Here is a 115343-nt window from a genome sequence, read left to right on the forward strand (position 1 = left end):
GTCTACCTGTGGATCAACGCGGCCGAGGGCCACACGTACACCGACGCCGAAGCGGACGTCTGGACGGCCGTCGACCCGCTCTTCCCCTACAGCCGCCACCCGCACCGCAGCGCGGGACTGCCCTGCCGCACCGGAGAGTCGGTGATCTCGGTCGACGGCGAAGGCATCGTCCGCCGCTGCCACTTCGTCCCCGCCGAGCTGGGCAATCTCTACGACGGCTCGTACCGGGGGGCGCTGCGGCCGCGGGCGTGCCCGCTCGCCGCCTGCGAGTGCCACATCGGCTACGTCCACCTGGAGTCGCTGCCGCTGTACGACACCTTCGCGGGCGGCGTGCTGGAACGGATTCCGGCAGCCGCCCCGAGCGCCCTGACCCTCGTCCCCGTTCAGCCCTTGCGGCCGACCCCGCCGTAGAAGCCGATCCGGCTGAGCTCCGCCGGCTCCGGGAGCGCGGTGTCCGGGCGCCACAGGGGCACCTGCACCAGGCCCGGTTCCAGGAGCGTGAAGCCGTCGAAGAACGGCTCGATCTCCTTGTGCGGACGTACGTTCATCGTCGCGGTGGCCTTGTTGTAGATCTTGCTGACCTCGGGGAAGCTGCCGCCGTGGAAGTCGGCCGTGGCGTGCGACAGCACCAGGTAGCTGCCGTCCGGCAGCGCGTCGCGCAGGGTGGCGACGATGGCGGCCGGGTCCTCCGCGTCGGTGATGAAGTGCAGTACGGCCACCAGGAGCACCGCGACCGGCTGGTCGAAGTCGATCAGCTCGCTGATGGTCGGGTGGTCCAGGATGTTGCGCGGCTCGCGCACGTCGGCCAGGAAGAAGCCGGTGTTGCCGGAGCCGGTCAGCCGGGCTCCGGCGTGGGTCGCGACGATGGGGTCGTTGTCGACGTAGGCGACGCGCACATCGGCGGAGGCGGCCTGCGCGACCTCGTGGGTGTTGGGCGAGGTGGGGATGCCGGTGCCGATGTCGATGATCTGGCGGATGCCGTTGTCCACCAGGAAGCCGACGGCCCGCCGGAGGAAGTCCCGGTTGGCGCGCGCGCTGGGAATGATGTCGGGGACGACGTCGATGACGCGCTGCGCGGCCTCCCGGTCGACCTCGTAGTTGTCCCAGCCTCCGAGGTAGAAGTCGTACATCCGGGCGGGGTGGGGCCGGCCCGTGTCTATCTGCTCCGCGGGGAATCCCTGGTCGGTCACGCCGTCCTCCGGTTCGGTTCTCTTCGCTCGGCCGCGGCAGCGGCGGTGCGCACAGCGGTCACGTCTGTCGGGCAGCGCACGACCGTCACAGCAGGAAGTCCGCTTGGCCGGCCTTCGCGCCCTGGATGAACGTGGTGATCTCAAGATTGGTGTAGATCAGCGCCGGGCCGTCGGGGTCGGTGGACTGGCGCAGTGCCACCCGGCCGTCGTTCAGCTTCTTGGCCTCGACGCAACTGCCGCCGTTGCCGCCGCTCCACGGCTTGCTCCAGCCCTCGCGACCGAGGTCCTTCGCGGGCATGCCGTTGTATATGCGACCCATGGGTCAGATCTCCTTGCGAATGCCACCGAGGATGGCCTTGGTGCTCTGTGCCGGCGCGGCCTGCGCGCACATCCGGTCCAGCGCCTCCAGGAAGGCCGACACGTCGTCGCGTTCGTCGAAGTACGCGCCGCCGATCAGGCTCTCCGTGTAGGCGATGTCCGGTAGTTCCTGGATCTCGAAGCGGAAGATGTGGAAGGGCCCGTACATCGCGGGGTGCGGGCCTGCCGTGAACGGCATGATCTGGAGCCGGACGTTGGGCATCGCCGTGACCTCGGCCAGGTGCGCGATCTGGGCGCGCATGACGTCCACCCCGCCGATGGGGCGGCGCAGCACCGTTTCGTCCATCACGACCCACAGCAGGGGCGCCTTGTCCCGCGTGAGCAGCGCCTGACGCTCCAGCCGCAGGGCCACCAGGCGGTCGATCTCCTCGACGGAGGCGTGCGGCAGTCCGGCCCACAGCACCGCGCGCGCGTACTCCTCGGTCTGCAGGAGGCCGGGCACGTAGTGCGGCTCGTAGGCGCGGATGATGCTGGCCTCGCCCTCCAGGCTCACGAACGCGCTGAACCACTCCGGCAGGACGTCACGGAAGCGGTGCCACCAGCCGGGCCGGTTCGCCTCGCGCGCGAGCGCGAGGAAGCCGTTGACCTCGCTGGGAGAGGTGACCCCGTAGGTCAGGAGAAGCTTCTCGACGTAGGGCGGTTTCAGGCCGACCTCGGCCTTCTCCATCCTGCGGATCGTGGCGTGAGTGACATCGAGAGCCAGGCCGGCCTGCTCGTAGGAGAGGCCCGCCTTCTCCCGCAGGTCCTGGAGCCGTTTGCCGAGCACTACCCGCAGTACGGTCGGGGCACCTCCCGGCCGTGCTTCCGCCACGAGTCTCCTCCTCCAACTGCCTACGGTGGTACGCAGTGTGCCATGCCGTCAGTGGGCCGAACAGACCGTACAGGCGATTGTGTAATTTACAGATCGGACCTTGCCATGTGTTCGGGATGACCCCCATAGTTGCGGAGTGGCTGCTTCCCAAGACGCTCTCCGGGTAGCGCGGCATGACGGCCTGACCCATCCCGGCCGCCATGACGTCTTCCGGCTTCCCGCGCAGAACGCCTCCGTGGCGGATGCGCGCGGACGCGTCCGCGCACGGCTGCGCGACTGGGGTGTGGATCTCGAAGCCACCGACGACGCCGGGCTGGTGGTGACGGAGCTGTTCACCAACGCCGTCCGCCACACCGACAGCGAGAAGATCACCTGCTCGCTGCTGGCCCTGGGCCGGGTATTGCGCGTGGAGGTCACCGACCAGGGGCACGGGCCGGGCGAGCCCCGCACCCGCACCGCCGACGTGGACGAGGAGTGCGGGCGCGGACTGCTGCTCGTCAGCGTCCTGTCGCAGTCCTGGGGCGTGGGCCCGGCCGAGGACGGCGAGGGGCGCGTGGTCTGGGCCGAGCTGCTCTGCGCCCCCACCGGCCGCCGCCTCTGACCGTCCGCCGCCCCCCCGCGCCACGGGCGGACGACCACCGCCCGCCGACCGCCGCCTACAGCGGCAGCAGATCCGGGCGCTTGGGCTCGACGTGGTCGCCCGAGGACTCGCCGCGCAGCCGGCGGCCGATCCACGGCACCAGGTGCTCGCGCGCCCAGTGGATGTTGTCGCGCCGCACCTCGCCCGGGGCCCGCACCGGCGCCGGCTCCCAGACCTGCTCGGGGTCGGCGCACACGGGCAGTCCGAGCACCTGCGCGGCGCGCAGCGCGACCAGGGTGTGCCCCTCCGGGGACAGGTGCAGCCGGTCGCCGCTCCACGCCCGCCGGTCCTGCACCGAGCGCAGCGACCACAGGTCGAGCACCGGGCAGTCGTTCCGGTCCGCGATCGACCGGACGTGTGCCGTGTACGTCGCGATCTTGCCGCGCAGGTGGCGCAGCACCGGGACGTCACGGGTGTCGAAGCCGGTGCAGATCAGCACCGTGCCGACCGCGGAGGTGAGGTCGGCGACCGCCGCCTCCAGCCGCTCGGCCACGTCGTCCGGGTCGCTGCCCGGCCGGAGGATGTCGTTGCCGCCCGCGCAGAAGGTCACCAGGTCCGGTGCGAGCTCCCTGGCGCGCGGTACCTGCTCGGCCACGATCTGGTCGAGCAGCCGGCCGCGCACGGCGAGGTTGGCATAGCGGAAGTCGTTCTCGGGGCGCCGGTCGGCGAGTTGTACGGCCAGGCGGTCGGCCCAGCCGAGGAAAGCACCGTCCGGACCCGGGTCGCCGACGCCCTCGGTGAAGCTGTCCCCCACCGCGGTGTACGACCCGATCGCGCCACTGTTGTTTGATTTCGAATCGTCAGCCACGTCAGCCCATACTTCACCTCGCGAAGTGGCCTACGCCACCGTAACCGGGGGTTGACATGGCGTGATATAGAACACGAGATCATATCCGGCGGAGCCGGAATACGGCCGCGTCCAGGTCTCCCACCAGCCCGGTTCGCAGGCCGCGGGTGGCCAGTACGGCGCCCCGGTGCACGGTGCCGGTGGCGGGATCCCGGTACTCGGCCGCCGGGTCCAGGCCGCGCAGCCGCAGCGGCGGCTGCGACTCGCCGAAGGACTGGGCGTGCAGCCACGCCAGGACGACCGTCTCGTCGCCGCGCACGTACTGCACGGCGCTGAGCCCGCCGTCGCCCGGCGGGCGCAGCCGGTACAGGTCGCCGTACTGCACGACGGGCCGGATCGCCTTGTACAGCTCGATCCACCCGCCGGCCTCGGCCAGCTCCCGCGCGCTCCACGCCGTCAGGTCGCCGCCGACGCCGAGCACCCCGGCCATGGCGCTCACGAAGCGGAAGCGCAGGCTGCTGACACGGTGGTTGAGCATGGCGTTGGGGCTGTCGGTGACCCAGGCGGCCATCACCCGGGCGGGGTGCAGCTGGCTGAAGCCGTGCTGGATCGGCAGCCGGTCCAGCGGGTCGGTGTTGTCCGAGGTCCACACCTGGTCGGTGCGGGAGAGGATCCCGAGGTCCACCCGTCCGCCGCCGCCCGAGCAGGACTCGAAGGCGACGGCCGGGTGCGCGGCCCGCAGCCGGTCGAGCAGTTCGTACAGCCCGCGCACATGGTCGACCCACAGCCGCTGCGGGTACGGCTCAGCGGGCCAACCGGCGTCGGTGAAGCATCGGTTGAAGTCCCACTTCACGTAGTCGACGGGGGCGCTGTGCAGCAGCGCGTCCAACTGTTCCCACAGGTACTCGCGGACGTCGGTGCGGGCGAGGTTGAGGACGAGCTGGTTGCGGAACTCGGTGCGCCGGCGTCCGGTGTGGTGCTGCACCCAGTCCGGGTGCGCGCGGTACAGGTCGCTGTCGGGGTTGACCATCTCCGGTTCCACCCAGATGCCGAACTGCATGCCCAGGGCGTGCACGTCGTCGGCGAGGGGCTTGAGTCCGTTGGGGAAGCGGTCGGGGTTGGCGGTCCAGTCGCCCAGCCCCGCCCGGTCGCCGGTCCGCGCGCCGAACCAGCCGTCGTCGACGACGAACAGCTCGACGCCCATCGCCGCGGCGCGGCGGGCGAGTTCGCGCTGCTGCTCCTCGTTCACGTGGAAGCCGGTCGCCTCCCAGGAGTTGTAGAGCACCGGACGCGGCTGCCGGGCGTTCGGGATCACATGGGCGAGCTGGTGGGCGTGCCAGGCGCGGCTCGCGGCGCCGAAGCCGCCGTCCGTCCAGAGGCCGGCGAAGACCGGGGTGGTGAAGGACTCCCCCGGCTCCAGCAGCAGCAGTCCCGCGTCGTCGTGCCCGGCGCCGCCGACGGCCTGCACCCGACCGTGGGGCAGCTGCTGCACGGCGATGCGCCAGGAGCCGGACCAGGCCAGCGCGGCGGTCCACACCTCGCCGTGCTCCTCGCCCGCGTCGCCCGCGTCCAGGCCGATCCAGGGCAGGTGGTGGTGGCCGGTGTGGCCGCGCCGGCTGCCGATCACCTTCTCGCCCGCGGTGAGTCCGGTCCTGGCCAGCCGGGTCTCGGCCGCCCAGCGGCCGTGCAGGTGCGACAGCCGCCACGCGTCGCGTTCCGGCAGCGTCCAGGCCGCGGAGTCGGCGCGCAGCAGCTCGACGGGGGCGGTGTGCCCGTTGGCGACGTGGGTGGCGGTGGTCCAGCGCTCGACGACGTCGGAGCCTTCGCGGACCCGGTAGTGCAGCGTCAGGTCGAGATGGTGGACGGAGTCGTGGAAGTGCAGCCGCAGCTCGTCGGCGTCGGTCTCGGCCTCCTCGAAGCACCATTCGGTGCCGCGCGCCGTGGCGTCACGGACCGACAGCGCGGGCCGGACGAAGCGCGGGCCGCCCTCGACGGGGTACTCCTCATGGCCGTCGAGCGCGGACTCGAAAGAGCTCCCGCCGGGCAGTGGCTCGGCGGCCAGCGCCTCGGCGTCGGCGAGCCGGATCCGGGCGCCCCAGTGCAGATGGAGCAGCTCGTCGCGCTCGGTCAGGTGCACGGCGTAGCTGCTGCCGGGGCCCGAGATCAGCCACAGCCGCCCGTCCCCACCCGTCTCGATCATCAGAACTCCCCTTTTCCGATCACGTCCGCACATCGTTCCGTGGGCGTGACCCGAAGGCAATGGCGGCGCAGACACATACCGCCCGGTACGTCGATCGGCGCGGTGTCGTATCGTCGGCTGAGGTTCAGCCCCGAGCTCTGAGCCGTGACCCGAAGGAGCGCCGGTGACCCAGCAGCTGCCGCAGACCCCCTCCCCCGACACCGAGGCGGGAGACGGCACCACGACGGGCGCCACGACCGGCGCCACGGCAGGCACCACAGCCGGCACCGAGCCGGCTCTGACCGGTGTCCGCAACTTCCGTGACGTCGGCGGTCTCCCGGCCGCGGACGGTCGCCGGGTCCGGCCGGGGAAGCTGTTCCGCAGCGGCCACCTCGCCCACACCACCGACCAGGACGCCGCTTTCCTGGCCACCCTCGACCTGCACACGATCTTCGACTTCCGCAACTCCGACGACATCAAGATGGAGGGCCCCGACGTCGATCTCCCGGGCGTCCGCAACGTGAACATGCCGCTCAGCGACCCCGCCCACGGCGCCGACTTCTGGCACACCGTGCGCGACGGCGACCTGGCAGCACTGCGCGAAACCCTCGGCGACGGCAAGGGCGCCGCACGCATGGCCACCGCCTACCGGCAGCTGATCCTGGACCGCACCGCCCAGCACAGCCGCATGCTCGAACTGCTCGCGGAGGAGCCCGCCGTCCCGGCCCTGCTGCACTGCGCGGCGGGCAAGGACCGGGCCGGCACGTCGATGGCGATCATCCTGCTGGCCCTCGGCGTGGACCGCGCCGCCATCGAGGCCGATTACCTGGAGAGCAACGCGGCCCACCGCCGCTACAAGATCCGGCGCGGCGACGGCGCGACCGGCTCCGCCATCGACCCGGAGGTCATGCAGCTCCTCAGCCCGCTCTTCGAGGCCCGCCTCGAATACCTCACCGCCGCCTTCGACACCATCGACGAGCGCTGGGGCTCCGTCGACCGCTACCTGTCGGAGGGCCTGGGCTGTACGGAGGAGCGGCGCGCCCGCCTGCGCGAGCTGCTCCTCACGGACGGCTGACCCGCGTCCGCCGGGTCACCAGCCGCCCCCGCCCCACCGCTCGTCGATGACCGCGTCGTGCGGATCGGTGACCCAGCCCGCGGTCAGCACCACCCCGGAGGCGCGGTGCACGGCGAGGAAGCCGAAGGGGCGGTCGAACGTCACGGCCACGAACTTCGCCTTTTTCTGCGGCACCCCGCCGGCGACGGCGGCGAAGGCGGTCACGGCGGCAGCCACGAAGCCCTCCGCGCTGAAGGACGCCGTGATCGACTGCCGGGCGCCGCCCACCGCCAGCGGCACGTCGCTCACCCCCGGGAAGTGACCCCGGCTCGTGTCGGTCGCGGTGTCGAGGCCGAACACCTCCTGGTGCCGCAGCAGATCGTGGTCGTCGGTGACGGTGAAGGCCGCGGTCACCGTGTACAGCTGCGGCGCGGAGCTGAAACTGGTGATCTTCTGGATCGCGACGCCCGGCCCCGGAAGTCCCTCGGCAAGCCGCCCGCCGCGCACCACCTCGTACGCCCCGGCCAGCACCTCGGTGCCCGCCCGGAGCACGTCGCCCGCCCCAGCCGTCTCCTCGCCGAGCAGCAGCCGGACGTCGATGCCGTTCGAGCCCCGGACGTCCAGGACGGTGAGCGCTCCCGCGGACGTCCGCGCGACGCCCAACAGGTTCAGATCGGAGCCGGAACGCGACAGGCCCGCGACCTTCCGCCCCGTCCAGGGGCCGCGCCGCGGCTCCAGGGTTCGGGGGATGAACGGCTCCTGCCACGTGGTCCGCACGCACAGCGCGCTCGCGAGCACCATCAGCGTCGACGGGTCCAGGACGACGGGCATCTCCTTGACGAGCCCCCCGGTGTTGCGTGTGGCCCAGGCGTCGAGTTCCTTGCGGTCCACGGCGTCGTCGCCGGTCAACCGCCCGGCGACGGCGGGCGGCAGGCGGTCCAGCCAGTCGCCGCGCAGCGGCACCTCCCGCTTCGTCCAGACGCCCAGTGCCGCGTCGATGCCGTCGGCCGCGCCCAGCACCTCCAGCAGCGCGCGGCCGTGCTCGATCGCGTCGTCGGCGGGCACGCCCAGCGCCTGCTCCAGCTCGTCGCGGGCGGGTCCGTCCGCCGCGCCGGCGAGGAAGGCCAGCAGCGGCCAGACGCCGACCGCGCTGAGCGCGGTGCCCTTCCCCGGCGTGACCGCCGCAGCCGCCCATCGGGCCGTCAGCGCGTTGACCGCCCGCACCGTCGCCGTGTCCACCACTGGCCGTCCCCGTCCTACCGGTTGGCGACCGCCTGCTTGACCAGCGTCCGCCCGAAGTCCCACATCAGCCCGCCGCCGCCGTGCGCGTCGTCCATCACGGCGGTGAACGCCTCCACGAACCGGTCCACGTCCGACTCGTCGATGATCAGCGGAGGGATCAGCTTAATGACTTCGAGGTGATCGCCCGAGACCTGCGTCAGGATCCGGTGCCGCTGCAGCAGCGGCACCACCACCATCTGCGCGAACAGGCCCTTGCGGGCGGCCTGGAGCATCGCCCAGCGGCTGCGCAGCCCCAGGGAGGTCGGCTTGCCGAACTCGATGCCGATCATCAATCCGCGGCCGCGCACCTCGCGCAGCAGCTCGTAGCGGTCGACGAGGGCGGCCAGCCGGGTGCGCAACAGGTCGCCGGTGTGGCGGGCGTTGGCGACGACGCCCTCGTCGTCCATGACGGACAGCGTCGCCAGCCCCGCCGCCATCGCCTGGGCGTTGGAGCCGAAGCTGGCGGAGTGCACGAGGACCCGGTCCATCGACGAGTAGACCTTCTTGAAGATCCACTCCTTGCCGAGGGTGGCGCTGACCGGCACGTACCCGCCCGACAGCGCCTTGGAGACGCACAGCAGGTCGGGTTCGACCCCGGCCTCGTGCTGGTAGGCGTAGAAGTCGCCGGTACGGCCGAGGCCGGTCTGCACCTCGTCGGCGATCAGCAGCGCCTTGTGCTTGTGCAGCAGTTCCTGCGCGGCGCGCAGGTAGCCGGGCGGGGCCTCGTGGACGCCCTTGCCCTGGATGGGCTCCACGATCAGCCCCGCCACGTCGCCGCGCTTCAACTCCCTCTCCAGCGCGTCGAGATCGCCGAGCGCGATGGCGGTGTCGGGCAGCAGCGGGGCGAAGCCGTCGCGGAAGCCGTCCTCGCCGTTGACGGAGAGCGCCCCCGTCGTCAGCCCGTGGAAGGCGTGCGAGCAGTACAGGATCCTCGGCTTGCCGGTGGCGTAGCGGGCGAACTTCAGGGCGGTCTCGACGGCCTCGGTGCCGCTGTTGCCGAAGAACACCCGGTCCAGGTGCGGGCTGTAGGTGAGCAGCTTCTCGGCGAGCAGGCCCGGCAGCGGCTGGCAGTCGAAGCGGGTCAGGTCGGCGAGCCCCGCGTCCAGGACGTCGTGCAGCGCCTTGCGGACGACGGGGTGGTGCCGGCCCAGGCCCATCACCCCGAAGCCGGCGAGCATGTCGAGGTAGTCCTGGCCGTCGGCGTCCCAGAAGTGCGCGCCCTCGGCCCGCTCGTAGACCTTGTCGAAGCCGATGGTGTGCAGCATGCGCGGCAGTTGGTGGTTGAGGTGCTTGGTGTGCAGGTCGTAGCGCTCGCCGCCGCGTTCGGCGAGGAGCGTCGCGAGGTCGAAGCCCTTGGCCACGGGTGGGGCCACCGGTGGCGCTTCGACGGGCTGCGACTCAGACGGTGTCATCGGGTGCCAGCTCCTTGCTTGCGTCGCCCACGTCGCCGGCCCCGTTGCGGCGGGCGAGCGTGGCGCTGATCCGGCCGGCGATCTCGGCCGGGGTGAGTCCGATGTCGGCGAGCACTTCGGCGCGCTTGCCATGGGCCAGGAAGTCCGGCGGGATACCGAAGTCACGCACCGGCACATCGACATCCGCGTCCCGCAGCGCCTGCGCGACGGCCGAACCCACGCCGCCGGTGCGGCTGTTGTCCTCGACGACCGCCACCATGCCGAAGCGGGCGGCGAGCGGCGGCAGCGCGGCGTCGACCGGTTTGACCCAGCGCGGGTCGACGACGGTGACGCCGAGGCCGCGTTCGTCCAGCAGGTCCGCGACGGCCAGGCAGGTGCCGGCGAGCGCGCCGACCGACACCAGCAGCACGTCGGGGCGCGGATCGCGGCGCAGGACGTCCAGCCCGCCGATCCGCTCCAGGGACGGCACCGCCTCGCCGACCGTCTCCTTCGGGAACCGGACGACGGTGGGCGCGTCGTCGACGTCCACCGCCTCGCGCAACTGGGCGCGCAGCTGGTCGGCGTCGCGCGGCGCGGCGATCCGCAGGCCGGGCACGACCTGGAGGATCGACATGTCCCACATGCCGTTGTGCGAGGCGCCGTCCACGCCGGTGACGCCCGCCCGGTCCAGCACGAAGGTGACCCCGCACTTGTGCAGCGCCACGTCCATCAGCACCTGGTCGAACGCCCGGTTCAGGAACGTCGCGTACACCGCGACCACCGGGTGCAGCCCGGCGGTCGCCAGCCCGGCCGCCGAGGTGGCGGCGTGCTGCTCGGCGATGCCGACGTCGTAGATCCGGTCCGGGAAGGCGGCGGCGAACGCGCCGAGCCCGACCGGTTGCAGCATGGCCGCGGTGATGGCGACGACTCCCGGGCGCTCCGCGCCGATCTTCACCATCTCGTTGCCGAAGACCGAGGTCCACGAGGGGCCGTTGGACGGCGCGAGCGGTTCGCAGGTGAGCGGGTCCATGGCGCCGACCGTGTGGAAGCGGTCGGCCTCGTCCCGTTCCGCCGCCGGGAAGCCGCGGCCCTTCTGGGTCAGGCAGTGCACGAGCACCGGCCCGTGGAAGCGCGCGGCGCGGCGCAGCGCGGACTCGACGGCGGCGATGTCGTGCCCGTCGATGGGCCCGACGTACTTCAGGCCCAGGTCCTCGAACATGCCCTGCGGGGCGAAGGCGTCCTTGAACCCCTTCTTCGCGCCGTGCAGGGACTCGTACAGCGGCTTGCCCACGACCGGGGTCCGCTGCAGCCGGTTCTTGCCCCAGGCCAGGAAGCGCTCGTAACCGTCGGTGGTGCGCAGCGTCGCCAGATGGTTGGCCAGGCCCCCGATCGTCGGCCCGTAGGAGCGCTCGTTGTCGTTGACGACGATGATCAGCGGGCGGTCCTTGGCGGCGGCGATGTTGTTCAGCGCCTCCCAGGCCATTCCGCCGGTCAGCGCGCCGTCCCCGATGACCGCGACCACATGGTCGGGTCGTCCCAGCACCTGGTTGGCCTTGGCGAGGCCGTCGGCCCAGCCGAGCACCGTCGAGGCGTGGCTGTTCTCGATGACGTCGTGCTCGGACTCGGCGCGCGACGGGTAGCCGGACAGGCCGCCCTTGCCGCGCAGCTTCGAGAAGTCCTGCCGCCCGGTGAGCAGCTTGTGGACGTAGGACTGGTGGCCGGTGTCCCACAGGACGCGGTCGGCGGGCGAGTCGAAGACTCGGTGCAGGGCGATGGTCAGCTCGACCACGCCCAGGTTGGGTCCGAGGTGCCCGCCGGTTCTCGCCACCGCCTGCACGAGGAAGTGGCGGATATCGGCGGCGAGTTCGTCGAGACGGGTTTCGGGCAGTGCCTTCAGGTCGCGCGGGCCTCGGATGTTCTCCAGTATCGACACGATGGACCTCGTTCCCCCCTACCGGGATTGCTGCGGTCAGCCGACGGTGACTTCGGGTGCCCCTGCGAGCGCGCCGTCTGATTCCATCTGCTCGGCGATCTTCATCGCCTCTTCGATCAGGGTCTCCACGATCTTCGACTCCGGCACGGTCTTGATGACCTCGCCCTTGACGAAGATCTGGCCCTTGCCGTTGCCGGACGCGACACCCAGGTCCGCTTCCCGGGCCTCCCCCGGACCATTGACCACGCACCCCATGACGGCGACGCGCAGCGGTACCTCCATGCCCTGCAGACCGGCCGAGACCTGGTCGGCGAGCTTGTACACGTCGACCTGGGCGCGGCCGCAGGACGGGCAGGAGACGATCTCCAGGCGGCGCTGCCGCAGGTTCAGCGACTCCAGGATCTGGATGCCGACCTTGACCTCTTCGACCGGCGGCGCGGAGAGCGAGACCCGGATCGTGTCACCGATGCCCTCCGACAGCAGCGCCCCGAACGCCACCGCGGACTTGATGGTGCCCTGGAACGCGGGGCCGGCCTCGGTGACACCGAGGTGCAGCGGGTAGTCGCACTTGCTCGCCAGCAGCCGGTAGGCGTTGACCATCACGACCGGGTCGTTGTGCTTGACCGAGATCTTGATGTCCCGGAAGCCGTGCTCCTCGAACAGCGAGCACTCCCACAGCGCGGACTCGACCAGCGCCTCGGGGGTGGCCCTGCCGTACTTCTCCATGAGCCGGCGGTCCAGCGAGCCCGCGTTGACGCCGATCCGGATCGGGGTGCCGACCGAGGCCGCCGCCTTCGCGATCTCCTTGACCTTGTCGTCGAACTGCCGGATGTTCCCCGGATTGACCCGCACCGCCGCACACCCCGCGTCGAGCGCCGCGAAGACGTACTTCGGCTGGAAGTGGATGTCCGCGATCACCGGGATCTGGGACTGCCTCGCGATCGCCGGCAACGCGTCCGCGTCGTCCTGCGAGGGGCAGGCCACCCGCACGATCTGGCAGCCGGCGGCCGTCAGCTCCGCGATCTGCTGGAGCGTCCCGTTGATGTCGGACGTCACCGTCGTCGTCATCGACTGGACGGACACGGGCGCGTCACCGCCCACCGCGACCGACCCGACCTCGATGCGCCGCGAGTGGCGGCGCACCGAGAGCGGGCGGGGCGGCAGAGCGGGCACACCGAGCGCTATCGGCTCGCTTCCCGACATCGCTCCCGTCACTTCCCGCGGTTCCCGGCCACCGTCTCACGGGCGGCACGGAGCGATTCCTTGAGGGAGCCCATGGTGGCGAGTACGGCGGTCGGCTCGTAGCCGCAGTGCGCCATGCAGTTGGCGCAGCGCGGGTCCTTGCCGCGGCCGTACTTCGCCCAGTCGGTCTCCTCGATCAGCTCGCGGTAGGTGGGCACGTACCCGTCGGCCATCAGGTAGCAGGGTCGCTGCCAGCCGAAGAGCGAGTAGTTGGGGATGCCCCAGGCGGTGCACTGGAAGTCCGCCTTGCCCTCCAGGAAGTCCAGGAACAGCGGGCTGTGGTTGAGCCGCCACTTCCTGCGGTTGCCGCCCGCGAAGGACTTCTTGAACAGCTCCCGGGTCTGCTCGACGCCGAGGAAGTGCTCCTGGTCGGGCGCCTTCTCGTACGCGTAGGCGGGCGAGATCATCATCTCGTCGACCTGGAGGTCGTCATTGAGGTAGTCGAGGACCTCGATGATGCTCTGCGGGGTGTCGGTGTTGAAGAAGGTCGAGTTGGTGGTGACCCGGAAACCGCGTCTCTTGGCCTCCTTGATCGCCTCGACGGCCTCCTCGAAGACGCCCTCCTTGGCGACCGACTCGTCGTGCCGCTCCTTCAGCCCGTCGATGTGCACGGTGAAGGCGAAGTACGGGGACGGCGTGAACTTGTCCATCTTCTTGCGCATCAGCAGCGCGTTGGTGCAGAGGAAGACGTACTTCCGCTTGGCCACCAACTGGCGGACGATCTCGTCGATGTGGGGGTGCATCAAGGGCTCGCCACCGGCGATGGAGACCATCGGGGCGCCCGATTCGAGCACCGCGCCGACCGCCTGCGCGACCGGCATGCGCTGCTTGAGGACACCCGCCGGGTGCTGGATCTTTCCACAGCCCTCGCAGGCCAGGTTGCAGGCGAACAGCGGCTCCAGTTCCACGATCAGCGGGAACTTCTCACGGCGTCGGAGCTTCTGTTCGATGAGGTACGTTCCGACCCGGATGGACTGGCGGAGCGGCATAGCCATCTAGCTCACCTCCAGGAGAGCACAGCGGTAGTACGGTGCCATTCGAAAAAGGCAGGAAGAATAGCCCTTAGCACGCGAAATGCGGTAATTCCGGTGCGCAGCGTGCCGACACGGACCAATTCATACTCGGGAGTGTCGACAACAACGCGGACGGCGGCGACCGGCCGCGGTCCGCGTGCCAGGGCGGCGCGCAGTATTGCGGTGGATTCCATATCGACCGCGATCGCTCCTGTCGACCGCAGAACGGAGCGTTCCGCGCCCCGTACGACATGGTCGGACCCGGCCAGGCGTCCGGTATGAACGGTGTGCCCCGCCGCTTCGAGCGCGGCGGCCAGTCGTCCCGCCCCGTGGGTCTCGTCCGAGACCACCAGGTCGCCGGGGCGCATGCCGGGGCTGAGTCCGGCACAGAATCCGGTGGCGAGAACCGCCGCGTCCCGCAGGTGCGGGGCGCGCAGCGCTTCGGTGACGGCCCGGCCGGCGGCCTGCGGTCCCATGCCGGTGCGCAGCAGGGCGACGGGCCCCGCGGCGCCGGTCCGGTCCCCGCCCCGCAGGGCGAACCGTTCGACGCCGAGGGCGCAGACCACGAGCAGAGCGGTCATCCGGCCGCCTTCCCCTTCGGCGCGTTGCCGATGACCCCCAGCGGTTCACCGCGCGCGTAGCGCCCGAGCGCGGTGAGCGGGAAGACCATCCGGTACAGGTGGTAGTTGATGGAGAAGTCCCGGGGGAACCCGGTCCCGGTGAAGTACGGCTCGTCCCAGGAGCCGTCGGGCTTCTGGGTGTCCACGAGCCAGCGCACCCCGCGCTCCACCGCGTCACCGTCGCGCTCGCCGGCCGACAGCAGGGCCAGCAGCGCCCAGGCGGTCTGCGAGGCGGTCGAGACGCCGCGGCCGATCCACTCCTGGTCGGAGTAGGAGCGCAGGTCCTCGCCCCAGCCGCCGTCCTGGTTCTGCACGCTCTCCAGCCAGCTGACGGCCCGTCGGACGGCCGGGTGGTCGACCGGGAGACCGGCGGCCACCAGGGCGGGCACCGCGGAGCCGGTGCCGTAGATGTAGTTGACGCCCCAGCGGCCGAACCAGGCGCCGCTGTCCTCCTGTTCGGCCAGCAGCCACTCGATGCCGCGCCGGGTGTGGGGGTCGCCCTCCAGCCCGATCGAGGCGAGCATCTCCAGCACGTGCGCGGTGACATCGGCGGAGGGCGGATCGATGACCTCGCCGAAGTCGCAGAACGGCAGCCGGTTGGGGAACGCGCTGGTGTTGTCGGCGTCGAAGGCCCCCCACGCGCCGTTCTTGGACTGCATGCCGATGTTCCAGCGCACGGCCCGCTCCACGGCGGCGTCGACCCGCCCCGGATCGGGGTGCTCGACGCGCAGCAGGGCCAGCACGACCTCGGCGGTGTCGTCGATGTCGGGGTAGTTGTCGTTGTGGAACTCGAACGCCCAGCCGCCCGGCTGCAGCCCCGGCCGCTGCACCGACCAGTCGCCCGGTTTGGTGATCTGCTCGTCGAGCATCCAGCCGGCCGCCTTGACCAGCGCCGGGTGGTCGGCCGGCACTCCGGCGTCGGCCAGGGCGATCGTGGCCAGACAGGTGTCCCAGACCGGGGACTGACACGCCTCGATCATGCGCGTGTCCTCGTCGGGCCACACGGCGAAACGATCCAGCGAGTCGAGCCCGGCGCGCACGACCGGATGGTCGAGCTCGTAGCCGAGCAGATGCAGGGCAATCACCGAGTACACCGCGGGCGGCTGGATCCCGCCCCAGCAGCCGTCGTCCTCCTGGCGCTCGATGATCCAGCGCGCGCAGGCCTTGAGCGCGGTACGGCGCAACGGTCGGACGCCGACCTTGCGGTACAGGTGCAGGGCCCGGTCCAGCCGCTGGAAGAGGCCGTCCCAGCTGGCGATCGGGGCGTTGGGGCGCGGCGGGTTGGGCTGTGCGGGATCGCTGTGCAGTTCGCCGATCCCGAAGTGCGCCGGCCGGACCGGCCGGTGGGCGGCGACGACGGTGAGCGGGACGATGGTCTGCCGGGCCCAGCAGCCGAAGGCGTAGATGTTGAGCGGGAACCACTTGGGGAGGTAGATGATCTCCGGCGGCAGCTCGGGAAGGTCCTCCCACCGCCACCAGCCGAACAGGGCCAGCCAGATCCTGGTGAAGACCCGGGCCCCCACGACCCCGCCGGCCTCGCGCACCCACGCCGACGCGTCCGCCATGTGCGGCGCCTCCGGCGCGTCGCCCGCCAACCGCAGCGCGACATACGCCTCGATCGTCGCGGACAGGTCCCCCGGCCCGCTGTGGAAGGTGGGCCACGACCCGTCATCGCGCTGCAGCGAGCGGATCCAGCGGGCGGCGGCCTGCGTGGTCCGCTCGTCCTGGATGCCGAGGAACTGACGGAGCAGCAGATCCTCGGCGTCCATCGTCACGTTGGTCTCGAGGTCGCCCTTCCACCACCCGTCGGGGTGCTGGGCCGCCAGGAGATGGGCGGCGGCGCGCTGCGCGGCGCGCTCCGCCGCCTCGGCACCACCGACGTGTACGGGATGCGGTGCCGAGGTCGTGCTGGCCGAAGGTGCCTGGGGGGCTGGGGCCCCCGGACTGCCGTCGGTCGTCGCTGTCATGGCTTCCCCTTTGCAGTTGAGACTTCTGCGGTGTTGGGGCTGCCGTCGACCGTTACACGTGCTTGGTCGGCGACGTGCTGCGCTCCACGTTAGATCTTTATTTCTCGCGAACCACCACAAAATCCGCCAGGCCTACGAGCTTACGTTGAATTTCGTCCGGCATGTCCATTTTATCCAGCGCGGCGATTGCGGTGGCGTATTGCCGACGGGCTTCCTGGGATGTCCACTCCCGGCCTCCCGCCTCTTCGATCAACGCAGCCCGCAGGGCGAACTCTTCCTCACTGAACGCACCTGTTTCGGGATTCTTGGCATCTGCCGCGAGCAGTTCCCCGAGTTGCTCGGAAGCGCTGCCGCCGGCCGCCAGCGCGGCGACCACGGGCAGTGACTTCTTGCGCTGCCGCAGATCGCTCCAGGTCTGCTTGCCGGTCGCGGCCGGATCGCCCCAGATCCCGAGCAGGTCGTCGATCGCCTGGAAGGCCAGCCCCAGGTGGTAGCCGTACTCCTCCAGCGCGTCGGCGTCGGAGTCCGACGCGCCACCGAGCACCGCACCGATGGAGGAGGCGCAGGCCAGCAGGGCGCCGGTCTTGTTGCCCTCCATCTCCAGGCACTCCTCGACGGTGACCCGCTCGCGGTGCTCGAAGGAGATGTCCTGCGCCTGACCGTCGATCAGCTTGCGGGTGGCGACGGTGAGCCGCCGGGTGGCCCGCCCCGCGTCCACGGTGCACTCCTCCAGCAGCACCTCGTTGGCGAGCGCGAACAGCGCGTCACCGACCAGGATCGCCTGGGCGGGACCGTGCACCTTCCACACCGTGTCGCGGTGCCGGCGCTGCTCGTCGCCGTCCATCAGGTCGTCGTGCAGCAGTGAGAAGTTGTGCACCAGCTCGACGGCGACCGCACCCGGGATGCCGACCTCGGGCGGCACCCCCGCCGCCTCGGCGGACAGCAGCGCCAGCGCGGGGCGCACGGCCTTGCCGCCGTCGCCGTCGGCCGGCCGGCCGGCCGCGTCGATCCACCCGAAGTGGTAGGCGGCGACGGTGTCCATCGGTGGCGCGAGCCGTTCCACGGCCGCGCGGAGCACCGGTGTGGACAGGGTGCGGCCGCGCTCCAGCAGCTCAAGGACGCCGGCAGCGGTCACGTTTACTCCTCTGGTTGCACTGGCTGTGCTCATACGGCCCTCACAACATCGTTCTCGAACGGAAGGCCTAGTGCGGTCAAAGCTTCTCGGGAGGCGTGCAGTCCGCTGCGCACGGCGCTCTCCATGGTCGCGGGCCAACCGGTGGCGGTCCACGCGCCGGCCAGGTACAGACCGGGCGCGCGGGTGGCCGCGCCCGGCCGCAGCCGGCCGACGCCGGGGGTCGGGGCGAAGGTCGCCGTGCGCTCCCGGGTGACGAAGAAGTCCGTCACCTCGGCCCCCCTGGCGGCGGGCAGCAGGCGCTCCAGCTCCGGGAGGTACCGCTCGCGCAGTTCCGCGACCGGCAGATCGATCTCGTCCTCGACGGCGGACTGCGAGACGGCCAGGTACTGGCCGGGCCCGGTCATCCCCGAGCTCTCGGTCCGGTCGAAGACCCACTGGACGGGGCTGCCGAGCGCGGCGAAGAACGGCTGCCGCAGCACCCGTCGGTCGTAGACGACGTGCACGTTCAGGATCGGCGCGGTGCCGATCCCCAGCAGCGCGTCGGGGTCCTCCAGCGCGCCCTGCGGCAGCAGCCCGTGCGTCTCGCGCTGCGGCAGCGCCATGACGACGGTGCCGGCGTCGATCTGCTCGCCGCGCCCCGGGCCGGTCTCGGCGTCGACCAGCCAGCCGCCCTCGGCGGACTGCTTGATGCCGGTCACCCGGGACCGCAGCATGGTCCGCACGCCCGCCGCGTCCAGCGCCTTGCGGGCCCGGTCGTCGTGCAACTCGCCGAGCGGCGCGGCCGCCCAGCCGATGTCGGCGGCGCCGGCCTCGGACAGCAGCCCGGTCTTGAAGACCATGGCGGCCAGCCCCAGCGAGGCGTGGGCCGCGGTGGCGTTGAGCGTCGCGACGCCCACCAGGTCCCACAGCGCCTCGATGGTGCGCGGGGACTGGCCCCGGTCCCGCAGCCAGCTGGCGAAGTCGGTGTCGTCCAGCGCCGGGTCGTCCAGGTCCAGAGCGCGCAGCGCCAGGGCGGCGCGCCCGACCGTGGCCCGTTCCCGCAACGACAGGTGCGGGTACGTCGCGAGGCTCGCCGCCAGGTGCAGCGGCACGGGCAGCGCCGCACGGCGCAGCCGGCCCAGCCGCATGGTCGACGCGTCCAGGACCGGCACGTCGAGCCGGTCCTGCAGGGTGACCAGGTCGCGCGCCGCGATCCGGTCGACGAACCACTGGTAGGCGGTGCAGCAGCGCAGGAAGACGTGCTGCCCGTTGTCGACGGTCAGCTCGCCGCGCCGGAAGGAGAACGCCAGTCCGCCCAGTCGGGGGCGCGTCTCGATCAGCGTCACCCGGAGCCCGGCGTCGGCCAGCGCCAGGGCCGCCGTGGTGCCGGCCAGCCCCCCGCCCACGACCACGGCGGCCCGAGGGCGTTCGGAAAGCTCGGAACCGGTCATGCGCCCTCCCCCCTTTCGACGCCGCCCGACGCGGCGCGACGCTCCGTCACCGGCACTGACGCACTGGGGACGCGACTGGTTGCCAGAAAGGTCACCCCCGCCCCCGCGCGGAGCGGCGGGCGTCGAGTCCGGCCAGGCCACGGACGGCGACGTACGCCTTCTCGTGACCCGGAAGCGAGACCCGGCCGCGCAGCACCGCCTCGGGATCCGCGGCGATCCGGTCCAGCAGTCTGCGGTAGATACCCGCCATCGCGGCCACACAGGCGCCGCTGCGGCGATCGAGCATAGGTAGCAATTGGTAGCCCGTCGCGAACAGGGCGCGGGCGCGGCGCACTTCGTACTCGATCAGGCCGGCGAAGTCCGAGCCGGGCGGCGGGGTGTCGGTGCGGAACCCCTCCGAGCAGCCGAACTTGGCCAGGTCCTGGGCGGGCAGATAGGTACGGCCGTTGCCGGCGTCCTCCCGGACGTCGCGCAGGATGTTGGTGAGTTGCAGGGCCAGGCCGAGGGTGTCGGCGTACCCGGCGGCGCGCTCCATGTCGCCGGGGCCCCGCCCGCCCGGGCCGACGGCGCCGAAGACGCCCAGCGAGAGCCGGCCGATGGCGCCCGCGACGCAGCGGCAGTACGCCGCGAGGTCGTCCCAGGTCTCGTACGTCCGGCCGTGCACGTCCATCAGGACGCCGTCGATCAGTTCGTCGAGTCCGCCGAGCGGCAGCGGAAACCGGCGTGCCGCGTCCGTGAGCGCCACCGCGACCGGATCGGTGTCGTCCTCGCGGATCTCACCCGCGCGGATCCGGGCCAGCAGCGCCCGGGTCTCGTCGAGCCGGATCTGCTTGACCTCGGGGTCGAGGTCGCCGTCGCCGATGTCGTCGACGCGGCGGGAGAAGGCGTAGAGGGCCGACATGGCCTGCCGCTTGGGGAGGGGCAGCAGGCGGATGCCGTAGGCGAAGTTGCGGGCCTCATGCCCGGTGACGCTCTCGCAGTATCGGTAGGCGGCGAGAACCGGCCCGGACGTGTGGGCAGAACCGTTCACGGTCCGCCTCACCCCTTTCTTCGCAATGTCGACCCCACTTCGCGCAGCAGGCTTGGCTTGGTGGCCTTCGGCGGTCCCGGGAGCACGTCGTAACCCGCACCCTCGACCGCCTTCAGCGCGGCACGCCCGCCGCCGACGAAGCCGGCGAGCAGAAGCCTGAGCCTGCCACGGACGCTACCCACCAGGGGGGTGCCTTCATTCAAAAGGTCCCGGGCGCGTTCCGCTTCGAAGGCCACCAGTGCGCGCACCTGTGCGCCTGCGGTGGGGGCGGCGAGGTCCGCTTCGGTGACTCCGAAGCGTTTCATGTCCTGTGCCGGCAGGTAGATGCGGTCGCGGCCGAGGTCCTCGGCCACGTCCTGCAAGTGCTCGACGATCTGCAGCGCGGTACAGACGGCGTCGGAGAGCCGGTTCCGTTCGGGTGTCGAGGTGCCCGTGATCCCCAGAACGAGCCGGCCCACCGGGTTGGCGGACAGTTCGCAGTAGGCGAGCAGGTCCTCGTACGTGTCGTAGCGCCGGACTCGCTGGTCCTGGCGGTTCGCCTCGATCAGGCCCTCGAAGGGACCGGGGGTCAGGCCGTGGCGGCGGACGGTGGGCTGCAGTGCCAGGAGCAGCGGATGGCGCGGCATTCCGTCGAACACCTTCCGCAGATCGCCCTCGAACGCGTCGAGCATGGCGATCCGGTCTTCCGCGGCGTCCTGCGGAAGGCCGAGCCGGGCGGCGTCGTCGCGGCCGCCGTTGGCCAGATCGCCGTCGCCGATGTCGTCGACGAGCCGGGCGAAGCCGTAGATGGCCATCAGATCACCACGCCACGCCTTCGGCACGAAGAACGGGGCGACGGGGAAGTTCTCGCGGGCGGCCTTGTCGAGGACGGCGCGCGACTGCGCGTCGGCGGTCACCGCGGGCTTTCCGTCCCACGCGCCACGGACGCGCTGTGGAGCTGGATGGTCCCGATCTTCATGGCCGCCACACTCCCCGTTCTACACCGCTGAGAAGAAGCTTCCCATTTCGGACACGCCGCGCCCGCCCCGGAGCACCGTCACAGCTTACGTCGGGCAGGTCACCGGCGTACGCCGGGGGCGCGAGCGACAGGGGGGATTCCGTTCGGATTCCCCCCGTCCGCCGCCAATCGGGCTATCGGCAACGCCGGTTGACGCCCACAGGAGGGGCGCGTGTGGCATATGAGGATCCCTGACAGCGGCAGTGCGGGGTCTCGGCGGAGGGAAGGACGAACGGACGGACCCCGCCGGTTCCTGCCCGGCGGGGTCCGATCGTGCGTGCGACGGCGCGGACCGCTCTTCCGGTCCGCCCGTCGGCTGCCTGCTCCGGCTCCGTGTTGCCGCTACTTGTTGCTGGCCTCTTCGTAGGCCTTCAGCACGTCGTCCGTCGGGCCGTCCATCAGGAGCTCGCCCTTCTCCAGCCACAGCACCCGGTCGCAGGTGTCACGGATCGACTTGTTGTTGTGGCTGACCAGGAAGACCGTGCCCGCCTCCTTGCGCAGCTCGCGGATCCGGGCCTCGGAGCGCCGCTGGAAGGAGCGGTCGCCGGTGGCCAGTGCCTCGTCGATCATCAGCACGTCATGGTTCTTCGCCGCCGCGATCGAGAACCGCAGCCGCGCCGCCATGCCCGAGGAATACGTCCGCATCGGCAGCGAGATGAAGTCGCCCTTCTCGTTGATGCCCGAGAACTCCACGATGCCCTGGTAGCGCTCGCGGATCTCCTCCTGCGTCATACCCATCGCCAGACCGCCCAGAATGACGTTCCGCTCACCGGTCAGGTCGTTCATCAGCGCCGCGTTGACACCCAGCAGCGACGGCTGGCCGTCGGTGTAGACCCGGCCGCTCTCCGGCGGCAGCAGCCCCGCGATCGCCCGCAGCATCGTCGACTTGCCCGACCCGTTCGACCCGATCAGGCCGACCGCTTCGCCCCGGTACGTCGTGAAACTCACCCCGCGCACGGCGTGCACCAGCCGGACATTGGGCGAGGACTTGCGGGAGATTATGCGTCCCAGGGCAGCGGTCGCGCTGCCCTTGCTGTTCCCCGCGCCGTGCACCCGGTAGACGATGTGCACATCGTCCACGATCACGGTCGGAACACGGGTTTCGGTCTGCTCAGCCACGGCCGTACTTCTCCTCAGCCTTCCAGAAATACACGTACCCGCCGACGCCCGCCAGGACAGCCCAGCCCACTCCGACCGCCCACACGTGCGGCGGCATCTGCTCCGCCGTCACACTGTCGATCAACGCGAAACGCATCAGATCGATGTACACCGCGATGGGATTGACATCCAGCAGGAGCCGCACGAAATACGGTGCGTCCTTCGTGAAATTGGCGATGCTGTACATCACACCCGACGTGTACATCCACGTCCGCAAAATGAACGGCATCAACTGCGCCAGGTCCGTCATCTTGCTGCCCAACCGCGCCACCACCAGCGCCAGACCGGCATTGAACACCGACTGGATGAACAACGCCGGAATCGCCAGCAGCCACGACCAGGTCGGCACCTCACCGGTCATCAACACGATCGAGAACAGCACCAGCATCGACATCAGCAACTGCTGCAACTGCATCAACGTGAACGCGATCGGCATCGACGCCCGCGGGAAGTGCAACGCCCGGATCAGCCCCAGATTCCCCGAGACCGCCTTCACCCCACTCATGATCGACGACTGGGTGAACGTGAAGATGAAGATGCCCGTCACCAGGAACGCGATGAAGTTGTCCACGCCACGATCGGTCCCCAGCAACAACCCGAAGATCAGGTAGTACACCGCCGCGTTCAGCAACGGCGTCATCACCTGCCACAGCTGACCCAGCCGCGCATCGGTGTACTGCGCGTGCGTCCGCGCCTTCGCGAACTCATTGATGAAGTGCCGCCGGCCCCACAACTGCCGGGTGTACTCCGCAAGGCCCGGCCGGGCACCACTGACCGACAGCCCGTACTTCGCCGCCAGATCGGAAGCCGACAGTCCGTCGTCGGCCAGGGAGTCCGACGGGGCACTCACGGCGACGGCGCCGTCATGCGCTGTTCCGCTCACAGTAGACACTTTCGTCCTCAAGGTGCGCGTCCGGGGCAGGGGGGTCCCGGACTGCGCCCGATGCTCTCAGGTTCGAGCTTGTCAGATGATCGGGGGTCGGCCCAGTCGGGTCAGCCGCCATACCGTGCGCCACTTCATGGGGCGCCGGGGGCCGCAAGGCGTCGCCCAGCCCTCGCGGAAGCCGCCGAACCAGGCCCGCAGGGCGGGACCGGAAGGGCGTCTGGCCAGCGTCAGCAGGATCCAGGTGCCCAGGTAGGCGGGGACCAGGGGCCAGGGCAGGTTCCGGCGCGCCAGCCACACCCGGTTGCGGGCCACCATCCGGTGGTAGACCGCGTGCCGGCCCGGGGCGGTGAGCGGGTGGTGCAGGACCATGTCCGACCGGTAGTCGATCATCCAGCCGGCGTCCAACGCCCGCCAGGCCAGGTCCGTCTCCTCGTGCGCGTAGAAGAACTCGTCCGGCAGCCCGCCGACCTGCGCCAGCACCGTGGTGCGGACCGCGCTGGCGCCGCCCAGGAAGGTGGTCACCCGCGAGGAGCGCATCGGATCCGACGCCCGCAGCCGCGGCACGTGGCGGCGCTGGGTGGTGCCGCTCTCCGGGTCCGCGATCCGGAAGCTGACGATGCCCAGCTCCGGGTCGGCCGTGAACGCCTGGCGCAGCAGTTCCCCGGTGTCGGTGCCGGGCAGCAGCCCGTCGTCGTCGAGGAACAGCACCACGTCGACGTCGGAGCCGTTCGGGCCGAAGAGTTCGACGCCGACGTTGCGCCCGCCGGGGATGCCCAGGTTCTCGGGCAGCTCCACGGTGCGCAGCCGCGGCGCGGACCCGTCCAGTTCGGGCAGCGGGGATCCGTTGCCGACCAGCGCGACCTCGATCGGCGGGCCGTCCTGCTTGGCGACGGAGTCCAGCAGGTCGCGCAGTTCCGCGGGCCGGTTGCCCATGGTGATGATCACCGCGCCGAGCTTCAGCGGCGTACTCACTTGAGCCTGCTCGAGGCCAGGATGCTGACCAGGTGCAGCAGCGACTGCAGCAGCGCGATGCCGGCGAGGACGGCGACGCCCAGACGCGAGAAGAACAGGTCGCCCCTGGCCTGGTCCAGGATCGCCAGTACCAGGATCAGCAGTGACGCCTCGATGCCGAGGACGAGCCGGTGGAACTTCAGCGCCGCGGCGGCCCTGCGGGCCAGCGCCATCCCGGACGAACGCGGCTCGGAGGCCGCCTCCTTGACCGGCGGCAGCCCGTGCTGGTGACGGGCCACGCCGACGAGGTCGGTCTCCGCCTTGATCATCACGGCCCCGAGGGCGGCCAGCGTGCCGAGGAAGGCCCACAGCCAGTCGATCCGCCCGGAGCCCCACAGGTCGGCGGCGCGCAGGCCGAAGCCGACCAGTACGGCGGCGTCGCACAGATAGGCGGCGACACGGTCCAGGTAGACCCCGCCCAGCGAGTACTGCTTCTTCCAGCGGGCGAGCTCTCCGTCGACGCAGTCGAACAGCAGGTAGAGCTGGACCATCACCACACCGAGCACGGCACCGGTGATCCCCGGCACCAGCAGAGCCGGCGCGGCGAGGACCGCGGCGACGGTCATCACGTACGTCACCTGGTTGGGCGTGACCCGTGTGTTCACCAGGTGCCGGTCGATGCGCAGCGAGAGCTCCCGCATGTAGAGCCGGCCGGCCCAGTGCTCGCCGCTCCGCCGGTCCTTCACCCCCGGGGGGTGAACGACCGGGCGGAGTTCAGCTACGGATGGCTTTTGCATAGTCGGCGTATGCGTCCTTGATCTCGTCTGCGGACAGGTCGAGGTGTTCCAGGATCGTGTAGCGCCCGGGGCGGGTCTGCGGTGCGTACTCCACCGCCTTGACGAACTCCTCGTCGGAGAAGCCGATCTCGCCGGGCGTGACGGGCAGCCCGTGACGTCGCAGCACCTCGGCGATCAGGCCGGCCTCGTCGTGCGACCCGCGCAGGTACATGGCGAAGGCGGCGCCCAGGCCGCACTGCTCGCCGTGCGCGGCGGCGCGCTTGGGGTACAGCAGGTCGAAGGCGTGGCTGATCTCGTGGCAGGCGCCGGACGACGGGCGGGTGTCCCCGCTGATCGACATGGCGATGCCGGAGAGCACCAGGCCCTCGGCGAGCGTGGTGAGGAACGCGTCGTCCCCCACCCCGCCCGGGTGCCGCAGTACCGACTCACCGGCGGAGCGGGCCATGGCGGCGGCGAGACCGTCTATGGGCTCACCGGTCTCGCGGTGCGACAGCTCCCAGTCCGCGATGGCGGAGATGTTGGAGATCGCGTCGCCGATGCCGGAGCGCACGTAGCGCACCGGCGCCTCCCGGATCACGTCCAGATCGATCACCAGCGCTATCGGGGTCGGCACCCCGTAGGAGCCGCGCCCGTTGTCGTTGTCCAGCGTGGACACCGGCGAGCAGATCCCGTCGTGCGACAGGTTCGTCGCGACGGCGACCATCGGCAGCCCGACCCGGGCCGCCGCGTACTTGGCGACGTCGATGATCTTGCCGCCGCCGAGGCCGACGACCGCGTCGTACCGCTTGCCGCGCATGGCGTCGGCGAGCTTGACGGCGGCGTCGATGGTGCCGCCGGCGACCGGGTACCAGTCGGCGCCGGGCAGTTCGGGTGCCAGCCGGTCGCGCAGCTTGAGGCCGGAGCCGCCGCTGATCGCGATGGCGAGCTTGCCCGAGCTGGAGATCCGCTGGTCGGCCAGGAGGCCGGCCAGATCGGCGAGCGCGCCGCCGTTGATGTCGACGACGACCGGCGAGGGGATCAGCCGGGTCAGTACTGGCACGCGATCCCCCGTGCCTTCTTCAGGTCGTCGTGGTTGTCGATCTCGACCCAGGCCACGTCGCCGATCGGCGCGGTGTCGATGGTGAAGCCGCGGTTGACGAGCTCCTGGTAGCCGTCCTCGTAGTAGAGGTCGGGGTCCTTCTCGAAGGTCGTCTTCAGCGCGTCGGCCAGGTCGGCGGCGGCCGACGACTCGATCAGCGTCACGCCGATGTACTCGCCGGTCGCGGTGGCCGGGTCCATCAGCTTGGTGATGCGCTGAACCCCCCGTGAAGGCACGGACGGGTCGGTGATGACCTTCATCTCCTCGTCGGCGAGCTTCTTCACCGTGTCGAGGGCGAGGATGATCCGCCGGTCCTGGCCGCGGGCGGCGAGCAGGGTCTTCTCGACGGAGACCGGGTGCACGGTGTCGCCGTTGGCGAGGATCACACCCTCCGTGAGGATGTCCCGGGCGCACCACAGGGAGTAGGCGTTGTTCCAGATCTCCGCCTTGTCGTTCTCGACGAGGTGCAGCTTGACGCCGTACTTCTTCTCCAGGGCTGCCTTGCGCTCGACGACCGCTTCGCCGCGGTAGCCGATCACGATCGCCGCGTCGGTGAGACCGACCTCGGCGAAGTTGCCCAGCGTCAGGTCCAGGACGGTGGTGGTGCCCGCGCCCTCCGGGTCCACCGGCACCAGAGCCTTGGGCAGGGTGTCGGTGTAGGGACGCAGACGCCGTCCGGCGCCGGCTGCCAGCACGAGGCCGATCATGCGGGTTCTCCTGATTCGTCGTGTACAGCGGGTGCGGCTGACGACACCCAGAAACGGATGCTCTCGGTGAGCACCACGAGTGTCAGCGCCCCGGCGATGACCGTCAGCGTGACGGTAAAACCTGTGTGGTGCGCGAGGGCGGCCGCCACGGTGATCGCCAGCGCCCTGCCCTCGTGTCCGCCGATCGCGCGTACCAGGGCCCTCGGCGGCGCCCCGGTGCCGCCGCGGATGCGGTACACCGTGTCGTAGTGATGGTAGGCGACGGCGGCCACCAGGCCGAAAGCGGCGGGCAATGCGCCGTTCACGTCCGAGACGGCGGCCAGCGCGAGGATCGTGGTGTATTCGCCCGCCCGGAAGAACGGCGGGACCAGCCAGTCCAGCGCGCCCTTCAGCGGTCGGGCGACGGCCAGACCCGAGGTGAGGACGTATACGGCGGCGGCCAGTACCGGCCACCAGCTGCCCCACGGTGCCAGCGCGGCGGTCGCCACCAGCGCGGCGGAGCCGAGCAGGGCCACGGCGGGCGCGGTGAACGACGGCAGCCGGCGGGCCAGCGGTCCGGTCGCGCGGGCGACGGCTTCGGCGAGCGGACCGCTGTCGGCCAGCTCGGCGAGCGCCTGGGCGGCCCGGTCGGTGCGGGTGGCCTTGCGAGTGAGGGAACGCAGCACCCGGCCCGCGGTGGTGTAGCAGGCGGCGAGCGCGCAGCCGATGATCAGCACGGTCAGGGTGGTGCGCGGCGTGGTGACGGCGGTGAGCACCGCGATCATGGCCCAGCGCTCTCCGATCGGCAGCACGATCATCCGGCGCACCCAGACCGTCCAGCCGACGCTGTCGAGCTTGTCCGACAGGGCGGCGGTCGGGCTGGTGTTGGCCGTCGCGTCGTGGTTGGCCTCGGTGAACGAGAAGTCGACGACGTGCCGGCAGGTCTGCAGCACCATCGCGCCGAGCGCCAGCGCCCACACGTCGTCACCGCCGCGGGCCGCACCGAGGGCGAGGCCGGCGTAGTACGCGTACTCCTTGGCCCGGTCGAAGGTGGCATCCAGCCAGGCGCCGAGCGTCGAGTACTGCAGTGAGTAACGGGCGAGCTGCCCGTCAGCGCAGTCCAGGACGAACGAGGCGACCAGCAGGACGCCGGCGGCGACGAAGCCGGGCCGGGTGCCGGTGGCCGCGCAGCCGGCCGCGATCAGTGCGACGAGCAGGGACGCGGTGGTGACCTGGTTCGGGGTCAGTCCACGGCGGGCGCACCAGCGCGCGAGGTAGCGGGAGTAAGGACTGATGCAGTAGGTGGTGAAGAAGCCGTCGCGGGCCTTGACGGCGTTGCGCAGCCGGACCTTCTCCCCGTCGACCGCGGCGACGGCCGCGGCCGCTTCGGCGCGGTCGGCGTCCGAGGCGGGGACGGCCGCCACCAGGACTCCGAGTTCAGGACGGTGCGGGGCCACGCCCTCGGCCTCGATGGCGGTGGCGAGGTCGTCGGGCAGGCGGCCCGCGTCCGGCCCGGCGGCGAGCGCCCTGGCCAGCGCGGGACGCGCAGCGGCCTGGACGGCGAGCGCGCCGGGAACGGCGGAGGCGTCGAAGCGGGGGTCCGTGAGTGCCAGCCGCAGCGCGTGCGGGTGGCCGATGAAGCGCCGGTCGACGATCGCCAGCCGCTCGGCGGCGGGCACCGCGGCGACGCGTGCCGCGAGACTTCCGGCCGCCGCTTCGGACGCGCTGGTGGCGTCGTGCTCGTCGACCACGTCGAATCCGAGCGACCTCAGGTCGCCCTCGAGCGGCGACGCCGGAGCCGGCGGGCCGGTGAGGATGGCGGTCGGCAGAGGAACTCACTCCCTGGACATGTGGGGATGCCGGCGAGGATGGCGGTCGGCGGGCCGGTGTGGACGGCGGTCGGCAGAGGCTATCGGATCCGCGGAAGCGGCCGTTCACCACCCGTTTGCTTGCTCGTGCGCTCGCCGGGGGCCGTCCCGCCATGCGAACGCGTGATCATCATGGTCGATTCGCGCCCCAGCAACAAACAGCGGCCGGACGGCGGGCGCCCGCCGCCGTCCGAAGGATGCGACACCGATGGTCACCAGCCTCATCACCGCAGGTCACCGGGTATGACATCGATATCTTGTAGCGCCTCGTGCACCATGCGTCACCATGTGTCGCGTTCCGCATCACGGGCAACTGCCCGGCGATGACCGCTCGGTTGTGCCATCGACCCCGTCCGGGTGACTCCGGGCGCGCGGTGCAACCACTTCGGTATGCGGCGCGTGAGGCAGACTGAGGACTTGTCGTCGAATGCGAAGGATGGACATGCCAACCAGTCCCGCCACCGGCCGGCCCGGCACCCCCGCGACGGATCCCTCCAGCAACGGAGTCGCGGAACCGATCATGCTGGAGCTGGTCGACGAGGCCGGTGTGACGATCGGCACCGCCGAGAAGCTGTCCGCGCACCTGGCCCCCGGCCGGCTGCACCGGGCCTTCTCCGTCTTCCTCTTCGACGACGAGGGCCGGCTGCTGCTCCAGCGCCGGGCCATGGGCAAGTACCACTCCCCCGGCGTCTGGTCGAACACCTGCTGCGGGCACCCGTACCCGGCCGAGCCGCCGTTCGTGGCCGCCGCCCGCCGCACCGCCGAGGAGCTGGGAACGGCTCCCGCGCTGCTGCGCGAGGCCGGCACCGTCCGCTACACCCACCCGGACCCGGAGTCCGGGCTGGTCGAGCAGGAGTTCAACCACCTCTTCGTCGGCCTCGTACGGGCGCAGCTGCGGCCCGATCCCGAGGAGATCGGCGAGACCGCGTTCGTGACGCCGCCCGAGCTGGAGGAGATCCGCGAGCGCGGCCCGTTCTCCGCCTGGTTCGGAACGGTGTGGGACGCGTCACTGCCCGCGATCCGCGAGCTGACCGGTGACGCCGGCTGGTAGGAGCGCGCCGGGTTCGCCGGGGCGACCCGGCGGGAACGGTGTGGGCGGCGTCGGCGCACCGGCGCCGCGTCGGCGGCAGCGTTGGCGGACGGGCTCTACAGACCGGCGATCGGCAGCGGCAGGAGCGACCAGATCACCTTGCCGCCGGTCTCGGTGTGCGTCACGTCGCACATCCCGCCGGCTTCCGTCGTGATGGCCTTGACCAGCAGCAGACCGCGACCGCCGGTGTCGGCGTACTCCGCCTCCAGCGCCTTGGGACGGTACGGGTGGTTGTCCTCGACGCCGAGCCGGATCCAGTCGGGCCCCACCGCGATCTCGATGGTGATCTGCGGCGACAGCAGCGCCGCGTGCCGGACGGAGTTGGTCACCAGCTCCGACACGATCAACAGGATGCCCGCCATCAGGTCGTCGCCGACGGGCATCTTCCGATCGGTGATCAGGTCCCGGACGGCGTGCCGCACCTCGGGTACCGAGGAGTCCACCGCCGGTGCGGTGAAGCGCCACGCCCCGGCGTACGGCGGGGGCGGCGGAAACGGAGCGTCCGGCCCGCCCGAGGCCCCGAGCCCACCCGGGGCGGCCGGATCGACCAGCGCCTCGGCCGTTGCCGGATCGGGCGGGACGCTCCCGCAGACCTCCATGACGGCATGCACCATCGCCTTCGTGTGACGTATCCCCGCAGTTCCCTCCGCTACCCGCTGCCGGGCCGCCGATGGGATCCGCCTCACGATCGAGTCTCCGGAATGAGGACAGTTCACCGGGCAGGTGCGCGCAAGTCTGCGCCTTTCGTCGCATCATGATCGTCGACGACCTGATATGTCACCCGTGCGACCGATTCCGATCGTTTGATTCCTGCTTCATGGAATGTTCCCCTGCCGGGCCGTCCGACTGACCCGCCGTCGTCGCGTGCGCCGCGCTTCCTGAGTGCGGCCACGGCCGCCTCCCCGCTTCGACAGATGTCCCCTATATGCGTTCTGCCCCTGTTTCGTCGCGGATAGGATCCGATGATCGGCCACCGGCGCACGCCGCGCGCGATGTCCTGGAACATACGGAAGGGGACCCCGGAGATGCCCGAGCCCGGCCCACAGCCCGGACTGCTGCTGGACACCGCCGACGGCACCGCCACGGTGACGATCAGCAATCCGGCGAAGCGGAACGCCATGACCACGGACATGTGGGAGTCGCTCCCCGGCCTGCTGGACGGACTCGCCGCCGATCCGGCCGTGCGGGTCCTGGTGCTCACCGGGGCGAACGGCACATTCTGCGCCGGCGCGGACATCTCGGGGCTGCGGGATGCCGGCAGCGGCTCCGCCAGGACGCAGGACGCGGCGGTCAGGGCCGAGGAGGCGCTGGCCGCCTTCCCGAAGCCGACGCTCGCGGCCGTACGCGGCTTCTGCGTGGGCGGCGGCTGCCAGCTCGCCGCCGCCTGCGACCTGCGGTTCGCGGCCGAGGGGGCGCGCTTCGGCGTCACCCCGGCCCGGCTGGGCATCGTCTACGCCTCCTCGTCCACCCGGCGGCTGGTGGAGCTGGTCGGGCCCGCCACCGCCAAGTACCTGCTGTTCTCGGCCGAACTGATCGACCATGAGCGGGCCCTGCGGACCGGGCTCGTCGACGAGGTCCTCCCCGACGAGCAACTCGACAAGCGGGTCGCGGAGTTCACCGCCGTCCTGGCCGCGCGCTCGCAACTCACCCAGGCCGCGGCGAAGGAGTTCGCGACCCCCGGCCTGGACCCGTCGCGGATCGGCCACTGGGAGCGGCAGGCGCGCGAGAGCGGGGACACTGCCGAGGGCGTCGCCGCCTTCCTGGAGGGCCGGCCGGCCCGGTTCGACTGGTCGCCGACCACCGGCTGAGGCCGGCCGGTCAGCCCGCCGGCGTACCCGCCCGCTCCGCGACGTGCGGCGGGAGCGGCACACCGGTCCGCAGGGCCGGGTCCGGCTCGGGCTCGCCCCAGGTGTGCAGCAGGGGCAGCACCCCGGCCCATACGGGCAACTCCCCGTCGGGGCCGTCGGCGTCGTCGGTGTGACCGGTGCTGGTCTTCACCGACGCCTCGTCGATCCCGAGGGCGAGCAGTGTGGTGGCGGCGAGTTCCTTGCGGGACGGGCCGCGCGCGTAGTCCCACCGGCCGGGCGCGGCCTGCTCGGACAGGACGCGCAGCCCGTGCAGCTTCTCCTCGGGATCGGCGACCACGCGCGGCACGCCGAGCACCATCGCGCTGCGGTAGTTGACGCTGTGCTCGAAGACCGACCGGGCCAGCACCAGACCGTCGATGTGGGTGACGGTGACACAGACAGGAGCCCCGGGCGACTGCACGAGGCTGCGGCTCGCGGCCGAGCCGTGCAGATAGAGGGTGTCGGCGGCGGCGTCGAACCCGTAGACCGTCGGGACCGCGAGCGGCGAGCCGTCCACCACCACCGCGAGGTGGCAGACGAAGCCGGCACCCAGTACCGCGTCGAGGTCGTCGCGGGACACGCTGCCCTGCTCCCGCAGCCGCCGATGCCGGGTCCGATCGGTGACCGGAAGCGTACGCGCGGGGATGTCGGTGGACATGGAGGGCCTCCGTAGGAACGTGCGGCGGATGCGTCGATACTATCGATCTCGGCGCTTCCGTGGTTCGCCGTCAACGAATTCATCTATTCAATCTTCCCTTTACAACGCTTTCCGTCGCAGTGGCCGGAACGCGCGCTCACCTCTCGGCAACATGCTGACCGGTCGGTAACCTGGTTGTATGACTACTACCGCCTCGGACCCCCGCGCGTCGCGCCGCTGTCAGAACACTCTCAACCCGCTGCACTCCAGCACGTACTTCTCGCCGGAGTTCGGCACCGAACTCGCGCGGCTCGGCCTCGAGCCCGGCAGCATGACGTACTTCGCGGGCCGGGCGGCGCCGCTGGGAGCGGTCGGAGCCGGTACCGTCACCGCCACCTTCTACAACTTCAACCACGACCTGGTCGCCCGGCACATCCCGCGCGCCTGGACGATCGCCACCCCCGAGGCCGTCATCGACGCGCGGCTGCGCTCCGTCGACACCGCGCTCACCCGGCTGCTCGGCGCGGAGGCCGTCGCCTCGCCCGAGATGGCGGAGGCTGCCGCCCTGGCGCTGCGCGCCACCGAAGCCTGCGAACGGGCCGCCCGCCCGCTCTACGCCGCCAACGCCGACCTGGCGGTGCCCACGGCGCCGCACCTCGCGCTCTGGCACGCCGCCACGCTGCTGCGCGAGCACCGGGGCGACGGACACCTCGCCGCGCTGGTCGCGGCCCAGCTCGACGGCCTGGAGGCCCTGGTCACCCACACCGCCACCGGCAAGGGCTTCACCCCGCGCTTCGTCCAGGCCAGCAGGGGCTGGACGGCCGAGCAGTGGACCGCCGCCCAGGACCGGCTGCGCGAGCGCGGGCTGCTGGACGCCGCGGGCGAGCTCACGGACGCGGGCGTCGCGCTGCGGCGCGAGGTCGAAGCCGTCACCGACCGCGTCGACCGGGCCCCGTACGAGCACCTCGGCGCCACCGGCGTGGACCGCCTCACCGAACTGGCCGGATCCTTCACCCAGACCGCCCTGGCGTCCGGCGCCTTCCCGCTGGAGCACTTCGGCAAGGGCTGAGAGCCGAGACAGGTGCTGCGCCCCGGATCGCGCGGTCGTGCGGTCGTGCAGGTCGTGCGGTCGTGGGACTCTCGCGGCACGTAGGCGGCACGTAGGCGGCACGTAGGCGCTACGGGCAGGATGGGCCCATGCCGGAATTGACGCCCGCCCACGTTCGGTCATGGCGCGTCCACGCCCAGGGGCTGGCCGGCGTGCCGGACCGCGTCGGGGTCGCCGACGCGGCACGCGCGGCCGGAGCGCTGCAGGCGCAGGACGCCAAGGCCTGCCGGTTGCAGGTGCGCGCCAGGACCTCGGGGCGCACCGCCGAGGACGTCGACGCCGCGTGCGGCGCCGGTGACCGGTCGCTGGTCCGCACGTGGCTGATGCGCGGCACCCTGCACGCCGTCCCCGCGGCGGACGTGCGCTGGATGACGTCGCTGCTGGGCCCGCGAGCGGCCGCCGCCCAGCGCGGCCGGCGGCTGCGGCTCGGCCTGGACGAGGAGACCTGCGCCCGCGCGCTTCCCGCGCTGGAGAAGGTACTGGCCGGACGTCCGCCGATGCTCCGCGACGACCTCGTGCACCGGCTCGGCGAGCTCGGCGTCACCCTGGATCCGCGCAGCCAGGCGCCGGCCCATCTGATGCTGTACGCGGCGGCTGCGGGCCTGGTGTGCCGGGGGCCCGAGGCCGACGGCGACAAGTCGACTTATGTGCTGTGCGAAGAGTGGCTCGACGGGGTCGTGGGACCGGACCTGTCCGGGACCGAGGCACTGGCCGCGCTCGCTGAGCGGTATGTGTCCGCCTACGGGCCCGCGACCGAGAAGGACTTCGCCAAGTGGTCCGGCCTGCCCCTGGGCCAGGCCCGCAGCGGCATCCGGTCGGCCGGGGAGAAACTGACGGAGATCGCGGGACCGGACGGCCCGCTGTGGGTGCTGTCCGGCACCGATACGCCGCCGCCGGCACCGTCGGTCCGGCTGATCGGGCATTTCGACCCGTACCTGCTCGGCTATCAGGACCGGGACCTGCTGCTGGACCCGTCCTTCGCCCGTCTCGTCGCGACCGGCGGCGGCATCATTTCCCCGTGCCTGCTGGTGGACGGTGAGGTCGTCGGCACCTGGCGGCACGAGCGCGGTCCCGGTGGCCGACTGACCGTCCGCGTCGAGCCCTTCCGGGCGCTGGGCGACGCCGCCGTGTACGGCATCGGGGCCGAGGTCGCCGACCTGGGCCGTTTCCTCGGAGCCGAGGCCGACTGGGAGTGGGCCTGAGGGCCATGGCGGGGCGGTGGGCGCCGACCGGCACTCAGTTCGCACTCGTCGTGGATTCCCGCTCCGGCTGGGCGCCGGACTGGGCGCACGGCATCGCGGGGTGCCGGCCGAGCAGTACCACCCCCACCGTGATCGCCGCGAGCCCAGCCACCTCCCAGGCCAGCGCGCCGGGCGTCACCCGCAACCGGTCCCCGAGGAAGCCGATGCCGCAGGCGATCCCCGCCAGCGGCTGCGCGGCTGTCAGCGCCGGCAGTGACATCCGCAGGGGAGCGGTCTCGAAGGCGCTCTGTACGAGGACGAGCCCGGTGAGCCCGATCGCCGCAACCACGTACGGCTCCCAGTGCACCGCCAGTATCTGGACGCCGCCCTCATGGGCCAGCTCACTGCAGGTCCGCGTCAGCGCGTCCTGCAGCCCGTAGAGCAGGCCGGCCGCCAGCGCCAACAGCGTCGCCTCGGGAGACGACGGCAGCCGTTTGGCACAGGCCACCAGCAGCAGCGCGAGGCCGACGACGATCCCCAGCACCAGCCAGTGCCGCAGCGCTCCCGCCTCCGCACCGCCCCCCATCGGCTGTCCGGCGACGATGAACGCCGTCACGCCGAGGGCCAGCAGCGCGACGCCCGCCCAGCCGCTGCGGCCCAGCGGCTGCCCCGACAGCCATCGGGACAGCGCCAGGGCGAACAGCAGGTTCGTCGCGAGGAGCGGTTCGACGAGGGAGACCTCGCCGCGCGCCAGGGCCAGCGCCCCGAGGACCTGGCCGCCGATCATGAGCGCCATGCCCAGCAGCCACTGAGGCATCTTGATCAGGTCGAGGAGGAGGCGGAAGGAGAGGAAGTCGGCGAGCGGGGCACGCTGCGCCGCGCGCTGCTGCAGTACGAAACCCAGTCCGAGGCAACAGGCGGCACCGACTCCGAGCAGGAACACGGCCACGCGGCCACCTTAGCTCCCGTGACGCGCGACCGGCCGCCCCGTCGATCCAAGGGGATCCGCAGGGATCCAGGGCAGACCCAGGTGGAGCAAACGGACCCGGACAGGCCCCCACAGCCTGCCCAGGTCCGTGTCCGGGGTGTCCCCACGTCGACCGTCGCGGGCCAGGCGACCGGCCTCCCGGTCCGAGGGATCCTGATCGGTCAGGGCTTGGACGCGGGCCGGGGCATTCCGGTTCCGCACCCGTGCGATGTCTGCCCCGTCCTTCCCCCGTCCTGCCCCCCGCCGGTTCCGCGCCCGTTGCGGGGCGGCGGCCGCCGGCCCGGGTCAGGCCTCCGTGACCCGGCCGTCCGCGACCTCGATGCGCCGGGTGGTGCTCACCGCGTCCAGCATCCGCCGGTCGTGCGTGACCAGCAGCAGCGTGCCGTTGTACGAGGAGAGCGCCGACTCCAGCTGCTCGAGCGCGGGCAGGTCCAGGTGGTTGGTCGGCTCGTCGAGGACCAGCAGGTTGACGCCGCGGGCCTGGAGCAGGGCCAGCGCGGCCCGCGTCCGCTCCCCCGGTGAGAGCGTCGCCGCCGGGCGCAGCACGTGGGCGGCCTTCAGGCCGAACTTGGCGAGCAGCGTCCGCACGTCGGCGGGCTCCAGGTCGGGGACGGACGCCGCGAACGCGTCCATCAGCGGCTCTTCGCCGAAGAACAGTCCGCGGGCCTGGTCCACCTCGCCCACGACGACTCCCGGGCCGAGCGCGGCGTTGCCGGCGTCCAGCGGAAGCCGGCCCAGGAGCGCGGCGAGCAGCGTGGACTTGCCGGAGCCGTTGGCGCCGGTGATCGCGACCCGGTCCGCCCAGTCGATCTGCAGGTCCACCGGGCCGAACGTGAAGTCACCGCGGCGGACCTCGGCGCCGCGCAGCGTCGCCACCACGGCCCCGGAGCGGGGCGCCGCGGCGATCTCCATCTTGAGCTCCCACTCCTTGCGGGGCTCGTCGACGACGTCGAGACGTTCGATCATGCGCTGGGTCTGGCGGGCCTTGGCGGCCTGCTTCTCGGACGCCTCGCTGCGGAACTTGCGGCCGATCTTGTCGTTGTCCGTCGCCTTGCGGCGGGCGTTCTTGACGCCCTGGTCCATCCACGAGCGCTGCATCTGGCCTCGTGCTTCGAGGGAGGACTTCTTGTCGGCGAACTCGTCGTACTCCTCACGGGCGTGCCGGCGGGCGACCTCCCGCTCCTCCAGGTACGCCTCGTAGCCACCGCCGTAGGTGTTCACCTGCTGCTGGGCGAGGTCGAGTTCGACGACCTTGGTGACGGTGCGGGCGAGGAACTCGCGGTCGTGGCTGACGACGACGGTGCCGGCGCGCAGCCCCTTGACGAACTTCTCCAGCCGGTCGAGGCCGTCCAGGTCCAGGTCGTTGGTGGGCTCGTCGAGCAGGAACACGTCGTAGCGGCTGAGCAGCAGCGAGGCGAGCCCCGCACGTGCGGCCTGGCCGCCGGAGAGCGAGGTCATCTGCTGGTCGAGGCCGATGGACAGCCCGAGCGAGGCCGCGACCTCCTCGGAGCGCTCCTCCAGGTCCGCGCCGCCGAGGTCGAGCCAGCGCTCCAGCCCGGTGGAATACGCGTCGTCCGCACCGGGCGCCTCGTCGACCAGCGCCTGCGTGGCGGCGTCGAGCGCGCTCTGCGCGGCGGCAACGCCGGTTCGGCGGGCGAGGAAGTCCCGTACGGTCTCCCCTGCACGCCGGTCGGGCTCCTGCGGGAGGTGGCCGACGGCGGCGCTGGGCGGGCTCAGTCGCAGCACCCCCTGCTCGGGGGTGTCGAGCCCGGCGAGCAGCCGCAGCAGCGTCGACTTGCCGGCGCCGTTGGCACCGACCAGGCCGATGACATCGCCGGGGGCGACGACGAGTTCGAGGCCGGAGAACAGGACTCGGTCCCCATGTCCTGCGGCAAGATCCTTGGCAACAAGAGTGGCACTCATCAGGGAGCAGATCCTATATGCCCAGCAAGAAGGCGATCGTCCGCCGTCCCAGTCCGCGCCTGGCCGAGGGCCTGGTCACGCACATCGCCCGCTCGCCGGTCGACCCGGCCCTGGCGCTGCGGCAGTGGGAGCGCTACACCGCCGTCCTCGCGGAGCACGGCTGGGAGACGGTCGAGGCCGCTCCGGCGGACGACTGCCCGGACGGGGTGTTCGTCGAGGACGCCATGGTCGTCTTCCGGAACGTGGCGCTGATCTCACGTCCCGGCGCCCTGTCGCGGCGGCCCGAGACGGCCGGCGCCGAGGAGGCCGCGGTCGCCCTCGGCTGCTCGGTGAACCGGGTCCGGGAGCCCGGGACGCTGGACGGCGGCGACGTACTGAAGGTCGGGGACACCCTGTACGTCGGCCTGGGCGGGCGCACCAACGCGGAGGGCGTACGGCAGCTGCGCGCGGTCTTCGAGCCGCTGGGCGCGCGGGTGGTCGCCGTTCCCGTGGCGAAGGTGCTGCACCTGAAATCGGCGGTGACGGCACTGCCGGACGGAACGGTCATCGGTTACCCGCCACTGGTCGACGATCCGGCCGTCTTTACGCACTTCCGACCGGTACCGGAGGAGGCTGGGTCACACGTGGTGCTCCTTGGCGGAGACGTGCTGCTCATGGCCGCCGGCGCTCCCCGGAGCGCGGAGCTGCTGAGCGGCCTGGGATACCGGCCGGTTCTGGTCGACATCAGCGAATTCGAGAAGTTGGAAGGCTGCGTCACGTGCTTGTCCGTACGGCTGCGGGACCTGTCCGAGCAGTCGTAGTTGCCCCATACACCCAGCAGGGCGTCGGTTGCCTTTTCGGCGACTCATAACCTACGGTTGCGTAACTTACGTCCCCGTAGGTGCCTTGCCAGCCGTCAGGAGCCACCAGTGACCATCACCGAACCCCACCGTCCCGGATCGGACACATGGAGTGACGCGCGGCTGCTGTACGCCCTGGAAGAAGTGGTCGAGACCGAGCTCAACCGGCACCTGTCCGTAGCCAAGGAATGGATGCCCCACGACTACGTGCCGTGGAGCGACGGCCGCAACTTCGACGGGATCATGGGCGGCGAGGCGTGGGCGCCGGAGCAGTCCAAGGTCACCGAGATCGGCCGGATCGCCCTCGTGGTGAACCTGCTCACCGAGGACAACCTCCCCAGTTACCACCACGAGATCGCCTCGCTCTTCGGCCGCGACGGCGCCTGGGGCACCTGGGTGCACCGCTGGACGGCCGAAGAGGGCCGGCACGGCATCGTCATGCGTGACTACCTGCTGACCAGCCGCGCCGTGGACCCGGTCGAGCTGGAGCGCTTCCGCATGGTGCACATGTCGGAGGGGTTCGAGTCCGACAACCGGCACAGCATGCTGCACTCGGTGGCGTACGTGGCCTTCCAGGAGCTGGCCACCCGCGTCTCGCACCGCAACACCGGCCACCAGTCGGGGGACCCGGTCTGTGACCGGATGCTGGCCAGGATCGCGACCGACGAGAACCTGCACATGGTCTTCTACCGCAACCTGCTGGCGGCGGCGCTGCAGCTCGCCCCCGACCTGACGATGCAGGCCATCCGCGATGTCGTCGTGCAGTTCCGGATGCCCGGCCACGGCATGCCCGGCTTCGAGCGGGCGGCGGCCCGCATGGCCATCGGCGGGATCTACAACCTGCGCATCCACCATGACGACGTGCTGCAGCCGGTGCTGCGCCACCTCAAGGTCCTGGAGGTCAGCGGCCTGAACCCGGAGGGGCTGCAGGCACAGGAAGAGCTGGGCCTGTTCATGGGCGGCCTGAACGGCCAGGCCACGAAGTTCGACGAGCGCAAGGCGGCGCTGGAAGCCCGCCGGGCGGCACGCGCCTCCTGAGGCCTGTCGTGGCACGCGCCTTCTGAGACCTGCCGGCACACGAAAGTCTGGCCGGGACACGAGAACCGCCCATCGCTACCGCGCATCAGCGCGGCAGAGGTGGGCGGTTCTCGTGTCCCGGGCCAAAAATCATGCATGCACGCTTGATTGTTCTTGGCGGCACTGCCACCCTCTGACACACAACGTTGCTGACCGGGTGTCAACAAGGGGTGGTCATGGCCGATCCACAGTCCGTGCTCGTCGACCTGCGGGCCGAGAGCGAAGACCTCGACCGGCTGGTGGCGCCGCTCCCGGCGGACGGCTGGGCGGCGCCCACCCCCGCCGAGGGCTGGACGATCGCGCACCAGATCGCCCATCTCGCCTGGACCGACGGCGTCGCCCTGATCTCGGTGACCGACCCCGACGCGTTCGCCCGCGAGACCGAACGGGCCGCCGCGACCTTCGAGACGTTCGTCGACGACGAGGCCCGCAAGGGCGCGTCGCTGCCGCCGGCCGAGCTGCTGGACCGCTGGCGCACCGGACGCCAGGCCCTGCTCGACGCCCTGGCCGCCCAGCCGCCCGGCACCCGTTTTCCCTGGTACGGGCCCCCGATGAGCGCAGCCTCGATGGCCACCGGGCGCCTGATGGAGACCTGGGCGCACGGCCAGGACGTGGCCGACGGCCTGGGCACAGGGCGCGAGCCGACCGGCCGGCTGCGGCATGTGGCCCGCATCGGCGTGCGGGCCCGCGACTACGCGTACTTCGTACGGGGGCTCAAGCCGCCCGCCGAGGAGTTCCGGGTCGAGCTGACGGCCCCTGACGGCGAGCTGTGGACGTACGGCCCGGAGGACGCCGCACAGCGGGTGACCGGCCCGATGATCGACTTCTGCCTGCTGGCCACCCAGCGCAGGCACCGCGACGACCTCGCCGTATGCGCCGAGGGCGAGGACGCGGACCGCTGGCTGGAGATCGCCCAGGCCTTCGCCGGACCGGCCGGCCCCGGCCGCGCGCCGCAGTCGCCCACCGGACCGGCCCGCACGCCGCAGTCACCGGGTCGTACGCCCCTGTCCCCGGGTCGTACGCCGCTGTCCCCGGAAGAGCGCGGAGCCGGCGCATGACACTCCTGGACACCACCGACGAGACGTACACGGCGAACCGCGCGACCATGCTCGCCCGGCTCGCGGAGGTCGACGCCGCGCACACCACCGCGATCGACGGCGGCGGGGCGAAGTACGTGGAGCGCCACCGCAAGCGCGGCAAGCTGCTCGCCCGCGAGCGCGTCGAGCTGCTGCTCGACCCGGACACCCCGTTCCTCGAGCTCTCCCCGCTCGCCGCCTGGGGCAGCGACTACCCGGTGGGCGCCTCGCTGGTCACCGGCATCGGCGTCGTCGAAGGCGTCGAGTGCCTGATCACCGCGAGTGACCCGACCGTGCGCGGCGGCGCCAGCAACCCGTGGACGCTGAAGAAGGCGCTGCGCGCCAACGAGATCGCCTTCGCCAACCGGTTGCCGGTGATCAGCCTCGTCGAGTCCGGGGGTGCCGATCTCCCCAGCCAGAAGGAGATCTTCATACCCGGTGGCGCGCTGTTCCGGGACCTGACGCGGCTGTCGGCCGCGGGCATCCCCACCATCGCCGTCGTCTTCGGCAACTCGACCGCGGGCGGCGCGTACATCCCCGGCATGTCCGACCACGTGATCATGGTCAAGGACCGGTCGAAGGTCTTCCTGGGCGGACCGCCGCTGGTCAAGATGGCGACGGGTGAGGAGAGCGACGACGAGTCCCTGGGCGGCGCCGACATGCACGCCCGGGTCTCCGGCCTCGCCGACCACTACGCCCTCGACGAGCCCGACGCCCTGCGCACCGCGCGCCGCGTCGTCGCCCGGCTCAACTGGCGCAAGCGGGGCCCCGCCCCGCGGGCCGTCGTCGAACCGCCGCTGCACGACGAGGACGAACTGCTCGGTATCGTCCCCGGCGACCTGCGGACGCCCTTCGACCCGCGCGAGGTGATCACCCGCGTCGTCGACGGCTCGCGGTTCGACGAGTTCAAGCCGCTGTACGGGCCGAGCCTGGCCACCGGCTGGGCCGAGGTGCACGGCTATCCCGTCGGGATCCTCGCCAACGCGCAGGGCGTGCTGTTCAGCGCCGAGTCGCAGAAGGCCGCGCAGTTCATCCAGCTCGCCAACCAGCGGGACATCCCGCTGCTCTTCCTGCACAACACCACCGGCTACATGGTCGGCAAGGAGTACGAGCAGGCCGGGATCATCAAGCACGGCGCCATGATGATCAACGCGGTCGCCAACTCCAAGGTCCCGCACCTGTCGGTCCTGATGGGCGCGAGCTACGGCGCCGGCCACTACGGCATGTGCGGCCGCGCCTTCGACCCGCGCTTCCTCTTCGCCTGGCCGAGTGCCAAGTCCGCGGTGATGGGGCCCGCCCAGCTCGCCGGGGTGCTCTCGATCGTCGCCCGGCAGTCGGCGGCGGCGAAGGGCATGCCGTACGACGACGAGGCGGACGCCGCGCTGCGCGCCATGGTCGAGCAGCAGATCGAGTCCGAGTCACTGCCGATGTTCCTGTCGGGACGGCTCTACGACGACGGCGTCATCGACCCGCGCGACACGCGGACCGTACTCGGCCTGTGCCTGTCAGCCGTGCACGGCGCTCCCGTCGAGGGCGCGCGCGGCGGCTTCGGCGTCTTCCGGATGTGACGGCAGTGACGATTCTTCCGGAGGTGAGGGCAGTGATGATCGAGTCCGTTCTGGTGGCCAATCGCGGCGAGATCGCCCGGCGGGTCTTCCGTACCTGCCGCGACCTGGGGATCGCCACGGTCGCGGTGTACTCCGACGCGGACGCCGGGGCCCCGCACGTGCGGGAGGCCGACAGCGCCGTGCGCCTGCCGGGGAACGCTCCCGCCGACACGTATCTGCGCGGCGATCTGATCGTCGCGGCCGCCAAGGCGGCGGGAGCGGACGCCGTCCACCCCGGATACGGCTTCCTCTCCGAGAACGCCGGCTTCGCGCGCGCCGTGCTCGACGCCGGGCTGGTCTGGATCGGCCCGTCCCCCGACGTGATCGAGGCGATGGGGTCCAAGACACGCGCCAAGAGCATCATGGCGGCCGCCTCCGTACCGGTCCTGACCGGTCTGCGGCCCGAAGCGATCGGCCCGGACGACCTTCCGGTACTGGTGAAGGCGGCGGCCGGCGGCGGCGGGCGCGGCATGCGGATCGTGCGGGATCTCGCCCTGCTGGACGAGGAGCTGGCCGCGGCCCGCGCCGAGGCGGCCTCGGCCTTCGGCGACGGAGAGGTCTTCGTCGAACCGTTCGTGGAGACGGGCCGGCACATCGAGGTGCAGGTGCTCGCCGACACCCACGGAACGGTGTGGACGCTCGGCGAACGCGACTGCTCGGTCCAGCGGCGGCACCAGAAGGTGATCGAGGAGACCCCGGCGCCCGGCATCGACGACGCGCTGCGCCGGACGCTGCACGACGCCGCCGCCGCGGCGGCCCGCGCGATCGGCTACACGGGCGCCGGCACCGTCGAGTTCCTGGTGGCGCCCGGCGGCCGTCCGTTCTTCCTGGAGGTCAACACACGCCTCCAGGTCGAACACCCGGTCACCGAATGTGTGACCGGACTCGACCTCGTGCGGCTTCAGCTGAGCATCGCCGAGGGAGCCGCGCTGCCGGCGGAACCGCCCGCGCCGCACGGCCACGCGATCGAGGCCCGGCTGTACGCGGAGGACCCGGCGCGCGGCTGGCAGCCGCAGTCCGGAGTGCTGCACCGCATGGAACTGCCCGAGCTCCCCGGGCTGCGGCTCGACTCCGGGGTGGAGAGCGGCGACACCATCGGCGTGCACTACGACCCGATGCTGGCCAAGGTCATCGCCTGGGCCGACACCCGGGACGAGGCCGTGCGGCTGCTCGCCCGCGCCCTGGAACGCGCCCGGCTGCACGGCCCGGTCACCAACCGGGAGCTGCTGGTACGCGTGCTGCGGCACCCGGAGTTCGCGGCGGGACGGCACTCCACCGCGTTCCTGGAACAGCACAGCTCGGTCCTGGGCGGGGACGGCGCGGACACCGCCGCCGTACGGCTGGCGGCGCTCGCCGCCGCACTGTCCGACGCGTCGGGCCGCTCCGCCTTCGGCGGCTGGAGAAACGTCTCTTCCCAGCCGCAGACCAAGAGCTACGCAACGGTGCCCGGCGCCGAACCGTACGAGGTCCGCTACCGCCTCACCCGCTCCGGCCTGGACACCCCCGACCATCCGGGAGTGCGGCTGCTGCACGCGGAACGCGGGCACGTCGCCCTGGAGTCGGACGGGGTACGCCGTGCGTTCGACGTGGCGGTCTACGGCGACCGGGTCCATGTCGACTGCGGGCTCGGCGCGTTCGCCTTCACCGCCCTGCCGCGCTTCCCCGTGCCCGAGAGCGGGACCGAACCGGGATCGCTGCTGGCTCCCATGCCCGGCACCGTCATCCGGATCGGTGAATTCTCCGTCGGCGACCACGTCGAAGCGGGCCGCCCGCTGCTGTGGCTCGAGGCGATGAAGATGGAGCACCGGATCACCGCTCCCGCCTCGGGAACGCTCACCGCACTGAACGCCGAGGTCGGCCGCCAGGTCGACGTCGGCGCCGTACTCGCCGTCGTCAAGGAGGAAGCACGCCCATGACCACCACCCAAGGCACCTTCGACAGCGCACTTCTGGAAAGCGACGAGCGGCGCGCCCTGCGTGCCGCCGTCGGGGATCTCGGCCGCCGCTACGGCCGCGAGTACTTCACCGCTGCCGTCCGCGCGGGCAAGCACACCGACGAGCTGTGGCGGGAGGCCGGCGCGCTCGGCTATCTCGGGGTGAACCTCCCGGAGGAGTACGGCGGAGGAGGCTGCGGCATGGCCGAACTCTCCATAGTGCTCGAGGAGTTGGGCGCCGCCGGCTGCCCACTGCTGCTGCTCATCGTCTCCCCCGCCATCTGCGGCACCGTCATCGCCCGCTTCGGCACCGAGGAGCAGAAGCGCCGCTGGCTGCCGGGGCTGTCGGACGGGTCGCTGCGGATGGCCTTCGGCATCACCGAGCCCGAGGCCGGCTCCAACTCGCACCGCATCACCACCACCGCCCGGCGCGACGGGGACGACTGGCTGCTGACCGGGCGCAAGGTCTTCATCTCGGGTGTGGACATCGCGGACGCCACCCTCATCGTCGGCCGCACCGAGGACGCGCGCACCGGCAAGCTCAAACCGTGCCTGTTCATCGTCGACCGGGAGACACCGGGGTTCGAGTACCGGCAGATCGAGATGGAGCTGGGCGCCCCCGAGAAGCAGTTCCAGCTCTTCCTCGACGATGTGCGGCTGCCGGCCGACGCCCTGGTCGGCGACGAGGACGCCGGTCTGCTGCAACTGTTCGCCGGCCTCAACCCCGAGCGGATCATGACGGCCGCGTTCTCGCTGGGCATGGGCCGGTTCGCCCTGGACAAGGCCGTCGAGTACGCCCGCACCCGCCAGGTGTGGCAGTCCCCCATCGGCGCCCACCAGGCGATAGCCCACCCCCTCGCGGTCGCCCACATCGAGCTGGAGCTCGCCCGGCTGATGATGCAGAAGGCCGCCTACCTCTACGACGCGGGCGACGACATGGGGGCGGGCGAGGCCGCCAACATGGCGAAGTACGCCGCCGCCGAGGCCGGGGCCAAGGCCGTCGACCAGGCCGTGCACACCCTCGGCGGCAACGGGCTCACCACCGAGTACGGGCTGGCCGCCCTGCTCACCGCCTCCCGGGTGGGCCGGATCGCCCCGGTCAGCCGTGAGATGATCCTCAACTTCGTCTCGCACCACACCCTGGGCCTGCCCAAGTCATACTGATATCCACCCATTCAGGGTGGTCTCGGCGGCCCCACCCCGCCGAGTCGTCCGAGCCCCCTGCGTCACCCCGATCCCACCGAGCCCGCCTCGGCTCGCCGATCCGCCTGGAGGAGACCGACCGTGTCCGACACGCCCTTCGTACGCCGCGACCACCAGCGCGGCATCGCCGTGCTCACCCTGGACTCGCCGCACAACCGCAACGCCCTGTCGGCCCGCCTGGTCGGCGAGCTGCGCGAAGGACTGGACGACGCGGTCAAGGACGCCGGCGTCCGCGCGATCCTGCTCACCCACAGCGGGAACACGTTCTGCGCCGGCGCCGACCTCAAGGATCCGGCCGCCGGCGGGCCGCTGGGCCTGGCGGAGCTGCTGCGGAGCATCGTCGACTCGCCCAAGCCCGTGGTCGCGCACGTCACCGGGCACGCACGGGCCGGCGGCCTCGGGCTGCTCGCGGCGTGCGACATCTCGGTGGCCGGCGCCGGAGCGAGCTTCGCCTTCACCGAGGCGCGGCTCGGCCTGGCACCGGCCGTCATCTCGCTCTCCGTCCTGCCCCGCACCGACGCGCGGGCCGCCGCCCGCTACTACCTGACGGGCGAGGTCTTCGACGCGGCCGAGGCCGTCCGGATCGGCCTGGTGAGCGCCACCGCGGACGCGCTGGACAGCATCCTGGACGGCCTGCGGGCCGCCTCCCCGCAGGGGCTGGCCGAGTCCAAACGGCTCACCACCGCCGAGGTGCTGCGCACCTTCGACCGGGACACCGCGGCCCTGGCCGAACAGTCCGCCCGCCTCTTCGCCTCGCCCGAAGCGGCGGAGGGGATACGGTCCTTCGTCGAGCGCCGAGACCCGTCATGGGCGATGTGACCACCCGGACCCCCAAACAGGACCGCAGCCGCGCCACCCGGCGGCGTCTGCTGGAGGCGGCCGTCTCCTGCCTGGCGGAACGCGGCTGGAGCGGCAGCACCGTCGCCGTCGTCTCCGAACGCGCCGGACTGACCCGGGGCGCGGCGCAGCACCACTTCCCGACCCGGGAGGACCTCTTCACCGCCGCGATCGAGCATGTCGCGGAGGAGTGGATGAACGCCGTCCGGGAGCGGGCCCGCGCCCTGCCCCGCGACGGAGCGTCCCGTACCCGCGCCGCCGTCGACATGCTCGTCGACGTCTACACCGGCCCGCTGTTCCGCGCCGCGCTCCACCTGTGGGTGGCGGCCGCGGACGAGGAGCAGCTGCGGCCCCGGGTCAACGCCCTGGAGGCCCGTATAGGGCGCGAGGCGCACCGGCTCGCGGTGGAGTTCCTGGACGCCGACGAATCCGTCGAGGGCGTCCGCGAGACCGTCCAGGCCACCTTGGACATGGCCCGCGGCCTGGGCCTGGCCAACCTGCTCAGCGACGACTCGGCGCGCCGGACGGGCATCGTCCGGCAGTGGTCCCGCATCCTGGACAGCGTCATCCACGCCCGTCCGGAGCACCCGCCGGGGTCGTGACGCCGACGTACCGGCCCCGGCGGGTGATCACGGGCATGGACGTGCACGGCAGGCGGGCTGTCTGACCCCGGCCCTACCATCGATCACAGACAGCCACCGGTCCGCCGCCGAGCCCCTGGAGTCGACATGCCCCGCCGCGCGCACGATCCGCTCGCCGTCCGCGGGAAGGTCCGCGAGTTCGCCCTGCGGCTGCCGGAGGCGGTCGAGGAGTTCCCCTGGGGCGAATCGGTCATCAAGGTCAACAAGAAGGTCTTCGTCTTCCTCGGCGTCGAGGACGGCAGCTATCCGCCGGCCATCACCGTGAAGCTCAAGGACGAGGACGTGCACGCCCACGCGATGACCGCTCCCGGCGCCGAACCGGCCGGCTACGGCCTGGGCAAGGCGGGCTGGGTCCGGATCCCGCTCGACGAGGGCGTCCCGTCCGCGGAGCTGTTGTCGGACTGGACGGAGGAGAGCTATCGCGTGATCGCCCCCAAGCGGCTCGTCAAGGAGCTGGACGGGCCACCGGCCCCGTGACGGCGTCGACGAGCGCCGTGAGCGCTCCCGCCACCACCTCCAGGCCGTCGGTGGGCGCTCCGCCCGGCTCGGTCATATAGACGTCCCGGCGGATCTCGATCATGAGCGCGGACACCACGGTGGTGCGGGCGTAGTGCTTCAGCGGGACGTAACAGCCCGCGAACGGGGTGTTGAGGCCCAGCTCCCCGCAGTTCTCGAAGGCCTTGCGGGCGGCGTCGAGCAGCCAGGGCGGCGTGTGGTGCTCGTCCGTGCCCAGGCAGATGGCGGGACGGGCGCCGGCCGCGTGCAGTTCGTAGGGCAGCGGCCGGGACGGGTACGAGTGCACGTCGATGATGACGGCGCGGCCGGTGGCGGCGAGGCGGCCGTCGATCAGCTGGGTGAAGGCGGCCGCGTAGGGGTCGAAGTGCTCGGCGAGCAGCTCCCGTTCGTGGCCGGGGTTCTCGTCGCGCAGCCGCCCGCGCTGCGAGGTACCGGTGTAGACCGCGCCCATGCCCACGGCCCGCATCTCCTCCCGCTCGTCGGGGAAGCGCTCGGGGTCGACGACGAGGCGCGAGAGCAGATTGGCGTGCGTCCAGGGTGTGACGGCGGCGGCGTCCGCCGCCCGGCCGGCGATGAGGTCGGTATGGGCGTCCGTCATGTGGTCCAGTTCCCGCGACAGCTGGGTGTCGTCCAGCAGAACGCTCCCCCGTGCGGCGGGAGTCAGCGTCCGTGAACTGTGCGGGACGTGGAGGACGACGGGGGATCGGCCGGCACCGGATCTCTGCTCATACATCGGTCCGGTATATCCCAGCGGATCTTCCCGATCACCCGATTTACGCCGGAGCAGACGGGCGCCGGCGGCCGGGCCCGAACCGGCACATGACAAAGCAGCAGGCCCGGTGCTTGCGCACCGGGCCTGCTGTGTAAGTAGCGGGGACAGGATTTGAACCTGCGACCTCTGGGTTATGAGCCCAGCGAGCTACCGAGCTGCTCCACCCCGCGCCGTTGAACGCAACCCTACGGGGTGGGGGACGCAGGACCAAATCATTACCGGCACCGGGCGGCGGACCGGCCGCCCGGAGCCGGACCCCGACCTGTCAGAGCCGGACCACGACCTGGTCGAGGTCCTTGCGGTGGATGTCCGGGACCCGGGCGCCTTCCGCCGGATAGCCGACCGGGATGACGTACGAGGCACGCTCCTCCGGAGGGCGGTCGCAGACGTCGTTCAAGAAGCGCATCGGGCTCGGTGTGTGCGTGAGGGTGGCCAGGCCCGCCTGGTGGAGGGAGGCGAGCAGGAGGCCGACGGCGATGCCCACCGACTCCTTGGTGTAGTAGGGGCGCGGCGACCCCGGACCCTTGTGCACCTCGAAGACGACGATGACGGCCGGGGCGTTCTCCAGGAACGGCTTGTGCCAGTCGGTGCCGATCGGGGCCAGGGCCTCCAGCCACTCCTCGGAGGCCCGCCGCTCGTAGAACTCGCGCTCCTCGGCCTCGGCCGCCTCGCGCAGGACGCGTTTGCGCTCCGGGTCGGTGAGGACGACGAACCGCCAGGGCTGCACGTTCGCCCCGCTCGGGGCGGTGGCCGCGGTGCGGATCGCCCATTCGACGACGCCCTGCGGGATCGGTTGGGAGGAGAAGTCCCGCACGGTCCGCCGGCTCGCCATGACCTCGTGGAAGGCCCGGCTGCGCGCCTCCGCCTCGTGGGCGGGGACCGTGTGGGGGTGGAGCGGCACCGTCGGGTATGCGGAGTCGTCGACCATGCCCACACCTCAGCACATCGCGCGCCGCCGCGGAAGACGGCACCCGCGGACTAGCCCCCGGAAAACGCGTTGCACGCCCCCAGCCCCCGGCGTAACGTCGTTGTCGGCCCTGTTGTCGTCGATCGGAGAAGGCCGTTGCTGGTTTGAGGTCATGAGACACCGCGCCCGTGGGTATTCCCCCGTGGCCCGAGTGCGACCTCGGCAGTGACCCGCCGTCCGTTCCGCCAGGGCGTCACCACCCAGTCATCTCCCCTCCGGGGTTGAGCCGCGTCGCGTTCCGGTGTCTCCGCAGTTGCCGTCCCATCCAGCAACCAGGAGGCCTCCATGTCATTCGCACCCTCGTCCATCCTCTGCACCCGCCTCTCCTTCTCCTGGCCCGACGGCACCCCCGTGCTCGACGGCTTCGACTTCGCCGCCGGGGCCGGCCGCACCGGGCTGATCGGGCTCAACGGCTCGGGGAAGTCGACACTGCTGCGCCTCATCGCCGGTGAACTGCGCCCGGCCGACGGGCAGGTGAAGGTGTCCGGTGAGATCGGCTACCTCCCGCAGAACGTCTCGCTCGACACGTCCGTCCGGGTCGACACCGCGCTCGGCATCGACGCGACCCGCGCCGCCCTGCACGCCATCGAGGGCGGCGACGCGAGCGAGGAGCACTTCGCCGCGGTCGGCGACGACTGGGACGTGGAGGAGCGCGCCCTCGCCACCCTCGACCAGCTCGGCCTCGGCCACATCTCCCTCGACCGCACCATCGGCGAGGTCTCGGGCGGCGAGTCGGTCCTGCTGCGACTGGCCGCCCTGCTGCTGCGCCGGCCCGACGTCCTGCTGCTCGACGAACCGACGAACAACCTGGACCTGGACGCCCGGCGCCGCCTCCACGACGCCGTCGCGTCCTGGTCGGGGCTGCTGCTCGTGGTCAGCCACGACCGGGAGCTGCTGGAGCTGGTCGACCGGATCGCCGAGCTGCGCGGCGGCGAGACGCACTGGTACGGCGGGAACTTCTCGGCGTACGAGGAGGCCGTCACCGTCGAGCAGGAGGCGGCGGAGCGGATGGTGCGGGCGGCCGGGACCGATGTGCGCCGGCAGAAGCGCGAACTGGCCGAAGCCCGGGTCAAACTGGCCCACAGGGCGCGCTACGGCCAGAAGATGTACGACTCCAAGCGCGAGCCGAAGATCGTCATGAACCAGCGCAAGCGCGACGCCCAGGTCTCCGCGGGCAAGCACCACACCCTGCACATCGAGAAACTGGAGGAGGCGAAGGAGCGGCTCGACGAGGCCGTCGAGGCGGTCAGGGACGACCGTGAGATCCGGATCGACCTGCCCCACACCGCCGTTCCCGCCGGCAGGACCGTACTGACCCTGCACGGGTTGGAGGTCCGCTACGGTGCCCGCGCCGAGCTGGAGGTGCGCGGACCGGAGCGGATCGCGTTGCTGGGCCGCAACGGCGCGGGCAAGTCCACCCTGCTGCGGACGATCGCCGGGCAGATCGAGCCGGTGGTGGGCGAGGCGGTGGCGCACGTGCCGATGCGGTACCTGCCGCAGCGGCTCGACCTGCTCGACGACGAGCTGACGGTCGCGGGCAACGTCGCCCGCTTCGCGCCCGGCGCGACCGACAACCAGATCAGGGCGCGGCTGGCCCGTTTCCTCTTCCGGGGCGGGCGGGCCGACCAGCCGGTCGGCACCCTCTCCGGCGGTGAACGGTTCCGCGCCTCGCTCGCCGCGCTGATGCTCGCCGACCCCGCCCCGCAACTGCTGCTGCTCGACGAGCCGACGAACAACCTGGACCTGGCCAGCGTGCGCCGGCTCACCGCCGCCCTGGCCTCGTACCAGGGGGCGCTGATCGTGGCAGGTCACGATCTGCCGTTCCTGCGCGGCATCGGCATCACCCGCTGGGTGCGGCTCGACGGCGAGCTGGCGGGCATCGATCCGCCCACCGCCGACGGGGAGCCGGAGAGGGAGGTGTGAGCTGGAGGTGTGAGCTGGAGGTTTGGGAACGTCGGCGGTCCGACAGGAATGAAAGATGGACCCTCGTACAGTCGTTCCCTCTTCGCTGTCCCTTGCGCTCTCCGACGAGGTGCGGGACGCCCTCGACCGGCGCGCGCCCGTGGTGGCCCTCGAATCGACGATCATCGCCCACGGCCTCCCCCGGCCCCGCAACCTGCGGGTGGCCGTGGAGCTGGAGGAGATCGTCCGCGCGGCGGGCGCCGTTCCGGCGACCGTCGCCGTCCTCGACGGGATCGCGCACGTCGGGCTGGGCAAGGACCAGCTGGAGCGGGTCGCGAGCGACCAGGACCTGCGCAAACTCGGCTTCCGTGACCTCGCGCCGGCCCTGGCCACCGGCGCGAGCGGTGCCACGACGGTCTCCGGCACGGCGTTCCTGGCCGCCCGTGCCGGGATCCGGATCTTCGCCACCGGCGGTCTCGGCGGGGTGCACCGCGACTGGGTCAGCCATCAGGACGAGTCCGCGGACCTGCGGCTGCTCGCCCGCACCCGCGTCACGGTCGTCTGCGCCGGGGTGAAGTCGATTCTCGACGTGCCGGCAACCCTGCAGCGGCTGGAGACGCTCGGCGTCGGCGTCGTCGGCTTCCGGACCGGCACCTTCCCCGGCTTCTACCTGACGAGTTCCGGCGAACCACTGGACTGGACGGTGCACGAGCCGTCCGAGGTCGCCGCGGTGATGAGCGCCCAGGACGCGCTGGGAGGTCCGGGCGCCGCGCTGATCGTGGCCAATCCTGTGCCCGAGGCCGAGCAGCTCGATCCCGCGCTGCACGACCGGGTCCTGGTCGCCGCCCACGAGGCCGCCCATGCGGCCGGGATCACCGGCCAGGCCATCACCCCGTTCCTGCTCGCGTACTTCGCCGAACACACCGGCGGCGCCTCCCTGGAGGCGAATCTGGCGGCGGTGCGGGGCAACGTCCGGCTCGCCGCCGCGATAGCCGGGCACTGGTCGCGGCTCGCATGACCACGACCGGGACGTCCCTGCTGGTCATCGGGGACGTCGTCACCGACATCGTGGCCCTGCACCACAAACCGCTCGCGCCCGACACCGACACCTCCGCCCGGATCGCGGTCCGGCCCGGCGGATCCGGCGCCAACACCGCCTCCTGGGCGGCCCGTTCGGGCGCCGACGTGCGACTGCTGGCCCGCGCCGGGACGGATTCCGCCGACTGGCACCGGGACGTACTGCGGCACTGCGGGGTGCGCGCGCACCTGCGCGTCGACCCGTCGCTGCCGACCGCCGTCGTCATCGCGCTGGTCGACGCGGCAGCGGAGCGCACCCTGGTCACCGACAGCGGCGCGAGCGTGCGGCTCGGCCCGGCGGACTGGGACGCGGCGCTGCTCGACGGAGCCGGCCAACTGCACCTCTCCGGCTACCTGTTCTTCAACGAACCCGGCCGGCGACTCGCCGCGCTGGCCATGGCCGCGGCCCGCGAACGCGGCATCCCGGTGAGCGTGGACCCCGCCTCCACCGGTTTCATCCAGCAGCTCGGGGTCCGCTCCTTCCTGGACGCCATCGCGGGTGCGGACCTGCTGCTGCCGAACCTCGCCGAGGCCCGGTTGCTGACCGGTGTATCCGATCCCGTGGGCGCCGCCGAGCAGTTGAGCGCCGCCCATGGAGTGGCGGTGGTGAAACTCGGCGGCGCCGGAGCCCTGGTGGCCGAGCGCGGCACGCTCACCGCCCGTGTGCCCGGCGCCGCGGCCGACGCCGTCGACACCACGGGCGCCGGCGACGCCTTCGCCGGCGGCTTCCTGGCGGCGCGACTCACCGGCGCGGACCTGGCCGGGGCCGCCGCCGCGGGCTGCCGGACGGGGGCGGCGGCGGTCGCCACGGTGGGCGGCCGGCCGGAATAGCCGACGGCTGGAACAGTCGACGGCCGGAACAGTCGACGGCCGGAATAATCATGGGACCCGCACGCCGGGATGCGGCAGGGTGATCATCGTCGGCGATCGCGCAGCGAGTCGGTTCCCCACCGTCGGCCGATTCCGCAACCACCCGAAGGAGCAGCGTCCATGCGCACCACCACTCTCGGCAGCAAGGGCCCCGAAGTCGGCGTCGTCGGACTCGGCTGCATGGGCATGACCCATGCCTACGACCCGAGCGGCCGGGACGACACGGTCTCTGTCGAGGTCGTCCGCCGCGCCCTCGACCTGGGGGTCACGCTGATCGACACCGCCGACGCCTACGGCCCCTACACCAACGAGGAGTTGGTCGGCCGCGCCCTCGCGGGCCCCCACCGGGAGCGCGCCGTACTGGCCACCAAAGTGGGCCTGGTCCTGACCGGCACGGAGGAGGGACGGCCGGTCTACGGCCGGAACGGCCGGCCGGAGCACATCAAGGCGTCGATCGACGCGAGCCTGCGCCGGCTGGGCACCGATCACGTCGACCTCTACCAGCTGCACCGCATCGACGCCGAGGTCCCCGTCGAGGAGACCTGGGGCGCCCTCGCGGAGGTGGTGGCCGCCGGCAAGGCCCGCCGGATCGGCCTGTCCGAAGCGACGGTCGAGGAGATCGAGCGGGCCCACGCCCTCCACCCGGTCGCCTCCGTCCAGTCGGAGCTCTCCCTGTGGACCCGCGACGCGCTCGCGGACGTCCTGCCGTACTGCGAACGCGAGGGCATCGCCTTCCTGCCGTTCTCCCCGCTGGGCCGCGGCTTCCTCGCCGGTCGCTTCAGCTCGTACGACGACCTCCCCGCCGACGACATGCGCCGCAACCTCCCCCGCTTCCAGCAGGACGCGCTGCGCACCAACCTCGCCATGGTCGGCACGGTCCGCGCCATCGCCGAGCGCATCGGCGCCACCCCTGCCCAGGTCGCCCTCGCCTGGGTCCTCGCACAGGGCCGCCACGTCGTCCCCATCCCCGGCACCAAGACCCCGAAGTACCTCGCCGACAACGCGGGCGCCGCCGACCTCACCCTCTCCCCCGCCGACCTCACCGAACTGAACGACCTCCCGGCCGCCACGGGCACCCGCTACTGACGGCCGCCGCCCAGCGGGGATCACGCCCCCGGGGATCGCGGCCGCCACGCGCACCCGCCAGAGCGAGCACTTCCGCGCGCCCGATGGCGCTCTCGGCGGAGCGCGAGGAAGGTGGTCAGTGAGGGGTACGCAGCCGCGCGGGCCCGCGCCCGTGGCGGACCACCGCTGGGAGACGCACGATGTCCGAAGTCACCGCACCTTACGAACCCGGAACACCATGTTGGGTCGACCTGATGGTCCCGGACCAGCAGGCCGCCCTGGACTTCTACCGCGACCTCTTCGGCTGGCAGGGCGAGATCGGCCCCGAAGAGTTCGGCGGCTACTCGATCTGCACGCTGAAGGGCAAGCCGGTCGCGGGCATGATGAAGTCGATGGCGATGGGCGACCAGCCCCCACCGCCACCCAACTGGACCAGCTACTTCAGCTCCGCGGACGCCGACGCCACGGAGGCCGCCATCCGTGCGAACGGCGGCACCTTGATCGTGTCCGCCACGGACGTCGGTGGCATCGGCCGGATGCTGATCGGCGTGGACCCGCAGGGCGCGGTGTTCGGTGTGTGGCAACCGAAGGGTTTCGACGGCGCCGCGATCGTCAACGAGCCCGGCGCCCTGGTCTGGAACCAGCTCAGCACCCCCGACCCGAAGGGTGCCGGCGTCTTCTACCAGGCGGCCCTGGGTCTGGAGGCCGGCCCCATGCCGGACATGCCGGAGTTCACCGGCCTCCAGGTCAAGGGCCGCACCATCGGCGGGGTGCAGGGCATGGAGAACCTGCCGGAAGGCGTCCCGCCGCACTGGCTGGTGAACTTCTGCGTGGACGACGTCGACAGCACGGCGGACGCGCTGGTGCGCGCCGGCGGCTCGCTGATGGCGCCGCCCTTCGACATGGACAAGGTCGGCCGCATGGCGGTCGTCCTGGACCCGCAGGGCGCCGCCTTCGCGATCGTCGCGACGAACGAACCCGTCAAGCCCTGACCCGCCCGCGCCGCGCCCCCGGCCGGTCGCGTCAGGGCCGGATCACCCTGTCCTGACACGACCGGCCGCGCACGGCCCTACTCGGGTGACGTGGCCAGCCGCAGGGCCCCGTCCCGCACGTCCGGGTCCGCGTGGCGGCGCAGCAGCCGTAGCTGCTCACGCCAGGTCTCCGACCACTGCGTGTGACTGCCGCCCACGTCGGTGACGGTGACGGCGAGCAGCCCCGCGGAGTAGCCGTCGGCCACGGACAGCTCTTGGACCGCGCACAGCAGAACATCGGAGGTTCCCGCGGGCCCCGCCATCCGCAGCCGTCCGTGCACAACCTCGGCGGCCCGTAGGGCGAGCGCGGGCCGTCCTTCGGTCAGTCGCGCGAGTCGGACGAGGGCCGCCGTGAACGCTTCCGGCTCGGCGTGCGCGTCGACGGCGTTCGCCAGGACCTGAGCGGCCTCCGGCAGGAACGTGCCGGACCCGGCGAGGAGCTCGCCGACCACCGCGGCGACAGCCCGGGCAGTACCCGACGCCTGACGGGCGTGGCCCGCCAACTGCTTGGCGAGAGCCTCCACGCGGCGCCGGGCCGGCCGGTCACGGTCCGGTTCGGCGTCCGGCTCGCCCGGAAGGCCGGCCGCCGCCATCAGCGACGTCAGGGCACGGGCCAGCGGGCCACTCGGGTCGTCCAAGTTGTCCGGGTTGCCGAGCTCCGGCCCGGCCGGCCCGGAGATCGCCAGCGCGACCAGCGCCGCGCCCGCCGCGGGCCAGGTCCGCCGGTTGTCCAGGTCGGTGACGGCGGACACCAGCACCTCCGCCGCGTCCGGCGCCCACGGGGTCCACCGCGGAAGTGCCTCGAACCCGCGCAGGGCGGTCTCCGGGTCGGCGCTGTCGCACACGGCCGTGACGAGCCGCGCGTAACGCGTGCGGTGCCGTTCCGCGAGGTCGAGCGGATGGGCGCGGAGCACGGCCTGACGCACCTCGGACCCTCCGGACGCCGCCGCTTCCAGCAGATCCCACGCCGGATCGCAGTCGAGCAGCCCCGTCGCGAACGCCACGCACGCGGCCCGCACGTCACGGTGCTGGCCGGCCCGCCCGTACGCGTCGGCGAGCAGGACGGCCGCTTCCGCCGGCGGAAGCCGGGTGGCGGCCAACCGGGCCGCCTCCTTGCGGCCGGTCACCTTCGTCGGGGCGCCGTCCTCGGGCAGCAGTACGGCGTGCAGGGACGCACGCAGCCGGGAGGGCTCGACGTACAGCGTCGCGCGGGTCGCCGCGTAGGCCGCCACCCGCGCGCGCTCGCCGCCGACGCGCGCGAGCAGGTCCGGCAGGGCCTCCCCGGGCCGGTCCGTCCACACCAGCGCGCCGAGCGCGGCTTCGGCGAGCGGCACGCTGGTGGAGCTGATGAATCGGCGGACCATGTCGGCGCCGAGCTCCGGTATGACGGCGGCCTGGGAGATCGCCGAGGTGCGTTGATGCATGTGCAGCGAGGCGTCATCCGCGCGCCGGGCCAGCAGCCGCGCGGCGGCGGCCTGGTGGCGGGGCAGCCAGCGGTTCACCGAGCTGTCGATCCACGGCATCCAAGGGGCGCCTTCGACCAGGAAGCGGCCGTAGGGCGGAATGTCGCCCAGGACGGCGTCGAGCAGATCGGTGCGGTGCTCGGTCAGCACCGTCAGGACGGGCGACAGCACTGCCGCCGACGGTTCGAGCTCGAGGATCGCGGCCACCTCGGCGTCTCGATCCGACGAGCCCTCGAGCCAGTACTCGATGGCCTGCTGCACCGTCGCGTTGTTGCCGAACAGGATTGCCTGCCACAGCAGTTCACGCAGCTGGGGCATGCCGCGGGCGCGCCGGCCCAGCGAGCGGGTGAGGGCGAACGTCAGGGTGTGGTCCGCCTTGTCCGCGCCCGCTTCCAGCCACGGCCGCAGTGCCTCGAACACCTCGTGTTCCTGATCCCGCCGCAACCCCTCGTCCAGCCGGCCCAGATCGACGCCACCGGCGGACCCGTGCAGGCGCTCCAGCGTGCTCAAGGCCCAACCGACCAAGCCCTGTTCGCCGGTGGCAGCATGTTCGCGCAGCAGATGGACGGCGAGCGTGCGCAGGGCGTGGTGGGTCTGCCGGGACGAGTCGCGCGCCTCGATCGCATCAGTGGTGATGCGCCCGAGGGCGCCCGCGTCATCATCCGTGAAAAGCCGGGGATGCGTCTCCGCGAGCGCCGCGAGCGCGGCGGACCGTACCGGATCCTGCTCATTGCGCAGGCGCTCCAGCGCGCCCAGCACCTCGGTGACCCGCGCGGGCTCACCGGAACGGGCCACGTTGCGCACCAGCAGCGGCCACGCCCGCGCCCGCTCCTCGGCCGCGGGGCGGCGGGTCCCGGCGGTCAGCTCCTCGACCGCCTCTTCCACCGGCAGGTAGGAGACCGCGGTCAGCACCGTCAGCCAGGATGCCCCGCGCTCGCGCGCCTGAGCGACCATCCGCCGCGCCTCCGACTCACGGCGCGCGTGCGGAAGGACGGCGAGCAGCACGGGGTCGAAGGCCGCGCGACTCAGGTCCTGTCCGCTGGTGAAAGCGTCGAACAGCTCGTTGCGCCGGGACGGCGGCACCACCTTCAGCACCTGGGCGAGACGCGCGTGGTCCTGGCTCATGGCCCGGCCGAAATCCGCGAGTTCGGGCGCGCCCAGGCGTACGAGACGCCGCAGGGTCGACCGCTTGAGGCCCCCCCGCCGCAGCGCGTCGACCCGCTCGGGAGCCAGAAGGTAGCGCAGGGCACGGCCGGGAGCCGCCGACACGAGATCGTCTATCCGGTCCAGTACCCGGGCCGGAAGCGGCCCAGGACACAGCCGCTCCAGCAGCTCGAGCACGCGTTCCGGCTCCGCCGTCAGCGCCGCCGCCACTCCCGCGCCCCGCCGGTCCCACCAGCCGCCGCGCATGGTCTCGGGCAGCGCCTCGAGCTGACGCCCCGCCTCGTCGAGCACGGCGACAGGATGCCGCAGCCCCAACACCGCCCACCCGCTGACGGCATGCGCCAGTTCCGGCAGCAGCCGCACCACGGTGGCCGGACCGCAGCCGGCCAGCAGCCGGGCCGCTTCGGCGTCACCCCAACTCGTCCGACCGCCATCGATCAGCCGATCAGCGAGCGCGGAGCGCCGCCCGGCAACAATCGCCCGAACCACCTGCCGCCGCACAGCAACGGGAGCGTCTTCCAGAGCCGCAACGACCGCATCATCGGAAAGCCGCCCCCGCTCCACAGCCTTGACCGCGACCCCACGCACCACCGCATCCGGATCCGCGATCCTGACCTGCAGATACCCATGGTCCCGCCCGACCGCAGCAGCGGTAGCAGCCAACCTCCGCTCATAAGCCCCACGCTGCGAAAGCTCCCGCAACACCCCAGCCAACTCACCCCGCCCCTCAGCCCCCCGCACCCACCGAGCCAACTCCCGCATCCGCGCCGGATAGGCCAACGGCTCCAGGGCCGCGAGGAGTTCGTCGGCAAGTGATCCGGATTCATGCGGGATAAGGTCCATACCGCCCATCCTGCCGCCCCGCCCACGGCCCCACCAGCGATTTCCCGTGAGCGACGCATGGCCATCCCAACGCAAACAGTGCCGACCGACGACCGACGCAAAAAGTCTCCGAAGACCGAGCCCGCTACGCCTACGCCTTGGTGCAGCGGACAACGCCGGTGATGGTATTAGACGGCTGCCGTAGGTGATCGAACGCATGCGGAATCAGGAGGGGCGTGCATCGGTCGAGCGGGTCGTGTCCTCACCCTGCATGATGTAGGTCCTGGACACCTGCGACCGGATCGCAGAATACTGGCCTTCTCCAGCCAGATGACTCTGGCTGGAGAAGGCCACCGAGCCGCTCCTGGCTGGTCAGACAGACAAAGCCGCCTTCGACGCCGTCGGACGTGCTCCTCATCGGTTGATTTAGAGGTCGGCCCCCTACGCCGCAGGCGATCAACCAGTTGCGAGACGTGCGACTCGCCGAACCTTAAATCACTATCGCTCCCGATGAAGCGGCCACCCGATAACGCCCCAACTCAGCCCCAAGGCCGCTCAATTTATCCGACGGTCGAGCTCCTCATAAATATCTACGATCTCATCCTGACCCATACCGATCGGCATCGCTCCCGGACTGCCGTGTGCCAGCTCAAGCAACGCAGCCCTCAAAACTGCAAGCTCATCAGCAGTAATGCCCAGCGCATGCCAGGGAGCATTAGAGACCGGCTGCGGTTCATCACGGAGGCGTCCTACGAGATCGACAGCGTTATCCGTGCTCCTACCTGTATGCGCTTCCCATTCCTCACTACCGAGGTCCTTCACAGCGTGCTCGAGCAAGCGTGCCCATCGCTCGAATATGTCGGGGTCGCCCGTGAGCGTGTAACCAGTCGCGCGGATACCCATCACGCTGCGAGGGATCGGAGCGTAGTCCAATCCAACGACGCGTTCACCCAGAAGAATCCGGACTCTTTTCCGCTGCCAACCCTTGGCAAGTTCCCTGGCCGTCGTGCCGTCGCCATTGATCTTGTCGATGTCCGCACCAGCGAGGAGGAGGACGCTCACTACATCTTGTTCATCGCGTTCAACCGCATGCATCAGGGCAGTCCGCCCCTCAGCGTCGACCGCATCGACGTCGGCCCCTGCTTGCAGCAACACATCTACGGCGGCGGAATCTCCGCGACGCGCAGCCAGAACAAGCACAGGCGTACCGTCACCACGTCGCTGGTTCGGATCGTCCCCGGCCCCCACAAGGGCTCGCAGGACCGCAGGCGGCACCCTCAGCGCCACCGCGCCGACGAGGGACGCCATCGATCCGGGTTGGGGCCGAGCGCCATGAGCAAGCACCATTTGCATAATCTGCAAAGCGGGTGCGTGCGGCATGTGCCGAACAGCGCTCATGGCGTCAGCAAGAACGTCACTGGGACCAGCTGTTTCCCAATCGACCGCACCCTGTTCCAGCAGCAGCTGAGTAACCGCAGGGTGACATTCTTTAATCGCACGACGCAGCGGCGAGAGAACATACGGATCGGAGGTTCCGATATCTGCTCCACTCTCGAGCAACAGACGCACAATACGCAGGTCCCCGGTACCAGCCGAAAAGGCCAGAGCTGAACCCTGAGTGCGACCCAACGAAGCATTCGGATCAGCGCCGAGGGCGAGGGACCGCTCGACACCAGGAACATCGCTGGCCTTTATGGCATCAAGTAGCCTCCGCGACGCCTCAATGTTCATGAGCAAGAATTCCGCAGGTAGTCATCGCTTCCCAATCAGACAGACAGACAGAGCATTTACCTATTGGCTTCTGCGTCGAAGTAGTCTTGAGGTTTTTTCCCTCCAGCAACCCCTGGCCTGAAGTAGGTCGTTATCTTATTGCCCGTACGCATACCAACACGACCTTGCGAATCCAAACGGATAATTGTCGTCTGCCCGTTGAGAGTCCGCCGGGTCTCCTGGACACCGACTGGGCAGGTATCACTGCACATCAGCTTCTTCGCATCGTCCACCATTTTTTCAAATCCACCGTCATAGTCATATTCCGGCATGTCTGGCGTACGGGTTGGATTGCCCTCGTCATCGTGACCCAGCACGTGTTTGTCATATTTCTCGTCTGCCACACCCGGACCAAAGTCGCAGTTGTGAACGAGGACCGGAGCGGCGCCTGCGAGCACATAGTACGTGTGGACGCCGCTGATGGTGAGGTCATGCGTGCGCTGGCGCTTGTCGAAGTGGCGGACCCCTTCGACGGTGACTCGGTCACCCTTAGGGGTGTGGAGGGTCATGCCGGGCTTGAGGTCGCCGGCGTTCATCCACTTTGCTTCGGACTCCACCCAGAAGGGGTGGGTGGTGGTGGCGACGATCGCCGCCGCGTCGGTGGTCGTGGTCTTGACGGTGAGGTCGACGAAGTGCTTGTCGTCCTCGGTCGTGATGGTGGCGACGACCTCGCGGGTGGTGGACTTGCCCGTGTCGGGGTCGGTGGTGGTGACCGTGTCCCCGAGGGCTACTTGTTCAATCGGCTTGGAGGTGCCGTCACTCAGCAGTACCAGGGTTCCGGGTAGGAAGCTGTGGGTGCATTCAGGTTCCTTGCTGAGTAGCTCCTTCCCCTTGGCTACGGCGACCTTGGCTTTCTCACGGGCTATCTTGAGAGCGTCTTTCGCCTTGCCGAGGGTCTTGGATGCCTTGCCGATGTCGCGGATGCCGCTGATGAGGTCGCCGACCAGGCCCACGACCTTCTTGGCGAGCTTGATGCCCTTGGCCCATTTCCATGGGGTGCCGTACTTCGCAAGAATCTTGCCCGCGATGCCGCCGGCGAAGCTGCCTGCGACGTTGAGGAGGGTCTCTCCGCAGGCCCCGAGGTCTCCGCTCGAGAAACAGTCCAAGGCCGCGTCGATACCGATGAGATCCCTGACAATGGCGATCAGGATCTTTACGGCTTGCTTGACCTGGTGCTTCTTGTTGTTGAGGTTCGTCTGAGCGACGTCTACGTCCTGCTGGGCCTTGGACTCGGTGTCCTTCGCCGGAGCGCAGACGCCGACGGTGCCCGCGCAGGGGTCCTGTGAGCCTGTGCAGAAGGGTGCGAAGGTGCAGGTTCCGGTGGGGTCGGAGAAGGTCACCGGTGAGTTGTGCGAGTAGGAGTACGCATTCATCTGCTCGGGCTGGGAGTAGTCGATGATGGGGTCGACTGACATGAACTTGCCGATATCGGCGTCATACTCCCGGGCGCCGAGGTGCGTGAGCCCGCTCTGGGTGTCCTTGGTGCCGCCGACGAAGCCCTTTTCGCCGGGCCAGGTGCCGGTGGGCGTCCCGCGGTCTGCCCCATAGGGGTCGAAGCGGCGTTGGCTGACGACTCCGGTGGTGGAGTTGATGGCAAGGCTGCTGGTGCCCTGGTGGTCGGAGGCGAGGAAGGACAGGTCGCCGTTGTTCTGGCGCACCGCGATGGATTCGCCGGCGAAGGAGTAGTAGCGGGTCGCTTCCACGGTGTTGCCGCCGGTGGGCAGGCGCAGTTCCATGCCCGGCAGGTAGACGGTGGTGGCGCTCGCGTCGCGGCGCAGGACGCGGCTGCCGTCCGCGTCGTAGAGGTAGGTGGTTTCCGTGCCGTCGGCCTCGGCGGTCTTGGTCAGTTCGCCCTGGTCGTTCCACTCCAGGGACTGGGCGTTGCCGCCGGTGGTGCGGGTAGTGGTGTTGCCGGCGTCGTCGTAGCCGTAGGTGGACTTGGACTCTCCGGTGGGCTTCTTCTCGGTGAGAGTGGTGACCGCGTGGGGCCCGGCACCGTTCTCGCCGTAGGTGTACGTGCGCGAAACGTCCTTGGAGGCATCCAGCGAGATGTTGTGGTCGACGTCCTTGGTGCGGTTGCCGATGGAGTCCGTCGTGTAGGACTTCCAGTACGCGGCCGGGCCTCCCAGCGCGCTGCTGCCGGGAGCGGCGGCGCAAGCGGTGGGGGTGCTGGCCGGAGTGTCGGCGCCCACCTGTCCGCCGACGGTGCCGGAGCCGGTTGCGGTCGCCGCGGTGGCGGCCGGGGTCCACGCCTCGGACAGGCGCTGGCCGCTGTCGTAGGCGAAGCACTGGACATCGGGGTTGGCACCCGCGGTGTCCGAGATCGACAGGACGTTGCCGGCCTGGTCGTAGGCGTACTGCGAGGCCTTCACCGCACCGGTGACACCGGAGATGTCCGTCTTGGAGCTGGTGAGGCGGTCGGTGCCCTTCTCATAGGCGAAGGTCTGCTGGACCTTCTTGCTGCTGCCGCCCGTGGACAGCGTCAGGCCCTTGAGCTGGCTGGTGGGCGTGTAGAGGGCTTGGGTGACGTAGGTGGACGCGCTCGTCATGGCGTTCGGGCGCTGCAGCTCGTCGTAGCCGTAGGCGATCGCCTCGCTGGGCAGAGCGCCCGCGGCGGGCATGCCCGTGCTCTGGACGGTGCCATCCCGGTTGTAGCCGGTGGTGAAGGAGTAGGTGCCCTTCAGGGCGCCTTGTGCTGCGGGCACGGCGTAGTCGGTGCGCAGCGGGCGGTAGAAGGCGTCGGTGCTCTGGACGATGGTGGCGAAGTACTCGGTGGCGCTGGTGTAGCGCAGGGTGGCCCAGGCCTGCCCGAGGCGGCCGGCCTTGTCGTAGCGGGTCTCGGTGAGTTTGGTGCCGGTGGTCGGGTCGCCGTTCCAGGTGGTGAGGGTGCGTCCCAGCTTGTCGTAGACCGACGAGGTCTTCTTGCCACGGGCGTCGACCGTCGAGATCGGGCGGTCGAGTCCGTCGTACACGGTGGTCGCGGTGCCCGCGTCCGGGTCGACGGTCTTGGTCTGACGGCCGAGCTGGTCGTACTCGAAGCTCCAGGTGTGGTTCTGGGCGTCGGTGACGGTGTTCGACTGGCCGCTGGGCGTGTACGTGTACTTGGTGGTGTCGTACTGCGCTCCGGGCGAGCCGGGGAGCGGTGCGTCGCTGTGGTAGTGGCGCAGTTCGGTGGTGCGGCCCTGGGCGTCGGCGATGCTGGTGGTCGGCATCTGGCCGGTGGGCGGGTCGACGTGGGTGCGTTCCCCGTCGTAGGTGGTGGTGGTGCGCCATTGCTCGACGCCGGCCACCTGGAAGATATCGGCGGTGGTACGTCCGAGGCCGTCGTACTCGGCAAGGCTCTGAGCCCCGACCGCGCCGTTGGCGACGAGCAGCAGTTCGTCGGAGGGGGTGCCGGCGGCGTTGTAGGTGTCGTTGGTCTTCTTCGGCTTGCCGATGCCGTTGTAGAAGACGTCTCCGACCATGCGGGTGCCGCCGGGGCCCTCGGTCTGCTTCTGGCGTGGGCGCAGCAGGCTGTCGTAGAGCTGGTATTCGACGCCGTAGTTGCCGCCGTTGTCGATCTTCTCGGTCTTGATCGCGGTGGGCTTGTCGCGCCGGATGTTGTAGGTGTACTTGATGCTCGGGGTGGAGGTCTTGGCGCGGTCAGCCAGCCATACCGAGGTCAGGCGGCCCAGCGCGTCGTAGGCCAGGTCGGTGCGCTTGCCGTTGGGGTCGGTCTGGCCCGACGAGACGCCCCAGGCCTGGACGTAGTCGGTGGTGGTGATGTGGCCCAGCGCGTTGGTGTTCTTGGCCTGCGAGATCAGGCCGTTGAGATCGGTGTACGCGGTGGCCGTGGTCGCGTCCCCGGCATCGGTCTGCGAGGTCGGGCGGCCGAACGTGTCGTACGCGGTGATGCCGGTGACCTGGTAGGTGGCGGTGGTGCCGTCGTGGGCGGTCAACCGCTCGGTCTTGACCGCGTTGTTCTGGCCGTCGTACGTGGTGCGTTCGTCCGCCAGAACCTGGGTTTTCCGGTTCGGGGTGGCGGCGCAGGTGACGGTGACGGCTTCGCTGCGGGAGACGAGTTCGTAGATGTTCCTGGCCGGGTCGTCGGCGTACCACAGCCGGGTGCACCGGTCGTCCGCGCTGACCTGGGGGTCACCGAGGTCCTCGGTGTACTGGAGCCGGCCGTTGGGCACCGAGGTGTCGTACGTGGAGGACGACTTGGTGGCCTGCCAGGTGTTGTCGGACTTCTGGGTGTAGCCGCGCGACAAACCCGCCTTGACCAGGGTGGCCTTGTTCGTGCCCCAGGTCCTGGTCTGGGTGGCGGTGTCGTACTTCCACGGCTCGGAGATCGTCTTGGCGATGACCTTGCCGCCGGTGGCGTTGTCGTAGGTCTGTGCCTCGATCTCGAAGCCCGTGAACTCCTTGTCCCCGGTGTATTCGGTGCCGGTGGAGTCCGTCACCTTCTCACTGCGGGTGCCGCCGCCGGGGAGTTTGTCGCCGTCCAGTCCCTGCAGGTAGGTGTAGTTCAGCCGGGTCGCGGGGGTCTGGCCGTTTCCGCTGGTGACGGTGACCTTGCCGTAGCCCTGCCACTGCCCCCAGGTCAGGAACTTGTCGTCGGTGATGCCGTTCGGCTCGGCGTGCCGCCAGCCGGCGTTGCCCTGGTAGTCGTAGTGGGTGACCAGGTCGTCACCACCGCCGGTGCGGTCGGTCTCGATGACCTCCTGGACGACGTACTTGTGGAACCAGTCCGTCCTGGGCTCGATGGTGCCCGGCGGGGCCCACACCACGGGGTAGCAGCGCTTGGTGGACTCTCCGGGCTTGGGCAGCGCGGTGGCGGTGCACTCCGTCGGCGCGTAGGTGACGTCCAGTTGCGCCCCGGTCTCACTGACGACCGTGGCCAGGCGGAAGCGGTGAATGGCGTCGGTGTTGTCGGTGTCGCTGTCGACCCGGTTCTTCAGGTGCACGCCGCCGAGTTCCAGCGAGGGCAGCTTCTCGCTGCCACCACCGGCCTTTCCCTCGTGGTCGATCTTGGAGAGCCACAGGGTCTTCGTGGCGTCCCCGTTGTCGGTGAAGGTGTGGGTGAGGGTCCAGGCATCCACATCGCCGTAGGCGTCCACGGCGGGGCCGGTGCTCATCTGGGCGGTGATACCGGTCAGCCGCTTGGTCGTCCAGAAGGTCTGGCTGGCCTGGCTGAGAGTGCACTTGGTGCCGACCCTGCAGGACTGGTCGACCGGGGTGTCCGGCCAGTTGGCCGCGTTGGCGGTGGTGAACTTGGCGGGGGCGCAGTCGAAGGTGTCGGTCGGCAGGCAGCGCTCTGCGGTGTTGAAGACCACGCGGGCCGGGGCTTTGGCGTAGGCGGCGTCGGCGCGCTGGCCGTAGTCGATGTGCTTGAGGTAGCCACCCCGGGTGTAACTGGTGCCGTTGACGTCCGTCTTGCCGTTCAGCGCGTAGGCGTTGGCTTCCTTGCCGTAGAAGTAGGACATGGCATTGCCGTGGGTGTCCTTGACGAAGTCGAGGTTCCACCGCCAGGCCTGGTCGCAGTGCGCGCTGGTGAAGGTGGCGTTGTAGCAGGGCTCGCCCGAGTCATCGCCGAAGATCGGTGCGGTCCAGGCCGACCCTGTCTCTTCCTTGCCGGCGCTCCAGCCGGGCAGGCGGTTGAGACCGAAGTAGTACTCGGTGCCGTCGGTCGTAGTGATCTTCCAGTGCTCGCCGTCGTTGTCACCGTTGCCGGTGACGGTGTCGGCGTTGCTGAGCTGTTCGATCTTCGAGCCGTTTTCGGAGGCGAAGTGCCACTTGCCGGTCTTGTCGTCCTTGACGAGCTCACCGGACGAGTCGCCGAGCATCACCGTGGCGTTGTCGAAGGCCCAGCACTGCTCGCCGGAGGCAGCGTGCCCGTCGTCCGCACAGGGCTTGTAGGAGCGCTCGACATATCCCGGCTCGTAGGCGAAGCCCTCACCGACCCAGGACCCCTGGTTGTTGGTGGCCGACGTGCGGCCGTCAGCGGACTGCGAGGTGTAGCCCAGGCCGACCGTGGGCGTCAGACCACCCGGGGTCGGAACCACCCGCAGCGGATAGTTCCAGGAGAATCCGCCGGAGGAGTTGGCCACCGACCAGCTCGCCGACGGGGCCAGCGAAGTGGCCTTGTAGTCGCCCTTCGAGGACGAACTGTCGGCGGCCAACGCGTACACGGCCGGCGCGGCCTTCGCCGTGCGGGCATTCGCCGTCGGAGTATTCGCCGTCCGGGTGCTCGCCGCCACAGCGGTCGGCGCCGCGGCCACCGTTGCGCTCACGGTCAGCGCGGCGGTGTCATTGGTCGAGGCGATGGCCGTGGACGTGGCGGGGCAGTCCGGGCCGGGAGCCTTGGTCGCCGCACACGCGGGCAACTGGATCAGCCGAAGGCGCGAACCGTAACCGCCCCCGGCCCCCTCGGTGAACTTCGAGTAGTCCAGGGAAAGCTGGACCGGGGCCGCGTCGGACCCCGCGTCACCGCGCTCCACGGTGAGCAGGGCCGCACTCCCCCACCGCTGTGCCGTCTGACGACTCAGTGAGGTGACCTTGACGTGGGCAGGCTGCTTCGCGGCGGACACCCCCTTGGCTGCGACCGGACGCACCGCGACGGGCAGACCACCCACACTGGCTTTGGCACTCGCGGCCGCCACCCTGGCTCCTGTGGCCGCGGGCAGGGGTATGTCGATGCTTCCGGCTCCCGGCCACGCGGCCGGACCGAGGGTCTTGACCGCTGCCTTCTTCGCGGCATCCGCCGGTCGTGCCTTGGCCGCCTTCGCGTCCTTACCAGTGACCGGGTCCGGATTGTCCGCGAAGCCGGGGAGGTGCCCGGAGTCCGACGCGAACGCTACGGCTTGGAGGGTGCCGGCCGACAGCGCCAAGGCCAGGCCCAGAACGGTACCGGCCACCGCACGCCGGGGCATGCGAGAGGCGAGCAGCCGACCGCGTAGAAACATCACACAACTCCGCAAGGGAAGGATGGGAAGAGCAACAAAGGGACGATTCGGCCGGCCTGCCCGGGGCCACCGATACCGGTGGCCCCGGGCAGGTCGGAGAGCAGCCGCTACAGGTCCGAGACCGGTGTACTGACGGCCATCCGCTGGATGGCCACCTGATCGACAGCACCCTCATACATGCGGACCTCGTCGATCGCTCCGGCGAAGTACGCGCTGCCGCCTGCCTGTGCCGAGCGTCCGATCTGCACGCCGCCGGTGGAGGGCCAGTGCGTGGCGTCGACGCCGGTTGCCGTATCGGTGTGATTACCGTCGACGTACAGCCGCAATTGATGGGTGAAGGCGTCGTAGGTCACCGCCAGATGACTGCCAGAAGCATCTGCGGTGGGCAGGCTGTCGCCATCCGTGACCGTGGTCACCTTCGGGCTGGCGCTGTCGGCGTCGGTCACTGCCAGTTCCCATCGCTGGGTGGCGGCCTGGTAGCGCACCACGAGACGATCGGCATTGTGACCCGGCAGGGACAGCACTGTCTGGGACTTGGTCGGATCCAACGAGGTGAGACGGGCGCGTACCGCGACGGTGAAGCTGCCTGCCCCGCTCACCACCGGCGCGGCGGTGTCGGCCCAGTCGTCCACGCCGTCCAGTTGCAGATGACCACTCCCGGCCAGGGCCGGATCGGACAGCTCGTCCGCCTGCTGGTAGATGCTCGCCCCGTGCACCAGCAGCGGCGCCCCGTTCGCCTGCACGTTCGCCACGCTGTTTTCAGTGGCCTGATCCAGTTGCCAGTAGGCCTTCCGCGTGGGCTTGACCGTCATCAGTTCGGCGACCTGGGCCGGCGGCAGGATCCGGTCGTAGGCGCGCACCTCGGCCAAATCACCTTGGAAGGAATCGCGGTAGGCACCCGCGGACATGGCGCGGCCGATCTGGAAGTTGCCCGGTGCGGACCACGGCTTCAGGCGATCGGCGCTCCAGGCCGCATGGTCGTTGACGTAGATCTTCAGCTGGGGCTTGGCGGGATCGGTCGCATCGTAGACACCGGTCACCAGGTACCACTGGCCTGCCGTGACCTCGTAGCCGGTGGCCTTGGCCTGGTATCGGGTGGTCATCTCGCCGTCCGCGTCCGGAGTGGAGAACACGAAGGCCTTGGCAACGGCGTCGTAGCCCAGCACGAACCCGGACTCATCGGTGCCGTCCTGGCTGACCACAGCCATGGTGCGATCCACAGCGGCCGGCTTGACCCAGGCGCTCACACTGAAACTCGCGTTGGTGTCCACCACCTTGCCGCCCGCATCCAGATACGCCCCGGCGCTACCGTCGAGGTGGGCCGCGTAGTCCGCGGTGCCGCCCGGTCCGGATACGCCGAACGCCGCTCCCGAGCCCGCCGTGGCGGCATGGTCCGCCGTCTCGTCATGCGCCTGGGGGCTCCCTACCGGGTCTGCCAGGTTCCACTGGCCGGCGGGCGCCTTGCCGTCGGACACCAGGAATTCGTAGTACGCCGGGACGCTGGAGGTGTTTCCCGCGCCATCCTTGGCCTCAACGGTCACCGAATGGCGTCCGGCCCACAGGGGCGTCCAATTGACGGTCACCGGGGCGCCGTTGGTGGTCGACTTGCCCGCCGTCGCCTCGCCGTCGAACGTGTAGCGGTAGCCCTGCACGTCGGAATCCTCGGCGTCGAAGGTGAACGCGCCTGGCGTGCCCACCCCATCGCGTACCGTCTCATCCGCCTTGTACGGATCAGCGGTGACTACTGGAGCCTTGGGCCGTTGCGCATCGCGGCGGATGAAGCAGCGCAGCCCCCCGTTGGCGGAACTCCACGGCCCCCACGCGTCCCCGTCGAAGGCCCGCGCCTGCCAGGAGATGAGCGAGGTTGCCGGGATCGAGGCATCGCTGCGCCAGGTGCCGATGATGGGGAGCATGCCCGTGCCGCCGTAGATGAACGAGAGATCGGCGACGTTGTTGGTCGACTCGTTGTTCAAGTAGTAGTAATGGTTACTGGGTCGCCACACGCCGATCGTGTCGATCTTGTCGCCGTTCCAGTCGCCCACCACCGGCTTGTCACCGGGACTCCCGTAGTACATCTCGTAGCTGTTGACACCCGCGCTGTTGGAGTTGCGCACAAAGAACTTGTACGACGCCGAGTGGTACATGCCGATCGTGTCGACGCCGTCACCGTCCCAGTCACCCCCGATCGGCGTCATGCCGGTGCCGCCGTAAGCGAACGTGAGATCGGCGACGCTGTTGGTCAGCTCGTTGTTCAGGTAGACGATGTGGTTGCTCGGGCGCCACACACCGATGGTGTCCTTGCCGTCGCCGTTCCAGTCCCCGACCACCGGCAGGTCGCCACCGACGTTGCCGAATTTGACCGTGTAGTCGTTGCCCCCGGCGTTGTTGCTGTTGCGCAGGTAGAACGTGCTGGTCGACGGGTCGTACATGCCAACGGAGTCGACACCGTCGCCGTTCCAGTCGCCCGACAGCGGCGTCATCCCCGAACTTCCGTACTTGAACTCCGCGTCATTGCCGCCCGCATTTGCGGCGTTACGCTCGTAGACCGTGCCCGAGGAGGGGGCCCACATGCCCACACCGTTGCCGGCGGTCGGCTGAACCACCTGATGAGTGAAGGCCGTCCCCGCACTCGGTGACTTGTAGCCGGTCTCCGCGACGTAGTTCCGCTCCGCACCCGCCGTGTCGGTATAGAACACCTGGAACTGCATCTTGACCTGGTCGGTGTTGGACGCGGTGTGGTCCGGGTCCCGTGCTTCCGCGCTCAGTTGCGGCAGCACATCGGTGTAGGGCGCGGTTGCGGCATCCCGCACGCACTTACCACCGGGGTTGGACGACATCAGCCGGTAGTCGACCTGCTGCGGCGGAGTGTTGTACTCGATCTTCAGGAAGGTGTTGCCACAGATCCTCTTCCATCCGGGGAAGTCGGACTCGTCCTTCGCCTTCAGACCCAGCGACATGCTCGACCACGAGCCCGCGGCGGCCGCCTGCACCTCAGCCAGCAGCTCACCGTTCTTCATGTTCAGGTTGGTGCCGGTGCTGGAGCAGGACGTCGGCGAGATCGCCGTGTCCGTCGTCATCAGGTAGTCCGACCAGTCGTCCTTGGTGTTGGACCAGTTGCTGCCTGAGGTGACGTTGTAGTTCTTGCCGCCGATCCGGTACAGATCGACCGGCTCCGCCCTGGCGTCGGCCCAGTACACGCTCTCCACCCGGGCGGAGAACTGGGAACTGATGATCTGCTTGCCCGCGTAGAACGACGTGGGGAAGGTGAACAGCAGCCGCCGCACCCCGATGCCGGCGCACTGTGTGGGGTTGTAGTTGGTGGGGCACTTGCCCATGCCCGCGCTGCCGCTGTATGCCCAGTCCTGCTCGTTGGGCATGCCGGACATCACCGAGGTCCAGGCCGTGCGGCTGGTGGTCCGTGGGATGGGGTCAACCACCACCGGGTACACGGTCTTAGCCCCGCGCAGGAGACCGGCATCCGGCGTGAGGGTGATCTTGTTACCGGTCACCTCGAGTTCCACGGACGCCTTACGGCCCCCGTCCGCGGCATCCAGCTCCGCCTTCGGCGCTGCCGCTGGGCCTGCCGCGACAAGGGTGCGGGCGGCGGGCGCCCCGCCGGCAGCGCGGGTGTCCCACATGATGGCGCGTCCCGATTCGAAGACCGTGCCGCCCACTGCCGCATCCACGGCCTTCAGCGAGCCGTCGGCGTTCTCCTCGACCGTCAGGCCTTTGGCCGACAGGCCCAGTTCGATCTGGTCCAGGGCCGGGTTGGCAGCGGCTGCGGCCGTCTTGATGATCAGATAGTGGGCGAAGCCCTCGGCGTCGGCGCGCACCGCCAGGTCCACACCGGGCAACACCTCCGCATAGCGCGCCACGTTGCCGTCCACCTGCGGCTGCGGAAGGGCACCCTTCGGCCATGTCAGCGCGTACTCGCGCCCTGCCCGGTTCATCCGGGCGAACGCGCCCGTCCCGCCGCCGGAGAACTCGATCTCCACGGTCGCCGCCTTCGGCGACCAGCCGCCGTCCGCACGCTGTACCAGCGTGTCGTCCACGGGGACCCAGGTACCGCCACGCTGCGTACGCACCGGCTGCGTGTACTCCTGTGCGGTGAACGTGCCCTGCGGATTGGCGAACACCTCCCGGCGTTCCTCACGCAGCCGGGTCACCTCAACTGGTTCCCCGCCGGCCTTCGCCGCCGCCAGTGCGACCTCCTCGGAAGGCGTCTCGCCCGCATCCTGTGCGGCAGTCACCGCCGAGTCGAAGGCCCGGGCAACCGGTGCCGCGGCTTCGGCCGGCACCGCCGCAGTACCACCGGCCAGTACCGCTGCCAACACGCCGAACCCCACCCCGCGCGCCGCTCCCCAACGACGCCTTCGCGCTGCCATGCCGCCCCACAATCTGAAGATTCCATAAGAATCAAATATGTGATGTGAAGCTAGCCGCCGATCAAAGCCTCAACCAAGTGGGATACTCACGACATGCGATCCCTAAGTAACCATTTCGGACAGTTGCCTTTGTGATGCCAAGCACGGTTGTACGAGTAAGGGACCCAATACGATCACGACTTGAGGCTGGCCGGTATCCGGCGGACTCGCAACGCGGCACAGTGGCTGCCCACTTAGGCCAGCCACGATGGTCATTCGCAAGCTGACCGGCACTCAGGTCGACGCGAACATCGCGCCCTTGGTGGCCGCGAGTCGGTGGGGCCCCGGTGCTGGGCCCCACCCTGCTGAGTGGTCGCGGTGCGCGCGTGTCAGACTTCCGCGATTCGTGCTGCGCGGTGCAGACGGGGTGGGCGGAGGATCGGAATGCGCAAGGACGAGGCCAAAGAACTGTACGGGCAGGCTCGTGCGGCGTGGGAGGCGGAGGAGTGGGAGGTCGCCGCCGTCCGATACGAGGAGTTGCTCGCACTTCTGCCCGACGCGCCGCCGAGCGCCGTCTGGTGGTACGACGCGGCGCTGGCCTACAAGTTCGTGCGCAACTGGGACAAGGCTTTCTCGCTCGGTCGCGAGGCAGCGGCGCGAGCGCCGCGCGGGGAGGGCGACCCCGCGTTCTGGAACCTGGGCATCGCGGCAACCATCCTGCGGGAGTGGGCCGTGGCTCGGGACGCCTGGACCGGCTTCGGGGTGACCGTGCCGGAGGGCGACGGTGAGATTGTCGGCCGGTTCGGGATGTGCTGCGTGCGCCTGGGCTCTCCGGGCAAGCAAGAGGTCGTCTGGGTCGCGCGGTTGTGCCCCACCCGGGCCAGGGTCATCAGTGTCCCGGTCACTTCGGGTCGCCGCTTCGGCGAAGTGGTGCTGCACGACGGTGAACCGAAGGGCGAGCGGGTCGTGGACGGACACACCTACAGCGTCTTTGACGAGATCCTGCTCTTCGAGGCGTCCGACCTGCCCACTCACTCGGTGACCGTCTCGACCGGCGCGGCGTCCGACATCGACGAGCTCACGGCGGTCTTCGAGCGACGCAGCTACGGTGCGGAGCCCGCCAGCAGCTTTGAGCTCATCTGCGCATGCTGCAGCGAAGGCAGCCATGAACAGACACGATCCGTGCACGCCGGCACCCAACAGGTCTCGGTCGCCGCCCCTCCGGATGAGATCCCTGAGTTGCTCGACCTATGGGCGACGGCAGGACCGGGTCGCTCCTGGACCGACCTGTCGCTGGTCGACTGAGCCGCCTACGCGCCACAGCGGCGCCGCATGACCCCAAAAGGGAGGGCGCCCGGCGGGTGGTGCCGGCAGGGTGCGCGGTGTGGAGCAAGCGAAAATGTGCTCTTCACCGCGGACGACGTGCCCGCCGTGATCGACTTCTCGCGCAGAGCGGGAGCGCGGGCCCGTCCGGGCAATGTCAGCCTGACGCGCCGGGCCGCTACGTCCGGGCAACCGACATGATCATGCGGAAGCCCGTGCAACGCAAACAGTGCTGACCGGAGACCGGTCAGCACTGTTTGGACTACGAAAAAAGTGTCCGAGGGGGGACTTGAACCCCCACGCCCGATAAAGGGCACTAGCACCTCAAGCTAGCGCGTCTGCCATTCCGCCACCCGGACGGGGTGTGTGTGCCGAGGTTTCCCGCGGCGACATGGACAACGATACCAAGGAATCGGAGTGGTTCTCACCTGCATATGGGTGCCGGGTTTGGGGGGTGGGAGGGCATAGGGTCCGGGTGTGAGCGATATGTCACCTTCGGTTACCCGCCGTGAGCGTCGCAGGCCACGGGTGTTGTCGCCGTGGCGGGAGCATCTGCGGGACACCTTCTGGTTCGCGCCCGCCCTGGGGCTGGTCGGGGCGCTGGTGCTGGCCGCGGGGGTCGGGGAGCTGGATGCCTGGCTGATCGGGGCGCTGCAGGACGAGGGGGGCTACGCGTCCGTCTCGTCGCTGATCAAGATCGCGGAAGACGCGAAGTCGATCGTGACGACGGTGGGCTCGGCGATGCTGACGTTCATCGGGGTCGTCTTCAGCATCTCGCTGGTCGCGCTGCAGATGGCGAGCAGCCAGTTCTCGCCGCGGGTGGTGCGGCTGTATGTGCGCAGCCGGATCACCAAGGGGACGTTCGCGGTGTTCCTCGCGACGTTCCTGTTCTCGCTGGTGGGCCAGGCGGCGTACGACGGGGAGCAGGATCCGAAGCTGGTCACGAGCGTGCCGGTGTTCACGCTGCTGACGGCGGTGCTGCTGGTGCTGATCAGCCTGGCGCTGTTCGTGGCGTACGTGAACGCCACGATCCGGCTGATGCGGATCAGCTACGTGATCGACCGGATCACCCGGGAGTCGCTCCGGGTGCTGGGGGCGTATCCGCTGCGGTCCCCGGAGGGGGCGCTGCCGCTGCCGGCCGAGGTCTCGGTGATCACGCACCGAGGGCGGGCGGGGGTGCTGCGGGACGTGAACATCGCGCGGCTGTCGCGGATCGCGCGGCGGGGTGGGACGGTACTGCGGCTGGTGCCGCGGATCGGGGACTTCGTGGTGCCGGGGACACCGCTGCTGACGGTGCACGGCGCGAGTGGGAAACAGTTGCCGGTGCGGCTGCTGAGGTCGGCGGTGTTCGTGGGGGTGGAGCGGACGTTCCACCAGGATCTGGGGTTCGGGCTGCGGCAGTTGGCGGACATCGGGCTGCGGGCGCTGTCGTCGGCCGTCAACGATCCGACGACGGCCGTGCAGTGCCTGGACCGGATCGTGCAGTTCCTGGCGGCGGTGGTGGACCGGCCGCTGGGGGCGGTGCACCACACCGACCGCTCGGGGGCGGTGCGGCTGGTGCAGGACCTGCCGTCCTGGGGCGATCTGGTGGACCTGGGGTTCACCGAGATCCGGCTGTGCGCGACGGACAACCCGCAGGTCACCCGGCGGCTGCTGGCCGGGCTCGACGATCTGCTGTCGCTCGCCCCGCCGGACCGGCGCACGCCGCTGGAGCGGCACCGCGCGCTGCTGGAGCAGGCCGTGACCCGGACGGTGCCCGAGCCCGCCGACCGTGCGTTCGCGCTGCTCGCCGACCATCAGGGGATCGGGTGACCGGATCGGGCGGCGGCGGGGCGCCGCCGCCCGAGACCGGGCTCAGCTGGGCTGGAGCCGGTAGTCCGGGAAGTTGCCGGGCAGCCGCTCGTCGGCAGCTCCCTGCGTGACGGCGCGGACCAGCAGCTCGCCGCCGACGAAGGCGCCGCGCCAGGAGGCGCCGAAGCCGCCGAAGAGCTCTTCGCGGTCGCCGCGCGAACGCGGCTTGCTGTGACCGACCTTGAAGGCCCGGATCTGCGGGGAGAGCCGGGCGAACGTCTCCGGGTCGTCGGTGGCCAGGGTCGCCACCAGCGCGCCGTTGCTGGCGTTCATGGCGGCCAGCAACTCGGCCTCGGTGTCGACCAGGACAAGGGTGTCGACCGGGCCGAACGGTTCCGCGTGGTGCAGCGGTGACGTCGAGGGCGGGTTGAGCAGGGTGACCGGCGGCAGGTACGCGGACGTGTCCTGACCGGGCAGGAACCGCCCCTGGGCGATGGACCCGTGGTGCAGCGGGACCGCGCCGCGGCTGATCGCCTCGGAGACGAGGTCGCCGAGTTCCTTGGCCTTGGCCGCGTTGATCAGCGGTCCGAAGTCCAGCTCGGGCAGGTCGTCGTCGGGGTGCTCGACGGCCAGCGGGTGGCCGAAGGTGACGGCCTGGACGCCCGGCAGGTACGCGGTCAGGAACTGGTCGAACGTCTCGCGCTGCACGACGAACCGCGGGTAGGCGGTGCAGCGCTGCTTGGCGTAGTCGAAGGTCTTGCGGATGTGGCCGGTCAGGGTGGGCCAGTCGGTGTAGTTCCACACGCCCCAGGCGTTGAGGCCCTCCTGCTCCAGGATGTGGCGCTTGCCGAGGTCGGCGACGGAGGCCGCGACCCGGCCGCCCGCGTCCCGGCCGCCGACGAAGGAGACGCAGCCGATCTCCGGGGCCCTGACCAGCGCCTCGGAGAGCTCGCCGCCGCCGCCGCTGACCAGCGTGACGGGCAGGCCCTCGCGGGCGGCCAGCGCGGTGGCGAGGGTGAGACAGGCGAGGCCGCCGTCGGTGGGGGTCTTGGCGATGACGGCGTTGCCGGCGAGCGCCTGCACCAGCATCGCGTGGACCAGGACGCTCATCGGGTAGTTCCAGCTGGCGATGTTGCTGACCGGTCCGGGCAGCGGGGTACGGCCCTCGACCATCCGGTCGATCTCGTCGACGTACCAGCGCACGCCGTCGATGGCCCGGTCCACGTCCGCCTGGGCGAGCCGCCAGGGCTTGCCGATCTCCCACACGAGCAGCAGTGCGAGCAGTTCACGGTGCTCGGTGAGCGCGTCCAGCGTGGCGCTCACCCGCGCCTTGCGGTCGGCGAGCGGCACCTCCCGCCACGCCTTGTGCTGGTCGAGCGAGGCCCGCACCGCGAGGTGGGCGCTGGCCGCGTCCAGCCGCGGGAGAGCGGCGAGGGGGGAGCCGTCGACGGGCGAGGTGGTCGGCAGCAGCCGGCCGTCCGCCTGCCAGCGGCCGTTCCAGTAGTTGAGTACGCGGTCGTCGTGGAAAGCCTCCGGGGCGACCTCGACGCAACGCTGCCAGGCGTCGGTCCAGGCCGTGCCGGGCTTGAGGATGAGGGTCATCAGTTCTCCGCTCGTTCGGGGCGGATCTCGCGCAGCGCACCACCGCGCGTGTAGACGAAGCCGCGCACCACATCGGTATGGGGCAGCTCATGGTTGTCACGGAGCCGGATCAGACACGCCCGTAGATCGTCGGCGGGATCACCGAGAGCCGCACAGTCCTCGTGGTGCACCAGCAGGATTTCACTGGTCCCGCCTAGAATCTGACTCAAGCGCAGCGCGTGACGGGCGTCGCCATTGACGCGTTCGCCCGCATTGCGGTGACATGGGCGTCGCCAGGCCGCAGTCCGGACATCGTCCCGACGCCCGGGGCGGGCGTCCCTGGACGCGACCCTAGCGACCCGGGTTCCGGGAAGCTCCTACTTCGCGTCGAGTGGGGTGAACGCCACACCCGGGCGTTTCCGCGGGACCGTCAGGCCCCGGCGGCCGCGTCGCCCTCGTCGGCGGCGGAACGTCCGGCGATCACTTTGTGGTGCCGCACGACCTCGCCGATGATGAAGTTCAGCATCTTCTCCGCGAAGGCCGGGTCCAGCCGGGCGTCCTCGGCCAGCTTGCGCAGCCGGGTGATCTGGGCGGCCTCACGGGCCGGGTCGGCCGGCGGCAGGTCGTGGGCGGCCTTCAGCTCGCCCACCTGCTGGGTGCACTTGAACCGCTCGGCGAGCAGGTGCACCAGGGCCGCGTCCAGGTTGTCGATGCTGCCGCGCAGATACAGCAGTCGCGACCTGACGTCCTCGTCCGCGATGAAGGTGCCCGAGGCGTTCGGCTGCTCGCTCATGTCTGCTCTCGCTCGGGCTTGACGAAGTGGTTGCCCTCTACATTCTACTGAATGCCTGCCGCCGGCACCGCCCGCACGGCAACCCGCTCACCCGTGGCAACCTCTCTACCAAGGGCTGATCGGGGTATCGGTCCGTCGGACGCAGCCAGCACGTACAGAACCGGGACTGATCAGCTATGGGACGGATCACCGAGCGCCGCCGCGTACTTCGCGTCAGGGACGGAGCGGCCGAGCACCGTGCTGACACCCTGGTGGCGGAGGAGCCACTGGAGATCCGGCTGAACGGCAAGGCGCTGGCCATCACCATGCGCACCCCGGGCGACGACTTCGCCCTCGCCGTGGGCTTCCTGGCGAGCGAGGGCGTCATCGGGCGCGCCGACCAGATCGCGAACATCGTGTACTGCGCGGGGGCCGTGGCGGACGGTGCGAACACCTACAACATCGTCGACGTCCAGTTGGCCGAGGGCGTGACCGTTCCCGACATCACGCTGGAGCGGAACGTCTACACCACGTCCTCGTGCGGCCTGTGCGGCAAGGCCAGCCTGGACGCCGTGCGCACCAACGCCCTCTGGAAGATCGCCGACACTCCCCCGCTCCGGGTCGGCACGGACCTGCTGGCCGTCCTTCCCGACCGGCTCAGGGCGGCCCAGCAGGTCTTCGAGCGGACCGGCGGCCTGCACGCCGCCGCGCTCTTCACCGCTGACGGCGAGCTGATCGACATCCGCGAGGATGTCGGCCGGCACAACGCCGTCGACAAGCTCGTCGGCCGGGCCCTGCAGCAGGATCTGCTGCCGCTCTCGGACCTGATCCTGCTCGTCTCCGGGCGCGCGTCCTTCGAGTTGGCGCAGAAGGCGGTGATGGCCGGCATCCCGTTGCTGGCGGCGGTCTCCGCCCCGTCGTCGCTGGCGGTGGACCTGGCCGCCGAGTCGGGGCTGACCCTCGTCGGGTTCCTGCGCGGCTCCTCCATGAACGTGTACGCGGGTGAGCACCGGATCGTCGTGGGAACCACCGGCAACGGCAGCCGGGCGGCCGGGAGCGCCTGATCCCGGGCCAGGCCCTACGCTGCGCGGTGTGACAGACCGTGAAACTGATCAGGAGTACGCATTCGACCGGGGGACCGCTGTGGTGGCGCGGGCCGGGGAGCCGTCCGTCTTCGACGCCGAACTCGACGGCGGCTGGCGGATCGGCAAGGGCATCAACGGCGGTCTGCTGCTGGCTCTCGCGGCCCGCGCGCTGGCCACCGAACTCGGCGGCGGGCAGGACGGGCACAACGACCCGTTCTCCATCAGCGCCTACTACCTGTCCACGTCGAGCGCCGGCCCGGCGGAACTGCGCACCGAGACCCTGCGGCGCGGCCGGACCGTCTCCACGGGCACGGTCTCGCTGCTGCAGGGCGGCGAGGAGCGGCTGCGGGCCATCGCCACCTACGGCGACCTGGACCACCACGCGACCGGTGACGTACGCACCAGCGCCACTCCCCCGAACCTCCCGCCGCCCGACAAGTGCGTCGGCGCCGAACTGGCGCCGCCCTCCTTCGTCGAGCAGGCGGAACTGCTCGGCCGGCTCGATCTGCGGCTCGACCCGGACACCGTCGGCTGGGCGATGGGCGCGCCGTCCGGCCGGGGGCTCCTGCAGGGCTGGCTGCGGATGCCGGACGGCCGCGAGCCCGACCCGCTGCTGCTGCTCCTGGCGGTGGACGTACTGCCTCCGACCAGCTTCGACCTGGGCATCGGCGGCTGGGCCCCGACCCTGGAACTGACCGTGCACGTCCGGGCGAAGCCCGCTCCCGGCTGGCTGCGCGTCGTCCACTCGACCCGCAACTTCGCCGACGGCTACCTGGAGGAGGACGCCGAGGTGTGGGACTCTTCGGGGCGGCTGGTCGCCCAGTCCAGACAACTCGCCCGCGTCCGCACCCAGCGCTAGGGGACCCGATGTTCATCCTGACGGTGGTGCTGACGGTCCTGCTGCTCTGCGAGGTCCTGCCCTCGGCGGTCGTCGCGCTGTTCCGTGCCCGGGTCGGCCTCGCCCGGATCGACGAGCTGACCAGGCTGGGTGTGCTCCAGGGACGCTTCCTGTGGGTGGTGAGCCTGCTGGGCGTGCTGCACCTGTTCGGCACGGTCGCGGTCATCGTGGGCCTGTGGGTCCCGGCGTTCGGGGTGGCGGGCGCCGCCGTCGAGGCGGCGATCTTCGGCTGGGTGCTGTGGCGTCAGCTCCGCGCGGGCGACCGGGGACGCGCGCTGGGCGCGTACCTGCTCTTCCTGGCGATGGCCCTGGCGGTGCTGGTCGTGAACCTCCTGCGCTGACCGCCGGGGCGGCTCAGCGCCGCCGCTCCTCGTACGCCAGGCTCTTGATCCGGCGGAGCGTCGGCGCGGTCTCGACGTGCCGGACGCCGTCGAGCGCGCCGATCTTCTCGCTGAGGTAGCGGTAGAGGTGCGCGGTGTCGCGGCACAGGACGACGGCGAAGAGGTTCGACGAGCCGGTGGTCGCGCAGGCGAAGGCGACCTCGGTGTGCTCGGCGAGCGCCTGGCCGACGGCGGACAGGGCCGAGGGGCGCACGGTGAGCCAGAGCACGGCGTGCGCCCGGTAGCCGATCTGGTCCGCGTCGAACTGGACGTCGATGAAGAGCGCTCCGCTGTGGCGCAGCTGTTCCAGCCGCCGTTTCGCGGCCGATTCCGACAACCCGGTGAGCTGCTGCAGTTCCGGGTAGGTGGCCCGGCCGTCCCGGCCCAGCGCCTCGATCAGCCGCTCGTCCTCGGCGTCGAGTGTGATCACGCCGGTGGACGGTTCCACCGGGGGCGGGGTGAGGGCGTCGACCTCGGCGGGGGTCAGCCCCTCGCCCTTGGCGAACCAGCCCAGCGGGCCGCCGTAGAAGGTGTGCAGCAGGCACAGGGCGCTGATCTCCAGGATGCTCGGCGTCCGCGGGAGTTTGCCGAGCAGCAGGGCCGCGTGGTCGTCCCGGGTGCGGGGCTCCGCGACGCAGAGCAGTTCCGTGCCGCCCGAGGTCAGCTCGATCCACTTGGTGTCGGGGCGGCGGGCGAGCGCCTTGGCGATGGGCTCCGCCGCGTCGGGCGCGCAGCGCAGCCGCAGCAGCCAGCTGGTGCGGCCGAGCCGTCCGGCGTCGGCGACGCCGACCACCCGCAGCCCGCCGTCGGCGTACAGCCGGCGAAAGCGCCGGGCGACCGTCTGGTCGGAGACGCCGAGGACCGCCGCGATCCGGCTGAAGGGCGCCCGCCCGTCGAGTTGCAGCGCCTGGAGCAGCCTGAGGTCCAGCTCGTCGAAGGAAGGAGAATCCACCGCTCAAGCCCTCCTTGATGTCGGAAAGAGACGCTTGGTCCACCGTGACTGGTGGATACGTCCGCCGCTGCCGATCGTAGGGCGGGTCACGGGGTCAACGGGCACCGGACCGGGAGAACCGAAGAGAACGAGGAATCGCGATGCGTAAGTGGGGACCGCTGGTAGCGGTCTGTCTGGGTACGTTCATGCTGCTGCTCGACGTCACGATCGTGATCGTCGCGCTGCCCGACATCACCAGCTCGCTCGGCGCGTCCCTGTCGGACCTGCAGTGGGTCATCGACATCTACGCGCTGGCGCTCGCCGCCCTGCTGATCGGCGCCGGATCCGCGGCGGACGTGGTGGGCCGGCGGAAGATGTACGTGGCCGGGACGGTCGTCTTCGCGGCCGCCTCGCTGGCCTGCGGCCTGGCGCCGAACACCACGGTGCTGGTCGCGATGCGCGCGGTGCAGGGGATCGGCGCGGCCGCGATGTTCGCGACCACCCTCTCCCTGCTGGCCGCCGTCTACCAGGGCAAGGACCGGTCGGTGGCGCTCGGTGTGTGGGGCGCGGTCAGCGGCGGGGCGGCCGCGCTGGGCCCGATCGTGGGCGGCCTGCTCACCCAGGGGATCGACTGGCGCTGGATCTTCTTCGTCAACCTGCCGGTCAGCCTGGTCGCGGTGTGGCTGACGCTCAAGGTGGTCCCCGAGTCGCGGCGGGAGGGCGCCGGGCACCGCATCGACTGGGCGGGCACGGCCACCTTCACGCTCTTCGCGGGCCTGGCCACGTACGCGGTGATCCGGGCCGACGCGGTCGGCTGGGGATCGGGGCGCACCATCGCGACGCTGGTCGCGGCGGTCCTGGCACTGGGGCTGTTCGTCGCCGTCGAGCGCCGGTCGGCGCATCCGCTGCTCGACCTGAGCCTGTTCCGCAACGCCTCGTTCGTCGGGGTGATGGTCGGCGCGCTGGCGCTGAACGCCGCCGCGTTCGGGTTCCTGCCCTACACCTCCCTGTGGCTGCAGACGCTGCTGGGCCTGAGCCCGGTCCTCGGCGGGCTGGTGCTGGTCCCGCTGGCGGCGGCGGGGTTCGTCACGGCCGCGCTGGGCGGCAAGTTCCTGCACGGCGCGCCGTACCGGCTGGTGATCGGGATCGGGCTGGTGCTGATCGGGCTGGGCGCGTTCGGGCAGAGCCTGCTGGACGCCGGCTCGGGCTGGGCCTCGCTGACCGCCGGGCTCCTGGTGGCCGGGATCGGCGTCGGACTCGTCAACCCGGCGGTGGCCGGCGCGGCGCTCGCCTCCGTGCCGCCGCACCGCGCGGGCATGGCCAGCGGCGCGGTCAACACCTTCCGCCAGCTCGGGTACGCGCTCGGCGTGGCGGTCTTCGGCACCATCGTCGCCTCCCGCATGGAGACGTCACTGAGCGGCGCGGTACCCGACGCGCACGGAACGGCGCGGGCGCTGGCCGGCGGCGGCGCGCGGGGCGTCCTGGGCCACACACCGGCGGATCGGCGCGGGGCGGTCGACCACGCGCTGCACGCGGCCTTCGCGTCCGGGCTGAACACGGCGGCCGTGGTGGCCGGCGTCGTCGGGGTGCTCGCGGGAATCGCCGTGCTGCTCCTCGTGAAGACCCCGGCGGCCCGGCCAGCACTGCCCGCCCAGGCGGGAGCGGGCACGGCCCCGGGGCCGGAATTCCGGCCCGGCCCCGGTGCGGCCTCCGCTGTAGAGCGGCGGTAACCGGTTGGCGCAGATTTGGTGGAGATCGACAGGGCCGGACAACCTTCGGGAGTCCGGCCCTCGCTCGTACTCCCTTGCGACAACCGGGAACCAGTGCCCTACCAGCACAAACGTCCGATAGAACTGGTGTGGACCAACCCTTCCCGCCCCCTCTGCGGATCAGGTAGCTTACGGGCCGCCCGCCGGACAGGCCCAGCGGCCCGAGGAGCACCAGTTGCGCGAGTTCACCGTCCCCCCGATGGCCACGGCGCCCCAGGTCGGAGGACTGGCGGACGCGGTGTTCAACAACGCTGCCGACCACCCGGACCAGGTGGTGCTCGGCCGCAGGGCGGACGGGCACTGGCAGGACGTGACCGCGCTGGAGTTCCGCGACGAGGTGGTGGCGGTCGCGAAGGGCCTGCTCGCCAACGGGGTGCGCTTCGGCGACCGCGTCGGGATCATGTCCCGCACCCGCTACGAGTGGACCGTCTTCGACTTCGCGCTGTGGACCATCGGCGCCCAGCCGGTCCCGGTGTACCCGACGTCCTCCCTCGACCAGGTGCGCTGGATGCTGCACGACTCGGGCGCGGTCGCCTGCGTCGTGGAGCACGAGGACCACGCGATGACGATCGGCGCCGCCGTCGACGAGCTGCCCCGGCTGAGCAGGCTCTGGCAGCTCGACGCGGGCTGCGTCGAGGAGCTGACCGACGCCGGCGCCCACATCGGCGACGAGGTGATCGACCGGCACCGGCTCGCGGTCACCCCGGACGCGACGGCCACCATCATCTACACCTCGGGCACCACCGGCCGGCCCAAGGGCTGCGTCCTGAGTCACGGCAACTTCATGGCCGAGACCGACAACGTGGTGGCCCGCTGGGAGCCGGTCTTCGCGAACAAGCCGGGCGAGGAGCCGTCCACGCTGCTCTTCCTGCCGCTCGCGCACGTCTTCGGGCGGATGGTGGAGGTGGCGTGCGTCCGGCACCGGATCCGGCTCGGGCACCAGCCGAGCATGACCGCCGCCGACCTCCTGCCCGACCTGGCCGCCTTCCGGCCGACGTTCGTCCTGGCCGTCCCGTACGTCTTCGAGAAGGTCTTCCAGGCGGCCCGCCGCAAGGCGGAGGCGGGCGGGAAGCTCGGCCCGTTCGACAAGTCGGTGGAGATCGCCGTGCGGTACGCGGAGGCGGTGGAGGCCAAGGCGTTCGGCACCGGCCACGGCCCCAGCGCCGCCCTGCGGATGCAGCACCAGATCTACGACAAGCTCGTCTACAGCAAGGTGCGGGACGCACTCGGCGGCCGGGTGCGGCACGCCATCTCCGGCGGTTCGGCGATGGAGCGGCGGCTGGGGCTGTTCTTCAGCGGCGCGGGAGTGACGATCTACGAGGGGTACGGACTCACCGAGACCACTGCCGCGGCCACCGCCAACCCGCCGGAGCAGACCCGCTTCGGCACGGTGGGGCTGCCGGTGCCCGGCACCACCGTGCACATCGCGGAGGACGGTGAGATCTGGCTGAGCGGCGGCCAGATCTTCCAGGGGTACCTCAACAACCCGAAGGCCACCGCCGAGGTGCTCGGCGACGGCTGGCTGGCGACCGGCGACATCGGGGCGCTCGACGACGAGGGCTATCTGACGATCACCGGCCGCAAGAAGGAGATCCTGGTCACCAGCGGCGGCAAGAGCGTCTCGCCGACCGCGCTGGAGGACCGGGTGCGGACCCATCCGCTGATCGCGCAGTGCGTGGCGGTCGGCAACAACCGGCCGTTCATCGCCGCTCTGGTGACGCTCGACCCGGAGGCCGTCGGGCACTGGCTGACGATGCGGGGCAAGCCGCGGCTGCCGGACGAGGAACTGGTCCACGACCCGGATCTGGAGACCGAGATCCGGCGGGCGGTGGTGGCCGCCAACACCCTGGTCTCGCAGGCCGAGTCGATCCGCACGTTCCGGATCCTGGCCGCCCAGTTCTCCGAGGAGCGCGGGCTGCTGACGCCGTCGCTGAAGTTGAAGCGCCGGGCGATCGAGAAGGCGTTCCCGGAGGAGATCGAGGCGCTCTACCGGGGCTGACGGCTGCCGGGCGAGGAGCCCGAGCGCGCATCTGATGGATCGTCATATGATGTTGGATTATTTATTGACGCACCGTCAGGTCGACCGCAGAATGCAGGAACTCATCCGGCTCCGGAGGGATCCTGACGTGTCGCGACCGATCCGCTTCCTCGCCGCAGCCGCGGCCTCGCTGCTGCTCGCCACCGCCTGCAACTCCGCCTCCACCAGCTCCTCCCCGGAGGGCAGGGCCGGCGCGTCCGCCCGCGGGGTCACCGACGACTCGATCAAGATCGGCGGCATCGTCTCCAAGACCTCGTCGAGCGGGTACAGCAAGGCCGACACCGACCTCGGGGCCAAGGCCCGCTTCCAGCGCGCCAACGACGAAGGCGGCGTCAACGGGCGGAAGATCGACTACCTGGGCGCGGAGGACGACGGGCAGGATCCCAGCCGCAACCTGGCCGCCGCCCGCAAGCTCGTCCAGCAGGACAAGGTCTTCTCCGTCGTACCGATGAGCTCGGTCACCTTCTCCGGCGCCGACTTCCTCCAGCAGCAGCAGGTGCCGGTCTTCGGCTGGGGCACGCTGCCCGCCTTCTGCGGCCCCGCCACCACCTACGGCTTCAACGGCTGCCTGGTCCCCCGCCCCGGCGGCACGATCACCCAGTCCTGGCCCGAGGGCCTGGCCCAGGCGCTCGGCGGAGCCAAGGACCGCAGCGTGGCCCTGATCGCCGCCGACAGCGACGCCGGCAAGTTCGGCATCAGGACGTACACCCAGGGCTTCACGGCCGCCGGCTTCAAGGTGACGTACGCCAAGGCCTCGGTCCCGGCCGCCGCCGCGCCGAGCGACTGGTCCGCGTACACCGGCGAGATCCTGAGGAGCAACGGCGGCAAGGCGCCGGACGCGGTCGTCTCCGTCATGCAGACCCCGCAGAACATCGGCCTGTTCACCGCCCTCAAGCGCGCCGGGTTCCGCGGCGCGCTCTCCGACCCGACCGACTACGACCCCGGGCTGCTCGCCAAGGCCACCACCGCGCAGGCGCTCGACGGCGTCTACGTCCTCGTGCAGTTCGAGCCCTTCGAGTCGACGAGCCCGGCCATCGCGCAGTTCCTCAAGGACGTGCGGAAGGCCGGCGGCGCCGACGTACGCCCCAACCTCCACATGATGACCGGCTATCTGTCGGCCGACCTCTTCCTGGCCATCGCGAAGAAGACGGGCCGGGACCTCACGACCGCCACCTTCCAGAAGGCCGCCGACGGCTTCTCCGACACCGGGAGCCCGGCGGGCGACCGCGGCTTCCCCAAGGGACACAGCGAGGGCTTCGGCTGCGGCAGCCTGGTGCGGCTCACGGGTGGGACGTACCAGGTCGCGGTGCCGTTCAAGTGCTACGCCGCCATCCCCTTCAAGTAGGCCCGTCCGGCAGAGGCGTCGTCACACCGTCACCAGCGACCGCGGAGGGCAGCGACCATGGGAGACCTGCTGGGCTTTGTCCTGAGCGGCCTGGTGTCGGGGGCGCTCTACGCGCTGCTGGCGACGGGACTCGTCCTGTCGTACTCCGCCTCGGGCCTGTTCAACTTCGCGCACGGGGCGACCGCCTACCTGTGCGCGCTGGGCTACTACGAACTGCACTCGGGTTTCGGCTGGCCGGCCGTCCCGACGGCGCTGCTGCTGGTCGTGGTCGTCGCGCCGGCCACCGGGTGGGCGCTGGACCGGGCGATGTTCCGGAAGCTGGCGAAGGCCGGGGAGACCGCGCAGATCGTGGCGACCATCGGCCTGCTCGTCGCGCTGCCGGCGGCGGGGCTGTGGGCCGTGGAACTCCTGCGGGACGCGGGGGTGTCCGTGCAGCCCGCCGAGAACCAGTTCGGGCTGCCCGGCGTCGGGCCGAGCCCGGCCGTTTCCTGGCAGCTCATGGACGGGGTCGGGGTCGACTCCGACCAGCTGATCACCTGGATCACCACCGCGGTCGTCGCCCTCGGCCTGTGGGTGCTGCTCCGGCACACCGCCCTCGGCCTGCGGCTGCGCGCGGCCGTCGACAACCGGTCGCTGACCGAGCTGCGCGGGATCAGCGCCGACCGGCTGTCGTCGATCGCCTGGATGCTCTCCTCGGCACTGGCCGGACTCGCCGGGGTGCTCGCCACCCCGCTGCTCGGCCTGTCCGCGCACGACTACACGCTCTTCCTCTTCGTGTCCGCGACCGCGGCCGTCCTCGGCCGCTTCGCGTCGATCCCCCTGGCCTTCGCGGGCGGCCTCGCGCTCGGCGTCCTGCAGAACCTGGCCGCCGGCTACGCCTCCTTCGCGGACCGGATCACCGGATTCCGTACCGCCGTCCCGTTCTTCCTCCTGTTCGCGGGACTGCTGCTGATGGCCCGCCGGCAGCGCGCGGCGGGCACGGCCGCGGCGGACGCGACCACCCCCGACTACCTGGCGGGGGCGTCCTGGGCGCGGCGCTGGGGGCCGTGGGCGGCGGGCGCGGCGCTGCTCGCCACCGCCTTCTACACCCTCACCACGCCGTTCTGGAGCGGTCTGCTGACGCAAGGACTGGCGATCTCCCTGGTGTTCGTCTCGTTCACCCTGGTGACCGGGCTCGGCGCGATGGTGAGCCTCGCGCAGGCCACCTTCGTGACCGGCGCCGCACTGGTGGCCGGGCTGCTGATGAGCCACGGCTGGCCGTTCGTCGCGGCGGCGGCCGTCGGGACGTGCGCGGCGGCGGTGCTCGGCGCGCTGGTGGCACTGCCCGCGCTGCGGCTGGGCGGGCGAAGCCTCGCGCTCGCCACGCTCGCGCTGGCCTTCCTCGCCGACCAGGTGCTGTTCCAGCTGGGCTGGCTGCGCAACGGCGACGCGGGCTGGTCCATCCCGCGCCCGGTGCTGGGCCCGATCGACCTCGCCGACGACCGGGCGATGGGCGTGGCCCTGATCGTGCTGCTGGGCACGGTCGTCACCGCGCTCAGCGCACTGCGCGGCTCGGCCACCGGCCGCGCGATCCTGGCGGTCCGGTCGGCGCCCGCCGCCGCGATGGCGTCCGGAGTCTCGGTGGTCCGTACGAAGCTGCTGCTCTTCACCCTGTCGGCGGGGCTCGCCGGCTTCGGCGGCGTCATGTACGCCTCCTACAACACCCGCGTTACCGCGACGGACTTCACCGCGCTGACGGGCCTGGTCTGGCTCGCGGTGGTCGTCGCCGCCGGGTTGCGCAGGCCGCAGTTCGCGGTGGTCGCCGGGCTGGTCTTCGCGATCGTCCCGCACCTCTTCCAGACCTACGTCACCGATTCGGCCCACCTGCCGGTCATCCTCTTCGGCCTGGCCGGACTCGCCCTGGCCAACGACCCCGACGGCTACTGCGCGGCGGTCTCCGTACGGCTGCGCAGACGGCGGGCGGAGCGTGCGGCGCTCGCGGAACGTACGACGCGGGCGGAACGGGCCGTCCATGACGTCCCCCCGGCCGCGCCGCGCGTCCCGGTCGTCCCGGCCCCCGCCGCGGGCGAACCGCCCGCACTCGCACTGCGCGGCGTCCACGCGGGATACGACGGCGGCTCCGTCCTGCACGGGGTGGATCTGACCGTCCGTGCCGGGGAGATCCTGGCGCTGCTGGGTCCCAACGGGGCGGGCAAGAGCACCGTCTGCCGGGTCGCCGCCGGGATCCTCACCCCCGCGCACGGCACGGTGCTGACGCACGGCAGGGACGGCACCCGCGACGGTCCGGTGCGACGCTCCCGCGAGGGCGTCCTGCTCGCACCCGAGGGCCGCGGCATCTTCCCCGCACTGACCATCGAGGAGAACCTGACGCTGTATCTGCCCGACCGGGCGGCGCGCGGACAGGTCTACGCGCGCTTCCCGCAGCTCGCCGCGCGGCGCAGCGTCCTCGCGGGGTCGCTGTCGGGCGGCGAACAGCAGATGCTGGCACTGGCCCCGCTGCTGCAGCGGCCGCCGAAGGTCCTGGTCGCCGACGAACCCTCGCTGGGCCTCGCCCCGCGCGTCGTCGACGAGGTCTTCGCCGTCCTCACCGAACTGCGCGCGGCGGGCACCGCGCTGCTGCTCGTCGAGGAGAAGGCGGCCGAGGTGCTCGGCCTCGCCGACACCGTCGCGTATCTGTCGTCCGGCCGGGTGTCGTGGTGCGGCCCGCGCGCGGAGGTGGAGACCGACCGGCTCACCGAGGCGTACCTCGGCATCGCGGCCTCGGCGGGCACCAGGCAGCAGGATCTGGACGTCGACGGGGAGGTGGTCCAGCCGTGACCGGTGAGGTGCTGCGGGCGGAGGGCGTCGGCGTACGGTTCGGCGGTGTCCGCGCCCTGGACGGGGTGAGCCTCGGCGTCCGCGCGGGCGAGGTGTGCGGGCTCATCGGCCCGAACGGCGCGGGCAAGACCACGTTCTTCGACGCCGTCTCCGGCATCCGCCGCCCCGACACGGGCCGGGTGCTGCTCGACGGCCGGGACATCACCGGCCGCTCCCCCGTCTGGCGGGCCCGGCACGGCCTGCGCCGCACGTTCCAGCGCCAGCAGCTGTTCGGTCAGCTCACGGTCACCGACAACCTCGTCGTCGCGCAGGAGTGGGAGGGCGGCGGAGGCGGCCTCGCGGCCGATCTGGTGGCGGCGCCCTCCCGGCGGTCGCGGGAGCGGGCGCGCCGGGCGCGGGCCGAGGCGGTGCTGCGCCAGTGCGGTCTGTACGACCTGCGCTCGGCGTACGCGGGAACGCTCCCGGTCGGACAGGCCCGGATGGTCGAGGTCGCCCGCGCGCTGGCGGACCCGCCCCGGGTGCTGCTGCTGGACGAGCCCGCCTCGGGGATGTCGGGCGAGGAGCGCGAGCAGCTCGCCGATGTCGTGCGGCGGCTCGCCGGGCAGGAAGGGTGCGCGGTGCTGCTCGTCGAGCACAACGTGGCCTTCGTGATGGAGCTGTGCGCCCGGGTCGTCGTCCTGGACCTCGGCACGGTGCTCGCCCAGGGCAGCCCCGCCGAGGTCCGGGCGGATCCGGCGGTACGCGACGCGTATCTGGGGACGACGGCCTGACCAGCGGGTTCGCCGCGAGGTGGAGAGATCCGGAAACGTTTCCGGCGAGTGGGAATGGCGTATCCGGGGAGGTGGTTGAAACTGGAACGCCCTGTACTCAACGTTAGGATCGCCGCTCGTGAGCAGCAAGGTCCCCTTCATCACCCTCAACAACGGCGTCCAGATGCCGCAGCTCGGCTTCGGTGTCTGGCAGGTGCCCGACGACGAGGCCACGGCCGCCGTCTCCACCGCGCTGGAGGCCGGGTACCGCAGCATCGACACCGCCGCGATCTACGGCAACGAGGAGGGCACCGGCAAGGCGCTCGCCGCCTCCGGTGTGCCGCGCGAGGAACTCTTCGTCACGACGAAGCTGTGGAACTCCGAGCAGGGCTTCGACAAGGCCCTGGCCGCCTTCGACGCCTCGCTGGACAAGCTGGGCCTCGACCACGTCGACCTGTACCTGATCCACTGGCCGACGCCGGCCCGCGACCTGTACGCCGACACCTGGCGCGCCCTGGAGAAGATCTACGCGGACGGCCGCGCCAAGGCCATCGGCGTCTCCAACTTCAACCCGGAGCACCTGCGCCGCGTCCTGGCCGAGGGTTCGGTCGTCCCGGCCGTCAACCAGGTCGAGCTGCACCCGGACTTCGCCCAGGCCCCGCTGCGCGCCTTCCACGCCGAGCACGGCATCGCCACCGAGGCGTGGTCGCCGCTCGGCCAGGGCAAGGGCCTGCTGGACGAGCCCGTGATCGGCACCATCGCCGAGCGGCACGGGCGCACGGCGGCCCAGGTCGTGCTGCGCTGGCACCTCCAGCTCGGCAACGTCGTGATCCCCAAGTCCGTGACGCCTTCCCGGATCAAGGAGAACATCGATGTCTTCGACTTCGAGCTGACCGACGCCGACCTGACGGCCCTGGCCGGCCTGGACGCGGGCAACCGCATCGGTTCGGACCCCGAGTCCGTCAACTGATCGCATGAAATGCGGCCGCATGACCTCGACCGCATGACCTGACGATGGCGGCATCCGTACGGCGGGTGCCGCCGTCGTCACGTCACCCCCGACCGAGCGTGAACGTCTCCCCTGCCCGGTAGGACCGGACGGTCGTCGCCTCCCCCGCGCGCACCAGGTGGACGCGGCCCAGCCCGGAGACCCCGCAGCGGGAGCCGTCCACCGTCAGCAGCGTGTTCTCGTCGATGGCGACGCCCACCGCGACGTCGCCGCGCGCCACCGTCTCGACGAGGCGCGCCAGCGTTCCCCACTGGGCGGTGTGGACCTCGACGGTGCACGGGACGAGGCCGAGCCCCGGCCGCAGGGTGATCTCGTCGAGGTCCTCGGCGGTCTCCTCCGGGCAGACCGGGATCCCGTCCGCCCTCCAGCCGCCGACCAGCGCCAGGTCCGCGGCGACGGCCGCGCCCGCCGAGAACCCGGCGTACGGGACCGCCGGCAGCAGGCCCGCGTGCGGGGCGAGGACATCGCCGTAGGCGGGGGTCAGACCACCGCAGACCAGCAGCGCGGCCGCCCCCTCCAGTGCGGCGGGGTCCAACGCGCCGCCGGGCGGCACCAGGACGGGGTACGGCCGGCAGGGCGCCACGGTCCGCAGCGCCGCCTCGTACCGGCCGAAGTCGGCGGCCCCGACGCCCTCGTCGATCAGCAGGCACGCCACGACCGGGTCGGGACCCGCCGCGGCGAGGAACGGCCCGTACACCAGGGACGCGGCCGCTTCGTCCCAGCCGCCGCCGATCAGATACGTCTCCATCCGGCCGAGTCTGCCGCGCCGGCTCCCGGACCGCACCACATTTCACCGCCCTTACGGCCGGTTGGCGGGCGGTTGGCGGCGGATTGGCGGGCCTCAGACCATCCGGAAGACCGGGCCCTTCGGCGTGAACGGGAGCACCGCGCCGCGCGGTACGAGGTAGGCGTGCTCACGGCGCGGGCGCAGCACGTCGCACTCGGCGTCGGTGATGATCAGGACGGGCGCGGCCGGCGGGAAGTCGTCCGCGCGGTGCAGGAGGTCCAGGGCGGGCTGGAGCACGGTGCCGCCGCGCCCGTGGATACGGACCCGGCCGGCGATGTCCGCCACCGGGACGTATCCCGCGTCGTGTGCCGCCGCGTCGCACATGATGACGCGCGCGGCGGGCACGTCGCGGGCCGCGGCGTACGAGGCGATGGCACCCAGCGCCTTGCCGATCAGCGTCGTGCTCATGGATCCCGACGTGTCGAGGACGACCCCGAAGGTGCAGCGGGCCACCTCCTCGGGCGGGAAGTACCGCCCTGCGCGCGGGATGTCGGGCGTGGACGACTGGCGGCGGGAGGGCCGGGCGTAGGAGCGGACCGGTTCGGGACGCGGCACGAACTCGTCGAACCAGCGCGCGAGTTGCGCGTCCCAGGCCAGCGGCGGGTGGCTGAGCGCGTTGATCTCCTCCACGAGCCCGGCCGGGAGCAGCCCGCGTTCGCGCGTCGAGTGCAGGTCGAAGCCGGTCATCAGTCCGCGCCGGTAGAACTCGTCGAGGTCCACCCACTCGGCGGGCTGCGCGGGCCGGGGCAGCGGTGCACCGAGGATGTCGCCCTTGCCCCTGCCGCGCAGCGTCGCCAGCCGCCGCATCCGGCGCAGGTCGGTGGCTATGCGGTCGTAGACCTCCTCGGCGGACAGCCCCCGCAGTCCGGGGTCGTGCAGCAGCCCGGCGGGCATCTCCCCGACGTCCATCTCGATCAGCCAGGCGTTGATGACGTAGTCGGCGGCGACGTTGAACAGGTACCGGTCGCGGCCGCCGCAGCGCTCGCCGTGCCGCAGGGCGGCGTGCAGCAACTCGTGGCCGAGGATGAAGCGCCACTCCTCGTCCGTGTGGCGGATCAGCGGGTTGACGTAGATCTCGGCCGCCTCCGGGCTGACGGCGGCGACGGAGATGCCGTGCGCCCGGGCGAGTTCGGCGTCCGCGACGAGCGTCATGCCCGCGGCGATCCCGCCCAGCAGCGGGTACGAGGACACGAACCAGTTGAGCGCGCGCTCCCAGGGCCGCTGTTCCAGCCGGGCTCCGGTGAGGGTGTCGCGCCGGCCGCCCGCCACGTCCATCGCGGCCGAGACCGTGCGGGTCAGGGCGTGCGCGAGGGCGTTGCTCCAGTCCGGCGGGGAGCCGCGCCAGGAGTTCCACTCGGTGAGCACCTGGTCGGGCTCGCCGGGGCCCGCGGTGCCGCAGTCGGCGTAGGCGGGCGGGATGCCGTCGCGGCGGAAGCGTGCGGCGAGCTTCTCCTCGTCGCCGTCCGGCCAGGTGCGCGGCAGGTCTTCCGGCGCCTCCCCGACGGGCATCGCGGCCAGGAAGCGGTTGACGACGACGCAGCGTGCCGTGCGGTCGAAGACGTCGGGCTGCTCGCGCGGCCCCGTGGCGGCGGGCACATGGCCGAAGCCGAGGTGCAGCAGGCAGTGCGCGAGGGCCCAGGCCCAGGTGGCAGGGTCGGCGCGGCGGTACGGGTGGGCGTGGACCGTGCCGCCGGAGGTGACCACTGCCAGCCCGCGCTCGGGGCGGTTCGCACAGTCCGGCAGCCGGCAGAACGACGCGTCCAGGGCGGACAGCGCGGGGTGCTCGGACACGATCGCGCACCCCTTCAGGTAGGCGGCCTCGGCCAGTTCCCGCTGCTTGTCGGGCCTTTTGGCGCGGGCCTTCACCGGCGCGCCTCGACCAGGCGCGGCATGTCGCGGGCGGCCTCGACGAGGAACCAGGCGGGCAGCACGGGGTTGCCGTCCAGGTCGTCCGCGATGACCGTCTGGGCGACCTCGACGGAGATCTCCGCGAGTTGCACGAGCAGGGCCTTGGAGCGGAAGGCGGTCTGCCGCACCGCTTCGGAGGCGTGCTCCTTGCGGTCCGGCAGCTCCTTGGCGAGCCGGCCGCGGAACGCGTCGGCGAGGTAGTAGAGCAGATCGCGGTCCTCGAGACGGCGCGGCCAGGGGGCGTCGCCCTTGAGGATCGCGTCGATGCCGTAGGCGTTGCGGACGATCTTCGCGTAGCCGCAGAAGGAGACGGCGTGCGCGGGGGTGAGCGTCCCGTGCGTGATGACCTTGAGGGTGTCCTCGTCGAGTGTCGGGCCGAAGGAGTGCAGCGCGTCGGAGAGCATGTGCCACGAGCGCGGGGTGGAGAAGGCCTCCTCGGTCTTCGGGGCCTTCGACCACAGGTGGTCGGGCCGGTCGGTGAGGTAGTCCGTCACCCACGGGTGGATGCCGTTCTCGGCCGCCCACACCAGCCAGTCCTTGGCGGAGGCCTGCAGATGGACGTGGGTGAGGCGGTTGATGAGCGCGGACGCGATGGGCCGGGCGAGCGCGTTGTCGGTGGACCGGTTGCCCGCCCCGATGACGATGGAGCCCACGGGCAGCTCGTAGGAGCCGATCCGGCGGTCCAGGATCAGCGAGTAGAACGCCTTCTGGACGTCGGGCGTCGCGGCGTTGAGCTCGTCGAGGAACAGGCAGTACGGCTCGTCGCGCGCGATGGCCTCGGGCGGGCAGAAGCGCGTGCGCCCGTCGTGGATCTGCGGCACGCCGATCAGGTCCTCGGGGGCCAGCTGGGTGCCCAGCAGCGACACGCACTCCAGGCCGAGCGATTCGGCGAAGGCCCTGACCAGCGAGGACTTGCCGATCCCCGGCGCGCCCCAGAGGAACACCGGACGCACGGTGGCGAGCCCGAGCAGCAGCTCGGGTATCCGGGTGGGCGTGACGGTGATGGCGGACTGCATGCTTCGGGTTCTCCGGGGCGGTGAGTGGTGCGGCGGGTGCTCGGTTACCCAGCGTGACGGTCGGGGATGCTCCGCACAACTGGTTTTCCCGCCGCGCCACCCGTCCCGAAGTCGGGTTGCGCTACGGACTACACGTCGCCCGCGACCAGCGGATAGTGGTCCGAGTAGTCGGTGTACGAGGACGTGGTGCCCCAGCTGGAGACCGTCCACTTCGGGGAGTGCTCGTTGACGACGCGGTTGTTCCAGTGGGCCGGCCGGGCGTGGCCGTTGCGCAGCAGCGCGTGGTCCAGGCGCTGCGCCGGGTCGTTCGGGTAGCGGTCCCGGGCGACGGAGTTGGTGACGGGGTCGAAGCTGTCGGCGGGCCCGGGGGCGGCGTCGGGGGCCGCCGCGTCGAGGTCCGCGAGCAGGCCCGGGTAGTCGGCGCCGTGCGCGTCGATGTTGAGGTCGCCGGCGATGATGACGGGTTCGGCGGCGGGGATGGCGCGGGCGTCGAGGAAGGCGTCGATCTCCTGGTCCTGGCCGTGCCGGATGTTCGCGGCCTCACCCGAACCGCAGGAGGAGTCGTCGGCCTGGGTATGGGTGCCGACGACGTGCACGCGGGTGCCGTTCACGTTCAGGACGACGTACACGAAGCCCTTGTTGGAGTAGTAGTCGGCGCCGCACCCGTCCGCGTAGACGTGCTGCACCTTCTCCAGGATCGGCCACTTGCTGACGACGGCGACGCCGCCGTCCTCCGGCGTCCAGGAGCTGTACGCGCCCTCCGTGCGGTCCCAGCCGCTGGTGGAGCGTCCCAGGACCGGCGTCTGGTAGGGGTAGCGGCCCTTGACGTTGCCGAGCAGCCGGTCGGAGGCGGCGTTGTCGAACGCCTCCTGGAAGACGACGACGTCGGCGTCGCGCGTGTAGCCCGCGTTCGCGATCAGGTCGGCGCGCTGCAGCTGTCCCCAGTTCGGGTACAGGTTCCGCGACAGCATCATCACGTTGCTGGTCACGAGTCTGATCTGGGGGACCTGCTGGGTCCGCGCCACGTCGGCGGGGGACGCGAAGGCGGGCGCGGTGGCGGCGGAGCCGAGCAGGAGCACGAAGGCACAGGCGGTGGCGGCTCGGGCAAGTCTCACGGAACACTCCCGGTGAACGTGGGTGGAGAAGCAGCGGAAGCCTAGGGGGAGTTGGTTACCGAAGGGTAGATACGTGCGGACATCCGGTCTACGATCTGCCCCCTGATGTCAATCTGACGGAGGATCAGTGATTGCCAAGCCGCTTCAAGCCGCCGCCGCGCTGGCCGGTGCCATCGCCCTCACCGTCGTCGCCTCCCCCGCTTCGGCCGCCTCCCCCGGGGGCTGGACCGAATCCGGCACCGCGTACACCGGTTCCCTGACCGGCGGCGAGGGGCTGGCCACCCGCGCCGACGGCTCGCTGCTCTACCGGGGTCTCGGCTCGATCCCGATCGGCCTGCGCATCAAGGGCTGGAATCACATCGGTGACCCGGACATCGCCCAGGGCCATGTCTTCGACGCCTACCAGGGCGGCGACGGCGCCACCTCGAAGATGTACGCCGTCACCACTCCCGGCGGACAGCGCTACGAGTACGTCCATCCGCTCGACCCCGGCGAAGCGCTCAACAACTCCTTCGCCGCCGTCTCCCCCGACGCGCAGTGGCTGGTCTCCGGCGAGTGGGGCACCCGCGACCGCCTCCAGGTCTTCCCCGCTCCCCTGCTCAACCCGGCCACCCCGCGCACCGGCGGCTCGCTCCCGCAGGCCGGGCAGATCACCCTGGACCGCGCGGTCGACAACATCCAGGGCTGCGACTTCGTCTCCGACACCCGCCTGGTGTGCGTCTCCGACGACGACGCCAAGGACCTGGTGCAGGTCGACCTGCCGCACGCGCTGGACGGCACCGCGGTCACCGGCCAGGTGACGACACTGCTCCAACTGCCGAAGCGCAGCATCTGCTCGGGCACCTTCGAATCCGAGGGCATCGACTTCGACCCGCGCTCCAGCACGCTGCGCGCGGAAGTCGTCCAGCCGGGTGTCTGCGTGGTCTCCACCACGGTGTACTCCTACTCCCCCACCTCGTAGGAGGCAGTTCATGCGTCGCAGATCGACCGTGCTCCTGTCCGTACTCGGCGCCCTCGCCCTGATGTTCGGCGCGGCGCCCGCGTCGCCGGCCGCGCCGGCCGCCGACCCGCCCGCGCACCATCCGGTGATCTTCGTCCACGGCTACAACGCCGACCCCGGCGTGTGGGGCGGGATGATCGCCGGCTTCAAGGCCGCCGGATACACCGACGACGAACTGTTCAGCTGGGGTTACGACACCCACCAGTCCGTCAACGAGGTGCTGGCCGGGCGCTTCGGCGCCTACGTCGACAGCGTGCTGAGCAGCACCGGCGCGTCGAAGGTCGACCTGGTCTCGCACTCCTTCGGCAGTCTGACCACCCGGTGGTACGTCAAATTCCGCGGCGGCACGGCCACCGTCGACCACTGGATCTCCCTCGGCGGCCCGAACCACGGCACCTACACCTCGTGGGCCTGCGCGCTCTGGGACCAGGCGTGCCGCGACATGTCACCCGGCTCGTACGTGCAGAAGCAGTTGGCGGCCGGGGACGAGACGCCGGGCGCCGTGCGGTACGCGACCTTCTGGTCGGAGTGCGACGAGGTCATCAACCCGGACAGCAGCGTCGCGCTCAGCGGCGCCGTCAACACGGACGCCGGTTGCCTCGACCACAATGACCTGCTGGGGGACGGCGCGGTATCGCAGGGAGTACGCGATTTCCTCGCCGGGTGATGACTCCCCGTAGGCTGCCCGTGTGCTGAACTACGACGCAGAAGCCGAACGGTACGACGCGACCCGTGGAGGCGTCCCCCGGGCGGAGGCCGCGGCCCGCGCCGTACTCGACCTCGTGCCGGACGCGGCCCGCACCCTGCTCGATGTCGGGTGCGGGACCGGTCTGGTGACCGAACGGCTCGCCCGGCCGGGGCTGCGCGTCCTCGGCGTCGACGCCTCGGCCGGCATGGCGTCGGTGGCCGCCGGCCGGGTCGGACCCTCGGTGGTGCTCGGCGACAGCCGGCGGCTGCCGTTCGCCACCGGATCGCTGGACGCGGTCTGCGCCGTCTGGCTGCTGCATCTGCTGCCGGACGCCGCGGAGGTCGTCGCCGAGTGCGCGCGGGTGCTGCGGCCGGGCGGGGTGTTCGTCACCACCGTCGACAAGGACGCGGCGCACGCGGTGGGCAGCGACATCGACGCGCTGCTCGCCCCGCACCTCATCCCCGACGCCTACGACGAGGCCGCGGCCGTCGTCGGCTGGGCGGCGGGCCACGGGCTGCGCCCCGGTGCGGAGACCTCCTTCACCGGCCATGGCCAGGGACGGTCCCCGGCGCTGACGGTCGAGAAGATCCGCGCGGGTTACTTCGCCTCCGCCCTGGAGTTCAGCCCGCGCCAGGCCCAGGGCGTCATCGACGGCCTGGTCGCCCTGCCGGCCCAGCACACCCCGCGCCCCGACCCCGTCTACCGGCTGCTCACCCTGGACAAGGACGCCTGACGGAGCCCTGGATCGGAGCCCTGGATCCCGGCCGTCCGGCGGAGCGACGGAACGAGCGGCGAACCGGCGGGCTAGTTCTTCAGTTCGTGCAGGGTCGCGACGACCCACTCCTCCGCCTGACCCTTGGTGACGCCCAGACCCACCAGGGCCTGGGCGGCGGGGTCCTGGTCGTCGCTGAGGACACCGAGCAGGATGTGCTCGGTGCCGATGTAGTTGTGCCCCAGGCGCAGCGCCTCGCGCAGGACGAGGTGCAGCGCCTTCTTGCCGGCGGCGGCGAACGGCACGTGGCCTTCCACCGGCTCGCCCTCCGCGCCGGGCGTACCGACAGCGGCACGGACGGCCTCCGGTGACGCCCCCAGCTCGACCATGGCGCGGCAGGCCAGCCCCTTGGGCTCGTGAAGCAGGCCGAGGACGAGGTGTCCGGTGCCCACGGTGGCGTGCAGGGCGCCGCGCGCCTCCTCCTCGGCGCTCCTGACCGCGTGGCGGGCCCGGTCGGTGAAGCGCTCGAAGAGCGCGTCGAGCGGCAGGTCCAGATCGTCGGGGGTCTTGGGCACGAAGCGTTTCTGTACGGCCTGCTTGCTGACGCCCATGTTCTGGCCGATGTCGGTCCAGGAGGCGCCGGCCCTGCGGGCCTGGTCCACGAAGTGGCCGATCAGATGGTCGGCGACTTCGCCGACGTGCTGCGCGAGGGTCACCGCGTCGGAGAGGCTCTGCAGCGGATCGCCGTCGGGGTGCCGTTCCTTGACGTGGGAGATCAGATCGTCGAGTCGTACTGGTTGTCCCGTCATGCGTCAACTCTAAGTTGACGATCGAGGAGCGTCAACCCTCGGTTGACGCATGTTTCCGGGTGGCTCGCATCCCCCGTCGTGGGGATGCGGATCGTCTTCCGGCCGGACGTGGCGGCCGGGCCCGGCCGGGAGCGTGGACGGTATGGAAACCACCGCCCTCGACCACCGGCCCCCGCCCGCCGCCGAGTTGCCCCGGACCCCGCCCGTCCGCCGGGGCACGACCCGGCCGGCGGTCCCGCCGATGGAACTGACCTACGCTGTGCAGATGCTCCTCGGGACACTCGTTCTCGTCGCCGGCGCCCACCTGCTCGCCGAACGCGCCGCGGCGCACGGCACGGCGACCGCCCGCCGGCGTGGCTGACCGAACCCAGGGGCCGATGGCCGGAACGGCTGGAGCGGCGTCCCCCCGAACCCGCGGTGCCCTCTCCCGGGCCGGCAGCGCCCTGTTCGGGCGGTCGGCCCGGCTCCGGTGGGTCCATCTGATCCTCGGCGGCGCGTTGTTGATGCCGTTCTACCTGCTGACGCACACCGCGCTGAACGTCCTCGCCCATGCCGACGAGGGCAGCGACGTCTGGGTCGCCCAGCAGTTCGGCGCCTTCGGCCTCGCCCTGCCGATCGCGGCGGCCACCGCCGCGGCCTTCCCCCTCGTACGCGACCTGGAGGGTGCGGCGGCGCGGGCGCTGGGCGCCGGCCCCGAGGGCGGGCCCACACCCTCCGCGGACCGCACGTGGGCGGCCCGCGTCCGGACGTCCTGCTGGTTCGTGCTGCACCTGGGGCTCGGCGGCATCGTCAGCGGGTTGACCCTGGCCATCCCACCGGCCGCTGTGGTGTTGCTGACCATGCCGTTCTCCGCGCGGCTGCGCGCGACCGAACTCTCCTGGTCGCACGCGCTCACCCTCGGCCACCCCGCCCCGGCCCTCCTCACCGCCGTATCCCTGCTGGCCCTGCTCACGCTCACCGCCCAGGGCGCGGCCGCGATCCTGGCGCGCTGCTCCACCGAGTTGCTCGGGCCGACCCCCCTCGACCGGCTGGCCGAAGCCGAGCAGCGCACCGTACGCCTGGCGCTGCGCAACCGGCTGGCCCGCGAGCTGCACGACTCGGTGGGTCACGCGCTCAGCGCGGTGACGCTGCAGGCGGGCGCCGCGCGCAAGGTGCTGGACCGCGATCCGGAGTTCGCCCGGCAGGCACTGGCCGCCATCGAGGAGACCACCCGGCGCGCGGTCGCGGAACTCGACGATGTGCTCGGCCTGTTGCGTGAGGACAGCGACGGCTCGACCGCTCCCCCGGGCCCCGCCCTCGGCGGCCCCGACGGCCTCGACGCCCTGCTCGACCGGACGCGGGCGGCGGGCGTCCCCCTGGACGCGTCCGTCGACGGTGATCTCCGCGAGGTGCCCCCGATGGTCTCCCGCGAGGCGTACCGGATCGTGCAGGAAGGCCTGAGCAACGCGCTGCGGCACGCGGGCCGGGTCCCGGTCCGGCTGCGGATCGCCGTGGTTGACGGCGCGTTGGAGATCGAGATGGTCAACCCGGCGATGGCGCCGCCCTCCCGCAGAGCGGGTGGCGGCCGGGGCCTGATCGGCGTCGAGGAGCGCACCGCCGCACTGCGCGGCCGCTTCGAGGCCGGATCCGACGGTGCGCGGTGGCGGCTGCGCGTCGTTCTGCCGCTGGGGGTGGGGAACCGGTGAACCTGCGGATCGTCCTCGCCGACGACGAGCGGATGGTGCGCACGGCGCTGCGCGCCATCCTGGAGAACGAACCGGACATGGAGGTCGTCGGCGAGGCCGCCACCGGCGCCGAGGCCGTCCCGCTGGTGCGCGAACTGCGGCCGGACGTCGTCCTGATGGACGTCCGCATGCCGGAGATCGACGGCATCCGCGCCACCGAGCACCTGGTGCGCACCATGGTGGATCCACCGCACATCGTCGTCGTGACGACCTTCGAGAACGACGCCTACGTTTACGAGGCGCTGCGTGCCGGAGCCTCCGGCTTCCTGCTGAAGCGCGCGGGGGCGGACCAACTCGTGGACGCCGTACGGCTGGTGGCCGGCGGCGACTCCCTGCTCTTCCCGGCGGCCGTGCGCAGGCTCGCCGCCCGCTACGCCCCCGTCGACCCCTCGCAGGCCTTGCGCGACCGCCTCACCGAGCGCGAGGCGGAGGTGCTGCACCTGATGACGTCCGGGCTCTCCAACGCGGAGATCGCCCAACGGCTCGGCCTCGGCCCGGAAACCGTCAAGACGCACGTCGCCCGCATCCTCGCCAAACTGGGCGCCCGCGACCGCACCCAGGCCGTCATCGCGGCCTATGAATGCGGCTTCGTGGTGCCTGGCTGATGCCCGACCCGTGCCCGACTCGTGCCTGGCTCGTGCCCGTTTCGTGCCCGGCCGAGGGCGCAGGCGTCGGTCCGGTAACAACCCGGTCTCGATTCGGGGAACCAATGGTCGTCGATCTGCGTCATATTCAGCATGAATGATCTTCCTGTACGCATACGCCCGGCCGAGATGGACGACCTGGACGCGGTCGTGAGCATCCATACGGCGGCGTGCGCCGCGGCGCACCGGGAGGGCGGCGTACCCGGGGACGAGATCGACGCGCCGGGCGGGCTGATCGCGCGCTTCAACGGGTGGGCGCGCGCCATCCAGCTGCCTGGGAAGACCACGCTGATCGCCGAGGCCGACGGCGAGGTGGTGGGCGTGCTCTCCATGGAGTCGGACGCGCCCGGCACCGCACTGGAGCTGTCGCAGATCCATGTGCGGCCCGGCCAGTGGCGGCGCGGCATCGGCGGCCGGCTGCACGCGGCGTACGTCCAGTCCCTGCGCGAGACGGGTGTGCTCACCGGCATGTCGGGCGTGTGGGAGCAGAACGACCGGGCGCGGGCGTTCTACACGCGCCTCGGGTGGCGGCCGGTCGGGACGGTGGAGACGGGCGGGGACGGCCTGCGCCGACTGCACCTGCGCCTCGAGGTCTGATGCGGGCCCGTCCCACGTTTCGGCCCTAGGTTCTTGACCGATCGTTCTCGATACGGATAGCGTCCTTCCTGTGGCCAGGACCAAGGAATTCGACCCCGACGCCGCGCTGCAGTCAGCCCTGGAGCTGTTCTGGCGGCGCGGTTACGAGGCGACGTCGATGGCCGACCTCGTCGAGCACCTCGGCATCGCCCGCGCCAGCATCTACGGGACGTTCGGCAGCAAGCACGGGCTGTACGTCAGGGCGCTGGAGCGGTACGGCGAGCTCTGCGATCCGGGCCTCATGGAGGAGCTGTCCCAGCCGGGACCCGCACTGCCCGCCGTCCGCTCCGTGGTGACGCGCTTCGCCGAGGAGTCCGCCTGCGACGACCTGCGGCGCGGCTGCTTCATCACCAACACCGCGGTCGAGCTGGCGCCACACGACCGGGTCGCCGCGCGGCGCGTCGAGGCCAGTTGGGACTGGCTGGAGACGGCGCTGACCTCGGCCCTCATCCGCGCCGCAGCACAGGGGGAACTGCCGGAAGGGCGCGATCCGCGGGCGCTGGCGCGGCTGCTGCTGGTCCTCATGCAGGGCATGCGAGTGGTCGGCAAGGCCGGCCAGGACCCCGCCCGCGTCAGGGACGCGGCGGCGCAGGCCCTCTCTCTCCTCGACTGACCTTCGGGCCGTCGGGCCTTCGGGGCCGGCTTCTACCTGCCCTCATTCAAGAATGATCGATCCAATATCGAACCGGAAGGGCGCAGGGGGACATGTCGTCGAAGAACGGCTTCGCGCTGCTCGGAACCATTCAGGCCACGCTCATCTTCACCATCATGATCCTCATGGTGCCGCTCCCCCGGATAGCCCGGGAGTTCGGCCTCGACCCGTCCCAGCTCCTGCTCCTCAGCGCCGCGTACGGACTCTCCTTCAGCGGACTGCTGCTCCTGGGTGGCCGGCTGGCCGACCGGCACGGCGGGCGCCGCATGCTGACGGTGGGCCTGTCGGTCTTCGCCGCCGCCTCGGCGGCGGGCGCGCTGACGCCCGGCTTCACCTCGCTGACGGCCGTCCGGTTCGCGCAGGGCCTCGGGGCGGCGCTGACCGCTCCGGCCGCCATGGCCCTGGTGCGCGGCCTGTTCCCGGCCGCCGCCGGCTACGACCGGGCCATGGCCACGTGGGGAGGCCTCTCCGTCCTCGGCGCGACCGCCGGGAGCCTGTTCTCCGGCGCCGTGACGACCTGGGTCTCCTGGCGGGTCACCTTCCTCGTACCGGTGCTCGTCGCCCTGACCGGGCTCGCCCTCGCCCGCCGCCTGCTGCCCGCCGACCCGACCCGCCCCGGCGCACCGCCGCCGCTCGACGTACGCGGCGCCGTGACGGCGACCGCCGGTGTCACCGCGGCCGGCTACGGCCTGGTGGCCGCCGGGGAGCGCTCGTGGTCGTCGGCCGCCGTACTCGTCCCGCTGGCCGCGGGAGTGCTCCTGCTCATCGCGTTCGCGCTCGTCGAGCGCCGGGCCCGCGAGCCGCTGCTGCCGCCCGGCTTCCTCCGCGACACCCGGCGGGCCACCGCGCTGGTGGCGATCATGATGACCGCCGCGGGCACCGCCCTGACCTTCTTCCTGCTCTCCCTGTACCTCCAGCAGGAGCGTGGCTGGTCGCCGCTGCGGACCTCCGCCGCCTTCGTTCCGTACGCCGCCGCCCTCGTCGGATCCGGCCGCGCCGCGGGACCACTCATCGGACGGTTCGGAGCCCGCGCGGTCACCACCGGTGGCCTCGCGCTCGGGGCCGCCGGGCTGCTGCTGCTCGCCGGCCTCGACCCGAGCTCGCCGTACGCGACCGGCCTGCTCCCCGGCCTCCTGCTGCTGCCCGCCGGAGCCGGACCGGCGTTCGCCGGAGCCACCGTGCTCGCCACCGCCGGCGTGCCACGCCGCCGGACGGGGTTGGCGGCAGGCGTCATGAACACCGCCATGGAGCTGGGGCCGACCATCGGCCTCGCCGCGCTGATGTCGGTCGCCGCCACCCGTTCCACGCCCGTAGCCGGATACGCCGCCGCTTTCGCCGCCGCCGGTATCGGCTACGCGCTCACCGCCGTCGCCGCCGCGCTCGCCCTGCGGCCGCGTCCCGTACCGAACCCGCCCACCGCACCAACCGTCATCAAGGAGTTGTCGTCATGACCGCACGCTTCACCGGCAGGACCGTCCTCGTCACCGGCGCCGGATCCGGTATCGGCCGGGCCGTCGCCCTCGCCTTCGCCCGGGAGGGGGCCAGGATCGCCGTCGCCGGGCGCACGGCGGAACCGCTGAAGGAGACCGCCGCGCTCATCGAGGCGGAAGGCGGCGAAGCCGCCGCCCTCACCGCCGACATCACGCGCTCCCAGGACGTCCAGCGCCTGGTGCAGGACACGGTGGCGCGCTTCGGCGGCCTCGACATCGCCGTCAACAACGTCGGCATCCTGACGACTCCGGCGCCGGTCGCCGACATCTCGGAGGACGACTGGCGGTCGAGCCTCGACACCAACCTCACCGGCACCTGGCTCTCGATGAAGCACGAGATCGCCCACATGCGGGCGCACGGCGGCGGCGCCATCGTCAACGTCTCCTCCAACCTCGGTGCCCACGGCCGCGTCCGGAACATGGGCGCCTACGTCGCCGCGAAGGCCGCCGTCAGCGCGCTGACCCGCAACGCCGCCCTCGACCACATCGCCGACGGCGTCCGCATCAACGCGGTCAGCCCCGGCCCGATCGACACCCCCATGTCCACCCGCCCCGGCGAGAGCCCCGCCGACAAGGCCGCCCGCATGCGGCACGAGGTCCCGGCGGGCCGGGCCGGATCCCTCGACGAGATCGCCGCCGCGGTGCTCTATCTCGCCTCCCCCGAGGCCGCGTTCACCGTCGGCACCGACCTCGTCCTGGACGGCGGCCTCACCGCCTGACCGACGCCACGACGACCCGCCGAGAACCGGCCACCGCAACGCAGGTGTCCGGAGTTCGCATCTCCTGGCCTCCGTGTCCCTTCCCTACTGTCGGCCTAGAACGGACGAGCGCTAAGAACAGGCCAAAGGCACATGCCAGAAGACTAAACACCTCCGTCGCGCAGTCCATCAAATCTGGTGAAACCCGCAGTTCAAAAGGGTGACGCGCCCAAATTGCCCCCCATGATGGCGACGTCTCATCCACCCGTTTCCCCAAGGAGTACGACCATGCCCGAGACGACCGAACCGAACGTCGGTTCGTTCACTCTCGGCGGTCCGCCGACCGCCGAACCCGCTGGAACGATCCAGGTACCGGAGCACGAGGAGTGGCCTCTGCCCAACGGCTTCGCCTGGGTGTTCCCCGGTGAAGGCAACCACGGTGGTCTCGTCCGGCCCATGATCATGGCCGACGGCTTCAACCTCGGCCGGAGCAAGCTCGACGAGCTCTACCAAGGGCTGGAGACCGGCTACTCGTTCATCAGCGAACTGCGCCGGCGCGGCAGGGACGTGATCCTGCTCGGCTTCGAGGAGCGCAGCGCGTCGATCCTGGACAATGCGGAGGCGGCCGAGGCCGCCATCATGCGGGCCATCGGCGAACAGCAGGGCGACGCCCGCCTGGTCGTGGGTGGCTTCAGCATGGGCGGCATCGTCACCCGCTATGCACTCGCCAGGATGGAGCGGCAGGGGACGGACCACCGGACCGGGCTGTACTTCTCCTACGACAGCCCGCACCGCGGCGCTTCCATCCCGGTCGGTGTGCAGGCCTTCTCGCACTTCATCCCCTTCCCGAACGACTTCGCGAAGCAGATGAACAGCCCGGCCGCACGCCAGATGCTGTGGCAGCACTACGACAAGGACACCGGCAAGATCGGCGTCGCGCCTGAGCGCACGAAGTTCCTGGAGGCCCTGGACCGGGTCGGCAACTGGCCGAGGATTCCGATGACGATCGGCGTGGCGAACGGTCGCGCCGACGGGGTCGGCCTGCCGGACGTGAAGCCCGGCGAGGTCGCCCTGCGGATCGACCGGATCTACCCGGGCACCACCTTCTACACCCAGGCCCAGGGTGACGACGTGACGGCCGCCTACCTCAACCGCAGGTTCCCCAAGGCCGAGAAGACCATCACGACCAACAACTTCCCGGAACTGGACGGTGCACCGGGCGGAACCCTGCACACCTACAAGATCCTCGCCGACACGATGAAGAAGCTCGGCGGAAAGGTGGATCTGCGGCACGAGGACGTGTGCTTCGTGCCGTCGGTCAGCGCGGTCGCGATGCGCGACATCGGAAAGCAGGAAGACCTGTACGCGGACATCAACACATTGGAACGGGAGGAGGGCGAGCTGGGAGATTTCCTCTGTTCGTCCACGACCACCGCGCACACGGCCATGACCGAAGAACTGTGCACCTGGATCATGGACCGGCTCACCGACTGACCGCGGTCACGCGCGGCCGGGGCTGCCGTCCGCTCACCCCGGCGGACGGCAGCCCCGACAGCGACCAGCAGGGGCGGCAGGGGTCGAACCTGCGACATCTGGTTTTGGAGACCAGCGCTCTGGCCGGCTGAGCTACGCCCCTAGGTGTTGGGGCAACTCTCCTGGTTCGGGCACGTCCTGGGCAAACGGGTTTTCGCGCAGGAAGTCGTCGGTGCTCTCGGCGAGCCAGGTGCTCAGCACGCCGTGCAGGGCTTCGGCGCCTGCTAGGGGGCCTTCGGGGTCGGTCAGGGTGCAGGGGAAGAGGAGGAAGGGGCGGCTCTGGTCGCCGCCGAGGCCGCCGTGGGAGCCGGCCTGCTGCTCGAAGGCATGGACGGCGCCGGTGGCGGGGTCGTAGGAGGAGTTGACCATCAGGTCGGCGACGTGCGGGAAGCCGTCGGTGCGGCGGACCGTTTCGGCGGCGCCCTTGCCGAACGGGGCGAGGGGGTCGGCGAGGTGGATGCGGCCGGTGTCCAGCTCGTGCTCCGCGCCGCCCGCGCCCAGGGCGAGCGGGCCGCGGGTGGCGCTGCGGACGAGGACGAAGCCGATGCCCGGGTGGTCCACCAGGGTCCGCAGGAGCGTGGGGTAGCGCTCGTCGATCTCCTCGCGGGTGACGCGGCCCGGCAGGTCGGGGAAGGTGACGAGGCCGAGGTTGCCCGAGGCCAGGACCACCGGGTCGGAGGGCGGCCCCGCGCACTCCTTCTCCTCCTCCGGGTGCCGGCCGCGCTCGTCCCGGTGCAGGGCGGCGCGGGCCGCCGTCCTGGCCTCGGCACCGCTCACGCTGCGCCCGGCGCGGCGTGGGACGGGGAGGTCGCAGCCGGCCCGGACGAGTTCCTTCAGCGTCAGCCCGTACGCGTCGGCGAAGGTCTCGCCGTAGCTCTGGCCGTGGTCGGAGAGCAGCACGATCCGGTACGGGCGGGGCGCGTAGCGGGCGGCGTCGGCGATGAGCCGGATCGAACCGTCCAGCCGGTTCAGCACCTTGAACGCGTCGCGGCTGCGGGGACCGGAGTGGTGGGCCACCTCGTCGTACGCGACGAGGTCCGCGTAGACCGCGGTGCGGCCGGCGAGCATGTCGCCGATCACGGCGGCGACCGCGACATCGCGTTCGACGACGGTCGCGAAGGCGCGCAGCAGCGGGTACAGGCCTCCGCGCTTGATCCGCGGCCGGTCGCGGCGCAGCCGGGAGGCCGTCGACTCGGCGATCTCACGGCCGACCTCGGCGACGAAGGACCAGGCGGTGCGCACGGCGTTGGCGGGGTCGGAGAAGTACGCGAAGTAGCCGGACCGGGAGCGGCGGAACGTGCCGCGCCGGACCGCCGCCGACATCACCAGCGCCATCTGGTCCGCACCGCCGCTGAAGAGGTTGCCGCGGCTCGCGCCGTCCTCGGCGAGCAGGCCGGGCGAGCCGGTGTACTCCAGCGCGCGGCGTTCCAGCTCCGCCGCGCTGGAGGGCCGGTTGCAGACCATCAGCTGCCCGGTGTCCTTCTCGAACCAGCGGAAGGCGGGCACGTCGTGGTTGGAACCGTGCAGGATGCCGAGCTGGCTGGCGCCGGTCTGGCTGCTCCAGTCGGTGCGCCACGGCAGCAGCCGGTGGCTGCTGTCCAGCCACTCGGCGACGGTCTCCATCGCCGGCGGCCGGGTCCGTCCGCCGCGCCGCGAGGGGCGGACGGCCTCGCGCAGGACGTCGTGCCCGACGCCGTCGAGTTGCAGGAAGAGCGTGCCGGGGGCCTTCGGTCCCGCTTCGCCCCGCTCGGGCCGGCGGCGGCCCGCGAGCCGCGCGAGCCGTCGTCCGTACGCCTCGTCGTCGCGCACCGCGAGCGCGGTACTGGTCGCCGAGGACGTCGCCGACATCACGGCGGCGATGACGACGGCGGTCGCGGGTGTGACCTCGCCGTGCGGGGTGAAACGAAGGGCGATCAGCAGCAGCGACCCGTTGAGGAAGAAGACCAGCATGCCGAGCACCAGTGCCGGGACCATCAGCAGGGCGCGCACCAGCACGGGCCAGACGAGGGCGCTGAGCACGCCGAAGGCGCCCGCGCCGATCCCCGCGGTGACCGCCATCTGCGGGGGGTCGTCGCCGTTGGGCGACTGGATGCGGAAATCGGGCAGGATGCCCGCCAGGGCGGCCAGCGTCGCCGCGGACACCGCCCAGACGGCCACCACGCGCGCGACCGCCCGCCCCATGGACCGCCACCGCCACCGCCGCAGCACGCCCGGTTCACCTCATGTCCTGTTCGCGGCCCGGTCCCCGGCACCGCGGGGCCCGGGTGACTCCTGCACGCTGTCCACCCTGCCACAACGTCCCCGGGCCGCTGGTCGGCCCACCCCCGCACCGGTTCCGTGATCGGCATAGGGTCGAGGGCGGAAGACGGCGACGGACGACAGTACGGGCGACAGCGCGGTGAAGGGGCGGTTCCGGTGGCGGTGGAGATCACGTGGTGGGGTCATGCCACGGCGACCGTGCGCGACTCGGGCGTCCGCGTGCTCACCGATCCGCTGTTCGTGAACCGGCTCGCGCACCTGCGGCGGCGGCGCGGCGCCGTCCCGCCGCCGGAGGCGGCGGTCGCGGACGTCGCCGTCGTCTCCCATCTGCACGCCGACCATCTGCACCCCGCCTCACTGGCCCGGCTCGCGCCCGGCACGCGCGTGCTGGTGCCGCGCGGCGCTCCGCGGGCCGTGCCGGGGCTGCGGCGGCTGCGTGGACTGGACCTGGTCGAGGTGGTGGCGGGCGACGAGGTACGGGTCGGCCCGCTGACCATCCGGGCGGTGCCCGCGGCACACGACGGGCGGCGGCTGCCGTACGGGCCGCACCGCGTCGCGGCGCTCGGGTACGTGGTGCACGGTGAGGCCCGGACGTACTTCGCCGGGGACACCGGGCTGTTCGACGAGATGGCCGCCGAGGTCGGGCCCTGCGACACGGCGCTGCTGCCGGTCGGCGGCTGGGGCCCGTTCCTGGGCACCGGGCACCTGGACGCCGGACGGGCCGCGCAGGCCCTGGCCCGGCTCGCGCCCGCGGCGGCGGTGCCGATCCACTACGGCACGTACTGGCCGGTGGGCATGGACTCGGTACGGCCGCACGAATTCCACTCCCCCGGAACCGAGTTCGTGCGGCAGGCCGCGCTGCTCGCGCCGGAGGTGACCGTGCACCGGCTGGAGCACGGCGAGAGCGTGCGGCCGGCGGGGGCACGGTGATCCACTACCTGGCGGAGACGGCGACGTCCTCCTCCTCGCAGAGCACCCAGCATGCGGTCGGATATCCGACGCTCTTCCTGCTGGTGATGGTCGGCTCGCTGGTGCCGGTGATCCCGACCGGGGCGCTGGTCAGCGGCGCGGCCGTGGTCGCCTTCCACCAGACATCGCCGTTCGCGCTCGCGCTGGTCTTCGGAGTGGCGGCGCTGGCGGCGTTCCTCGGCGATGTCGCGCTGTACTGGCTCGGGCTGCGCGGCGTCCGCTCCAAGAACGGCTCGCGCCTGCTGCACCGCCTGCAGAACCGGGCCGATCCGGAGCACCTGGCCAAGGCGCAGCGGCAGCTCGCCGAGCACGGCGTGGCCGTGCTCGTGCTGTCCCGGCTGATCCCCGCGGGACGGATCCCGGTGATGCTGGCCTGTCTGCTCGGCGAGCTGCCGCTGCGCCGTTTCATCCGCGGCGACATCGCGGCCTGCCTGGCGTGGGCCGCCGCGTACCAGCTGATCGGGATCGTCGGCGGTTCGCTCTTCCCCGAGCCCTGGCAGGGCGTGGCGCTCGCCGTGGGCATCGCGTTCCTCGTCGCGGTGGTGCCGCAGGTGTGGCGCCGGGCGGGCAGCCGGAAGGCCGGCCCGGCCGACGGGTGAACGGCCCCGCTAGGATTCCCGGCCGAGCACGCGCGAGGCTCCGACCGGCAGGTCCCACAGCTCCTCGCGGGGGCGTCCGGTGGCGGCCCACGCCGCCCGCACCCGCGCCAGGGGTTCGAGGGGCGGCTCGGCCGAGAGCAGGAACGTGGCCCAGTGCATCGGCGCCATCGCGGCTGCGCCCAGGTCGAGGCAGGCCTGGACGGCCTCCTCCGGGTCGGTGTGGACCGGGCTGAGCATCTCCCGGGGGTCGTACGCGCCGATCGGCAGCAGCGCCAGGTCGATGCCCGGGTGGGCGCGGCCGATCTCGGTGAACCAGTGGCCGTAGCCGGTGTCGCCCGCGAAGTACACGCGCTGCCCGTTCCCGTCGGACAGCACCCAGCCGCCCCACAGCGAACGGCAGGTGTCGGTGAGGGTCCGCTTGCTCCAGTGGTGCGCGGGCACGAAGTCGAAGCGCACCCCGCGCAGTTCCGCCGCCTCCCACCAGTCGAGTTCCGTGACGTGTGTGAAGCCGCGGCGGCGGCACCAGGCCGCGAGTCCGGCGGGGACGAAGAGCGGGGTGCCGCGCGGCAGCCGCTTGAGGGTGGGGGCGTCGAGGTGGTCGTAGTGGTTGTGGCTGATGACGACGGCGTCGATGCGCGGCAGCGCGTCCCAGGCGACACCCACCGGGGTGACGCGGGCCGGGGTGCCGAGGATCTTCTCCGACCAGACGGGGTCGGTGAGTACGGTGAGGCCGCCGATCCGCACCACCCAACTGGCGTGCCCGGCCCAGGTGAGGGCGACGGTGTCCGCGTCGACCTCCGGCAGCGGTCCCGGTTCCAGCGGCAGCGCGGGAATCGTGGCGAGCGACGCCGCGCTGGGGCGCAGGCCGCCCGTGCGCAGGGTTCTGGCCATCTCGCGGAAGCCGGGGAGCGGGGCGGTGAGCCGGTCCGCGAAGGATCTCGGCCAGACGCGGCGCTCACCGAGCGGACGCGGCTCGGCGAGGGCGCGCTCGGTCTGATCTGTCATCGGGTCTCCCATCCGTGGGCGGCGCGGGCTGCGGCGGGCGCGGCGGGACGCACCCCCGTCGCCCGACCGTAGTTCAGCCGGCCGTCAGTTCGGTGAAGGCCGTCTTGAGTTCCGTCAACGCCTGGGACACATGTGGCACTTCCAGCGGATCGAGGGCGTGGAACGCGTCACGCCGCTCCCGGTCGGTGCCGCCGTGCAGCGGCCCGGTGTCGATCCGGACCCGCAGCGCGGTGGGGTCGTCGCCGAACCGGTGGCCGCCCAGGACGCGCCTGCCGAGCCGTCGGGTGAGGTGGCGTTCCAGGGCGGCCGCGTCGGGGAGGTCGTGGGTGTCGTGGGAGGTCAGCTCGGCGTAGAGGTGGAAGCCCGCCTGGGGCGGGCGGCACAGCGCGCCGGCCGCCGTGATGGCCCCGCACGCACCGGCCCCGACGGTCGCGTGCAGCCGGTTCGCGGCGGCGGTGTGGGCGCGTACCTCGTCCGGTTCCGTCAGGGCGTACGCCGCTGCCGAGGCGACCGGCGCCAGCAGGACGGCCCGCAGCTCGGCGCAGCGGTGCGCCGCCCGCTCCCGCAGTACGGTGCCCTCGTCGGAGTCCGGGAACCGGGCCAGGGCGACGGGGCAGCAAGGGGGCGCGAGCGACCCGGCGAGGTCGTTGAGGACGATCGTCCGGTCGGGAAGCATCTCGGCGGGGCTGAGCAGGACCGTGCCGCGGTCGTGGCGGGTGTCGCTGTACGTCTCGTCGGACACGACGATCAGTCCCGCCTCGGCGGCCGCCTCACAGCTCTCGCGCAGCAGTTCCGGCGAGGTGACGGTGCCGGTCGGGTCGTCGGCCGGCGACAGCAGGAGCACCCGCGGGTCCGCGCCCTCCACCCGCGCCCGGCGGACCGTCTCCAGCAGCGCGAACGGGTCCGGGGCGCCGCCGCCCTCCGGCGGTGTCGGCACGGCGGACACCGCACGGCCGAGCAGCCGGGCGACGGGCGCCTGCCAGGCGGCGGCGGGCCGGGCGAGCACCAGGCCGCCGCCGGTGGCGGCGAGGATCGCGAGCAGCAACAGCTCGGCGCCGGGCGCGGCCACGACGCGCTCCGGATCGGTCCACAGCCCGCGGCGCTCCCAGTACCCGGCGGCGGCCTGCCGCACCGCCGGGCTGCCGCCGGCCGGCTCCACTCCGGCGCCCGCGAGGTGCTCGGTCCAGTACGCGGGGACGGGCAGCCCCGGATCGGGCCTGAGGTCGTACGGGGTCGTCCCCTGCATCCGTGCCTCCGGTGGTTCAGTGGCTGCGGCCACCTTCCCAGCCGACGCACCCGTCGCACGAGTGCCATGCCCTCCCGCCCCACCGCCCACCCGTTTGCCGGGCGCGGCGGCCGCTCACGAACGGATCGGCGCCCGCGCGGACAGCCGCCCACCGACGCGGGTCAGCCGCCGAGGAGGAGTTCCGGCAAGTCGCGCATCTCGTCGAAGACGACCGTCCCCGGACCTTCGAGCCAGGCCGGCGGGGTCAGCCCGCCGCAGTAGCCGAAGGCGCGCATGCCCGCCGCGCGGGCCGCTTCGACGCCGAAGCGGCTGTCCTCGACCACGACGCAGCGGGCCGGATCCGCGCCCAGGGTGCGGGCCGCGTGCAGGAAGAGGTCGGGGGCCGGTTTACCGTGCTCGACCTCGGTCGCGCTGAAGATCCGGCCCTCGAAACGCGCGTACAGGCCGGTGAGTTCGAGGGAGTACCGCAGTCCCGGATGGGTGTTGCTGGACGCGACGCACGCGGGGAGGGTGATCCGGCCGAGGGCCTCCTCGATGCCGTCCACGGCGGTGAGTTCGGCGTCGAACGCCGACCGGTACCAGGGCCGGTAGCGGTCGTACCAGCCCTCGGGGAGCGGACGGCCGAGCTGCTCCTCGATCGCGGCCGTCAGGTCGCGGTGCGAGCGGCCGACGAATCGTTCGACGACCTCGGCCTCGGTGAGCGGCCAGCCGAGTTCGGCCAGCATCATCACGTCGACGCGGACGGCGACGCGCTCGCTGTCCACCAGGACGCCGTCGCAGTCGAAGATCACCAGGTCTATTCGATCATCAGCCACCCGGGCATCCTAAAGGAGTGGGGTGGTATCGAAGTCCGCTCCCCGGGTAGCCGCTAGCGCATGAAGCGTCGCGCCAGGGCCCACTCCTTGAAGATGTGGGACCACAAGCTGTTCCACCAGGTCGCCAGCCGTCGTTGGCCGGGCGCCGAGCCGGTGCTGCCGCGGTTGAGCCGCAGCGCCAACCACGGGTTGCTGTGGTTCGGGGTGGCCGCCGGGGTCGCCGCGGTCGGCGGAAGGGACGGCCGCCGGGCCGCGTTGCGCGGGGTCGGGTCGCTCGCGCTGGCCTCCGCGACGGTGAACACCGTGGGCAAGCGGGCGGTGCGCCGGGCGCGTCCGATACTGGACGCCGTTCCGGTGATACGCCGTCTGCGGAACCAGCCCTTCACCACCTCCTTCCCGTCCGGGCACGCCGCGTCGGCCGCCGCCTTCGCGACCGGGGTCCTGATGGAGTCGGGCCGCTGGGGCACGGTGGTGGCGCCGATCGCCGCGTCGGTGGTGTTCTCCCGGGTCTACACGGGGGTGCACTACCCGAGCGACGTGGTGGCCGGTGCGGCGTTCGGTGTGGGGGCCGCCCTCGTGGTGCGGGCGCTCATCCCGACCGCCGACGGGTCGCCCGCCGATGTGGGCCCGCCGGTGAACGCCCCCTCGCTGCCGGAAGGGCGCGGGCTGTTCGTCGTGGTCAACGAGCTGTCGGGGCCGCCCGCGCTGCTCAACCCGCCCGCCGAACGGATCCGCACCGCCCTGCCGATGGCCGGGGTCGCGGAGCGCACCGAGGACGACGACCTGGCCGAACTGCTGGAGAAGGCCGCCCAGCAGGCGATCGAGCACAACGGGGCACTCGGGGTGTGCGGCGGCGACGGAACGGTCACCCTGGCCGCGTCGATCGCCATGCGGCACAGCCTTCCGCTGGTGGTCTTCCCGGGCGGAACGCGCAACCACTTCGCCCTCGACCTCGGCATCAGCACGGTCGAGGACGCCGCCGTCGCCGTCATGGCGGGCACCGCGGCGGCCGTCGACATCGCGACGTACACCTCGTACGACACTCCGGGCGGCGCGGACGCGGTCCCCTTCGTGAACACGTTCAGCATCGGTTCCTACCCGGAGCTGGTGCGCGTCCGCGAGCGCTGGTCGCGGCGGGTGGGCAGCTGGCCGGCGAGCGTACTGGCGGCGGTGCACGTGCTGCGCACGTCCGAGCCGGTCGACGTCGAGATCAACGGGCGCAAGCGGTCGGTCTGGCTGATCTTCGCGGGGAACTGCGAGTACTCGAGCGTGGGGCTCGCGCCGGTGCGCCGGCGCGACCTGAACGACGGGATCCTGGACGTACGCATCGTGGACGGCGGCCCGTTCGCCCGCACGCGACTGGTCGGGGCCGCCGTGACCGGTTTCCTCACCCGCTCGCCGGTGTACTCCGCCGCGAAACTGCGCCGGCTGCGGATCCGCGGCCTGGGCGCGGGAAGCCATCTCGCGTACGACGGCGAGGTGGTCCCCGCACCCTCCGAGCTGCTGCTCGGCAAGCTGCCCAGCGCCCTGGTGGTCTACCGGCCGTGAGCAGGTGCACCCACGACATGGGCCGGAGCCGGACGGCTCCGGCCCATGTCGTCAGGCTGGGGCCTGCCCCGGACCCGCGGCCGGCCCCGAGCCCGACAGGGCGGCCAGCGCGCGCACCCCGGGCCCGGCGATGCTCAGCGCGTCCGGGGAGCCGGTGTCGATGGCGAGGGTGAGCTCGTCGGACGGCCAGCTGCCGGTGAGGGCGGACAGCGGCACCAGCCGGTAGCGCTGCGTACCGGGCAGTGCCTGGGCCAGCCGCTCCTCGGAGGTGAACACCGGCACCAGTTTCACCCCGTCCTCCTGCTCGTACACCGGCAGCTGGATGGCCCGCGACGCGGCGGGGTCCTGCGCGGCCTCCTCGGCGTCGTCGGGTCCGGCCGGGACGGGAAGCAGCACGTCACTGAGAGCGAGGGTGCTCAGCGCGATCACGTTCTCGCCGCCCTTGGCGATGTCGTGGAGCGCTTGCTGCGCCGGAGGCAGGGCGCCATTGGAATGGATGTCGGTCATGGCTACGAGTCCTTTCGGCGACTGAAAGTCCCGCGTACCCCACCTGGCGGCGGAACATGCAGTCCACCATCCAAAACCGGCTGGCCGCAGTACGCGGGCTGTGGTTACCGTGCGCACATGGTTGCCAAGTCACCCTCTCCCACCGTCCTGACCGGCCGCTTCGTCCGGCTCGAACCCCTCGGCCCGGAACATGTGCCGGATCTGATCGCCGCCGGAGGCGGTGACGAGGAGCTGTGGCGCTGGCTGCCCGTCGAGCCGCCGCGCACGGAGGAGGAGCTGCGCGACCTCGCCGTCACGGTCTGCGCGCAGAGCCGGGAGGCCGGCGGCGTCGCCTACGCCGTGATCGAGCTCGGCGGCGGCCGGGCGATCGGCTGGACGACATTCCACGAGGTGAGCACCGTCGACGAACGGCTCGAGATCGGCTGGACGTGGTACGGCCGCGCCCACTGGCGCACCCCGGTCAACACCGAGACGAAGCTGCTCCTGATGACCTACGCCTACGAGGAGCTGGGCATGGGCCGCATCATGTGGAAGACGGACCTGCTCAACACCCGCTCGCAGGAGGCGATCCTGCGGCTGGGCGCGCAGCGCGAGGGCGTCTGGCGCCGCCACCGGCTGCGGTCGGACGGCGTCACCTGGCGTGACAGCGTCTTCTTCTCGCTCCTCGCGGACGAGTGGCCGGAGGCGAAGCGCCGGCTCCGCGCCCGGCTGGACCGCTGACGGGCGCGGAGGCGGTGTCCCGCGTGCGGGTTCACTCGTACTCGGTGCCCCCCTTGCGGGTCAGATAGGCGTCACTGACGACCTTGGCGATGGCCCGGCCGCCGAGCACCGGGCTGTACCGGTCCTCGGCGGTCCGCACCACGACGCCCTCGCGCACGTGCAGGCCGCGCCCCGACACCGTCTCGGCGCCCTGGGCCAGCTTCAGCGCCGTGTCGAGGTCGAAGGGACCCCTGAACAGGGCCGGGACCAGCGGCAGTTCGCCCTCCAGCAGCTCGTGCGGGTCGAGCCAGCGGACCTGGCCGTCGATCTCGGCCGACACGTCGAAGGCCGCGTAGGCGGGAACGTCTCGCCGGCCGTCCTGCCCGTACCCGAGGTCCTGCACACCGGCGCCGTAGACCTCACCGAAGATGCCGATCCGCGACGCGCGGAGCCGTGCCGCGAGCCGGGCGGCGACGGCGGGCAGGCCGTGGCCGCGCACGGCCCGCCAGTACAGGTTGCCGTCGGCCTCCTGCAGCGCCAGCCGCTGCGAGCCGAGCCCCTTGGACGTGACCTGGACGCC

At 71.4% G+C, this 115343-nt stretch carries 95 protein-coding genes and 3 tRNA genes (2 of these 98 only partly in view); 47 read left to right on the forward strand and 51 right to left on the reverse strand.

The window, feature by feature from the left end; genetic code table 11:
- A protein-coding gene (locus O3X23_RS06760) for an STM4011 family radical SAM protein (RefSeq protein ID WP_269270378.1) crosses the window boundary here: on the forward strand, nt 1–411 show its final stretch. It extends 486 nt beyond the left edge of the window; 411 of the gene's 897 nt are visible here — the last part of the coding sequence; its start codon lies off the left edge, out of view; the stop codon is at nt 409–411.
- Here O3X23_RS06760 and O3X23_RS06765 read toward each other — a convergent pair.
- From O3X23_RS06765 to O3X23_RS06775, 3 genes are all read right to left on the reverse strand, one after another.
- Nucleotides 384–1190, reverse strand: coding sequence for an SAM-dependent methyltransferase (locus O3X23_RS06765; protein ID WP_269270229.1), 807 nt, complete (start codon nt 1188–1190; stop codon nt 384–386). The genes O3X23_RS06760 and O3X23_RS06765 overlap by 28 nt on opposite strands.
- 85 nt (nt 1191–1275) lie before the next feature.
- Nucleotides 1276–1509 carry a DUF397 domain-containing protein gene (locus O3X23_RS06770; protein WP_269270231.1) on the reverse strand — a complete coding sequence of 78 codons (234 nt, stop codon included), beginning with the start codon at nt 1507–1509 and terminating at the stop codon, nt 1276–1278.
- A gap of 3 nt (nt 1510–1512) precedes the next feature.
- On the reverse strand, nt 1513–2379 hold the full coding sequence (locus O3X23_RS06775; RefSeq protein WP_269270232.1) for a helix-turn-helix domain-containing protein: 867 nt from the start codon (nt 2377–2379) through the stop codon (nt 1513–1515).
- Between the two features lie 136 nt (nt 2380–2515).
- On the opposite strand from O3X23_RS06775, the gene O3X23_RS06780 reads away from it, so the two are divergent.
- Entirely contained in the window at nt 2516–2980 is a 465-nt protein-coding gene (locus O3X23_RS06780; protein ID WP_269270234.1) for an ATP-binding protein, read from the forward strand.
- Between the two features lie 55 nt (nt 2981–3035).
- Here O3X23_RS06780 and O3X23_RS06785 read toward each other — a convergent pair whose 3' ends face one another.
- Nucleotides 3036–3827: an SGNH/GDSL hydrolase family protein gene (locus O3X23_RS06785; protein WP_269270236.1), complete on the reverse strand. Its 792-nt coding sequence runs from the start codon at nt 3825–3827 to the stop codon at nt 3036–3038.
- 79 nt (nt 3828–3906) lie between these two features.
- Complete coding sequence (locus tag O3X23_RS06790; RefSeq protein WP_269270237.1) at nt 3907–6006, reverse strand: alpha-galactosidase; 2100 nt, start codon at nt 6004–6006, stop codon at nt 3907–3909.
- Nucleotides 6007–6283: 277 nt separating this feature from the next.
- Between O3X23_RS06790 and O3X23_RS06795 the strand changes: the two genes are divergently transcribed.
- Nucleotides 6284–7060 carry a tyrosine-protein phosphatase gene (locus tag O3X23_RS06795; RefSeq protein WP_269270379.1) on the forward strand — a complete coding sequence of 259 codons (777 nt, stop codon included), beginning with the start codon at nt 6284–6286 and terminating at the stop codon, nt 7058–7060.
- Between the two features lie 15 nt (nt 7061–7075).
- On the opposite strand, the gene O3X23_RS06800 is transcribed toward O3X23_RS06795, so the two are convergent.
- The 18 genes from O3X23_RS06800 to O3X23_RS06885 all read right to left on the reverse strand — a co-directional run bounded on the left by O3X23_RS06800 (nt 7076) and on the right by O3X23_RS06885 (nt 28463).
- Nucleotides 7076–8278, reverse strand: coding sequence for a serpin family protein (locus O3X23_RS06800; protein WP_331283882.1), 1203 nt, complete (start codon nt 8276–8278; stop codon nt 7076–7078).
- 17 nt (nt 8279–8295) lie between these two features.
- Nucleotides 8296–9732, reverse strand: a complete 1437-nt coding sequence (locus O3X23_RS06805) for an aspartate aminotransferase family protein (protein ID WP_269270240.1) — start codon at nt 9730–9732, stop codon at nt 8296–8298.
- Nucleotides 9719–11644 carry a 1-deoxy-D-xylulose-5-phosphate synthase gene (gene dxs, locus O3X23_RS06810; RefSeq protein ID WP_269270241.1) on the reverse strand — a complete coding sequence of 642 codons (1926 nt, stop codon included), beginning with the start codon at nt 11642–11644 and terminating at the stop codon, nt 9719–9721. Before dxs ends, O3X23_RS06805 begins: the two co-directional genes overlap by 14 nt.
- A 36-nt stretch (nt 11645–11680) precedes the next feature.
- On the reverse strand, nt 11681–12847 hold the full coding sequence (ispG, locus tag O3X23_RS06815; RefSeq protein ID WP_269270243.1) for a flavodoxin-dependent (E)-4-hydroxy-3-methylbut-2-enyl-diphosphate synthase: 1167 nt from the start codon (nt 12845–12847) through the stop codon (nt 11681–11683).
- Nucleotides 12848–12855: 8 nt separating this feature from the next.
- On the reverse strand, nt 12856–13881 hold the full coding sequence (gene hpnH / locus O3X23_RS06820; RefSeq protein WP_269270245.1) for an adenosyl-hopene transferase HpnH: 1026 nt from the start codon (nt 13879–13881) through the stop codon (nt 12856–12858).
- A gap of 5 nt (nt 13882–13886) precedes the next feature.
- Entirely contained in the window at nt 13887–14480 is a 594-nt protein-coding gene (locus O3X23_RS06825; RefSeq protein WP_269270246.1) for a phosphorylase family protein, read from the reverse strand.
- Entirely contained in the window at nt 14477–16486 is a 2010-nt protein-coding gene (gene shc / locus O3X23_RS06830; RefSeq protein WP_269270248.1) for a squalene--hopene cyclase, read from the reverse strand. Before shc ends, O3X23_RS06825 begins: the two co-directional genes overlap by 4 nt.
- 97 nt (nt 16487–16583) lie before the next feature.
- The gene (locus O3X23_RS06835; RefSeq protein WP_269270249.1) at nt 16584–17654 is read right to left on the reverse strand and encodes a polyprenyl synthetase family protein; all 1071 of its coding nucleotides are present in this window, start codon (nt 17652–17654) and stop codon (nt 16584–16586) included.
- Entirely contained in the window at nt 17651–19051 is a 1401-nt protein-coding gene (gene hpnE, locus O3X23_RS06840; protein ID WP_269270251.1) for a hydroxysqualene dehydroxylase HpnE, read from the reverse strand. The genes O3X23_RS06835 and hpnE overlap by 4 nt, the downstream gene beginning before the upstream one ends.
- A 91-nt stretch (nt 19052–19142) precedes the next feature.
- Nucleotides 19143–20093, reverse strand: coding sequence for a presqualene diphosphate synthase HpnD (gene hpnD / locus O3X23_RS06845; protein WP_443047784.1), 951 nt, complete (start codon nt 20091–20093; stop codon nt 19143–19145).
- Nucleotides 20090–20977, reverse strand: a complete 888-nt coding sequence (hpnC, locus tag O3X23_RS06850) for a squalene synthase HpnC (RefSeq protein ID WP_269270255.1) — start codon at nt 20975–20977, stop codon at nt 20090–20092. Before hpnC ends, hpnD begins: the two co-directional genes overlap by 4 nt.
- A gap of 443 nt (nt 20978–21420) precedes the next feature.
- On the reverse strand, nt 21421–22197 hold the full coding sequence (locus tag O3X23_RS06855; RefSeq protein WP_269270257.1) for an ABC transporter ATP-binding protein: 777 nt from the start codon (nt 22195–22197) through the stop codon (nt 21421–21423).
- Nucleotides 22190–23119: an ABC transporter permease gene (locus O3X23_RS06860; RefSeq protein WP_269270259.1), complete on the reverse strand. Its 930-nt coding sequence runs from the start codon at nt 23117–23119 to the stop codon at nt 22190–22192. Before O3X23_RS06860 ends, O3X23_RS06855 begins: the two co-directional genes overlap by 8 nt.
- Before the next feature lie 81 nt (nt 23120–23200).
- Nucleotides 23201–24094: a glycosyltransferase family 2 protein gene (locus O3X23_RS06865; protein ID WP_269270261.1), complete on the reverse strand. Its 894-nt coding sequence runs from the start codon at nt 24092–24094 to the stop codon at nt 23201–23203.
- Nucleotides 24091–24870, reverse strand: a complete 780-nt coding sequence (locus O3X23_RS06870) for a CDP-alcohol phosphatidyltransferase family protein (protein ID WP_269270263.1) — start codon at nt 24868–24870, stop codon at nt 24091–24093. Before O3X23_RS06870 ends, O3X23_RS06865 begins: the two co-directional genes overlap by 4 nt.
- On the reverse strand, nt 24848–25909 hold the full coding sequence (locus O3X23_RS06875; protein WP_269270265.1) for an iron-containing alcohol dehydrogenase family protein: 1062 nt from the start codon (nt 25907–25909) through the stop codon (nt 24848–24850). The genes O3X23_RS06870 and O3X23_RS06875 overlap by 23 nt, the downstream gene beginning before the upstream one ends.
- Nucleotides 25897–26655, reverse strand: a complete 759-nt coding sequence (locus tag O3X23_RS06880; RefSeq protein WP_269270266.1) for a phosphocholine cytidylyltransferase family protein — start codon at nt 26653–26655, stop codon at nt 25897–25899. Before O3X23_RS06880 ends, O3X23_RS06875 begins: the two co-directional genes overlap by 13 nt.
- Nucleotides 26652–28463, reverse strand: a complete 1812-nt coding sequence (locus O3X23_RS06885; protein ID WP_269270380.1) for a DUF5941 domain-containing protein — start codon at nt 28461–28463, stop codon at nt 26652–26654. The genes O3X23_RS06880 and O3X23_RS06885 overlap by 4 nt, the downstream gene beginning before the upstream one ends.
- A 481-nt stretch (nt 28464–28944) precedes the next feature.
- On the opposite strand from O3X23_RS06885, the gene idi reads away from it, so the two are divergent.
- Entirely contained in the window at nt 28945–29553 is a 609-nt protein-coding gene (gene idi / locus O3X23_RS06890) for an isopentenyl-diphosphate Delta-isomerase (RefSeq protein WP_269270268.1), read from the forward strand.
- A gap of 95 nt (nt 29554–29648) precedes the next feature.
- Here the strand turns inward: idi and O3X23_RS06895 are convergent, their stop codons facing one another.
- The gene (locus O3X23_RS06895) at nt 29649–30206 is read right to left on the reverse strand and encodes an ATP-binding protein (protein WP_269270270.1); all 558 of its coding nucleotides are present in this window, start codon (nt 30204–30206) and stop codon (nt 29649–29651) included.
- A gap of 411 nt (nt 30207–30617) precedes the next feature.
- Here O3X23_RS06895 and O3X23_RS06900 point away from each other — a divergent pair, with 411 nt between their 5' ends.
- The gene (locus O3X23_RS06900; RefSeq protein ID WP_269270272.1) at nt 30618–31400 is read left to right on the forward strand and encodes an enoyl-CoA hydratase/isomerase family protein; all 783 of its coding nucleotides are present in this window, start codon (nt 30618–30620) and stop codon (nt 31398–31400) included.
- Nucleotides 31401–31410: 10 nt separating this feature from the next.
- On the opposite strand, the gene O3X23_RS06905 is transcribed toward O3X23_RS06900, so the two are convergent.
- On the reverse strand, nt 31411–32097 hold the full coding sequence (locus tag O3X23_RS06905) for a pyridoxamine 5'-phosphate oxidase family protein (RefSeq protein WP_269270274.1): 687 nt from the start codon (nt 32095–32097) through the stop codon (nt 31411–31413).
- Nucleotides 32098–32275: 178 nt separating this feature from the next.
- On the opposite strand from O3X23_RS06905, the gene O3X23_RS06910 reads away from it, so the two are divergent.
- Complete coding sequence (locus O3X23_RS06910) at nt 32276–33145, forward strand: SCO6745 family protein (protein ID WP_269270276.1); 870 nt, start codon at nt 32276–32278, stop codon at nt 33143–33145.
- 128 nt (nt 33146–33273) lie between these two features.
- A complete protein-coding gene (locus O3X23_RS06915; RefSeq protein WP_269270277.1) occupies nt 33274–34386 on the forward strand; it encodes a winged helix DNA-binding domain-containing protein in 1113 nt (370 codons plus the stop codon).
- Nucleotides 34387–34420: 34 nt separating this feature from the next.
- On the opposite strand, the gene O3X23_RS06920 is transcribed toward O3X23_RS06915, so the two are convergent.
- Together O3X23_RS06920 and O3X23_RS06925 are read right to left on the reverse strand one after the other, a co-directional pair.
- A complete protein-coding gene (locus tag O3X23_RS06920) occupies nt 34421–35314 on the reverse strand; it encodes a DMT family transporter (RefSeq protein WP_269270279.1) in 894 nt (297 codons plus the stop codon).
- Between the two features lie 324 nt (nt 35315–35638).
- A complete protein-coding gene (locus O3X23_RS06925; RefSeq protein WP_269270281.1) occupies nt 35639–37276 on the reverse strand; it encodes an ABC-F family ATP-binding cassette domain-containing protein in 1638 nt (545 codons plus the stop codon).
- A 17-nt stretch (nt 37277–37293) separates the two neighbouring features.
- Here O3X23_RS06925 and ddaH point away from each other — a divergent pair, with 17 nt between their 5' ends.
- The 9 genes from ddaH (at nt 37294) to O3X23_RS06970 (ending at nt 46966) form a co-directional block, all read left to right on the forward strand.
- The gene (gene ddaH, locus O3X23_RS06930) at nt 37294–38076 is read left to right on the forward strand and encodes a dimethylargininase (protein ID WP_269270283.1); all 783 of its coding nucleotides are present in this window, start codon (nt 37294–37296) and stop codon (nt 38074–38076) included.
- Nucleotides 38077–38184: 108 nt separating this feature from the next.
- A complete protein-coding gene (locus O3X23_RS06935) occupies nt 38185–39153 on the forward strand; it encodes an acyl-ACP desaturase (RefSeq protein ID WP_269270285.1) in 969 nt (322 codons plus the stop codon).
- 215 nt (nt 39154–39368) lie between these two features.
- Nucleotides 39369–40250: a TIGR03084 family metal-binding protein gene (locus O3X23_RS06940; protein ID WP_269270287.1), complete on the forward strand. Its 882-nt coding sequence runs from the start codon at nt 39369–39371 to the stop codon at nt 40248–40250.
- Nucleotides 40247–41836, forward strand: coding sequence for an acyl-CoA carboxylase subunit beta (locus tag O3X23_RS06945; RefSeq protein ID WP_269270288.1), 1590 nt, complete (start codon nt 40247–40249; stop codon nt 41834–41836). The genes O3X23_RS06940 and O3X23_RS06945 overlap by 4 nt, the downstream gene beginning before the upstream one ends.
- A 35-nt stretch (nt 41837–41871) precedes the next feature.
- Nucleotides 41872–43791 carry an acetyl/propionyl/methylcrotonyl-CoA carboxylase subunit alpha gene (locus O3X23_RS06950; protein WP_269270289.1) on the forward strand — a complete coding sequence of 640 codons (1920 nt, stop codon included), beginning with the start codon at nt 41872–41874 and terminating at the stop codon, nt 43789–43791.
- Nucleotides 43788–44972: an acyl-CoA dehydrogenase family protein gene (locus tag O3X23_RS06955; protein WP_269270290.1), complete on the forward strand. Its 1185-nt coding sequence runs from the start codon at nt 43788–43790 to the stop codon at nt 44970–44972. The genes O3X23_RS06950 and O3X23_RS06955 overlap by 4 nt, the downstream gene beginning before the upstream one ends.
- Nucleotides 44973–45092: 120 nt before the next feature.
- Nucleotides 45093–45830 carry an enoyl-CoA hydratase family protein gene (locus O3X23_RS06960; RefSeq protein WP_269270292.1) on the forward strand — a complete coding sequence of 246 codons (738 nt, stop codon included), beginning with the start codon at nt 45093–45095 and terminating at the stop codon, nt 45828–45830.
- Nucleotides 45818–46450, forward strand: a complete 633-nt coding sequence (locus O3X23_RS06965; protein ID WP_269270293.1) for a TetR/AcrR family transcriptional regulator — start codon at nt 45818–45820, stop codon at nt 46448–46450. Before O3X23_RS06960 ends, O3X23_RS06965 begins: the two co-directional genes overlap by 13 nt.
- Before the next feature lie 126 nt (nt 46451–46576).
- Complete coding sequence (locus O3X23_RS06970) at nt 46577–46966, forward strand: MmcQ/YjbR family DNA-binding protein (protein ID WP_250978483.1); 390 nt, start codon at nt 46577–46579, stop codon at nt 46964–46966.
- On the opposite strand, the gene O3X23_RS06975 is transcribed toward O3X23_RS06970, so the two are convergent.
- From O3X23_RS06975 to O3X23_RS06985, 3 genes are all read right to left on the reverse strand, one after another.
- Nucleotides 46935–47738 (reverse strand): N-formylglutamate amidohydrolase, encoded by an 804-nt coding sequence (locus O3X23_RS06975; protein ID WP_269270295.1) that lies wholly within the window; start codon nt 47736–47738, stop codon nt 46935–46937. The genes O3X23_RS06970 and O3X23_RS06975 overlap by 32 nt on opposite strands.
- 135 nt (nt 47739–47873) lie before the next feature.
- Nucleotides 47874–47947 (reverse strand) — tRNA-Met (locus tag O3X23_RS06980).
- A gap of 95 nt (nt 47948–48042) precedes the next feature.
- A complete protein-coding gene (locus O3X23_RS06985) occupies nt 48043–48705 on the reverse strand; it encodes a nitroreductase family protein (RefSeq protein WP_269270296.1) in 663 nt (220 codons plus the stop codon).
- Between the two features lie 324 nt (nt 48706–49029).
- Between O3X23_RS06985 and O3X23_RS06990 the strand changes: the two genes are divergently transcribed.
- From O3X23_RS06990 to O3X23_RS07010, 5 genes are all read left to right on the forward strand, one after another.
- Nucleotides 49030–50667: an ABC-F family ATP-binding cassette domain-containing protein gene (locus O3X23_RS06990; RefSeq protein ID WP_269270297.1), complete on the forward strand. Its 1638-nt coding sequence runs from the start codon at nt 49030–49032 to the stop codon at nt 50665–50667.
- 55 nt (nt 50668–50722) lie between these two features.
- Nucleotides 50723–51664 carry a pseudouridine-5'-phosphate glycosidase gene (locus O3X23_RS06995; protein WP_269270298.1) on the forward strand — a complete coding sequence of 314 codons (942 nt, stop codon included), beginning with the start codon at nt 50723–50725 and terminating at the stop codon, nt 51662–51664.
- Nucleotides 51661–52554, forward strand: a complete 894-nt coding sequence (locus O3X23_RS07000; protein ID WP_269270300.1) for a carbohydrate kinase family protein — start codon at nt 51661–51663, stop codon at nt 52552–52554. The genes O3X23_RS06995 and O3X23_RS07000 overlap by 4 nt, the downstream gene beginning before the upstream one ends.
- 159 nt (nt 52555–52713) lie before the next feature.
- Complete coding sequence (locus O3X23_RS07005; RefSeq protein ID WP_269270301.1) at nt 52714–53679, forward strand: aldo/keto reductase; 966 nt, start codon at nt 52714–52716, stop codon at nt 53677–53679.
- Between the two features lie 233 nt (nt 53680–53912).
- On the forward strand, nt 53913–54650 hold the full coding sequence (locus tag O3X23_RS07010; protein ID WP_331283883.1) for a VOC family protein: 738 nt from the start codon (nt 53913–53915) through the stop codon (nt 54648–54650).
- A 77-nt stretch (nt 54651–54727) separates the two neighbouring features.
- Here the strand turns inward: O3X23_RS07010 and O3X23_RS07015 are convergent, their stop codons facing one another.
- The 4 genes from O3X23_RS07015 to O3X23_RS07030 form a co-directional block, all read right to left on the reverse strand.
- Nucleotides 54728–57805 carry a hypothetical protein gene (locus tag O3X23_RS07015; RefSeq protein WP_269270303.1) on the reverse strand — a complete coding sequence of 1026 codons (3078 nt, stop codon included), beginning with the start codon at nt 57803–57805 and terminating at the stop codon, nt 54728–54730.
- An 888-nt stretch (nt 57806–58693) separates the two neighbouring features.
- Complete coding sequence (locus O3X23_RS07020) at nt 58694–59869, reverse strand: ankyrin repeat domain-containing protein (protein WP_269270304.1); 1176 nt, start codon at nt 59867–59869, stop codon at nt 58694–58696.
- Between the two features lie 56 nt (nt 59870–59925).
- Nucleotides 59926–66852: a polymorphic toxin-type HINT domain-containing protein gene (locus O3X23_RS07025; protein WP_269270305.1), complete on the reverse strand. Its 6927-nt coding sequence runs from the start codon at nt 66850–66852 to the stop codon at nt 59926–59928.
- A 107-nt stretch (nt 66853–66959) separates the two neighbouring features.
- Nucleotides 66960–71186, reverse strand: coding sequence for a LamG-like jellyroll fold domain-containing protein (locus O3X23_RS07030; protein ID WP_269270306.1), 4227 nt, complete (start codon nt 71184–71186; stop codon nt 66960–66962).
- A 474-nt stretch (nt 71187–71660) separates the two neighbouring features.
- On the opposite strand from O3X23_RS07030, the gene O3X23_RS07035 reads away from it, so the two are divergent.
- Complete coding sequence (locus O3X23_RS07035; protein WP_269270307.1) at nt 71661–72521, forward strand: tetratricopeptide repeat protein; 861 nt, start codon at nt 71661–71663, stop codon at nt 72519–72521.
- 292 nt (nt 72522–72813) lie between these two features.
- On the opposite strand, the gene O3X23_RS07040 is transcribed toward O3X23_RS07035, so the two are convergent.
- Nucleotides 72814–72898 (reverse strand) — tRNA-Leu (locus tag O3X23_RS07040).
- Nucleotides 72899–73025: 127 nt separating this feature from the next.
- Between O3X23_RS07040 and O3X23_RS07045 the strand changes: the two genes are divergently transcribed.
- Nucleotides 73026–74351, forward strand: a complete 1326-nt coding sequence (locus tag O3X23_RS07045; protein ID WP_269270381.1) for a DUF2254 domain-containing protein — start codon at nt 73026–73028, stop codon at nt 74349–74351.
- A gap of 42 nt (nt 74352–74393) precedes the next feature.
- On the opposite strand, the gene O3X23_RS07050 is transcribed toward O3X23_RS07045, so the two are convergent.
- The 3 genes from O3X23_RS07050 to O3X23_RS07060 form a co-directional block, all read right to left on the reverse strand.
- Entirely contained in the window at nt 74394–75932 is a 1539-nt protein-coding gene (locus O3X23_RS07050; RefSeq protein ID WP_269270308.1) for an aldehyde dehydrogenase family protein, read from the reverse strand.
- Nucleotides 75932–76141, reverse strand: coding sequence for a hypothetical protein (locus O3X23_RS07055; RefSeq protein WP_269270309.1), 210 nt, complete (start codon nt 76139–76141; stop codon nt 75932–75934). Before O3X23_RS07055 ends, O3X23_RS07050 begins: the two co-directional genes overlap by 1 nt.
- Before the next feature lie 200 nt (nt 76142–76341).
- Complete coding sequence (locus O3X23_RS07060) at nt 76342–76704, reverse strand: chorismate mutase (RefSeq protein WP_269270310.1); 363 nt, start codon at nt 76702–76704, stop codon at nt 76342–76344.
- A gap of 176 nt (nt 76705–76880) precedes the next feature.
- Between O3X23_RS07060 and fdhD the strand changes: the two genes are divergently transcribed.
- Genes fdhD through O3X23_RS07075 form a run of 3 tightly spaced genes read left to right on the forward strand, consistent with a single transcriptional unit; the run spans nt 76881 to nt 79007 of the window.
- The gene (gene fdhD, locus O3X23_RS07065; RefSeq protein ID WP_269270311.1) at nt 76881–77747 is read left to right on the forward strand and encodes a formate dehydrogenase accessory sulfurtransferase FdhD; all 867 of its coding nucleotides are present in this window, start codon (nt 76881–76883) and stop codon (nt 77745–77747) included.
- A gap of 28 nt (nt 77748–77775) precedes the next feature.
- Entirely contained in the window at nt 77776–78627 is an 852-nt protein-coding gene (locus tag O3X23_RS07070) for a thioesterase family protein (RefSeq protein WP_269270312.1), read from the forward strand.
- A gap of 8 nt (nt 78628–78635) precedes the next feature.
- Nucleotides 78636–79007: a hypothetical protein gene (locus O3X23_RS07075; RefSeq protein WP_269270313.1), complete on the forward strand. Its 372-nt coding sequence runs from the start codon at nt 78636–78638 to the stop codon at nt 79005–79007.
- A 13-nt stretch (nt 79008–79020) separates the two neighbouring features.
- Here the strand turns inward: O3X23_RS07075 and O3X23_RS07080 are convergent, their stop codons facing one another.
- A complete protein-coding gene (locus O3X23_RS07080; RefSeq protein ID WP_269270314.1) occupies nt 79021–79998 on the reverse strand; it encodes an Lrp/AsnC family transcriptional regulator in 978 nt (325 codons plus the stop codon).
- A 140-nt stretch (nt 79999–80138) separates the two neighbouring features.
- Here O3X23_RS07080 and O3X23_RS07085 point away from each other — a divergent pair, with 140 nt between their 5' ends.
- The 6 genes from O3X23_RS07085 (at nt 80139) to O3X23_RS07110 (ending at nt 89665) form a co-directional block, all read left to right on the forward strand.
- Entirely contained in the window at nt 80139–81707 is a 1569-nt protein-coding gene (locus tag O3X23_RS07085) for an MFS transporter (protein WP_269270315.1), read from the forward strand.
- Nucleotides 81708–81921: 214 nt separating this feature from the next.
- The gene (locus O3X23_RS07090) at nt 81922–83745 is read left to right on the forward strand and encodes an AMP-dependent synthetase/ligase (RefSeq protein ID WP_269270316.1); all 1824 of its coding nucleotides are present in this window, start codon (nt 81922–81924) and stop codon (nt 83743–83745) included.
- Between the two features lie 127 nt (nt 83746–83872).
- The gene (locus O3X23_RS07095; RefSeq protein WP_269270317.1) at nt 83873–85129 is read left to right on the forward strand and encodes an ABC transporter substrate-binding protein; all 1257 of its coding nucleotides are present in this window, start codon (nt 83873–83875) and stop codon (nt 85127–85129) included.
- A 57-nt stretch (nt 85130–85186) separates the two neighbouring features.
- Nucleotides 85187–87946, forward strand: coding sequence for an ABC transporter permease subunit (locus O3X23_RS07100; protein ID WP_269270318.1), 2760 nt, complete (start codon nt 85187–85189; stop codon nt 87944–87946).
- Complete coding sequence (locus O3X23_RS07105) at nt 87943–88716, forward strand: ABC transporter ATP-binding protein (protein ID WP_269270319.1); 774 nt, start codon at nt 87943–87945, stop codon at nt 88714–88716. Before O3X23_RS07100 ends, O3X23_RS07105 begins: the two co-directional genes overlap by 4 nt.
- A 163-nt stretch (nt 88717–88879) precedes the next feature.
- Entirely contained in the window at nt 88880–89665 is a 786-nt protein-coding gene (locus tag O3X23_RS07110; RefSeq protein WP_269270382.1) for an aldo/keto reductase, read from the forward strand.
- An 82-nt stretch (nt 89666–89747) separates the two neighbouring features.
- Here O3X23_RS07110 and O3X23_RS07115 read toward each other — a convergent pair whose 3' ends face one another.
- The 4 genes from O3X23_RS07115 to sph all read right to left on the reverse strand — a co-directional run bounded on the left by O3X23_RS07115 (nt 89748) and on the right by sph (nt 94530).
- Nucleotides 89748–90452, reverse strand: a complete 705-nt coding sequence (locus O3X23_RS07115) for a hypothetical protein (RefSeq protein WP_269270320.1) — start codon at nt 90450–90452, stop codon at nt 89748–89750.
- A gap of 93 nt (nt 90453–90545) precedes the next feature.
- Entirely contained in the window at nt 90546–92357 is a 1812-nt protein-coding gene (locus O3X23_RS07120) for a vWA domain-containing protein (RefSeq protein WP_269270321.1), read from the reverse strand.
- Nucleotides 92354–93415, reverse strand: a complete 1062-nt coding sequence (locus O3X23_RS07125; RefSeq protein WP_269270322.1) for an ATP-binding protein — start codon at nt 93413–93415, stop codon at nt 92354–92356. The genes O3X23_RS07120 and O3X23_RS07125 overlap by 4 nt, the downstream gene beginning before the upstream one ends.
- A gap of 128 nt (nt 93416–93543) precedes the next feature.
- On the reverse strand, nt 93544–94530 hold the full coding sequence (gene sph / locus O3X23_RS07130; RefSeq protein ID WP_269270323.1) for a sphingomyelin phosphodiesterase: 987 nt from the start codon (nt 94528–94530) through the stop codon (nt 93544–93546).
- A 130-nt stretch (nt 94531–94660) separates the two neighbouring features.
- Between sph and O3X23_RS07135 the strand changes: the two genes are divergently transcribed.
- Genes O3X23_RS07135 through O3X23_RS07145 form a run of 3 tightly spaced genes read left to right on the forward strand, consistent with a single transcriptional unit; the run spans nt 94661 to nt 96951 of the window.
- Nucleotides 94661–95491 (forward strand): hypothetical protein, encoded by an 831-nt coding sequence (locus tag O3X23_RS07135; protein ID WP_269270383.1) that lies wholly within the window; start codon nt 94661–94663, stop codon nt 95489–95491.
- Nucleotides 95492–95501: 10 nt separating this feature from the next.
- On the forward strand, nt 95502–96197 hold the full coding sequence (locus O3X23_RS07140) for an esterase/lipase family protein (protein WP_269270324.1): 696 nt from the start codon (nt 95502–95504) through the stop codon (nt 96195–96197).
- Nucleotides 96198–96219: 22 nt separating this feature from the next.
- Complete coding sequence (locus tag O3X23_RS07145) at nt 96220–96951, forward strand: class I SAM-dependent methyltransferase (RefSeq protein WP_269270325.1); 732 nt, start codon at nt 96220–96222, stop codon at nt 96949–96951.
- Nucleotides 96952–97022: 71 nt separating this feature from the next.
- On the opposite strand, the gene O3X23_RS07150 is transcribed toward O3X23_RS07145, so the two are convergent.
- Entirely contained in the window at nt 97023–97739 is a 717-nt protein-coding gene (locus O3X23_RS07150; protein ID WP_269270326.1) for a Clp protease N-terminal domain-containing protein, read from the reverse strand.
- 142 nt (nt 97740–97881) lie between these two features.
- On the opposite strand from O3X23_RS07150, the gene O3X23_RS07155 reads away from it, so the two are divergent.
- From O3X23_RS07155 to O3X23_RS07190, 8 genes are all read left to right on the forward strand, one after another.
- Nucleotides 97882–98100 carry a hypothetical protein gene (locus O3X23_RS07155; protein ID WP_269270327.1) on the forward strand — a complete coding sequence of 73 codons (219 nt, stop codon included), beginning with the start codon at nt 97882–97884 and terminating at the stop codon, nt 98098–98100.
- A complete protein-coding gene (locus O3X23_RS07160; RefSeq protein WP_269270328.1) occupies nt 98093–99424 on the forward strand; it encodes a sensor histidine kinase in 1332 nt (443 codons plus the stop codon). The genes O3X23_RS07155 and O3X23_RS07160 overlap by 8 nt, the downstream gene beginning before the upstream one ends.
- Complete coding sequence (locus O3X23_RS07165) at nt 99421–100068, forward strand: response regulator transcription factor (RefSeq protein ID WP_269270329.1); 648 nt, start codon at nt 99421–99423, stop codon at nt 100066–100068. The genes O3X23_RS07160 and O3X23_RS07165 overlap by 4 nt, the downstream gene beginning before the upstream one ends.
- A 132-nt stretch (nt 100069–100200) precedes the next feature.
- Nucleotides 100201–100704, forward strand: a complete 504-nt coding sequence (locus O3X23_RS07170) for a GNAT family N-acetyltransferase (RefSeq protein ID WP_269270330.1) — start codon at nt 100201–100203, stop codon at nt 100702–100704.
- Between the two features lie 70 nt (nt 100705–100774).
- Complete coding sequence (locus tag O3X23_RS07175; RefSeq protein ID WP_269270331.1) at nt 100775–101356, forward strand: TetR/AcrR family transcriptional regulator; 582 nt, start codon at nt 100775–100777, stop codon at nt 101354–101356.
- A 92-nt stretch (nt 101357–101448) separates the two neighbouring features.
- The gene (locus tag O3X23_RS07180) at nt 101449–102846 is read left to right on the forward strand and encodes an MFS transporter (protein WP_269270332.1); all 1398 of its coding nucleotides are present in this window, start codon (nt 101449–101451) and stop codon (nt 102844–102846) included.
- Nucleotides 102843–103604, forward strand: a complete 762-nt coding sequence (locus tag O3X23_RS07185; RefSeq protein ID WP_269270333.1) for an SDR family NAD(P)-dependent oxidoreductase — start codon at nt 102843–102845, stop codon at nt 103602–103604. Before O3X23_RS07180 ends, O3X23_RS07185 begins: the two co-directional genes overlap by 4 nt.
- Nucleotides 103605–103871: 267 nt before the next feature.
- Complete coding sequence (locus tag O3X23_RS07190; protein ID WP_269270334.1) at nt 103872–105077, forward strand: esterase/lipase family protein; 1206 nt, start codon at nt 103872–103874, stop codon at nt 105075–105077.
- Nucleotides 105078–105145: 68 nt separating this feature from the next.
- Here O3X23_RS07190 and O3X23_RS07195 read toward each other — a convergent pair.
- Both O3X23_RS07195 and O3X23_RS07200 read right to left on the reverse strand, forming a co-directional pair.
- Nucleotides 105146–105219 (reverse strand) — tRNA-Trp (locus O3X23_RS07195).
- The gene (locus tag O3X23_RS07200; protein WP_269270335.1) at nt 105210–107297 is read right to left on the reverse strand and encodes a phage holin family protein; all 2088 of its coding nucleotides are present in this window, start codon (nt 107295–107297) and stop codon (nt 105210–105212) included. Before O3X23_RS07200 ends, O3X23_RS07195 begins: the two co-directional genes overlap by 10 nt.
- A gap of 234 nt (nt 107298–107531) precedes the next feature.
- Between O3X23_RS07200 and O3X23_RS07205 the strand changes: the two genes are divergently transcribed.
- The gene (locus O3X23_RS07205; RefSeq protein WP_269270336.1) at nt 107532–108305 is read left to right on the forward strand and encodes an MBL fold metallo-hydrolase; all 774 of its coding nucleotides are present in this window, start codon (nt 107532–107534) and stop codon (nt 108303–108305) included.
- Nucleotides 108302–108943, forward strand: coding sequence for a DedA family protein (locus O3X23_RS07210; protein WP_269270337.1), 642 nt, complete (start codon nt 108302–108304; stop codon nt 108941–108943). Before O3X23_RS07205 ends, O3X23_RS07210 begins: the two co-directional genes overlap by 4 nt.
- Before the next feature lie 9 nt (nt 108944–108952).
- Here the strand turns inward: O3X23_RS07210 and O3X23_RS07215 are convergent, their stop codons facing one another.
- The 3 genes from O3X23_RS07215 to O3X23_RS07225 all read right to left on the reverse strand — a co-directional run bounded on the left by O3X23_RS07215 (nt 108953) and on the right by O3X23_RS07225 (nt 112009).
- Complete coding sequence (locus O3X23_RS07215) at nt 108953–109960, reverse strand: MBL fold metallo-hydrolase (RefSeq protein ID WP_269270338.1); 1008 nt, start codon at nt 109958–109960, stop codon at nt 108953–108955.
- Nucleotides 109961–110021: 61 nt separating this feature from the next.
- Complete coding sequence (locus tag O3X23_RS07220; protein WP_269270339.1) at nt 110022–111194, reverse strand: aminotransferase class I/II-fold pyridoxal phosphate-dependent enzyme; 1173 nt, start codon at nt 111192–111194, stop codon at nt 110022–110024.
- A 161-nt stretch (nt 111195–111355) separates the two neighbouring features.
- Nucleotides 111356–112009 (reverse strand): HAD family hydrolase, encoded by a 654-nt coding sequence (locus O3X23_RS07225; protein WP_269270340.1) that lies wholly within the window; start codon nt 112007–112009, stop codon nt 111356–111358.
- A 60-nt stretch (nt 112010–112069) separates the two neighbouring features.
- On the opposite strand from O3X23_RS07225, the gene O3X23_RS07230 reads away from it, so the two are divergent.
- Entirely contained in the window at nt 112070–113557 is a 1488-nt protein-coding gene (locus O3X23_RS07230; RefSeq protein WP_269270341.1) for a bifunctional phosphatase PAP2/diacylglycerol kinase family protein, read from the forward strand.
- A gap of 51 nt (nt 113558–113608) precedes the next feature.
- Here the strand turns inward: O3X23_RS07230 and O3X23_RS07235 are convergent, their stop codons facing one another.
- Nucleotides 113609–114064, reverse strand: a complete 456-nt coding sequence (locus O3X23_RS07235) for an SseB family protein (protein WP_269270342.1) — start codon at nt 114062–114064, stop codon at nt 113609–113611.
- 117 nt (nt 114065–114181) lie between these two features.
- Between O3X23_RS07235 and O3X23_RS07240 the strand changes: the two genes are divergently transcribed.
- Entirely contained in the window at nt 114182–114784 is a 603-nt protein-coding gene (locus tag O3X23_RS07240) for a GNAT family N-acetyltransferase (protein WP_269270343.1), read from the forward strand.
- 31 nt (nt 114785–114815) lie between these two features.
- Here the strand turns inward: O3X23_RS07240 and O3X23_RS07245 are convergent, their stop codons facing one another.
- Nucleotides 114816–115343, reverse strand: the final stretch of a protein-coding gene (locus O3X23_RS07245) for an RNA ligase (ATP) (protein ID WP_269270344.1). It continues 540 nt past the right edge of the window; 528 of the gene's 1068 nt are visible here — the last part of the coding sequence; the start codon falls outside the window, past its right edge; the stop codon is at nt 114816–114818.

It is taken from the genome of Streptomyces sp. H39-S7 (assembly GCF_027158205.1).
Lineage (GTDB): Bacteria > Actinomycetota > Actinomycetes > Streptomycetales > Streptomycetaceae > Actinacidiphila.

What these genes read in the sequence shown, in the direction of transcription:
- shc (WP_269270248.1), bottom strand. Translation starts at nt 16,486, where the DNA reads ATGACAGCGACGACCGACGGCAGTCCGGGGGCCCCAGCCCCCCAGGCA.
- O3X23_RS07100 (WP_269270318.1), top strand. Translation starts at nt 85,187, where the DNA reads ATGGGAGACCTGCTGGGCTTTGTCCTGAGCGGCCTGGTGTCGGGGGCG.
- O3X23_RS07150 (WP_269270326.1), bottom strand. Translation starts at nt 97,739, where the DNA reads ATGACGGGACAACCAGTACGACTCGACGATCTGATCTCCCACGTCAAG.
- O3X23_RS07240 (WP_269270343.1), top strand. Translation starts at nt 114,182, where the DNA reads ATGGTTGCCAAGTCACCCTCTCCCACCGTCCTGACCGGCCGCTTCGTC.
- O3X23_RS07170 (WP_269270330.1), top strand. Translation starts at nt 100,201, where the DNA reads ATGAATGATCTTCCTGTACGCATACGCCCGGCCGAGATGGACGACCTG.
- O3X23_RS07200 (WP_269270335.1), bottom strand. Translation starts at nt 107,297, where the DNA reads ATGGGGCGGGCGGTCGCGCGCGTGGTGGCCGTCTGGGCGGTGTCCGCG.
- O3X23_RS07045 (WP_269270381.1), top strand. Translation starts at nt 73,026, where the DNA reads ATGTCACCTTCGGTTACCCGCCGTGAGCGTCGCAGGCCACGGGTGTTG.
- O3X23_RS07220 (WP_269270339.1), bottom strand. Translation starts at nt 111,194, where the DNA reads ATGCAGGGGACGACCCCGTACGACCTCAGGCCCGATCCGGGGCTGCCC.
- O3X23_RS07020 (WP_269270304.1), bottom strand. Translation starts at nt 59,869, where the DNA reads ATGAACATTGAGGCGTCGCGGAGGCTACTTGATGCCATAAAGGCCAGC.
- O3X23_RS06940 (WP_269270287.1), top strand. Translation starts at nt 39,369, where the DNA reads ATGGCCGATCCACAGTCCGTGCTCGTCGACCTGCGGGCCGAGAGCGAA.
- O3X23_RS07010 (WP_331283883.1), top strand. Translation starts at nt 53,913, where the DNA reads ATGGTCCCGGACCAGCAGGCCGCCCTGGACTTCTACCGCGACCTCTTC.
- O3X23_RS07115 (WP_269270320.1), bottom strand. Translation starts at nt 90,452, where the DNA reads ATGGAGACGTATCTGATCGGCGGCGGCTGGGACGAAGCGGCCGCGTCC.
- O3X23_RS07050 (WP_269270308.1), bottom strand. Translation starts at nt 75,932, where the DNA reads ATGACCCTCATCCTCAAGCCCGGCACGGCCTGGACCGACGCCTGGCAG.
- hpnH (WP_269270245.1), bottom strand. Translation starts at nt 13,881, where the DNA reads ATGGCTATGCCGCTCCGCCAGTCCATCCGGGTCGGAACGTACCTCATC.
- O3X23_RS07235 (WP_269270342.1), bottom strand. Translation starts at nt 114,064, where the DNA reads ATGACCGACATCCATTCCAATGGCGCCCTGCCTCCGGCGCAGCAAGCG.
- O3X23_RS07025 (WP_269270305.1), bottom strand. Translation starts at nt 66,852, where the DNA reads ATGTTTCTACGCGGTCGGCTGCTCGCCTCTCGCATGCCCCGGCGTGCG.
- O3X23_RS07230 (WP_269270341.1), top strand. Translation starts at nt 112,070, where the DNA reads ATGAAGCGTCGCGCCAGGGCCCACTCCTTGAAGATGTGGGACCACAAG.
- O3X23_RS06900 (WP_269270272.1), top strand. Translation starts at nt 30,618, where the DNA reads ATGCCCGAGCCCGGCCCACAGCCCGGACTGCTGCTGGACACCGCCGAC.
- O3X23_RS07215 (WP_269270338.1), bottom strand. Translation starts at nt 109,960, where the DNA reads ATGGGAGACCCGATGACAGATCAGACCGAGCGCGCCCTCGCCGAGCCG.
- O3X23_RS07075 (WP_269270313.1), top strand. Translation starts at nt 78,636, where the DNA reads ATGTTCATCCTGACGGTGGTGCTGACGGTCCTGCTGCTCTGCGAGGTC.
- O3X23_RS06770 (WP_269270231.1), bottom strand. Translation starts at nt 1,509, where the DNA reads ATGGGTCGCATATACAACGGCATGCCCGCGAAGGACCTCGGTCGCGAG.
- O3X23_RS07085 (WP_269270315.1), top strand. Translation starts at nt 80,139, where the DNA reads ATGCGTAAGTGGGGACCGCTGGTAGCGGTCTGTCTGGGTACGTTCATG.
- fdhD (WP_269270311.1), top strand. Translation starts at nt 76,881, where the DNA reads ATGGGACGGATCACCGAGCGCCGCCGCGTACTTCGCGTCAGGGACGGA.
- O3X23_RS06945 (WP_269270288.1), top strand. Translation starts at nt 40,247, where the DNA reads ATGACACTCCTGGACACCACCGACGAGACGTACACGGCGAACCGCGCG.
- O3X23_RS07190 (WP_269270334.1), top strand. Translation starts at nt 103,872, where the DNA reads ATGCCCGAGACGACCGAACCGAACGTCGGTTCGTTCACTCTCGGCGGT.
- O3X23_RS06825 (WP_269270246.1), bottom strand. Translation starts at nt 14,480, where the DNA reads ATGACCGCTCTGCTCGTGGTCTGCGCCCTCGGCGTCGAACGGTTCGCC.
- O3X23_RS07155 (WP_269270327.1), top strand. Translation starts at nt 97,882, where the DNA reads ATGGAAACCACCGCCCTCGACCACCGGCCCCCGCCCGCCGCCGAGTTG.
- O3X23_RS06790 (WP_269270237.1), bottom strand. Translation starts at nt 6,006, where the DNA reads ATGATCGAGACGGGTGGGGACGGGCGGCTGTGGCTGATCTCGGGCCCC.
- O3X23_RS06910 (WP_269270276.1), top strand. Translation starts at nt 32,276, where the DNA reads ATGACTACTACCGCCTCGGACCCCCGCGCGTCGCGCCGCTGTCAGAAC.
- O3X23_RS06880 (WP_269270266.1), bottom strand. Translation starts at nt 26,655, where the DNA reads ATGATCGGCCTCGTGCTGGCAGCCGGCGCCGGACGGCGTCTGCGTCCC.
- O3X23_RS06990 (WP_269270297.1), top strand. Translation starts at nt 49,030, where the DNA reads ATGTCATTCGCACCCTCGTCCATCCTCTGCACCCGCCTCTCCTTCTCC.
- O3X23_RS06925 (WP_269270281.1), bottom strand. Translation starts at nt 37,276, where the DNA reads ATGAGTGCCACTCTTGTTGCCAAGGATCTTGCCGCAGGACATGGGGAC.
- O3X23_RS06895 (WP_269270270.1), bottom strand. Translation starts at nt 30,206, where the DNA reads ATGGTGCATGCCGTCATGGAGGTCTGCGGGAGCGTCCCGCCCGATCCG.
- hpnE (WP_269270251.1), bottom strand. Translation starts at nt 19,051, where the DNA reads ATGACCGGTTCCGAGCTTTCCGAACGCCCTCGGGCCGCCGTGGTCGTG.
- O3X23_RS07110 (WP_269270382.1), top strand. Translation starts at nt 88,880, where the DNA reads ATGCCGCAGCTCGGCTTCGGTGTCTGGCAGGTGCCCGACGACGAGGCC.
- O3X23_RS07060 (WP_269270310.1), bottom strand. Translation starts at nt 76,704, where the DNA reads ATGAGCGAGCAGCCGAACGCCTCGGGCACCTTCATCGCGGACGAGGAC.
- O3X23_RS06970 (WP_250978483.1), top strand. Translation starts at nt 46,577, where the DNA reads ATGCCCCGCCGCGCGCACGATCCGCTCGCCGTCCGCGGGAAGGTCCGC.
- O3X23_RS07005 (WP_269270301.1), top strand. Translation starts at nt 52,714, where the DNA reads ATGCGCACCACCACTCTCGGCAGCAAGGGCCCCGAAGTCGGCGTCGTC.
- O3X23_RS06965 (WP_269270293.1), top strand. Translation starts at nt 45,818, where the DNA reads ATGGGCGATGTGACCACCCGGACCCCCAAACAGGACCGCAGCCGCGCC.
- O3X23_RS06805 (WP_269270240.1), bottom strand. Translation starts at nt 9,732, where the DNA reads ATGACACCGTCTGAGTCGCAGCCCGTCGAAGCGCCACCGGTGGCCCCA.
- ddaH (WP_269270283.1), top strand. Translation starts at nt 37,294, where the DNA reads ATGCCCAGCAAGAAGGCGATCGTCCGCCGTCCCAGTCCGCGCCTGGCC.
- O3X23_RS06915 (WP_269270277.1), top strand. Translation starts at nt 33,274, where the DNA reads ATGCCGGAATTGACGCCCGCCCACGTTCGGTCATGGCGCGTCCACGCC.
- O3X23_RS07180 (WP_269270332.1), top strand. Translation starts at nt 101,449, where the DNA reads ATGTCGTCGAAGAACGGCTTCGCGCTGCTCGGAACCATTCAGGCCACG.
- O3X23_RS06985 (WP_269270296.1), bottom strand. Translation starts at nt 48,705, where the DNA reads ATGGTCGACGACTCCGCATACCCGACGGTGCCGCTCCACCCCCACACG.
- O3X23_RS07140 (WP_269270324.1), top strand. Translation starts at nt 95,502, where the DNA reads ATGCGTCGCAGATCGACCGTGCTCCTGTCCGTACTCGGCGCCCTCGCC.
- O3X23_RS07125 (WP_269270322.1), bottom strand. Translation starts at nt 93,415, where the DNA reads ATGCAGTCCGCCATCACCGTCACGCCCACCCGGATACCCGAGCTGCTG.
- O3X23_RS07035 (WP_269270307.1), top strand. Translation starts at nt 71,661, where the DNA reads ATGCGCAAGGACGAGGCCAAAGAACTGTACGGGCAGGCTCGTGCGGCG.
- ispG (WP_269270243.1), bottom strand. Translation starts at nt 12,847, where the DNA reads ATGTCGGGAAGCGAGCCGATAGCGCTCGGTGTGCCCGCTCTGCCGCCC.
- O3X23_RS06995 (WP_269270298.1), top strand. Translation starts at nt 50,723, where the DNA reads ATGGACCCTCGTACAGTCGTTCCCTCTTCGCTGTCCCTTGCGCTCTCC.
- O3X23_RS06835 (WP_269270249.1), bottom strand. Translation starts at nt 17,654, where the DNA reads ATGAGCACAGCCAGTGCAACCAGAGGAGTAAACGTGACCGCTGCCGGC.
- O3X23_RS06955 (WP_269270290.1), top strand. Translation starts at nt 43,788, where the DNA reads ATGACCACCACCCAAGGCACCTTCGACAGCGCACTTCTGGAAAGCGAC.
- O3X23_RS07000 (WP_269270300.1), top strand. Translation starts at nt 51,661, where the DNA reads ATGACCACGACCGGGACGTCCCTGCTGGTCATCGGGGACGTCGTCACC.
- O3X23_RS06975 (WP_269270295.1), bottom strand. Translation starts at nt 47,738, where the DNA reads ATGTATGAGCAGAGATCCGGTGCCGGCCGATCCCCCGTCGTCCTCCAC.
- O3X23_RS07185 (WP_269270333.1), top strand. Translation starts at nt 102,843, where the DNA reads ATGACCGCACGCTTCACCGGCAGGACCGTCCTCGTCACCGGCGCCGGA.
- idi (WP_269270268.1), top strand. Translation starts at nt 28,945, where the DNA reads ATGCCAACCAGTCCCGCCACCGGCCGGCCCGGCACCCCCGCGACGGAT.
- O3X23_RS06950 (WP_269270289.1), top strand. Translation starts at nt 41,872, where the DNA reads ATGATCGAGTCCGTTCTGGTGGCCAATCGCGGCGAGATCGCCCGGCGG.
- O3X23_RS06870 (WP_269270263.1), bottom strand. Translation starts at nt 24,870, where the DNA reads ATGCAAAAGCCATCCGTAGCTGAACTCCGCCCGGTCGTTCACCCCCCG.
- O3X23_RS06905 (WP_269270274.1), bottom strand. Translation starts at nt 32,097, where the DNA reads ATGTCCACCGACATCCCCGCGCGTACGCTTCCGGTCACCGATCGGACC.